At 48.2% G+C, this 115,343-nt stretch carries 102 protein-coding genes, 4 tRNA genes, 2 pseudogenes, 1 riboswitch and 1 other annotated feature; of the genes and pseudogenes, 27 read left to right on the top strand and 81 right to left on the bottom strand.

Annotated features, from left to right (window positions below):
* Positions 1 to 31: 31 nt before the first annotated feature.
* The gene (locus AC6B99_RS25455) at positions 32 to 832 is read right to left on the bottom strand and encodes a hypothetical protein (RefSeq protein WP_496664514.1); all 801 of its coding nucleotides are present in this window, start codon (positions 830 to 832) and stop codon (positions 32 to 34) included.
* Positions 833 to 895: 63 nt separating this feature from the next.
* Positions 896 to 2,908, bottom strand: coding sequence for a tRNA-guanine transglycosylase DpdA (dpdA, locus tag AC6B99_RS25450; RefSeq protein ID WP_496664513.1), 2,013 nt, complete (start codon positions 2,906 to 2,908; stop codon positions 896 to 898).
* A gap of 217 nt (positions 2,909 to 3,125) precedes the next feature.
* Between dpdA and queC the strand changes: the two genes are divergently transcribed.
* From queC to queE, 3 genes are read left to right on the top strand one after another with little or no spacing between them, the layout of a single operon-like run.
* Positions 3,126 to 3,788, top strand: coding sequence for a 7-cyano-7-deazaguanine synthase QueC (queC, locus tag AC6B99_RS25445; RefSeq protein WP_496664512.1), 663 nt, complete (start codon positions 3,126 to 3,128; stop codon positions 3,786 to 3,788).
* The gene (locus tag AC6B99_RS25440) at positions 3,789 to 4,271 is read left to right on the top strand and encodes a 6-pyruvoyl trahydropterin synthase family protein (RefSeq protein WP_496664511.1); all 483 of its coding nucleotides are present in this window, start codon (positions 3,789 to 3,791) and stop codon (positions 4,269 to 4,271) included.
* Positions 4,264 to 4,977, top strand: coding sequence for a 7-carboxy-7-deazaguanine synthase QueE (queE, locus tag AC6B99_RS25435; RefSeq protein WP_496664510.1), 714 nt, complete (start codon positions 4,264 to 4,266; stop codon positions 4,975 to 4,977). Before AC6B99_RS25440 ends, queE begins: the two co-directional genes overlap by 8 nt.
* Positions 4,978 to 5,056: 79 nt before the next feature.
* On the opposite strand, the gene AC6B99_RS25430 is transcribed toward queE, so the two are convergent.
* Positions 5,057 to 5,596: a VUT family protein gene (locus AC6B99_RS25430; protein WP_496664547.1), complete on the bottom strand. Its 540-nt coding sequence runs from the start codon at positions 5,594 to 5,596 to the stop codon at positions 5,057 to 5,059.
* 447 nt (positions 5,597 to 6,043) lie between these two features.
* Between AC6B99_RS25430 and AC6B99_RS25425 the strand changes: the two genes are divergently transcribed.
* The 5 genes and pseudogenes from AC6B99_RS25425 to AC6B99_RS25405 all read left to right on the top strand — a co-directional run bounded on the left by AC6B99_RS25425 (position 6,044) and on the right by AC6B99_RS25405 (position 11,232).
* Positions 6,044 to 7,297 (top strand): IS4 family transposase, encoded by a 1,254-nt coding sequence (locus tag AC6B99_RS25425; protein ID WP_496664509.1) that lies wholly within the window; start codon positions 6,044 to 6,046, stop codon positions 7,295 to 7,297.
* A gap of 94 nt (positions 7,298 to 7,391) precedes the next feature.
* A pseudogene (locus AC6B99_RS25420) lies at positions 7,392 to 8,118 on the top strand (transposase); the annotation flags it as partial.
* Between the two features lie 264 nt (positions 8,119 to 8,382).
* Positions 8,383 to 9,741: pseudogene (locus AC6B99_RS25415) on the top strand (IS4 family transposase).
* 149 nt (positions 9,742 to 9,890) lie between these two features.
* Positions 9,891 to 10,499 (top strand): RadC family protein, encoded by a 609-nt coding sequence (gene radC, locus AC6B99_RS25410; protein ID WP_496664508.1) that lies wholly within the window; start codon positions 9,891 to 9,893, stop codon positions 10,497 to 10,499.
* A 175-nt stretch (positions 10,500 to 10,674) separates the two neighbouring features.
* Positions 10,675 to 11,232, top strand: a complete 558-nt coding sequence (locus tag AC6B99_RS25405) for a hypothetical protein (RefSeq protein WP_496664507.1) — start codon at positions 10,675 to 10,677, stop codon at positions 11,230 to 11,232.
* A 608-nt stretch (positions 11,233 to 11,840) separates the two neighbouring features.
* Here AC6B99_RS25405 and AC6B99_RS25400 read toward each other — a convergent pair.
* Positions 11,841 to 12,182: a helix-turn-helix domain-containing protein gene (locus tag AC6B99_RS25400; protein ID WP_496664506.1), complete on the bottom strand. Its 342-nt coding sequence runs from the start codon at positions 12,180 to 12,182 to the stop codon at positions 11,841 to 11,843.
* 618 nt (positions 12,183 to 12,800) lie between these two features.
* Here AC6B99_RS25400 and AC6B99_RS25395 point away from each other — a divergent pair.
* Both AC6B99_RS25395 and AC6B99_RS25390 read left to right on the top strand, forming a co-directional pair.
* Positions 12,801 to 13,367 (top strand): hypothetical protein, encoded by a 567-nt coding sequence (locus tag AC6B99_RS25395; RefSeq protein WP_496664505.1) that lies wholly within the window; start codon positions 12,801 to 12,803, stop codon positions 13,365 to 13,367.
* Positions 13,368 to 13,643: 276 nt separating this feature from the next.
* On the top strand, positions 13,644 to 14,135 hold the full coding sequence (locus tag AC6B99_RS25390) for a lecithin retinol acyltransferase family protein (protein WP_496664504.1): 492 nt from the start codon (positions 13,644 to 13,646) through the stop codon (positions 14,133 to 14,135).
* Between the two features lie 49 nt (positions 14,136 to 14,184).
* Here the strand turns inward: AC6B99_RS25390 and AC6B99_RS25385 are convergent, their stop codons facing one another.
* Together AC6B99_RS25385 and AC6B99_RS25380 are read right to left on the bottom strand one after the other, a co-directional pair.
* A complete protein-coding gene (locus AC6B99_RS25385; RefSeq protein WP_496664503.1) occupies positions 14,185 to 15,294 on the bottom strand; it encodes a hypothetical protein in 1,110 nt (369 codons plus the stop codon).
* A gap of 261 nt (positions 15,295 to 15,555) precedes the next feature.
* On the bottom strand, positions 15,556 to 17,493 hold the full coding sequence (locus AC6B99_RS25380; protein ID WP_496664502.1) for a hypothetical protein: 1,938 nt from the start codon (positions 17,491 to 17,493) through the stop codon (positions 15,556 to 15,558).
* 276 nt (positions 17,494 to 17,769) lie between these two features.
* On the opposite strand from AC6B99_RS25380, the gene AC6B99_RS25375 reads away from it, so the two are divergent.
* The 3 genes from AC6B99_RS25375 to AC6B99_RS25365 all read left to right on the top strand — a co-directional run bounded on the left by AC6B99_RS25375 (position 17,770) and on the right by AC6B99_RS25365 (position 19,720).
* Positions 17,770 to 17,982 carry a helix-turn-helix domain-containing protein gene (locus AC6B99_RS25375; protein WP_496664501.1) on the top strand — a complete coding sequence of 71 codons (213 nt, stop codon included), beginning with the start codon at positions 17,770 to 17,772 and terminating at the stop codon, positions 17,980 to 17,982.
* Positions 17,983 to 18,359: 377 nt separating this feature from the next.
* Positions 18,360 to 19,529, top strand: coding sequence for a site-specific integrase (locus AC6B99_RS25370; RefSeq protein WP_496664500.1), 1,170 nt, complete (start codon positions 18,360 to 18,362; stop codon positions 19,527 to 19,529).
* Positions 19,526 to 19,720: a hypothetical protein gene (locus AC6B99_RS25365; RefSeq protein WP_496664499.1), complete on the top strand. Its 195-nt coding sequence runs from the start codon at positions 19,526 to 19,528 to the stop codon at positions 19,718 to 19,720. Before AC6B99_RS25370 ends, AC6B99_RS25365 begins: the two co-directional genes overlap by 4 nt.
* A 173-nt stretch (positions 19,721 to 19,893) precedes the next feature.
* Here the strand turns inward: AC6B99_RS25365 and AC6B99_RS25360 are convergent.
* The 15 genes from AC6B99_RS25360 to pyrR all read right to left on the bottom strand — a co-directional run bounded on the left by AC6B99_RS25360 (position 19,894) and on the right by pyrR (position 36,669).
* Positions 19,894 to 19,979, bottom strand: a tRNA-Leu gene (locus AC6B99_RS25360).
* 21 nt (positions 19,980 to 20,000) lie between these two features.
* A tRNA-Ile gene (locus AC6B99_RS25355) sits at positions 20,001 to 20,077 on the bottom strand.
* Between the two features lie 149 nt (positions 20,078 to 20,226).
* Positions 20,227 to 20,391 (bottom strand): hypothetical protein, encoded by a 165-nt coding sequence (locus AC6B99_RS25350; RefSeq protein ID WP_172455662.1) that lies wholly within the window; start codon positions 20,389 to 20,391, stop codon positions 20,227 to 20,229.
* A 127-nt stretch (positions 20,392 to 20,518) separates the two neighbouring features.
* The gene (locus AC6B99_RS25345) at positions 20,519 to 22,093 is read right to left on the bottom strand and encodes an ABC transporter substrate-binding protein (protein WP_496664498.1); all 1,575 of its coding nucleotides are present in this window, start codon (positions 22,091 to 22,093) and stop codon (positions 20,519 to 20,521) included.
* Between the two features lie 6 nt (positions 22,094 to 22,099).
* On the bottom strand, positions 22,100 to 22,984 hold the full coding sequence (locus tag AC6B99_RS25340) for an ABC transporter ATP-binding protein (RefSeq protein ID WP_056041571.1): 885 nt from the start codon (positions 22,982 to 22,984) through the stop codon (positions 22,100 to 22,102).
* 5 nt (positions 22,985 to 22,989) lie between these two features.
* A complete protein-coding gene (locus AC6B99_RS25335) occupies positions 22,990 to 25,923 on the bottom strand; it encodes an FtsX-like permease family protein (RefSeq protein ID WP_494861734.1) in 2,934 nt (977 codons plus the stop codon).
* A gap of 3 nt (positions 25,924 to 25,926) precedes the next feature.
* Positions 25,927 to 27,009 (bottom strand): permuted SH3 domain-containing protein, encoded by a 1,083-nt coding sequence (locus AC6B99_RS25330; protein ID WP_494861736.1) that lies wholly within the window; start codon positions 27,007 to 27,009, stop codon positions 25,927 to 25,929.
* Positions 26,975 to 27,745: an ABC transporter ATP-binding protein gene (locus tag AC6B99_RS25325; RefSeq protein ID WP_081419090.1), complete on the bottom strand. Its 771-nt coding sequence runs from the start codon at positions 27,743 to 27,745 to the stop codon at positions 26,975 to 26,977. The genes AC6B99_RS25330 and AC6B99_RS25325 overlap by 35 nt, the downstream gene beginning before the upstream one ends.
* A 219-nt stretch (positions 27,746 to 27,964) precedes the next feature.
* Positions 27,965 to 28,612: an orotate phosphoribosyltransferase gene (gene pyrE, locus AC6B99_RS25320; RefSeq protein WP_056041577.1), complete on the bottom strand. Its 648-nt coding sequence runs from the start codon at positions 28,610 to 28,612 to the stop codon at positions 27,965 to 27,967.
* A 1-nt stretch (position 28,613) separates the two neighbouring features.
* Positions 28,614 to 29,345: an orotidine-5'-phosphate decarboxylase gene (gene pyrF, locus AC6B99_RS25315; protein WP_056041578.1), complete on the bottom strand. Its 732-nt coding sequence runs from the start codon at positions 29,343 to 29,345 to the stop codon at positions 28,614 to 28,616.
* Positions 29,346 to 29,479: 134 nt separating this feature from the next.
* A complete protein-coding gene (gene carB, locus AC6B99_RS25310; protein ID WP_056041580.1) occupies positions 29,480 to 32,701 on the bottom strand; it encodes a carbamoyl-phosphate synthase large subunit in 3,222 nt (1,073 codons plus the stop codon).
* Positions 32,688 to 33,839 (bottom strand): carbamoyl phosphate synthase small subunit, encoded by a 1,152-nt coding sequence (locus AC6B99_RS25305; protein WP_494861739.1) that lies wholly within the window; start codon positions 33,837 to 33,839, stop codon positions 32,688 to 32,690. The genes carB and AC6B99_RS25305 overlap by 14 nt, the downstream gene beginning before the upstream one ends.
* Positions 33,840 to 33,901: 62 nt before the next feature.
* A complete protein-coding gene (gene pyrC / locus AC6B99_RS25300; RefSeq protein ID WP_496664497.1) occupies positions 33,902 to 35,191 on the bottom strand; it encodes a dihydroorotase in 1,290 nt (429 codons plus the stop codon).
* A 32-nt stretch (positions 35,192 to 35,223) separates the two neighbouring features.
* Positions 35,224 to 36,123 carry an aspartate carbamoyltransferase catalytic subunit gene (locus tag AC6B99_RS25295; RefSeq protein ID WP_056041586.1) on the bottom strand — a complete coding sequence of 300 codons (900 nt, stop codon included), beginning with the start codon at positions 36,121 to 36,123 and terminating at the stop codon, positions 35,224 to 35,226.
* On the bottom strand, positions 36,124 to 36,669 hold the full coding sequence (pyrR, locus tag AC6B99_RS25290) for a bifunctional pyr operon transcriptional regulator/uracil phosphoribosyltransferase PyrR (protein ID WP_442952562.1): 546 nt from the start codon (positions 36,667 to 36,669) through the stop codon (positions 36,124 to 36,126).
* 524 nt (positions 36,670 to 37,193) lie between these two features.
* Here pyrR and AC6B99_RS25285 point away from each other — a divergent pair.
* The 4 genes from AC6B99_RS25285 to AC6B99_RS25270 are packed head-to-tail and all read left to right on the top strand — an operon-like array spanning position 37,194 to position 41,312.
* Complete coding sequence (locus AC6B99_RS25285; RefSeq protein ID WP_496664496.1) at positions 37,194 to 38,714, top strand: spore germination protein; 1,521 nt, start codon at positions 37,194 to 37,196, stop codon at positions 38,712 to 38,714.
* A 15-nt stretch (positions 38,715 to 38,729) separates the two neighbouring features.
* Positions 38,730 to 39,935 (top strand): Ger(x)C family spore germination protein, encoded by a 1,206-nt coding sequence (locus tag AC6B99_RS25280; RefSeq protein WP_056041594.1) that lies wholly within the window; start codon positions 38,730 to 38,732, stop codon positions 39,933 to 39,935.
* Between the two features lie 4 nt (positions 39,936 to 39,939).
* Entirely contained in the window at positions 39,940 to 40,179 is a 240-nt protein-coding gene (locus tag AC6B99_RS25275; RefSeq protein ID WP_056041597.1) for a hypothetical protein, read from the top strand.
* A 23-nt stretch (positions 40,180 to 40,202) separates the two neighbouring features.
* Positions 40,203 to 41,312: a GerAB/ArcD/ProY family transporter gene (locus AC6B99_RS25270; RefSeq protein ID WP_496664495.1), complete on the top strand. Its 1,110-nt coding sequence runs from the start codon at positions 40,203 to 40,205 to the stop codon at positions 41,310 to 41,312.
* A 58-nt stretch (positions 41,313 to 41,370) separates the two neighbouring features.
* On the opposite strand, the gene AC6B99_RS25265 is transcribed toward AC6B99_RS25270, so the two are convergent.
* From AC6B99_RS25265 to lspA, 3 genes are all read right to left on the bottom strand, one after another.
* Entirely contained in the window at positions 41,371 to 42,606 is a 1,236-nt protein-coding gene (locus tag AC6B99_RS25265; protein WP_056041601.1) for an LL-diaminopimelate aminotransferase, read from the bottom strand.
* A 126-nt stretch (positions 42,607 to 42,732) separates the two neighbouring features.
* On the bottom strand, positions 42,733 to 43,710 hold the full coding sequence (locus tag AC6B99_RS25260; RefSeq protein WP_494861750.1) for an RluA family pseudouridine synthase: 978 nt from the start codon (positions 43,708 to 43,710) through the stop codon (positions 42,733 to 42,735).
* The gene (lspA, locus tag AC6B99_RS25255) at positions 43,691 to 44,215 is read right to left on the bottom strand and encodes a signal peptidase II (RefSeq protein WP_056041605.1); all 525 of its coding nucleotides are present in this window, start codon (positions 44,213 to 44,215) and stop codon (positions 43,691 to 43,693) included. The genes AC6B99_RS25260 and lspA overlap by 20 nt, the downstream gene beginning before the upstream one ends.
* A gap of 161 nt (positions 44,216 to 44,376) precedes the next feature.
* Here lspA and AC6B99_RS25250 point away from each other — a divergent pair, with 161 nt between their 5' ends.
* Positions 44,377 to 45,078, top strand: coding sequence for a TraR/DksA C4-type zinc finger protein (locus AC6B99_RS25250; RefSeq protein ID WP_494861753.1), 702 nt, complete (start codon positions 44,377 to 44,379; stop codon positions 45,076 to 45,078).
* Between the two features lie 124 nt (positions 45,079 to 45,202).
* On the opposite strand, the gene AC6B99_RS25245 is transcribed toward AC6B99_RS25250, so the two are convergent.
* The 33 genes from AC6B99_RS25245 to AC6B99_RS25085 all read right to left on the bottom strand — a co-directional run bounded on the left by AC6B99_RS25245 (position 45,203) and on the right by AC6B99_RS25085 (position 82,438).
* A complete protein-coding gene (locus AC6B99_RS25245; RefSeq protein ID WP_099520895.1) occupies positions 45,203 to 45,550 on the bottom strand; it encodes a DUF5665 domain-containing protein in 348 nt (115 codons plus the stop codon).
* Between the two features lie 147 nt (positions 45,551 to 45,697).
* The gene (ileS, locus tag AC6B99_RS25240) at positions 45,698 to 48,787 is read right to left on the bottom strand and encodes an isoleucine--tRNA ligase (RefSeq protein WP_496664494.1); all 3,090 of its coding nucleotides are present in this window, start codon (positions 48,785 to 48,787) and stop codon (positions 45,698 to 45,700) included.
* Positions 48,788 to 48,877: 90 nt separating this feature from the next.
* Positions 48,878 to 49,174: a binding site (T-box leader), on the bottom strand.
* A gap of 68 nt (positions 49,175 to 49,242) precedes the next feature.
* Positions 49,243 to 49,740 carry a DivIVA domain-containing protein gene (locus tag AC6B99_RS25235; protein WP_046230429.1) on the bottom strand — a complete coding sequence of 166 codons (498 nt, stop codon included), beginning with the start codon at positions 49,738 to 49,740 and terminating at the stop codon, positions 49,243 to 49,245.
* A gap of 87 nt (positions 49,741 to 49,827) precedes the next feature.
* The gene (locus tag AC6B99_RS25230; protein ID WP_056041611.1) at positions 49,828 to 50,616 is read right to left on the bottom strand and encodes a YlmH family RNA-binding protein; all 789 of its coding nucleotides are present in this window, start codon (positions 50,614 to 50,616) and stop codon (positions 49,828 to 49,830) included.
* A 27-nt stretch (positions 50,617 to 50,643) separates the two neighbouring features.
* On the bottom strand, positions 50,644 to 50,919 hold the full coding sequence (locus AC6B99_RS25225; RefSeq protein ID WP_494861762.1) for a YggT family protein: 276 nt from the start codon (positions 50,917 to 50,919) through the stop codon (positions 50,644 to 50,646).
* Between the two features lie 7 nt (positions 50,920 to 50,926).
* Entirely contained in the window at positions 50,927 to 51,382 is a 456-nt protein-coding gene (locus tag AC6B99_RS25220) for a cell division protein SepF (protein ID WP_046230426.1), read from the bottom strand.
* Between the two features lie 3 nt (positions 51,383 to 51,385).
* The gene (locus tag AC6B99_RS25215) at positions 51,386 to 52,102 is read right to left on the bottom strand and encodes a YggS family pyridoxal phosphate-dependent enzyme (protein ID WP_056041613.1); all 717 of its coding nucleotides are present in this window, start codon (positions 52,100 to 52,102) and stop codon (positions 51,386 to 51,388) included.
* 5 nt (positions 52,103 to 52,107) lie between these two features.
* On the bottom strand, positions 52,108 to 52,962 hold the full coding sequence (pgeF, locus tag AC6B99_RS25210) for a peptidoglycan editing factor PgeF (RefSeq protein WP_056041615.1): 855 nt from the start codon (positions 52,960 to 52,962) through the stop codon (positions 52,108 to 52,110).
* A 33-nt stretch (positions 52,963 to 52,995) separates the two neighbouring features.
* Positions 52,996 to 53,274 (bottom strand): YlmC/YmxH family sporulation protein, encoded by a 279-nt coding sequence (locus AC6B99_RS25205; RefSeq protein WP_046230423.1) that lies wholly within the window; start codon positions 53,272 to 53,274, stop codon positions 52,996 to 52,998.
* 273 nt (positions 53,275 to 53,547) lie between these two features.
* On the bottom strand, positions 53,548 to 54,330 hold the full coding sequence (gene sigG, locus AC6B99_RS25200) for an RNA polymerase sporulation sigma factor SigG (protein WP_056041617.1): 783 nt from the start codon (positions 54,328 to 54,330) through the stop codon (positions 53,548 to 53,550).
* Positions 54,331 to 54,432: 102 nt separating this feature from the next.
* Complete coding sequence (gene sigE / locus AC6B99_RS25195) at positions 54,433 to 55,155, bottom strand: RNA polymerase sporulation sigma factor SigE (RefSeq protein ID WP_046230421.1); 723 nt, start codon at positions 55,153 to 55,155, stop codon at positions 54,433 to 54,435.
* 5 nt (positions 55,156 to 55,160) lie between these two features.
* Positions 55,161 to 56,165 carry a sigma-E processing peptidase SpoIIGA gene (gene spoIIGA / locus AC6B99_RS25190; protein ID WP_235533304.1) on the bottom strand — a complete coding sequence of 335 codons (1,005 nt, stop codon included), beginning with the start codon at positions 56,163 to 56,165 and terminating at the stop codon, positions 55,161 to 55,163.
* 356 nt (positions 56,166 to 56,521) lie between these two features.
* Positions 56,522 to 57,655 carry a cell division protein FtsZ gene (ftsZ, locus tag AC6B99_RS25185; protein ID WP_056041621.1) on the bottom strand — a complete coding sequence of 378 codons (1,134 nt, stop codon included), beginning with the start codon at positions 57,653 to 57,655 and terminating at the stop codon, positions 56,522 to 56,524.
* A gap of 16 nt (positions 57,656 to 57,671) precedes the next feature.
* On the bottom strand, positions 57,672 to 58,919 hold the full coding sequence (gene ftsA, locus AC6B99_RS25180) for a cell division protein FtsA (RefSeq protein ID WP_056041624.1): 1,248 nt from the start codon (positions 58,917 to 58,919) through the stop codon (positions 57,672 to 57,674).
* Positions 58,920 to 59,373: 454 nt separating this feature from the next.
* Entirely contained in the window at positions 59,374 to 60,123 is a 750-nt protein-coding gene (locus AC6B99_RS25175; RefSeq protein ID WP_056041626.1) for a cell division protein FtsQ/DivIB, read from the bottom strand.
* An 84-nt stretch (positions 60,124 to 60,207) separates the two neighbouring features.
* Positions 60,208 to 61,485, bottom strand: a complete 1,278-nt coding sequence (gene murA, locus AC6B99_RS25170; RefSeq protein WP_056041628.1) for a UDP-N-acetylglucosamine 1-carboxyvinyltransferase — start codon at positions 61,483 to 61,485, stop codon at positions 60,208 to 60,210.
* Positions 61,486 to 61,500: 15 nt separating this feature from the next.
* A complete protein-coding gene (gene murB, locus AC6B99_RS25165) occupies positions 61,501 to 62,406 on the bottom strand; it encodes a UDP-N-acetylmuramate dehydrogenase (protein WP_056041630.1) in 906 nt (301 codons plus the stop codon).
* A 170-nt stretch (positions 62,407 to 62,576) separates the two neighbouring features.
* A complete protein-coding gene (spoVE, locus tag AC6B99_RS25160; protein WP_496664493.1) occupies positions 62,577 to 63,674 on the bottom strand; it encodes a stage V sporulation protein E in 1,098 nt (365 codons plus the stop codon).
* Between the two features lie 44 nt (positions 63,675 to 63,718).
* A complete protein-coding gene (murD, locus tag AC6B99_RS25155) occupies positions 63,719 to 65,164 on the bottom strand; it encodes a UDP-N-acetylmuramoyl-L-alanine--D-glutamate ligase (protein ID WP_496664492.1) in 1,446 nt (481 codons plus the stop codon).
* 317 nt (positions 65,165 to 65,481) lie between these two features.
* The gene (mraY, locus tag AC6B99_RS25150) at positions 65,482 to 66,444 is read right to left on the bottom strand and encodes a phospho-N-acetylmuramoyl-pentapeptide-transferase (protein ID WP_056041635.1); all 963 of its coding nucleotides are present in this window, start codon (positions 66,442 to 66,444) and stop codon (positions 65,482 to 65,484) included.
* A gap of 4 nt (positions 66,445 to 66,448) precedes the next feature.
* A complete protein-coding gene (locus AC6B99_RS25145; RefSeq protein ID WP_056041638.1) occupies positions 66,449 to 67,888 on the bottom strand; it encodes a UDP-N-acetylmuramoyl-tripeptide--D-alanyl-D-alanine ligase in 1,440 nt (479 codons plus the stop codon).
* Positions 67,885 to 69,375: a UDP-N-acetylmuramoyl-L-alanyl-D-glutamate--2,6-diaminopimelate ligase gene (locus AC6B99_RS25140; protein WP_496664491.1), complete on the bottom strand. Its 1,491-nt coding sequence runs from the start codon at positions 69,373 to 69,375 to the stop codon at positions 67,885 to 67,887. Before AC6B99_RS25140 ends, AC6B99_RS25145 begins: the two co-directional genes overlap by 4 nt.
* Before the next feature lie 99 nt (positions 69,376 to 69,474).
* Entirely contained in the window at positions 69,475 to 71,418 is a 1,944-nt protein-coding gene (locus AC6B99_RS25135; RefSeq protein ID WP_056041642.1) for a stage V sporulation protein D, read from the bottom strand.
* A 158-nt stretch (positions 71,419 to 71,576) separates the two neighbouring features.
* Positions 71,577 to 73,748 carry a penicillin-binding transpeptidase domain-containing protein gene (locus AC6B99_RS25130; protein ID WP_496664490.1) on the bottom strand — a complete coding sequence of 724 codons (2,172 nt, stop codon included), beginning with the start codon at positions 73,746 to 73,748 and terminating at the stop codon, positions 71,577 to 71,579.
* A gap of 129 nt (positions 73,749 to 73,877) precedes the next feature.
* On the bottom strand, positions 73,878 to 74,279 hold the full coding sequence (gene ftsL2 / locus AC6B99_RS25125) for a cell division protein FtsL (RefSeq protein ID WP_056041647.1): 402 nt from the start codon (positions 74,277 to 74,279) through the stop codon (positions 73,878 to 73,880).
* Between the two features lie 19 nt (positions 74,280 to 74,298).
* Positions 74,299 to 75,249, bottom strand: coding sequence for a 16S rRNA (cytosine(1402)-N(4))-methyltransferase RsmH (rsmH, locus tag AC6B99_RS25120; protein ID WP_056041648.1), 951 nt, complete (start codon positions 75,247 to 75,249; stop codon positions 74,299 to 74,301).
* A 76-nt stretch (positions 75,250 to 75,325) separates the two neighbouring features.
* A complete protein-coding gene (mraZ, locus tag AC6B99_RS25115) occupies positions 75,326 to 75,763 on the bottom strand; it encodes a division/cell wall cluster transcriptional repressor MraZ (RefSeq protein ID WP_046230405.1) in 438 nt (145 codons plus the stop codon).
* Positions 75,764 to 75,952: 189 nt separating this feature from the next.
* Positions 75,953 to 77,011 carry a DUF4349 domain-containing protein gene (locus AC6B99_RS25110; RefSeq protein ID WP_496664489.1) on the bottom strand — a complete coding sequence of 353 codons (1,059 nt, stop codon included), beginning with the start codon at positions 77,009 to 77,011 and terminating at the stop codon, positions 75,953 to 75,955.
* 155 nt (positions 77,012 to 77,166) lie between these two features.
* Positions 77,167 to 78,426 (bottom strand): adenosylhomocysteinase, encoded by a 1,260-nt coding sequence (locus AC6B99_RS25105; RefSeq protein ID WP_046230404.1) that lies wholly within the window; start codon positions 78,424 to 78,426, stop codon positions 77,167 to 77,169.
* Positions 78,427 to 78,453: 27 nt separating this feature from the next.
* On the bottom strand, positions 78,454 to 80,094 hold the full coding sequence (gene bshC, locus AC6B99_RS25100; protein WP_496664488.1) for a bacillithiol biosynthesis cysteine-adding enzyme BshC: 1,641 nt from the start codon (positions 80,092 to 80,094) through the stop codon (positions 78,454 to 78,456).
* Between the two features lie 174 nt (positions 80,095 to 80,268).
* Positions 80,269 to 80,664, bottom strand: coding sequence for a DUF3397 domain-containing protein (locus tag AC6B99_RS25095; RefSeq protein ID WP_099520912.1), 396 nt, complete (start codon positions 80,662 to 80,664; stop codon positions 80,269 to 80,271).
* Between the two features lie 13 nt (positions 80,665 to 80,677).
* On the bottom strand, positions 80,678 to 81,721 hold the full coding sequence (locus AC6B99_RS25090) for a ketopantoate reductase family protein (protein WP_496664487.1): 1,044 nt from the start codon (positions 81,719 to 81,721) through the stop codon (positions 80,678 to 80,680).
* A 63-nt stretch (positions 81,722 to 81,784) separates the two neighbouring features.
* Positions 81,785 to 82,438: an RsfA family transcriptional regulator gene (locus AC6B99_RS25085; RefSeq protein ID WP_056041660.1), complete on the bottom strand. Its 654-nt coding sequence runs from the start codon at positions 82,436 to 82,438 to the stop codon at positions 81,785 to 81,787.
* Positions 82,439 to 82,715: 277 nt separating this feature from the next.
* Between AC6B99_RS25085 and AC6B99_RS25080 the strand changes: the two genes are divergently transcribed.
* Both AC6B99_RS25080 and AC6B99_RS25075 read left to right on the top strand, forming a co-directional pair.
* Positions 82,716 to 82,952, top strand: a complete 237-nt coding sequence (locus tag AC6B99_RS25080; protein ID WP_056041661.1) for a DUF2626 domain-containing protein — start codon at positions 82,716 to 82,718, stop codon at positions 82,950 to 82,952.
* Between the two features lie 288 nt (positions 82,953 to 83,240).
* Positions 83,241 to 84,338: a hypothetical protein gene (locus tag AC6B99_RS25075; protein WP_496664486.1), complete on the top strand. Its 1,098-nt coding sequence runs from the start codon at positions 83,241 to 83,243 to the stop codon at positions 84,336 to 84,338.
* On the opposite strand, the gene AC6B99_RS25070 is transcribed toward AC6B99_RS25075, so the two are convergent.
* Positions 84,333 to 85,607 (bottom strand): extracellular solute-binding protein, encoded by a 1,275-nt coding sequence (locus AC6B99_RS25070; protein WP_496664485.1) that lies wholly within the window; start codon positions 85,605 to 85,607, stop codon positions 84,333 to 84,335. The two genes, AC6B99_RS25075 and AC6B99_RS25070, sit on opposite strands and share 6 nt — an antisense overlap.
* On the opposite strand from AC6B99_RS25070, the gene AC6B99_RS25065 reads away from it, so the two are divergent.
* Entirely contained in the window at positions 85,582 to 85,989 is a 408-nt protein-coding gene (locus AC6B99_RS25065; RefSeq protein ID WP_496664484.1) for a hypothetical protein, read from the top strand. The genes AC6B99_RS25070 and AC6B99_RS25065 overlap by 26 nt on opposite strands.
* A gap of 48 nt (positions 85,990 to 86,037) precedes the next feature.
* Here the strand turns inward: AC6B99_RS25065 and AC6B99_RS25060 are convergent, their stop codons facing one another.
* Positions 86,038 to 87,369 (bottom strand): PhoH family protein, encoded by a 1,332-nt coding sequence (locus tag AC6B99_RS25060; protein ID WP_056041668.1) that lies wholly within the window; start codon positions 87,367 to 87,369, stop codon positions 86,038 to 86,040.
* A gap of 115 nt (positions 87,370 to 87,484) precedes the next feature.
* On the opposite strand from AC6B99_RS25060, the gene AC6B99_RS25055 reads away from it, so the two are divergent.
* Positions 87,485 to 88,114 carry a YhcN/YlaJ family sporulation lipoprotein gene (locus AC6B99_RS25055; RefSeq protein ID WP_494880704.1) on the top strand — a complete coding sequence of 210 codons (630 nt, stop codon included), beginning with the start codon at positions 87,485 to 87,487 and terminating at the stop codon, positions 88,112 to 88,114.
* Between the two features lie 3 nt (positions 88,115 to 88,117).
* Here AC6B99_RS25055 and AC6B99_RS25050 read toward each other — a convergent pair whose 3' ends face one another.
* The 13 genes from AC6B99_RS25050 to AC6B99_RS24990 form a co-directional block, all read right to left on the bottom strand.
* Positions 88,118 to 88,327 carry a hypothetical protein gene (locus AC6B99_RS25050; RefSeq protein WP_099520919.1) on the bottom strand — a complete coding sequence of 70 codons (210 nt, stop codon included), beginning with the start codon at positions 88,325 to 88,327 and terminating at the stop codon, positions 88,118 to 88,120.
* 81 nt (positions 88,328 to 88,408) lie between these two features.
* Positions 88,409 to 89,467, bottom strand: coding sequence for an LCP family protein (locus AC6B99_RS25045; protein WP_056041672.1), 1,059 nt, complete (start codon positions 89,465 to 89,467; stop codon positions 88,409 to 88,411).
* Positions 89,468 to 89,597: 130 nt separating this feature from the next.
* Positions 89,598 to 89,921 carry a YlaH-like family protein gene (locus AC6B99_RS25040; RefSeq protein ID WP_056041674.1) on the bottom strand — a complete coding sequence of 108 codons (324 nt, stop codon included), beginning with the start codon at positions 89,919 to 89,921 and terminating at the stop codon, positions 89,598 to 89,600.
* A gap of 32 nt (positions 89,922 to 89,953) precedes the next feature.
* Positions 89,954 to 91,795, bottom strand: a complete 1,842-nt coding sequence (gene typA, locus AC6B99_RS25035) for a translational GTPase TypA (RefSeq protein WP_056041676.1) — start codon at positions 91,793 to 91,795, stop codon at positions 89,954 to 89,956.
* Positions 91,796 to 91,853: 58 nt separating this feature from the next.
* Positions 91,854 to 92,336: a hypothetical protein gene (locus AC6B99_RS25030; RefSeq protein ID WP_046230390.1), complete on the bottom strand. Its 483-nt coding sequence runs from the start codon at positions 92,334 to 92,336 to the stop codon at positions 91,854 to 91,856.
* Positions 92,337 to 92,538: 202 nt separating this feature from the next.
* A complete protein-coding gene (locus AC6B99_RS25025) occupies positions 92,539 to 93,216 on the bottom strand; it encodes a TerC family protein (RefSeq protein WP_056041678.1) in 678 nt (225 codons plus the stop codon).
* Positions 93,217 to 93,394: 178 nt separating this feature from the next.
* Positions 93,395 to 94,624 (bottom strand): tRNA uracil 4-sulfurtransferase ThiI, encoded by a 1,230-nt coding sequence (thiI, locus tag AC6B99_RS25020; RefSeq protein ID WP_496664483.1) that lies wholly within the window; start codon positions 94,622 to 94,624, stop codon positions 93,395 to 93,397.
* A gap of 1 nt (position 94,625) precedes the next feature.
* On the bottom strand, positions 94,626 to 95,780 hold the full coding sequence (locus AC6B99_RS25015; protein ID WP_496664482.1) for a cysteine desulfurase family protein: 1,155 nt from the start codon (positions 95,778 to 95,780) through the stop codon (positions 94,626 to 94,628).
* Between the two features lie 163 nt (positions 95,781 to 95,943).
* Entirely contained in the window at positions 95,944 to 96,618 is a 675-nt protein-coding gene (locus AC6B99_RS25010; protein WP_056041684.1) for a lytic transglycosylase domain-containing protein, read from the bottom strand.
* A gap of 235 nt (positions 96,619 to 96,853) precedes the next feature.
* A complete protein-coding gene (locus tag AC6B99_RS25005) occupies positions 96,854 to 97,453 on the bottom strand; it encodes a nitroreductase family protein (RefSeq protein ID WP_046230385.1) in 600 nt (199 codons plus the stop codon).
* 197 nt (positions 97,454 to 97,650) lie between these two features.
* A complete protein-coding gene (locus AC6B99_RS25000) occupies positions 97,651 to 99,276 on the bottom strand; it encodes a DUF2339 domain-containing protein (RefSeq protein ID WP_494861798.1) in 1,626 nt (541 codons plus the stop codon).
* Between the two features lie 85 nt (positions 99,277 to 99,361).
* Positions 99,362 to 100,054: a response regulator transcription factor gene (locus tag AC6B99_RS24995; RefSeq protein ID WP_099520928.1), complete on the bottom strand. Its 693-nt coding sequence runs from the start codon at positions 100,052 to 100,054 to the stop codon at positions 99,362 to 99,364.
* A 96-nt stretch (positions 100,055 to 100,150) separates the two neighbouring features.
* Positions 100,151 to 101,560 carry an ATP-binding protein gene (locus tag AC6B99_RS24990; protein WP_494861800.1) on the bottom strand — a complete coding sequence of 470 codons (1,410 nt, stop codon included), beginning with the start codon at positions 101,558 to 101,560 and terminating at the stop codon, positions 100,151 to 100,153.
* A 290-nt stretch (positions 101,561 to 101,850) separates the two neighbouring features.
* On the opposite strand from AC6B99_RS24990, the gene AC6B99_RS24985 reads away from it, so the two are divergent.
* The gene (locus AC6B99_RS24985; RefSeq protein ID WP_496664481.1) at positions 101,851 to 102,219 is read left to right on the top strand and encodes a DUF6713 family protein; all 369 of its coding nucleotides are present in this window, start codon (positions 101,851 to 101,853) and stop codon (positions 102,217 to 102,219) included.
* Positions 102,220 to 103,214: 995 nt separating this feature from the next.
* Here AC6B99_RS24985 and AC6B99_RS24980 read toward each other — a convergent pair.
* From AC6B99_RS24980 to AC6B99_RS24960, 5 genes are all read right to left on the bottom strand, one after another.
* The gene (locus AC6B99_RS24980) at positions 103,215 to 104,384 is read right to left on the bottom strand and encodes a sn-glycerol-1-phosphate dehydrogenase (RefSeq protein ID WP_155973504.1); all 1,170 of its coding nucleotides are present in this window, start codon (positions 104,382 to 104,384) and stop codon (positions 103,215 to 103,217) included.
* 102 nt (positions 104,385 to 104,486) lie between these two features.
* On the bottom strand, positions 104,487 to 105,230 hold the full coding sequence (locus tag AC6B99_RS24975; protein WP_056041694.1) for a hypothetical protein: 744 nt from the start codon (positions 105,228 to 105,230) through the stop codon (positions 104,487 to 104,489).
* Entirely contained in the window at positions 105,227 to 105,925 is a 699-nt protein-coding gene (locus AC6B99_RS24970; protein ID WP_056041697.1) for an ABC transporter ATP-binding protein, read from the bottom strand. Before AC6B99_RS24970 ends, AC6B99_RS24975 begins: the two co-directional genes overlap by 4 nt.
* A 19-nt stretch (positions 105,926 to 105,944) precedes the next feature.
* Positions 105,945 to 106,319, bottom strand: a complete 375-nt coding sequence (locus tag AC6B99_RS24965) for a GntR family transcriptional regulator (RefSeq protein WP_056041699.1) — start codon at positions 106,317 to 106,319, stop codon at positions 105,945 to 105,947.
* 167 nt (positions 106,320 to 106,486) lie between these two features.
* Positions 106,487 to 108,193: a methyl-accepting chemotaxis protein gene (locus tag AC6B99_RS24960; protein ID WP_494861810.1), complete on the bottom strand. Its 1,707-nt coding sequence runs from the start codon at positions 108,191 to 108,193 to the stop codon at positions 106,487 to 106,489.
* Positions 108,194 to 108,346: 153 nt separating this feature from the next.
* A riboswitch (cyclic di-GMP riboswitch) is annotated at positions 108,347 to 108,430 on the bottom strand.
* A 164-nt stretch (positions 108,431 to 108,594) separates the two neighbouring features.
* Here AC6B99_RS24960 and AC6B99_RS24955 point away from each other — a divergent pair.
* The 3 genes from AC6B99_RS24955 to AC6B99_RS24945 all read left to right on the top strand — a co-directional run bounded on the left by AC6B99_RS24955 (position 108,595) and on the right by AC6B99_RS24945 (position 109,077).
* Complete coding sequence (locus AC6B99_RS24955; RefSeq protein WP_056041703.1) at positions 108,595 to 108,804, top strand: YrzA family protein; 210 nt, start codon at positions 108,595 to 108,597, stop codon at positions 108,802 to 108,804.
* 114 nt (positions 108,805 to 108,918) lie between these two features.
* A tRNA-Thr gene (locus AC6B99_RS24950) sits at positions 108,919 to 108,994 on the top strand.
* A gap of 9 nt (positions 108,995 to 109,003) precedes the next feature.
* Positions 109,004 to 109,077 (top strand) — tRNA-Pro (locus AC6B99_RS24945).
* A 136-nt stretch (positions 109,078 to 109,213) separates the two neighbouring features.
* On the opposite strand, the gene AC6B99_RS24940 is transcribed toward AC6B99_RS24945, so the two are convergent.
* The 4 genes from AC6B99_RS24940 to AC6B99_RS24925 are packed head-to-tail and all read right to left on the bottom strand — an operon-like array spanning position 109,214 to position 113,418.
* Entirely contained in the window at positions 109,214 to 110,233 is a 1,020-nt protein-coding gene (locus AC6B99_RS24940) for a phytoene desaturase family protein (protein WP_496664480.1), read from the bottom strand.
* 49 nt (positions 110,234 to 110,282) lie between these two features.
* Positions 110,283 to 110,888: a glycosyl-4,4'-diaponeurosporenoate acyltransferase CrtO family protein gene (locus tag AC6B99_RS24935; RefSeq protein WP_496664479.1), complete on the bottom strand. Its 606-nt coding sequence runs from the start codon at positions 110,886 to 110,888 to the stop codon at positions 110,283 to 110,285.
* Entirely contained in the window at positions 110,837 to 112,006 is a 1,170-nt protein-coding gene (locus AC6B99_RS24930; RefSeq protein ID WP_494861816.1) for a glycosyltransferase, read from the bottom strand. The genes AC6B99_RS24935 and AC6B99_RS24930 overlap by 52 nt, the downstream gene beginning before the upstream one ends.
* Entirely contained in the window at positions 112,003 to 113,418 is a 1,416-nt protein-coding gene (locus AC6B99_RS24925; protein WP_496664478.1) for an aldehyde dehydrogenase family protein, read from the bottom strand. Before AC6B99_RS24925 ends, AC6B99_RS24930 begins: the two co-directional genes overlap by 4 nt.
* 240 nt (positions 113,419 to 113,658) lie before the next feature.
* Between AC6B99_RS24925 and AC6B99_RS24920 the strand changes: the two genes are divergently transcribed.
* Positions 113,659 to 115,173, top strand: a complete 1,515-nt coding sequence (locus AC6B99_RS24920) for a phytoene desaturase family protein (RefSeq protein ID WP_496664477.1) — start codon at positions 113,659 to 113,661, stop codon at positions 115,171 to 115,173.
* The last annotated feature ends 170 nt before the right edge of the window (positions 115,174 to 115,343 follow it).

Here is a 115,343-nt window from a genome sequence, read left to right as displayed (position 1 = left end):
AGCTAGTCTCATGATAAAAAGATAAGGGAGCCTAGGGCTCCCTTATCCATTCTTTCCATATTTGATAAATCAATTCTTTATCCGCCTTATTGAGTCTAATTTTCTTTTTCTCACCGATGATCTTGAACCACATAGGATTGTTTCTATCAAAAAACTCTCCAAACCATTCTTCATATTGCTTCTCTTTTGCAATATCAGGTATTTCAGGGATTCTTTTATCAATCCACTGTTCAAAGAAAAAGCGCAAGTACATCTCCCACGCAAAGCTAAGATCACCGACATAACTTTCACGATACTTAATTCTTATTTGTACTGGTAAATACCCTAGGCACTCAAAGCTTGCTTGCAACATTTTAATATAGTTTATTAATACTGTTACCATTTGCTTACTGTCTTCCATGCCGCCTATTTGATTATCAAAAACATAAATAAGCATTTCTCGTAAAGAGATTAACGTCATAACTTTTGTTGAATTCTTGCTAAGTCTCGTGCCTTTCTCAATGAGCACATTAAACTCTTCAACTTTGAGGAGCGCACTTTCTATTATAAAAGGTAAAAAATCATTTTTAATAATAATAAGAATGGGGAGATCATATTCCTTTTTGCCCGCTGGAAGAGCATATCTTAATACAGGGTCGACTAAATTAATTTGCTCTAAAGAAATTTGTTGCACTTCGCTACATATTACCTCACTGAAATTGAGATGATTTGAATCAGGATGAAGAGAATCTAACTTAGATTCTTCTATATCACCTAATGTAGTTATTCCAAGAAATATTCTGGAATCTCCTTGTTTCAACTCGTGAAAATGACTTACATATAGAATGCTCATTTTTCAGCCACCTATCGCTGGAGAAGCCCCCAGATTGATATTCCAGGGGCTTTACCATTGGTGTTATTTATTCCCGATGTTCTCCATTATCTTTTGACGCATATCTTTCACTTGACAGTAGTAAGCATGGGTGTTGTGAAAGCCTCTACGCCGGTTACGGTTGTTTCCTCTAAATATCACAACATCAATCCCAATCGAACTGCATATTGGGCAAGTACAATCTTCCCAGGGTCTTTCCATGAGCAACTCATAATAAAGATCTTCGTGTGCTTCTCTATTTTCCCCTAATAACTCATCGTACTCAAGAATAGCTTTTAATGCTTCATCGATTTGAATCACTTTGTTATCAAATTTGCGAAGTGCAGATAGTGCCTTTTGTTCTAACTCTTTATACTGTAAAAATTCCCCTTTCCCTTCCATTACCATCTTTTTCACTCGACCGGCTGTTTCACTTGCTTCAGGGATTCTTATCGCTGTATAGTGCTTTCCTTCTACGGTATGATAATTGTGTCCTGTACCCAACCATGCTCTTCTTAATGGAGAAGCGGAGTCGAATGACGTCATCCCCAGTTTATGAAACGATCGCATGGTTCGCATATCCCGAGCTACCCCAAAAAGATGTAATCGAAAATCTTCATTTGGAATAATCGGAGAAATTTCTTTAAGGATTCCATAGATCACGTCAGATTTTTCTCTCGCTAGTCCGCCAAGGGCTACTCTCGTGTAACCCAAGGAGATTACTTTCTCTACCGCCTTTCTGAATGAGACAGGATCCCATCCTTGAACAACACCAACAGGTAAAAATTCGCAATTCATATCCCTGTGTATTTGAATAAAATCCTTTGCGTTTTCAAGCGTTATTTCATATCTATAGTCCCGAATTTTCTCATCTCTTTGAAATGGCCCAACAATAAGATGATCAATAGATACACCAAAATTAAATTTATGCCCTTCATAATATTGAATAACTTCCTCTGTTTTATAGGGAGGTTCGTCCTGATCAATATAAGTAAAAGCACCACAGTCACCCATAATCGGATAATCTTCAGGCAATTTAAGAAATTTACGTATCCCCATTTCTTCGATTAACTGCCGTTTTTGTTTTGTTGCACCATCAATGTTTACTTTAGAGATCAGGATCCCATCATATTGCGGTTGATCAAATAATTGATGAGCATAAACATCATTGACTAGAGGATTTCTTGTCTTTTCCGAAAAGTCATTAAAGAAATCGTAATTTGGATCTACGCGATCATCATTTTCGGGCATAAAGAAATGAAAGTCTTTTCTAAAATTCTTACTTACCTTTGGTACTGGATATAATTCAGAATGAAACTTTAACAGGTCATTGCTATTATCTTCAATAAAGAGTTCCAATTGTTTTTCACTATTAATAGTACCCAAAATATATTCTCGGATTACAGCTGGATTCTGGTCAATTGCAGTCCACACTTCAGATGGATTCTTTTTAGCTGCTGTTAGTAATTGAGCAAATAAGTATCCCTTGATGCCAATGAGACCGAACCTAAACTTCTTAGCTTCTTTTTCACCTATACTAAGCAAATAATTTCGATCATCAAGTAAGATCCTTTGTTTACTTGATTCTCCGGCAAAGAATATCAGTTTTTGATCTTCACGAGTTTGAATAGGCCACTCAATAGCCTGTAGATATTTATCACCAAGTAAGAAGAAAATCAAATCGTAATTTTGAATTCGCGCTTTGAGATCTTCGGTAACTCCTTGTTGTTTTGCCCAACGTCGAATAAAAGTAGAATCCATATTGTTGAAAGTAACTTCATATGGGACGATTTCTTCTTCCTCAGGAAGCAAACCATATCCTGCGGAGAGAATATTAACATCTATTTTTGCACCGGCATCTCGATACAATTCAATACCTTTCTTCAATGCCAAATGTTGACTACCCTTGTATAATTCCCAAGCTTTATACTTCTTAAGTTCCCTTTCCCGTTTAATTCGCACTTCTTCATTTTTAAAATCATCTAGTAAAAGTTGATTCTCCGTTTCTCCATATTTTTCTCCTGTACATGATGTTACTATAAGGATGCGTTTATCCATGCCATTCTTCCACCTTTAAGAGATACTAATATTTCTAAATACCATAGAACAATCTGATCTATATAGTAACACAGTTACGATATACCTGTAAGTAAGGTTCGTTCAGAACCCATTAATTAGAACTATGTGAACAACATTTTTACTGTTTGAAATGCTATAATAAAGTCTCATCTTGATTACAAAATAATAAAATAAGTTTATGGATAGGAGTAAAATTATGAATAAAAAAGCATTAGTGGTCTTTTCAGGTGGTCAAGACAGCACAACCTGCTTAATTTGGGCATTAAAAGAGTTTGATGAGGTGCAAACTGTTTCGTTTGCATATGGTCAAAGACACTCTTTAGAACTGGAATGCGCTAAAAATATCTCAGAGAACTTCTCCGTCAAACACCATGTTTTAGACCTTGGTTTACTCAATCAATTAGCCCCAAATGCGCTTACAAGAACAGATATTGATATTAAAGAAGGAAAAGAAAATGAATTGCCATCTACTTTTGTGGATGGGCGAAATCACTTGTTCCTTTCATTCGCTGCAATTCTAGCCAAACAACTCGGATACCATCATATCATAACTGGCGTATGCCAAACTGACTTTAGCGGGTATCCTGACTGCAGGGATGTATTTATTAAATCGCTTAACGTCACACTAAATCTATCTATGGATTTTAATTTTGTTATTCACACTCCGCTTATGTGGCTTGACAAAAAACAAACATGGGCACTTGCAGATGAACTTGGCCATTTTGAATATGTACGTAAAAAAACACTGACATGTTATAACGGCATCATCGGTGATGGATGTGGAACTTGTCCTGCTTGTAAATTAAGAAGCAATGGATTAAAGCTATATCTTGAAGAACGTAATAAGGACCTTAGTTAAATGATGAACACAGTTAAGGTTTGCAAAATTTTCACTTTTGATTCAGCCCACCAACTTATTGGACACAAAGGTAAGTGTGCAAACGTACATGGTCATACATATAAGTTGGAAGTGGTTCTTAGCGGCATTTTACAAGGACCTGAAAACCCCTCTGAAGAAGGCTTTTTAATTGATTTTGGAGATGTAAAGCGTGTTGTTAAACAAGCTGTAGTGGATGACTTAGATCATGCATTTATTGCATCAGGTAATGAACCAGTTTTACACACCTTGCTAGAAACCAATTCAAAAGTTGCTGTACTTGGTTTTCGATCAACCGCTGAAAATCTATGTTCCTATATCTGTTTTAAAATCAAAGAAGCGGGACTCCCTGTGTTTTCTGTTAAACTCTGGGAGACTCCAACCAGTTGGGCTGAAGTTCTCTCGGAGAACATTCCTATGTCTGGACCTTATTATAAATTGAACGGGGGGTGTGATAGTGAGTAAGTTACCCGTTATTGAAATTTTCGGTCCTACAATTCAAGGTGAGGGTGCAGTCATAGGTTTGAAAACCATGTTCGTTCGAGTTTATGGTTGTGACTACAAGTGCAAATGGTGTGATTCTGCTTTTACATGGAATGGTACAGGAAAGTCCTGGGTTAAGCAGTTACTGACAGAGGAGATTATTCAACAACTTCAAGCCATTGGTTTAGAAGGTTGTAAATATGTTACGATTTCCGGAGGAAATCCTGCACTTTACGGTTCGCCAATTAAAGAGTTGATTAAAACACTTCATAAATTGAATAAAAAGGTAGCTATCGAAACTCAAGGTAGCATTTATCAGGATTGGTTTAATAATGTAGACATTCTTACCATTAGTCCAAAACCTCCAAGTTCGGGAATGGATACAAAACTGGAAGTGCTTCGAGATATCATGTCACGATTAGATAATAATAATGCATCACTTAAAGTAGTTGTTTTCGATGAAAAAGATTATTTATTTGCCAAGCAAGTTCACCAGGAATTTCCATCTTTTCCATTTTACTTGCAGGTAGGAAATGATGACGTTCAAAATGAAGGAAACATTTCAAGCCAACTCCTTACAAAGTTAGAATGGTTATTCAATCAAGTCATGGATGATCCTGAAATGTTAGAAGCAAGAGTATTACCACAACTTCATGCTCTTGTATGGAGCAATAAGAGAGGAATATAACAAAGAGAGAACAGATATCCACGGCTTTCTATCGCCGAGAATCTGTTCTCTCTTAAATTATTGGCAGAGTCTAGATAGTTTAATTTGGTTGTTGAAACTGACGATGATTTTTTGCGGCCAAGGATATAACCATTGCTGCTAGTATTTGCATTAAAGTTTTCACAATGATTTGTCCAATAATCGCCATCGGCACGGCACTCCACGGAATAAATCCCGCTCCTAGCGGGGATAGACCGATAATAACGAACACAACACTGTCGAGAAATCCTCCTACGACTCCACTATATAAAACCCTATAGGACAACGGAAGTTTCAAACGAGTGTAGATTTCAGTATCTGATGTTTCTGAGATTATAAAGGTAACTGTAGAAGCAAATACAATCCATAATGTATCCCCGAGTGAATATGACGTTAGCGCTGATAAAATAACAGCAACTGCCATTGAAAGATAAGCACCTTTTCTACCTATGGCATTCTGAACAAAATCTCTAAGGAAAAACGTGAATCCAATAATAAATGAACCTGCAGGAACAATAAATGCTCCAAAATGAAATGGCTCTAGTGAAGCAGTAACAACATTTGCTGCGACTATAGCTATCAAGTACAAAATTACAAATATCAACTTGTATTTCTTCATCTAATCAATCCCCTAATCGTTTTATATCCTCATTATATCTTAATATCTAGAATTCAGCTACCCCCTTCGACATTTCGTTATGCCGAAACTACCATATCCGATCTCTAGGATTTGATCTCCATTTGTACATTCATTGCATAGAAAAAGTGAGAGTAGCTTTCGATTAAAACTTAGTAAATGCACTCTGATTAGTTGAATTGCCCACAGTAACTTATCACATAAGACTCACTTAATAAATTTACTTTTGTTAAAGTATTTTTTTTTACAAAGACAGAAAGCAAAAGTCTAAAAAATCTCACTAGCGTTGTATTAATGTTATCTAAATATTCGCAACTTTCTGTCTTATCTACATTTGAGCACAAAAAATATCCTTTACAATAGATAGGAAAGGTAGACCTGTCCATAAATCTATTGAAAAAGGATACTCGCATGGACAATCGTACGCTATTATCTTCATTTGGTAAATGGGTTGGACCCATCTGTACAAAAACGTTCACAACTGCTGTGACGGAATGCCAGCAGGATAAGTACACGAAGAAGCTGACAACCGCAGCGTATCTAAAGCTGTTTCTGCTCGCACAACTGCAGGAACGCGAAGGCTTGCGTCACATTGCCGACGACGTGCTGTGCGAAGACCTGCAGCGAGAACTCGGACTACCATCCATCTCGGCATCGCAACTCAGTAGAAAGCAAAAGCAAGTCGATCCCGAACTTTTGCGACAGGTATTCGAACGGTTGGCCAGGCTTGTAATGTCTCGCCAAGGAACTACGGCTCACCGTTACAAAATTAAAATCATCGACTCGACAACAGTGACCTTGTGTTTGCAAAAATTCAAATGGGCCGAATTTCGCAAGACGAAAGCGGGCATCAAAATCCATATGCGACTTGCCTTTATGGATGAGCAAGGCGTTATTCCGGAAAAAGCAACCATAACGGCTGCTAAGAAAAATGACCGTACCCAGTTGAATGAACTCGTTCATGAACCCGGTGTCACGTACATCTTTGATCGCGGCTATATCGACTATGCGGCGTTCGATCGCTACTGCCTGGATGGTATCCTGTTCGTGACACGTCTGAAGAGCAACACGCATATAGAGCCGCTTGAAGAATATGATGTCCCCGAGGGCAGCGGGGTTTCCGCCGATTGGTGCGTCCGAATCGGCTCGCAGCAGAAGAAAATGAAGCATCCGCTCCGGATGATCGAGACACAAGATTCGGAGGGTAATCAGCTCTTCCTGGTAACGAATCGCTTCGATCTGACGTGCGATGAGGTTAGTGAAATGTACTGTAGTCGCTGGGCGATCGAGCTCTTTTTTAAGTGGATCAAACAGCACCTGCAGATCAAGCATCTTTATGGCACAAGCGAGCATGCTGTAGCCAACCAGATTTGGATTGCTCTGATTGCATTTTGCTTGCTCATGCTCGTGAAGTTGGAAACGAAGGTGCAACACAGCCTGTTACAGCTCACGCGCTGGTTGACGAAACTTTTGTGGCAACCGCATGGCCGTTGGTTTGAGCGACTCAAGAAAAGCCAAGTCGCCCGTCAAAGGGACGACAGCGAAAACGAGAAGTTGATTAATTGGCAAACCTGTTTAGTAACCATCTGTGAACAAATTTACATAAATCAACCAAATGGAAGAGCTACCTTTAAGGGCTGTCTGACCTTTTTTATTTCACCTTGAAAATAAGTTTTCCGAAAATTCGTTCACTTCAAGTGATGAAGTTTTATGCAACGCTAGTGAAAAAATCTATATTATATTGAGTCTGTAAAATAAATTGTGTAAACTCCAAAACATATTAAAAGAGTTGTTTGCTGAAACGCTGCAAGAAATGCTAGAGGGCGAAATGGATGCGCATCTAGGCTACCAAAAGCATGACGTGCAGGGCAAGCAGACCACCAATAGCCGTAAGGGCAAGAGCAAGAAGAACATCACCAGCGAGTATGGCGAGCAGGAAATCGCCATTCCTCGTGATCGCGAAGGTGAGTTTGAGTCGCTTGTCGTGAAAAAGCATCAGTCCAATGTGACGGGGATCGAGGACCAAATCATAGCCCTCTATGCGAAGCAGGTAAGTACGCAGATATTCAAAACCACTTGCACAATCTATATAGTATTGAGGTTTCACCAACCTTCATCTAGCATGAGTCCGCTAAGTTCTAGCTTAGTGTCTTAAATGATCTGAAAACCCACGGAGTACAAGATATTCTTATCACATGCTTAGACAAGCTAACCGACTTCACACAAGAGATTCAGCCTGTTATCCACAGACAGAAATTCAGAAATGCATCATTCATCAGATCTGTAATTCAACCTGTTTTGTCTCCTACAAAGATCTAAAGAAAGTGACGACTGCTCTCAAACCGATCGACAAAGCGGTAAACGAGGAGATGGCTCTTTTAGAATTGGATCACTTTGAGGAAATCTGGGGCACCCAATACCCACTTATCTTGCGCTCCTGACGCAATAACTGGGAGGGGCTTGCTACCTTCTTTAAATACCCTGCATAAATCCGTAAAATTATTTACACGAATAACCCCTAGTTATTTTCTGGTTTCGACTTATATTCGGATATTCCCCTAAATTTCCTCTACCAAAACTTTTTATACCCGTTAACTCAACTTTCGCAGAGTCAAAATCGAGTTGACCCCCTACCGGGGTTAAAGTGGAGCATGTTTAAGTAAGGGGCTTGCCGACATAGAAAAACACCACTTCATTTGGTAAAGTGAGATTGTCGAGATCCACTAAACCACAGAAGAGGTGTCCCTTCCATGATAAAGCAAAAGTCGTCCCTAGATCAACTCCCACCTGAAATGAGACCTGCCTTTCAGGAACTCGGTGTACTGACGCACCTGAGAAAAGCAGGATTCAGAAAGGCTTTTGGCTATACCTGCTCTCATCTGTTCCTGCTCGTTTTTGTACTACTCTTCCATCAGAAAAACTGGTTTCGCCTGCTGGAAAGTGCCAAAGGTGAAGTCTTTCCTGGCAAAGATACGGTCTATCGGTTTCTCAATCATAGCCGCTTCGCTTAGCGGCGCTTCTTGACTTCGCTCAGCAGTGACACGGTGCAGCGGGTCGAAACCCTGACTTCTGTCACGAGAACCTCCGTGTTCATTGTGGATGATTCCATGTTTGAACAAAATCGGAGCAAAGCTGTAGAACTGCTCGCTCGTTTCAAGGATCACGCGACGGGTGCATACTATAAAGGGTTTCGTATGCTGACCTTGGGCTGGTCGGACGGTCATACGTTTCTCCCCTTGGACTTCGCTTTACTGAGTTCCGTGAAAGCTGGACTCACCGGCATGAATCCGGGAATCGACAAGCGCTCCTGCGGGTACAAACGCCGGAAGGAAGCCTTACTTTCTGCCCCGCATCTAGTTTCCGAACTGCTGGATCGGGCTACCGCTTCCGGGGTTTCTGCGACTTACGTACTCATGGATAGCTGGTTTACGCATGCGCCCTTGATTGGGCGGATCGTAGACCGGGGACTTCACGTCATGGGTATGGTGAAAAACGACAACAAGCGGTATCTCGTTCATGGCAAGCCCGTCGATCTCAAAGGTCTTTACCAAGCCGCTCCGCGCGTCCAGGGGAGGCACCGGAATATCCTGCGCCAGATCCATACAGAGCTGGTTCCCGGTATTCCAGTCGTCGTCGTTTTTGTCCGACATCGCTCGAAGAAAAACGAGTGGCTCGCGATTCTATCTACGGATCTTACGCTGACGGCACCGGAAATCATTCAAACCTATGGTCTTCGCTGGGACATCGAAGTCTTTTTTAAATGCGCTAAATCCTTGCTGCGCCTGCAAAAAGAGTTTCAAGGGCGCTCCTACGATCTGCTCATTAGCCATACCACGATTGTCTTTTCCCGCTATATTCTGCTGGCCTGGCAGCATCGGCAAAGCACCGATCAACGGACGCTTGGCGGACTGTTTTATTTGCTTTGTGATGAAGTTGGCACGTTGGATTGGGCACTTGCTTTACAACAACTGGTGGAATTGATGAATGAAATCGCCAATCAAGTCGGCAAGAAACTATCCGCTATGATTAAAAGTCAACTCCAGCATTGGATTTCCGCTCTGCCCAACTACATCAAGGTTTACTTGCCGATTTCATGCTGCGAAAGTTGAGCCGTTAACTTCTAAAAATCATTTCTATATTATATTCCTGATACCTATGCATGATAGGTAGTCCTTACATGAGACAAACCATTTAAAAAGCCGAACACATATGTGTTCGGCTTTCTATTTTCAACTACCATATTCAGGAGGGAAAACCAATGAACCATTACCACAAAGAAGAACTAAAAAGACTTATTTCAGAATCATTACGAGAAAAGCAAGATAGCTATGTTATTCAAGAACTCTTTCATCAATTCCCCACTGCAACTGAACTACTGGATGTTTCAGAACAGCAGCTTATTACCATTAAAGGAATTGGAAACAGTAAAGCACGGCAAATCACCGCAATGCTTCAACTAGCAAAAGCTCTTGTAGTTCCTGCTCAAATTAACTACACCATTCGTAAACCTAAAGATGTATTTGACCTTATTGAACCAGATGTGAGGCATTTAACAAAAGAGCATTTTATCTGTCTATTCTTGAATACAAAGAATAAAGTAATTTGTACGGAGACCATCTCTATTGGCTCTCTGAATGCTGCAATCGTACACCCTAGAGAAGTATTCCGTGCAGCTATTAAACGCTGTAGCGCATCCCTCATATGCGTACACAATCATCCGAGTGGAGATCCTACCCCTTCACCTGAAGACGTGAATCTCACAAAACGGTTAATAAATGCTGGTGAAATAGTGGGAATTGAATTACTTGATCACGTTATTATTGGGAATTCTAGCTTCGTAAGTCTTAAAGAACAAGGTTCCATATAAAAGCTAATAGTTCAATTTTATTTACCTATAGTTTCAAATGATGTATACTGTTTGCGATTGGTTCTAATTACTCACGACTTTACAATAGGGAGGAATACTATTAGCTTGCTGTTTTACATGCATTAAAGAAATAACGATTATACTACTCTATACGAATTCAAAGGAGAAAATTTAAATGAAAACGACAACGATTAAGGCATTACTACAAAATCAAAATTCGAAGTACTCCGATCAAAGAAAAAAAGTATTCAGCTTCACTCGCAATACATTTTTCTTCATGCTCTTCTTCGTCGTATTACTTGGCTGTTCTGCTTCTGACCCCATAAAAGATGAACTTTTAAGTTACAGTAATGAATATATCCTACCACTAGAGAGCGATAAAACTGATATTCTCGATGCATATAATAGCGTAATAGATGACAGCAACGCTACTGACGAAAACATTAGTACTGTACTAAGTGAGATAATCCCTAAATATCGGACATGGATTGAAAAGCTTGAAGCCATTCGTCCTGAAACGGATACAGTGAGGGAACTACATGAGATTTATATAAGTGCTTCAAACAAGCAGTTTAATGCATTTGTGCAGATTCAAGCTGCAATAGAACAATCGGACAGCAATTTAATAAGTGCAGCTAACGAAAAGCTCGATGAAGCTCGAAGTGAAATTCGGAATTATGAGAACAAACTTGCAAGCTTGGATAAGGAATACAATATTGTAAGAGAAGAATAATCGAGGAATTCCAAGAGCGAAGGTTAGAAAATCATGCTAAATGAAGAGCTACAAGCTAGTAGTACTTCTGAACAATATATTCTTACGGACGATCCATTGAAAAAATTAATGAAGCTTACCCTATCCTTATCACGATTTTTACTGTGTATTTTGTGATAAAGGCAGGTTTTGTTGGATTGTTGGATTAGAATTGTAATTGGATGGGTAGCAGCTTATATAATATTACAATTCATTTCAGCTATTAGGTTATTTAAGCTGAATTATAAAGATCATTCATTTCCTAACTTTCTTACAGCTGATAAACTATACGGTTACCTTTCTAAATCGTTGACCATCCAAATTTCGCTGTAAATAAAGGTATATTAGGAGTCAGGCTGATTTATAAAAATACAACTTCTCACAGGTTACTCATTAATCGTGATAAAAAGGTCTATTCAATTGTGTCCAAACTGACAAGTAAGAACGTAATTAAGAAGAGACATAATCCCGTGGTGACAGAATATAGAAATACTTATGCAATAAAGCCATTGATTCAAAAAGCTGTAGAGGATGCTATGAACGCAACTACTTGATTCATTTTGTACATAAGGGGAAATCTATTGTTCCCCTTATTTTTGTGTTGATTTATCATCCATATGTGAAAACATTAGTTCCACTAATTCCAAAACCATGAGTTGATCCATTAGAGAGCGACTCATCAATACTTGATTAAGTTTATTGATATAATGATTTTCCTGAATCTCTATGGCTTCAGATAATAAGTAATCTATAGTCACTCCAAGCTGATTAGCTAACTTTACAAGTGTATCTAAGGATAAACTTCTTTCTCCACGTTCGATCTGTCCAATATAAGCGTGAGAAACATCTATTTTTTCAGCTAGTCTTTCCTGTGTAAGGTTATGCTTCTGCCGCTCTTGGCGAATCCGAGTACCTAGTATTGTATAGTCCATAAATTATCCCTCCTACACTAACATTAGTGAAAAAGAAAGCATAAGATAACGAACTAATTGTTTCAAAATATAGTCTTATAGTTTCATTATTCTGATTTTCATGCATAATCAATAAAGTGAGGTTCTAATTCTGGTGAATATCAAAAATATGTTATCTATGTATCAAAGAGTACGATACAAAATATTGGCGAAAAAATACGAATTCTGCGGCTCCAAAATGGACTAAGTCAAAGAACAATTGACGCTTCATCCCAGGCTCAATACAAGTTATCTGGGCCAAGTTGAGCGCGGTAAAAAAATCCGACGATCAAAACGTTAGATAAAATTGCAAGTGGGATTGATACTTCACTTGAAACTTGATCGTAAATCCGGAACAGAAGAGTAGTACTTCAAAAGAGAAGAATGCTTTACTGACTGTTCTAACGTCGCATGGTCTCAGACAACTTATCATCGACACAATCAAGAATAATGTATCAGACACACATTCTGCTTTTTCCAAATGCAAGAATAAGAGCTAGAAACTACACGAGAGAAAGCTTGACCTATTCGTGTAATAATCATTGAAGCTTTAAAGACGTAGTAGCACTCAATATCTTTGATCGAGGAGGATTTCTTTACATGCAATCCCAATCTAGTGAAACCAAACTAACCACTATCGAATCTGCTTCGTCGTCTATTCAGCTTGAGAATCCCATGAAACCATTCAAAAAATTGTATCCTATCCTCATTCTTCTAGGAGCCATTGCTTTTGCTGCAATGGGAGGTGCAGTAGGATGTTTGTTTGGAGTTGTTATTGGTTGGGCGGCAGCCTATCTTGTTATGCAGTTTATAGCTGGCATAAAACTATTCAAATTGAATTACAAAGATCATCCTATTCAAAACTCCATTACGGACGAGCAGTTGTATCAATATCTTTCTACCTCTTTTTCTCATCCTGACATCAAGGTTGAAAAAGGCACGTTTGGAGTAAGTTTCGTTTATATGAATACAACAGCGCACAGAATCCGAATCAACCATAAAAACAAAACATATTCTATTATTTCAAAGTTAACAGTAAAAAAGCGTATTTTCAAAAGACACAATCCTGGTGTCACCGAATATATATGCACCTTTGCAGTTACGCCTATTCTACTGAAAGCAGTTGAGGAAGCGGCTAACACCCTAGCTCAATCCAGTGATGTTTAGCCGCTTGTACACTTAATATCAGAGGTGATTACGATTATTGGAATTTATGTACTTCTCACCATACCGTTCGGTTGGATACTAATAAGTAGATTACAACGGAATGTTATCTTTTTTACAAATATTTCAAAATACATCATCTACAAGATCATTATCTCCACATTCATCGGCTGGGCAGTTGCTCCATTTTACTTGATTCTTATCTTATTCAAAATGATACATTGGATGACTAAAGCCGGGAAATCGAACAATACATAAACCTTGAAGGGAAAATACAATATGAGTGAATGGCTTATATCTCTGGTTGAATCTATCAGGAACCGCACCATGACAAGAGAAAATCTTGAACCTTCCTATGGCTCCGTCATTTATACTGAGTTAGGATTTGGATTAATGGAGCATTCTGGTATTTATATGTCAGATGGAGCTGTCATTGATTTGAGTGGCGATGGTCGCATTCGACGAGTGAGCCTAAGAGAATTTACAGGGCATATTACGACATTTAACCACGAAATCTATGTTCCTTGCTATCCTGATTGGGATGATACTATTGGCTTTCCAGAAGTAGCCTACAGAGCCTCAGAAATGGTCGGTGAAAGTCGAAGTTACAATTTCATTATGGATAACTGTCATCAATTCTGTGCAGGCTGCCTGACTGGTGATTTTGATAATCAAAACAACTTCCTGTGGATACTTAAAGACATGGTAAAGCGTGAGCGCGGAGAGGAAGTATTATGGAAAAAATGGGACTGGAAGAAGAAGTATAGCTAATTCTTTATTTACAAATTGGGAGAGCCAGAGAAATCTGCTCTCCCTTTATTTATTGAATTGGAGGAACACAATTCATTAATTCCAAATCAAACAAACTAGGCAAATAATCAATCCCTTCCGCTATTGGAATGGTAACAGGATTGATTCCAAGTTCATGTAATCTTTTGATTCGTTTATCAAATTCCTTTTTATCGGAAACCGTTTCTTTTGCCTTCCAAATGCCTCTCTTATCATTGACTAATTCAAGAGTTTCAATCAAAGCCGCTTTCATTTCAGGCTTCAATCTTTTGCTTAGAATGATCCCCTTTACTTTTGATAGTGTGTAGTAATCTCCATTTCCTATAGTTTTTTTGAAGTATTTATGAAGCTCATTCGAAGAAATATCTTCTCGCAAAAATTGAGAAAATCCTTGCTTGCTAAGATCATTGCTCTTAATAAGCCTATACACTTTATTGTAGTGACATTGAACCTCGAATCGAATGGTATAATTCGCACGTTCCTCCTCACACGGCAAATTATTCTCCTTTATATGCTCGCCTTTGTCATAACATTGAATGTTTAGGGTTACATGATTGGGCTTTGATTTCGATTTGCTTTTTCTGAATATATAAAAGCTATGCTCGGTTGGTTCATAGCGCTTACTTGATTCTTTGTACTTTAGAAACAACTGAAAACCGTTTGGAATATCGGCACGTTTAATCAATTTCATGTATAACTTGATATGTTCCGTGTAAATATTGACCGCGAAATCCACTCTCTTAAAACTATAAGCATCTAGATTATCCAAATTAAACTTGAACTTCCGATTACGCCTATTGCTTTCAAACCTCTTTTTAATGGGCTTGAACGCCTTTTTGAATGCAGAGTATATAGATTTTGAATGCTGCATGTCAGCAAGTTGTAAATAATCACTTGCATCTAGAAGCCTCATGGGATTCATAATAATCTCTAATGCCTTATAACTAATACCCTCCTCATATTCTACACTTCGTAAAATGAGTTTTATTCCTGTTTCCTTCAAGAGCAAGTGACAATGATGCATACCAGCTTTCTCATGATAAAATCGGGTGTGATTAGAACGTGACAGTTCTTTCAGAACTTCAAACAAGGCAGAATAAAAATGATAATTTAATTTACAAAACAAATGAACCGTATGCATAAGTAAAAACCTCCAATTAGTATCGATCTTAGGTTTTTGTTATGCGCATTTTTAAAAGTAATACAACAGTGTCTACACTGCGAGAATTGCAGTTAGAGAGACAATAAATGGATAGATAAATAATAAAACATAATATATACGTATATGAAAAAGAGAGGGCAGAGACATCAATAATTCGATGTCTCTGCCCTTCTTTTAATTACACTTGATAATTCTCAACCATCCACGTAAATTACATTTGTACTCTTCAAAACGCAGTAATTAATCGCTTTCCGTATAATCCCTATTCATAAAGTTCTTCTTCAGTTTGTTTAGTTCTCTTTTGTTTGTTTTATGTAACTGCTTCTCTTCTTCTCTGGCTTCGTTTTCACGCGTGACTCTTGCATAATCTTCAAGTAAACTATTAAAGTTGCTCTGTCTGTTCATCTCTACAATAGCTTTAATCATACTAGGAAACTTGTCAGTATTGAATTGTATTGCTCTTCCCTGTAATCCAGTCACCGGCTTTGTAACTCTGTGATTTGATCTATATATCAAATTGGCATCTCTTAGTAATTTACCTAGCTTTATATCACTAATGAAGTCGGAACGATCAGATTGAAACTGGATATGGTTAACGACAAGCTCGTATACAGGTTGCCATGTTAGGCTCATAGTCTTTTCAGACAAATCAACAATGCCTAATATATCACCTTGTCCCATATAAGAGATGCCTTTTACTGTAACAATGATTTTGTCCAGCAAGATCAATTCTTCAAGAGCATCTATAAAAACTTGAACGTCAAGATCAAATGGCGAAACCACCTGTTCCTCTAATAACCCCCAAAAAACTTCTCTTGCTTTCTCACGATATGAGGCACATTCTTCTGGCGTGATGAACTCATTATCCAACCCGTAAGTTAGATAAAAGTTAAATGCTACCGTCAGATGAGCGAAGCTATCTTTCTGCCTACTATGAGCATCTGTTACCGCCGAATATTCGCTACGATTATACTCAAAATCTCGTCTGTAATGTTCTAAGAAATGGGAGCTTAACTTTTCACTGACCCAGTTCAAGTAATCCATAATACTGCTAGAAAAGATGAGCGACTTATTATAACGATTAAATCTTTCTACCTTCAATGGATCATATGTAGCAACTTGCTTCTTATCAAATAAATTATCCATTTGGACACGTACAACTCGCCCTGCGGATGATGTAATATCTGTATTAGCCATTGTAATGAATTTTTCACCTGTAAAAAGCACCATGCCTTCGGGACGAACTGTAAAATTTGCTGACAGTTCTCTATCACCGATATCTCTAATTAATTTTTCGATTTTTTCATTCGTCAAATCGGCTGCCCTTTTCGTTTTTGCAACACCGTAGTCATCGAAGATAGAAACACAATCTCTATTCATGAGAGTCTTGTTCAGGTCTTTCTTAAAATCGTATACATGAACTAGCTTAGGGTTCTCAAAGATTTGAGTAAACATTGTAGTTAAACTCGTTTTCCCCATCCCTGATTTTCCTTCGACCCACATACTGAATCGGGGGGCTAGATCATTTTGCATTAATGGCGATGTAATAATTGAAACCAATACCAGTGAAAGAAGAGCGTGAGTCAGTTTGGGGTCACAAATATTCAGCATATTCAGACTTTCCAAAAATGCTTCTTTAGATGTAATTTGACTATCAAGTTTTAATCTTGATTCCGTTCCTGTAAACCGTATATTTATATCCGTTTCACCAATCACACCACCACTTTGTACGTACACCCATTTATTTTCTATGCAATGCCACCCCGAACTTTCAACATCAAATATCTCTTTCAAATCTTTACTTTGTGACCTAAGGATGAATTTCTTAAAAAACTGATACCCTTTTGTCTCACTAATATTAAACATGCCTAGTGGAATCTGATTACGCAACCAGCTTTTGATTGCTATATCTTTATGCTGCACTTCTATTCCAGGTAAGACTGTGGTTTTTTGACCATCAAATATCAACGCGGTAAAAACGTACGAACCTGTTTTTCCATTTCCCTTTTTTGCGGTTCCCATTGGAATAAGACTGAAATTTGCTATCGGTTTAAGCTTTTTATTTTGGATTATACAAAATTCTCCGTTTTCATTTATATCAAATTCTTCATCGGAATATTTGCTTTTAAATTCCTTCATTAATTCCTCTGGGGAAAAACCATCAAACTCGCTTTCCATATGACAATCTCCTTTTATAAAAAATGTGATAGTGTGATATTTTTTCTCATAAATCTATCACATTAACACATTTTCAACAAGAATATTAGATAAATTCGCCATTCTATCTTCTCCAATGTTACTATTCACAAAACACATTTAGTTTAATAAAATCCGAACCAACGACATCTAATTGAAAGTAATCTGCATTGAACAGTATTGTAATCGAACTCTTGGAAGCTATAAATATATATTATTTCTATGGGTACGATAAATTCATAAAGTGAGGATGAGGCTATGTTTGCTCAGTACGATGATATTATGTTGGTTGAAGATGTCATGGAGGCTTTGAACTTAGGCCGTTCAAAGGTGCTTACGTTACTTCGTAGTAGACAGATAAAGTCATTTAAGATAAAGGGCTATAGAATTCCAAAGGCGGCAGTTAAAGACTTTGTACTCTCGCAAGCGAAGATGAGTCTGGAGCGACACAGAGAATTATCTGAAGAATAATAAAACCAAGGAATAAGCTGCGGCATATTTTTGTCGCGGCTTATTTATATTTTTAAGTATCGTAAGTAGAAAGGAGTGATCCGTTAGCAGTAATGATTGGATGGCCTTTGAGAATAAATGTTGTCGTTAAGGGTTGCTAATAATTGCACGGGTAGTATATGAAACGAATATTGGAGTTTAACTAACGAAGAACTTCTATAAAACGTAAAGAACGGATCATGGCAGAGGTGCAATTACTCCGAACCAAACGCGAGCAATTACTTCATGTCTGCAAACCACATAAAGATTAATTAATGCTGTAACAACTTAGTAATCGGCAGGGGCAATTATGCTCCTGCCTTTTCCATTTTCAAACAAAAAATTGGAGGTTGAAGCACATGAAAGGCAGTTTAAAAAAACGTAATAAATACTGGTACATCATTGTCGAAACGAAGGACGAGTCCGGAAAGCGGAAGCAAAAATGGATTAATACCAAATGCGAGAAAAAGTCCGATGCCGAGAAATTTCTACGAGAAACCCTTACAAAGATCGATAACAATAGTTTTGTGCAGCCACAGCGAAAGCTTACATTCACCGAATTCATACTGGATTGGCTTCATAACGTCATTAAAAGAAAAGTCGAAGAAACCACATGGGAAGGTTATGAGATGGTCGTAACGAAGCATATCATCCCCTATTTCAAGAGCAAGAACGATATGCTGCTACAAGAACTACAACCAATTCACTTGCAAAAGTATTACGACACAAAACATCAAGACGATCAGGCTACAGATAAAAAAGGATTATCCGCTAAAACATTGCGGAGGCATCACGCTAATATTAAGAGCGCATTGGATTTCGCAGTACGAATGAACTTGATTCTGTTTAACCCAGCCGATCGAATTCTGCTTCCAAAGGAAGAGAAGTACAATGCCAACTACTTCACAGTCGAACAGCTCGAAAAGCTATTTGAGGTTTGTTTGGGTACTCCGATTGAGTCGGCAGTATATATCGCCGCGCATTATGGCTTGAGACGTTCCGAAGTGTTAGGCTTAAAATGGGATTGTATCGATTTCGAAGAGAAGACGATTTCAATTGAAGAGGTTCGCGTAAAGATCGGTAAAAAGGTTGTTATCAAGAAGCCAAAAAGCGAAAGTAGCCAACGCATTTTGCCGTTGATGGAAAAAGTCGAGGGATACTTAAAGCTGCTAAAGAAGCAACGTAAACAAAACAAATTGCGATTCGGCGAGGATTACGACAATATCGGTCTCGTATGCTGCTGGCCTAACGGTAGCCCAATGAAATCAGAATACCTGAACCATAAATTAAAAGACATACTCGCCAAGAACGGACTGCCACACATTCGATTTCACGACCTCAGGCATTCGACTGCAAGCTACCTCGTCAAACATGGTGTGGGACTAAAAGAAGTCCAAGTATGGTTAGGCCATTCCACATTTGCAATAACGGCAAATACGTACACACACATTGATATGGAAACGAAAAAAGATACGGCACAAAGGATTAATGATCTATTCTCTAAAAAAGCAAAGGAAGTGTCACAATGAAATATGCCGTTTGGCGGGCACTAAACGATGAAGTAATAACATCTGTACTACTGGACATTGCAAGAGCCCATGTAAAGCTTGCTTTGGAATATAGCAGTACAAACATATTACCTGAGCGTAAAGAGGCCATAAAAGCAGAAATCCAGCGTCTGAGAATGGAACGTGACGGAATCCTCGAACGTATCATCTGAGCCCTTATATCGCTTCATGAAAACAGTACGATATGATCGTGAGCGTATCAGAAAACTCGATAAGAAGCCAGACAAGAAGTACCGTTAGCAAAATGTTAGCAAAACCTCTCCAATAAAGAAAAAAGGTTTCAGCCCAATTGAGCTGAAACCCTTTATTTCCTTGATGATAGGTATGCCGAGGACCGGGATCGAACCGGTACGGTAGTCACCTACCGCAGGATTTTAAGTCCTGTGCGTCTGCCAATTCCGCCACCCCGGCATAATAGATTGAGGTGTACAATGGTGGGCCCTGAGGGACTCGAACCCCCGACCAATCGGTTATGAGCCGACCGCTCTAACCAACTGAGCTAAGGGCCCTCATAAAACGTCTAGCAAGACGATTTAATAGAAAGCGGCTATATATTCCATTCGTACAGCGCATCAATTTGAAATGGCGACATGAATTAATATACAATATATGAGATAGTGAAGTCAAGCATTTTTCTTCATTTTTTTAATCTTTTGATTTAAATCAAAAATCTCACGCCGTAACGCCCCCGCTTGGAGCGAAAAACCTCGACCTCCTGCGGACACTCGTAGCCATAGATCCACCAATCATTTTCCATTCTTCGCACAAGGCAGCCTGCCTGAAATTTTGTCTCGTATAATCGAACCCAATAGATCCACCTCATTGGTATCCCTCCTCACTCATTAGAATACCCAAAAAAGGCTAAATACAGTAATCCATCGACTTTTATACCTTCAAAAACAAACGTCCCGTACAAAGCCATTTCAGGCTTTATACGGGACGTTCTTTTTTTATCCTGCTGGTACTTCTGTTGTTTCTACCTCTACAGGCATGGTGCTGGCACCATCTGTGCCGCCCTCAGCTGCCTTCGATGAATCTGTCTTGGCCGGCTCTTTTTTCAGCTTCTCCAGTACAGCATTACCTTTCGTTTCCCACTCGGCTAATGCTTCCTTAGCTGTTATATCGCCCTTAATAACTTTCTGGAACAGATCGTAAGAAGCATTTTGCGCTTCCCAAATGCCCGGCTTGTCGCGGTACAGCTTCTCTGTATCGACGCTTTGCGGCGGAATAGGTTTAAGGGCAGTAAAGGCATTAATGTTGTAATTCATGCCGTTTTTAGGCTTCAGGTACTCCTTGCGCGCTACAAGCTCATACGTGCTGCGGGATTTCATTTCCGCCCATTCCTTGCTGTTGGTAAATTGAATGAATTTCCAAGCATCCTCGGAGTTTTGAGCGTTGTTATTAATCCCCATCAGTTGGCTAAAGGAAATAGCGCCGCCAATGCCTGGTGCTTCCTCATGGGTCGGGTAAGTGACGACATCCCAATCAAATGCTTCAAAGTCTTTAATTTTGGATGCATTGTTCATCGTATTGTTCAGCTCATTGACATAATAGAAGTCCGAAATCGTCATGGCAACTTTGCCGCTTGCAAACAAATCGCCTTGCGTTGGGTTATAAACGTAGTTGCCGTCGGCAGCTTCCTTATTGGATGCTTCATTGATTTTATTAATGTCCTCTTGGTCCGGCACAACATCATCTCTGTACAAGCCGGAGACCGTCGTCCATACCGTTTCCCATTGCGGCGTGTTGACCAGCATTTTCTCGCCTTTATCATCCCACATTTTCAGTTGAAGAGCCGAGCTGTAGGTTTGGATATCGGAGTTGAAATCGCCGCCGTTCCATCGGCTGAAGGTCATGCCATAATTACGGTCAGCGCCCTCTCCCTTGCTCACAAGACGAGCTTTGTCCATAACATCCTTCCAAGTCATATTGTCAGTAGGAGGCTCTACGCCAGCTTCTTCAAACAGCTTTTTATTGTAAAAAAGAGCCGATGAGCTGAACGTTGGCGTCAGCGCATAAATGTTGTTGTCGCCAGCAGATTTAATGCCATCAATGACAGTCGGCACATAATCAGTCAGATCAAATTTGCTTTGGCTGATCAATGGATCAAGCTGCTTCAGCAGATTATCCTGCACAAGGCGGCGCAGCATGCTGTAATCCAATACCACGACATCGACAGGATTATCGCCAGTCAGCATATCTTTCATTTTCGCATACGGATCTGGTTGATCGATATTGCCGTTCTCATCCGGAGTCTGGTAGCGCATATCCGAGTAGTCAATTGCGCTTACGATTTCAAAATCGATCTCCGGGTTCATCATTTCATACGTATCGGTATATTGCGAACGGAAATACGGCTCATTATCTGCTCCCCCATACAATACACCTATACGCAGAACATGCTTCTCTGCTGTACTTTGCGCACCGCCGCTGCAAGCCGCCAAAATCGACGTTGCCACCATAAGTGTCGCAGGGACAACAACCCACTTTTTAATCATTTTTCTATTAGACAACCGTTTCTCCATCCTATTTTACCCCCCTAATGATTTAGGCGGCGAAATGACGATTCGCTCACCATCAAACTCCATTGTCGCTTTATCTGTTATGCCTAATGCAGTTAAATATTCCTTCGGCACTTGGAGTCTTCCCACCCGGTCTACGACGACATAAGCTTCATGCACAGCCTGAAGCCCTTTGCCTGTTTGCTCTTCCTCACCCCCAACCGTATTCATATTGGGATTGCGCTTAATGAACTCGGTACTCGTCAAGCCGTCGCGAATCGCAACGACACGGTCCACTTTTCCCGCGAGGGAAAGATCATGAGTAACAATGACAATCGTAATGCCAATTTCACGGTTCAGCTTGCGAAAAATATTCATAATCAGATCCGACGTTGCCGTATCCACCGATCCCGTCGGCTCATCCGCCAGCAGCAGCTGCGGACGATTGCATAAGGAAATGGCAATCGCGACCCGCTGCTGCTCCCCGCCGGATAATTGATGGAGCTTGTTGTTCATGCGCTCCTTGAGCCCTACCCATTCCAGCAGCTGCTTGGCATAGGCGCGGTCGACCTTGCCCGAAAGCATCATCGGCATTTCAACATTTTCCAGCGCCGTTAAATACGGCAGCAGGTTGCGGGCATTATTTTGCCATATAAAACCAACCGTTTCCCGCTTGTATTTCACGAGATCGTCCGGGGTGATTTTCAGCAAATCCCACGGCCCGACTCTAACTTGGCCAGCAGACGGGTGGTCGAGGCCGCCCAAAATATTGAGCAGCGTCGACTTCCCGCTTCCGCTGTTCCCGATAATCGCCATCAGCTCGCCGGGGTTTACTTTAAGGTTAAGACCTTGCAGAGCGACAACCTCGAGATCATCCGTTTTGTAAATTTTGACTAAGCCTTCGCAATCGATCATAGCTGTTAGCGCTCCTCTCCCATTTTAACTGCCTGATGCACCCGCAGCCTGCGAATATGCAGGAAGAGCAGCAGCGCTCCAGTAATCATCATGAAAGCGACGACGATAAACAGCTGGTTCGTATCCTTCGCTTCGAAGACGACGCGGAACGGCGGTACCGTTTCTGTCGCATTTTCGGCGGTCTGCAGAAATGGCAGGAACAATAGACTCGTCAGCTTGCCAATCATGACGCCAAGCCCGATGGAAAGTCCCGCTGTAAACAGCTGCTCCAGCATGAGCATGCCCGTAAGCTGCCTGCGTGAAAGTCCCATCGCCCGCAAAACCCCGAATTGCACGACCCGCCCTGAAAGATTAAAGAACCAATACAGCACGTATCCGGTTAAAGTGACGATGACCGATACTAGGAAGCCGAGACTGAGAATCCCGAATACGCCGCCTCGGGTCGGAAGCTTGGACTGGATAATCAGTTCATTGCGCACATCCTTGACGGTAGCGACTTCAATGCCCTGTTTTTGCAGCTCTTCCAAGATCGGCGCAACCTTCGCACCATCTTTCATTTTGAGCCAAACCTCATAAGGCATAATCGGAAGTTGGTCATAAATGTAATCCAGATTCGTAATGACGAACGGCGATTGATCTGGATATTGCGTCGGCCAATACGGCAGAATGCCAACGACTACAAAATCCAGCTTGCCTTCGGTAAAGCCAACCGACATCGTATCTCCCGGCTTGAGCTGGTACTTCTCCGCTACTCCGGTTGGAATAAGCGCCGCATGCTCATACATGCCCAAATAGTTCAAATACGTAAACGGATGTGTTGGAAACAGGTCATTGCGGAACCAAGCTACTTTGGAGAAATCGACATTGTCGATCCCCATTACCGTACCCTGACCAATGGAGCGTCCTGAAACGACGATGTTCCCTTTCGTTTGCAGCACGCGTGCTGCCGCTTCAACGCCTTCCATTTTGCGGAACAGCTCAAAAGGCGGTTCACTGTACAAAATGCGCGTAGGCACAGGCTGTTGCGCTCCGCCTCCACCGCCGCCGGAGCCTCCGCCCGTTCCACCACCAGAGCCGCCTGACGAACCGCCTCCGTTGCCGCCGGAGCCATTTCCACCGCTGCCGCCATTGCCGCCGCCGTTTCCATTGCTGCCTCCGGTATATTTGACTTCTGGCGTTCCGTCCCAATTCGTTTTAATGACGACATCCGTGCCAAATTTATACAGCGTGCGTTCCGTCGAGTTCAAATCAATCGTACGGGCAGCAGATGCATTATATACACCGAGCCCGAGTGTCAAGACTAGCAAAATCATCAAAGGGTAATAACCTTTGGAAGAACGCGACAGCTGCGTAAGAGTTAAATAAAGCGGAACGGGCAAAAACTTCCGGCCCAGCCAGTTAAACACCTTCAGCAGCCACGGGAACAACCGCAGGAAAAACAATCCCATTGCAAAAATCGATAAAGCCGGTACGAAAAATAGAAATGGCTGCACATTAAGCTGATCCGTCGTAAGTCCCGTCTGGAAGGTCAGCATTTGGCGCTGATTGAACATATACCAGCCATATCCGGCTGCGCCAAGCAGCAAAACATCAATGAACCAGCGCTGCCAAAACGGACTGCGGTCCGAACGCGCCAAATCCCTCTTGTAGCTTACAATCGATGATCTGGCATAAATAATCGCCGGAATAATCGTCGAGAGCAGTGCCAGCACGACGGCTGCTACGCCTGCAATTATCGCCTCAGTCGAGAAGCCGACCGGAATCGACGTCCGGTTGACGAAGGACAGGAAGCCATTGGCCGAGCCGATGCTTTTCGCCATAAACCAGCCGAGGAACGGGCCTATTACTAGAGCAATTGCCCCAAGCAGCAAGCCCTCGAGCAAATAAATCCATATAATTTGCCTTGTGCCTGCGCCGCGGCTGCGAAGTACCGCGATGTCGCTGCGCTGCTTATCGAGAGACTGCCGGGCATTCATCGCGATAAAATAAAATACCATCGCCAGCATCGGAGCTGCCAGCGTGAACAGCAGCGTCTGAAGCTGCAAGCTCTGCCGCTTGAACTCAATGAGCGTATCAGCAAATGAAATTTCCACCTTCGTGTCGGTCAAGCGCTGATACAGCTCAATATTCAAGCGATCCAGCGTTCTTCCCAGCGGCGAAAGCTGACTCGTCTGCACTTGCGACAAATCGAAAGCATAATACCAGCTTGCATTGTTAAGCGGAATTTTTTGCTGCTCCAGCAGCGTCTTCAAAAATACGTTCTCGTGAATCTGGAGCGTATTCATCAGTCCTTCAAGCCCTTGATACCAATAAGGATCGGTGTCATTCAGCGGCTTGACAGCTCCGACGATTTTGATGCGCAGCGTCAAATTCAGCCCGCTGTAGATCGGGTATTCGAATACATCCCCAATATGAACATCATTGCGGTACATCGCTTCTTCAAGCATGACCGCTTCCATCACGCCGTCCTTATCGACCTTGTCGGTAAACCAGCGTCCTTGCATAATTTCGGTTTTGCCTTCCAGCTCCGTCATGGACATCAGTGTCATCTGACGGGTACGGCTCGCATCTACCTTAGTCGGGTCTTCTGGCACGACATCGGCGCCGCGGAGCGACAAGCTGCGAACAAAGTTCTGATAAGCAAACCCGATTTCATTCGGTACATCCTCTTTAATATATCGGTCAACTTCAGTCAAAGCTGAAAGATCGGTTGTCTGGCCGCCTGGCGACTGATACCGCATCAGCAGCGAGCCTGCCGGCAAGCCGGTGCTCTTCTCTTTGAGCGAAGCCGCGACTACGCGCTTGAGTGCCCCATCCGCATACATCGGGATGCTGGTTGCAAAAGCAACCGCAATCGTCAGACCCGCCAAGGCGCTAAACGTCAGCCAACGGGTGTTCCACATTTTGCGGAACAAAAATCGCAGTAGAGGTATTCCCATCGGCTATCGACCTACAACTTTCTGTCCCGGCTCCAAGCCTTTCAAAATCTCGATTTGTGTCGCCGTTTGCTGTCCAACCTCAACGTCCACTTCACGTTTGCCGTCTGCATCAATGACTTGCACGTAGGTACGCGATCCAATAGAACGCAGTGTAGATGGCGGGATTACGATGACATTTTCCTTGCGCTTCGTAATAATGCTGATCGAAAGCGGGGTACCGCGAGTCAAGTTTTTAGGCAAATTTTTAATTTCCACCTGCATAAAATCTTCCGGCCGCTCTTTATCCGTATTATTTCCTGTGCCGCCGTTGCCTCCGTTATTGCCGCCATTAGAGGAATCCGTATTGGTCATCGGCATCATCTTCACCGTGCCTTTGAATTTGCCGCTATTGCTGATTTCCGCTACAATCGGCATGCCGACGACGATTTTGGCTATTTCATCCTTGGTCAGCTTCGCTGCCGGAATAAGCGTCGTCGTATCGGCTATGACCGCAATTGTGCTGTATGCTTTAATCGCTGCACCCTTCTCGACATTGAGTGAAACAACCGTGCCGCTAATCGGCGCTGTCAGCGTAGCCTTCGCAATGTCAGCCTCCTGATCGACCAGCGCCTGCTTCTTCTCTTCAAACAAAATCGATCTTTCTTCAAATTCTACCGGGTCCATCTCATCGCGCGTTCTCAGCGCTTCCTTCATCGCCGTCTCTTCCTTGCGGAAAGCCAGCTTATCCATGCGCAGCGCCTTCGTGAGGTCATCTACATCAAGCTGGCCAATGACCTCGCCTGCGGACACTTTATCGCCAACCTTGATGTTCAGCTCTTTCAGGTTTTTACCGTCCAGAGTGAAAAAGACAGGCTCCTCGCGGGATGATATCAATTTGCCGATTACGTTAACCTTCGTCTCCAGCGTATCTGTTGTTACCTCATACTCTGGCTTCTTGGAAATTTGGGGCGGTGCAATGGAAGGCAGTACTTCCTCTTCTTCTTCAGCAGGCAGCAAGGAGCAGCCGCTAGTTATTAACATGATTGCAGCAAGACTTATTATTGCGGGACGTTTAAATAAATTTCCCGTCAACCATTTCATAGACATGGTCGGCAACCTCCATAATAGTAGGATCATGTGTCGTCATACAAATCGTAACTTGTTCCGTGCGAATAATCGTTTTAAAAACACTCATAATTTGAGCTGCCATGTTTGAATCCAGCTCTGCGGTCGGCTCATCCGCCAGCAGCAATATCGGCTTGTGCGCAATCGCCTTCGCAATAGCTACACGCTGCTGCTCGCCGCCGGACAGCTCGAAGGGACGATGGTTCATCCTTTTCTCCAGGCCAACCAGCTCCAGGCAGTGATCCACCCGTTCCTTCCACGTCCCACGCGGAACGCCAGCCATCCTTAGCGACAGCTCGACATTTTCCTTCGCAGACAGCAGCGGCATCAAAGCGAACGCCTGAAAAATAAAACCCATTTCCTTGCGCCTGACAAGTGTGCGCTTATCGTCGCTCAGCTTATGAAAGGGCCTGCCGTTAAACCAAATTTCGCCTTCAGTTGGTGTATCCAGTCCGCCCAGGCAGTTCAGCAGCGTCGTCTTCCCCGAGCCGGAACGGCCGCGAAGCATAACGAGCTGATTTTGCCGAAGCTCCATATTAATGCCTTTGAGCACGCGCAGCGGCGCGCCGCCAGCCTGAAATACCCGTTCAACATTCACAACGGAAAGCAGTTTTTCATTATGTACTTCTTTCTCTAGCTTCGGATCTTGCTTTTCTTCCTTCACTAGATCAGGCTCTTGCACCGGTTGCTCATCCTTTTTTTTCTTGCTAAATATCATAGCTGATTTCTATACCTCCTTTTAAGCAGAGCGCCCTAGGATGACAATCAGGCTGCTCAATTAAAAAACCTTCATAATTCTCATCTTAACGTGTTAGACGAACGATTACAGCAAAAAGTTACAACAAAATCCGACGAATTCAAAATTTTTACTGAATCTCAAAATAAACATAAAAAAACTCCAGCCTTCCGGATCGGAAAGACTGGAGCGCTGCTTATGTTAATTGCCAAACGCTTGCGGATTTTCGCGCCATGCTTTCAATTTCAGCATATCATCGCTCTGCACCTTGCCAAGCTCTACAGCTGCTTCGATAAGCTCGGAATAGTTCGACAGCGTTTCAAGCGGCATGTTCGCCTCGGCGAATGCCGAAGCTGCCTGCTCGAATTGGTAGGTGAAAATCGCCAGTACCGCCAGTACCTCGGCCCCTGCCTCGCGAACAGCAAGTCCCGCTTTCAGCGAGCTGCCTCCAGTTGAAATCAAATCTTCAATGACGACAACCTTTTGCCCTGGCTCAATGCGGCCTTCAATTTGGTTCTGCTTGCCATGGCCCTTCGCTTTATCGCGAATATAAGCCATCGGCAGTCCAAGCTTATGCGCGACCCAAGCCGCATGGGGAATACCCGCAGTCGAGGTGCCCGCAATGACTTCCACATCTGGATAACGCTCGCGAATGACAGCAGCAAAGCCATCAGCAACAAGCTCGCGAATAGCCGGGTAAGACATCGTTAGACGATTGTCGCAATAAATCGGCGACTTAAGACCTGAAGTCCACGTAAATGGCTCATTTGGGCTAAGGGCTACTGCTCCGATTTCGAGCAGGCTGGCAGCAATCGTTTTAGGCAATTCTGAAAGTTTAACTTGGCTCATCTTAAATCAGCTCCTCAATAATCGCTTCTAATACTGCTCTTGAATTTGCGGCAGCCGTGATCGGCCGACCAATAACCATATAATCTGTACCTTGCTTTAACGCTTCTGCTGGTGTCATAATGCGCGATTGGTCGCCCACATCGGCACCTTTCGGGCGAATGCCCGGCGTTACCGTCTGGAAGGAAGCGCCGCATGCCTGCTTGATGGCCTGCACTTCAGCAGGGGATGCCACTACGCCATTCAGACCCGCAGCGCGGGCAAGCTCTGCATACCTAAGAACAGCCTGCTCCACCGTTCCAGCAATGCCAATTTGCTCGTTGAGCATCGCTTGGTTGGTGCTGGTCAGCTGGGTCACTGCAATGATGCTTGGCTTATTTTGTCCAACAGCAAGCGCTGCTTCCATGCCTTCGACCGCTGCCGCAAGCATTGCGCTTCCGCCAGCAGCATGGACATTGAACATGTCGACGCCGAGCCGGGTCACACTGCCTGAGCCGCCTTTGACCGTGTTCGGAATATCATGCATCTTCACATCAAGGAATACAAGGTAGCCCCGCTCCTTAAGTCCCGTTATGAACGCAGGACCCGCAGCATAAAACAGCTGCATGCCCACCTTCATATAACAGGGGATACCTTCCAGTTCATTCAATAAGCGCTCGGCAGAAGCCGCGTCCGCATAATCGAGCGCAACCATAATTTTTCCGGCTGCCTGTTCCCGTTCCCGTGTCAAACCCATCGTTAACCGTCCCCTTTGCCGTGTTTTTGCGAAATATGCGCATTAAAAAGGCCATCCGCCGGGCCACGCGCACCCGCAAAAGCAAAGCCATTTGCGGGCCGCAGGCAATCGGCGCTGGCCGTGCTTGCTAAAACTTATTTGTGCAGCAGTGTTGGCATCGAACGCGAGGAGAAGTTGATGGTCTCCATCATCCGCAGCAAGGCGCGAACCGTATCAAGCGACGTCATACATACAACGCCGTTCTCAACCGCTTCACGACGAATACGGAAGCCGTCGCGCTCAGGCGTTTTGCCTTTTGTCAGCGTATTGAAGACGAACTGTGCTTTGCCTTCACGGATCAGATCAAGAATGTTCGGCGATCCTTCGCTAAGCTTGTTCACTGTCGTTACCGTCATGCCCGCTTCTTCAAGCATAGCTGCCGTACCGCCAGTTGCAATGATTTTGTAGCCAATGCTGTAGAAGCCACGAAGCAATTCGAGCGCTTCTTCTTTATCTTTATCCGCAACGGTCGCAATGATCGAGCCCGTTGTCGGGATTTTCATGCCTGCGCCTAGCAATCCTTTGTACAAGGCTTTCGCATATTGCACATCGCGTCCCATAACCTCACCCGTCGATTTCATCTCCGGTGTCAAGGTAGGGTCAACACGGCGCAGCTTCGCGAACGAGAAGACCGGAACTTTAACCGATACATACTCGTCTTCAGGCCACAGTCCGTCTTTATGGCCCAGGTCAGCCAGCTTCGTGCCAAGAATCGCTTGTGTCGCAAGGTTCGCCATTTGCAAGTTTGTTACTTTGCTCAGGAATGGAACCGTACGCGACGAACGCGGATTTACTTCAATGACATACACGATCTCGTTATGAATTACGAACTGGATGTTAACCAAGCCGATTACGTTCAGCGCCTTGGATACTTTGATCGTAATGTCGACGATTTGCTCCTTCACGCTGTCAGACAACGATTGCGGCGGATACACAGCAATCGAGTCGCCGGAGTGAACGCCTGCGCGCTCAATATGCTCCATGATGCCCGGGATCAATACGGTGTCGCCATCACAGATCGCGTCCACTTCCGCTTCCATGCCAAGCATATAACGGTCGATGAGGACAGGATGCTCTGGATTGATTTTTACCGCTACTTCCATGTAGCTCAGCAAATCTTCATCCGAATATACGATTTCCATTGCGCGGCCGCCCAAAACGTACGATGGACGAACGAGTACAGGGTATCCGAGCTTTTGTGCCGTTGCTACTGCTTCGCCAACCGAGGTTACAGTGCTGCCTTCTGGCTGAGCCACGTTCAAGCCGCGAAGCAAAGCTTCGAACTTTTTGCGATCCTCTGCCATATCGATGCTTTCCAGGCTGGAGCCGAGAATTTTCACGCCAGCTTTGGACAGCGGAGCTGCGAGGTTAATCGCCGTTTGGCCACCGAACTGCACGATTACGCCGATTGGCTTCTCTTGCTCAATAACGTTCATGACATCTTCAAGGAATAAAGGCTCAAAGTACAGGCGGTCCGATGTGCTGAAATCGGTCGATACCGTCTCTGGGTTGTTGTTGATGATAACCGCTTCATAGCCAGCCTTCTGAATCGCCCACACCGCATGAACCGTCGAATAGTCAAACTCAATGCCTTGTCCGATCCGAATTGGGCCAGAGCCGAGTACAAGCACTTTCTCTTTCGTCGAAGGCGCTACTTCGTTCTCTACCTCGTAAGTTGAATAGTAGTAAGGCGTGCTCGCTTCAAACTCAGCGGCGCAAGTATCAACCATTTTGTATACAGGTACGATATCAAGCTCTTTACGATAAGTACGAATATCATGCTCATTCGTGTGACTGCCATTCGGATTGCCTTCTTTGCGAAGCTCAGCGATCGAACGGTCGGAGAAGCCTTTGCGCTTCGCCTGGTACAGCGTTTCACGGGAAAGCGTCGCTTCCTGGCGGATTTTATCCTCGAATGCTACGATGCCTTCGATTTTGTCCAGGAACCACCAGTCAATGTTCGTCAGATCTTGAATTTCCTGCAAAGCATAACCACGACGGAACGCTTCGCCTACAAGGAACATGCGCTCATCATCCGGTTTTTGAAGGCGTGCGCGCAGCACATCATCGCTGAGGTCTACTGCTTCCTTCAAGTGGATGCGATGCGTGCCGATTTCAAGCGAACGAACCGCTTTATGAATCGACTCCTCGAAAGTACGGCCAATCGCCATAACTTCGCCTGTCGCTTTCATTTGCGTGCCGAGCTTGCGGTTCGCATTCACGAACTTGTCAAACGGCCAGCGCGGAATTTTCGATACGATGTAATCCAGCGTAGGCTCAAAGCAAGCATACGTTTGGCCGGTTACTGGGTTTACGATTTCATCAAGCGTGTAGCCAATTGCGATTTTAGCAGCCATTTTAGCAATCGGGTAGCCTGTCGCTTTGGAAGCCAGCGCCGAAGAGCGGCTGACGCGCGGGTTAACTTCGATTACATAATATTGGAAGCTTTGTGGATCAAGCGCGAACTGTACGTTACAGCCGCCTTCGATGTTCAAAGCGCGAATGATTTTAAGCGAAGCGGAACGAAGCATTTGATACTCGCGGTCCGACAGCGTTTGGCTAGGCGCTACTACGATACTGTCGCCAGTATGTACGCCAACCGGGTCAAAGTTTTCCATGTTGCAGACAACGATACAGTTGTCATTCGCATCACGCATAACTTCGTATTCAACTTCCTTCAAGCCGGCAATCGATTTTTCGATCAAGCATTGGCCGATTGGGCTGTAACGGATACCCGAGGCAACCGTTTCTAGCAATTCTTCTTCGTTTGCGCAAATACCGCCGCCTGTACCGCCAAGCGTGTAGGCAGGACGAACGATAATCGGGTAGCCGATTTCATTGGCAAAAGCAACTGCTGCTTCAACTGTCGTTACGATGTCGCTCTCTGGTACCGGTTGCTCCAGCTCGCGCATCAGCTCGCGGAACAAATCGCGGTCTTCGGCTTTCTCGATAGCTGTCAGCTGTGTGCCAAGAAGCTGCACATTTTCTGCTTCCAATACGCCAGCGCGCGCCAGCTCTACCGCCATATTGAGGCCTGTTTGGCCGCCAAGCGTCGGCAGCAAACCATCTGGACGCTCCTGACGAATGATTTGCGATACAAACTCAAGCGTAATTGGCTCAATGTAAACTTTATCAGCCATGTTTGTGTCTGTCATAATGGTAGCCGGGTTGCTGTTAATCAATACAACCTCATAGCCTTCTTCCATAAGCGCCTGGCAAGCTTGCGTGCCGGCATAGTCGAATTCAGCGGCTTGGCCGATTACAATCGGGCCGGAGCCGATGACGAGAATTTTTTTGAGTTTATTATTTTTGGGCATACTGAAGCTCCCCTTTCACTTTCAACGTTTCCGCGAGTACGACTTGGCGACGCTTTTGCGGGTTATTTAATTTATGTGTGCGAATCATACTCAGGAATTCGTCAAACAGATAGCTGGAATCATACGGTCCTGGAGCAGCTTCCGGGTGGTATTGCACCGAAAATGCAGGATGCGTATTATGCTTCAGCCCTTCAATTGTGCGGTCATTGTTGTTGATATGCGTTACGGTCAGACCGGAGTTCGCAATCGAATCTTCCATTACAGTGTAGCCATGGTTCTGGGAAGTAATGTAGCAGCGGTTCGTTGCCAGTTCCTTCACCGGGTGGTTTCCGCCGCGGTGGCCGAATTTAAGCTTCGTTGTATCAGCGCCGCAAGCAAGTGCAAACAGCTGGTGTCCAAGGCAAATACCGAAGATCGGGAACTCGCCGAGCAGCTCGGAAATCATTTTAACCGCATGTGGAACGTCTTTCGGGTCCCCAGGGCCGTTGGACAGCTGAATGCCATCCGGTGCCAGGCGGCGAATTTCTTCTGCAGTCGTGTCATGAGGCACAACGACGACGTCGCAGCCGCGTTTAGTCAGCTCGCGCAAAATGCCGCTTTTTGCACCAAAGTCTACGAGCACAATACGCTCGCCATTGCCTGGGCTGGAAAATACATGCTTCGTCGATGTACGAGCTACTTGATCCGTCATTAGTGTGGACAAGCCAAGGCGCTCTTGCAGCTCCTCAATGCGCTCGTTGCCAGTTGTAAGCAGGCCTCTCATCGTGCCGTGGTGACGCAAAATCCGCGTCAGCATGCGCGTGTCGATTTCGCTGATGCCCGGAATGCCATATTCCTTAAGCAGCTGCTCAAGCGAATATTGGGCGCGCCAGTTGCTCGGCACCGGCTCATTGCGGCGCACGACAAAACCGTGGATATACGGGCGAATCGACTCAAAGTCATCGCGAGAAATGCCATAGTTGCCGATAAGTGGATAAGTCATCGTCACGATTTGTCCACAATAGGATGGATCCGACAATACTTCCTGATAGCCAGTAATACCTGTATTAAAAACAACCTCACCCATCGTTTGCACTTCTGCGCCGAAGGATAGTCCTGTAAACAATGTTCCATCTTCCAATAATAATCTCGCTTGCATCCGTCTCACTCCTCAGGTCTACGTATTCCTATATGTCAATTAGCATATCCAAGTTAACGTTCTTATGCTTGCTCCGACCACACAACCGCACCATTTACAATCGTCGCTACCGGCCAGCCTTGCAGCTTCCAGCCGCCGAAAGGCGTGTTGTTGCTGCGCGAGGCAAAGGTTGCCGGATCAACTGCACGTTCGCTGTCAAGATCCACAATCGTCAGATCAGCTGGCGCACCTGCTGCCAGGCGGCCTGTCTCCAGCTTGAACACCCGTGCCGGGTCAGCCGTCATACGGTCCAGCAGGAAGCCAAGCGTCCATTTGCCGGTTTTAACAAACTGCGTGTACAGCAGCGGGAAAGCTGTCTCAAAGCCGACGATTCCGAACGGCGCAAGCTGCATGCCGCGCGCTTTCTCTTCCGCGCTATGCGGCGCATGATCCGTTACGATCATGTCGATCGTGCCGTCTTCCAGCGCTTCGATAACCGCAGCCACATCGCGCGGCGTGCGCAGCGGAGGATTCATTTTCCAATTGGCGTCAAAGCCTGGAATATCCTCGTCCGACAGCACCAGATGATGCGGGCAAACCTCAGCGGTTACGTTGACGCCGATTTGCTTGCCAAGGCGGATCAGCCTTACCGATTGCTCCGTGCTGACATGGCAGACATGATAATGAACGCCTGTCGCTTCAGCGAGCAAAATGTCGCGGCCGACATGAATCGCTTCCGATTCATTCGGAATGCCTTTCAGTCCGTTCTCGCGGGAGAACTTGCCTTCCGAGACGAACAGTCCCTCAACCAGCGTATTGTCCTCACAGTGTGCAATGACCGGCATGTCTAGCGACTTTGCCAGCGCCATCGCATCCTTCATCATTTGCGCGCTTTGTACACCAACACCATCGTCGGTAAAGCCAATTGTGCCAGCCGCTTTCAGCGCTGCGAAATCCGTCAGCTCACGACCGAGCTGATTTTTAGAAATTGCGGCGTAAGGGAGGACGCGAACGACGCCTTCCTTCGCATTTTTGTCCAAAATATAGTTGATCGTTTCAGGTGTATCTGTCACTGGACGAGTGTTCGGCATGCAGGCGATTGTTGTAAAACCGCCTTTCGCTGCTGAACGCGTCCCTGTTGCGATATCTTCTTTATATTCGAAGCCAGGATCGCGCAAATGCACGTGCATATCGATGAAGCCGGCTGATACGAGCTTGCCCTCTGCGTCAATTACTTCTGCTGATCCTGTGTCTGGCAAGGCTTCGCCGCTTGCAAGCTCGGCGATTTTGCCATCCTCAATTCGAATATGCTGCTTCACTAGGCCGCTTGCAGCTGTATCCCATACGCTGCCGTTAATAATCCATAATGACATTATCCGTTCACCCTCCCGATTTCATCTAAAAGTTAGTTCAAAGCCCGTTCTATGACGGCCATTCTGACCGGAACCCCGTGCTCCATCTGCTTAAAAATCCGGGACTTGGCATGCTCGACAAGCTCATCGTCAATTTCAACATTGCGGTTGATCGGCGCCGGGTGCATAATAATCGCGTGATCCGCCATTGCCTCGCTGCGCTCCACCGTCAATCCAAACTGCTCGCGGTAGCTTTCAGCCGAGCTCAGCATGCCGCTTTCGTGACGCTCCAGCTGTACCCGCAGCATCATCACGACATCGGATTTCAGCGCTTCCTCCATCGTTACATAACGGGCATCAAGCTCAGCGGCCTGCAAGTTCGCAGGAGCGCAAAACTTCACCGTAGCCCCCAGCTTTTGCAGAGCGTATAAGTTCGAACGCGCTACGCGGCTGTGCAAGATGTCTCCGATAATCGAGACGGTCAATCCTTTAATTGCGCCAAATTGCTTGCGCATCGTATATAAATCAAGCAGCGCCTGCGTCGGATGCTCGTTGTTGCCATCGCCCGCGTTAATCAGCGGCACTTTAATTTTCGTAGCCAGTTCGGCTAGCAAGCCAATCGGCTTGAGCCGGATAATGCCGACGTCTATGCCCATCGACTCCAAGGTGCGAACGGTATCATATACCGACTCGCCCTTCTGCACACTCGATACGGCTGCTGAGAAGTTCAGCACCTCCGCTCCAAGCCGCTTCTCCGCTACCTCGAAGGAGAAGCGTGTGCGCGTGCTGTTCTCGAAAAACATATTCGCTGCGAACTTGCCCTGCAGCACATTCTGCACTTTCGTCTCCTGCTGCTCCCAATGAGCGGCACGATCCAGTATGGCGATAATTTCCTCTGCGTCAAGCTCCTTCAAACCAAGCAAACTGCGCTGTTTGAGCTGTAAAAGTGTCATTTAGGCTTGCCCCCTCTGATGAATAATTTTCACCTGGTCTAAGGAATCAATCTCGGTTAACGTAACGGAGATTTGCTCTTGTTTGGAGGATGGCACATTTTTGCCTACAAAATCCGGTCTAATCGGCAATTCCCGATGACCACGGTCAACCAGCACAGCAAGCTGAATGCTTTGCGGCCTGCCGCAATCCATTACCGCATCCATCGCAGCGCGAATCGTCCGGCCGGTATACAGCACATCGTCGAACAAAATAATGTTGCGGTCCTGTACGACCGACAGTTCGACATCAATTTCGCCGATTATGCCTGCTTCCATCTCGGTGCGGCTGCCTGGCGCCTTGCCGTCATCGCGATAGCGGGTAATATCCAGTTCCTTCACTAAAACAGGCTTGCCTTCAATTTCCTGTATGCGCTCTGCAATTCTTCGGGCTAAATAAACGCCTCTTGTCCGAATGCCGACCAGTGTACAGTTGTCAATTCCTTTGTTCTTCTCCACGATCTCGTGGGCGATGCGGGTCAGTGCCCGGCGAATGGCTGCATCATCCATAATGACCAAGTGCTCTTCTTCCACCGTTACGTTACCTCCCATCCTAGCGCAGGTTGAACTGCCAACTCTCATCAAGGCGCTTCACAAGCGTAAACGGCTTAGGCTTAAGCCGTCTTCTGGCGGCAAAGCTACCGTTTCGCGATGAAATATAAGCCCGTTATAAGTGTGTAACTTATAAATGCTTATATTTGAAAAAAGACTCCTTGCGTATTCGCAAGGAGCCCATGATTAACCGCTAAGGATTCCATCCATCCCCGCCAACCTTATGAGTTGCGGAAGATGAGGAGTTTCTTGTCCCCAGCTTAATTAATCAACTATTCACGCTACCTTGCCAGCCTCACAGGACTGAGTTAAAGGTACAACTTTATACCAAAGGAATTATCCCACGTTCGACATAAGATGTCAAGTGGCAGCAGCCTTAAACACGATCTGCCCACCTTGTGCTGGATGTTTATCATATTTATGGCAATCTGTTGGCATACTAACCAGCAACTACGGACATTTTGCAAGCAGGAGGGAACAAGATGCAGTCGCACGTATCACGGCCACATGAAAAAGTCAGCCTGCCCGCTTCACTCGATGCGTGCATCCAGCATATTCAAACTGAAATCGGCGGCAGCTCGGATCTCGTCGTCAAACGGTTCTCCTGCCTGCATCTGTGGCCTGGCGCTCTCGTTTATATTGAAGGCATGATTGATATTCAAATGCTTCATCAGTCGGTATTGGGCTCACTTATGGGCTATGCGAATGAGCACACGCCAAAGTTTGACGATCCGAATGATCGCTTAACTCATGTGAAAGAGGATGTATTAATCGCCGGAAACACCGATTATATCGATGAGATGGAGCTTCTGTTCCATCGCCTGCTGTCCGGCGCCATTGTATTGCTCCTGGATAACAGCATGCAAGCCATTAGCATTAGCGCGGCTGGTTGGGAAGACCGCAGTATAACCGAACCACAATCGCAATCAGTCGTTCGCGGGCCTATGGAAGCTTTTACAGAAAATCTGCGTACGAACACCACTTTAATCCGCAGAAGAATTAAAGATTCTCAGCTCTGGTTGGAAACGCGGCAAATCGGAAAACTAACAAAAACATCCGTTGCTCTTATGTACATGAAACATCTGGTTGATAAAGGTGTAATCGAAGAGGTGCGGCGCCGGCTGGATGATATTGATATCGACAGCATTTTGGAAAGCGGCTATATTGAGGAACTGATTCAGGACGTTACACTGACACCTTTTCCCACGATCTACAACAGCGAGCGCCCTGATACGGTCGCTGCCGGACTGCTGGAAGGTCGGGTTGCCATTATCGTCGATGGCACTCCGTTCGTCATGCTTGTCCCTTCACTGTTCGTCCATTTCTTCCAATCGCCCGAGGACTATTACCAGCGCGCAGATATCAGCTCCCTGTTGCGGCTCATTCGCTATTTATCGTTTTTTATCGCCATGCTTGCGCCCTCCTTCTATATCGCCATTACGACTTTTCATCAGGAAATGCTGCCGACCAGCCTGCTCATTAATCTCGCAGCACAGCGCGAGGGCGTACCGTTCCCTGCGTTCATCGAAGCCGTCCTTATGGAGCTTACCTATGAAATTCTGCGCGAAGCGGGCGTACGCATACCTAAGACGGTAGGCCAGGCAGTATCCATCGTTGGCACGCTCGTTATCGGACAGGCAGCTGTAGACGCTGGCGTCGTATCGGCAGCGATGGTCATTATCGTCTCGATTACCGCCATATCGAGCTACGTCATTCCCGAAAACGGCATGTCGATCGCCGTACGGATTTTGCGTTTTTTGCTCATGATTCTAGCGGCAACGTTCGGATTTTTCGGCATTTTGCTCGGAATGCTGGCCATTTTGCTTCATTTGACGAATTTGCGTTCGTTTGGTGCAGCATACATGAGCCCATTCGGCCCATTCGTAGCTTCAGATATAAAAGATTCACTGTTTCGTATGCCATGGACGCATATGATGAATCGACCATACTCCAATGGCAATAGACAGAAAAAAAGGCAAAAGAAACGTACGAAACGCTTATAAGGAAGGGGACGCCGCATGAAAAGAACAGGTATTTCCTTGTTGGCTGCCGCTTTAATTTTGCTGTTGATAACCGGCTGCTGGGACCGTCAGGAAATGAACGAACTTGGCATCGTTCTTGCTATGGCGATCGATAAGGGAAAGAACAATATGCTGGAAGTATCCTGCCAGATCGTCGTCCCATCGGAAGTAGCATCCAATTCCGGAAAAAGCACGACAACGCCCGTAACGCTGTACCAAGCGAGCGCGCCCACCGTCCTCGAAGCGATTAATAAAATGAGCCTGATTAACCCACGGATTAGCTATATGTCCCATATTCGCGTACTTATTTTCAGCGAAGCGGTCGCTAGAATGGGCATTGCCGATGAGTTGGAAACTTTTTTGCGGCATCCGGAAATCCGGCCAGACTATTATGTGATGATTGCACGCCATTCGAAAGCTTCGGAAATTTTGAATATTTTAACCCCGCTGGAAACCATTCCAGCCAATAACCTGTTCCTTTCCCTGCAAAATTCCGCAAAAACATGGGCACCTACTATTACTACCGCCTCTGACGATTTATTGGAGAAAATGATTAGCGACGGAGTGGAGCCTGTACTGACTGGCGTCCAAATTATAGGTGATAAGCAGCACGGTGGAAATAAGGATAATTTGACGACAATTAAGCCCGCAGCGAATTTGACGTATACTGGCATGGCAGTGCTCAAGAAGGACAGGCTGCTTGGCTGGATGAACGAGCAGGAAAGCAAAGGCTATAACTATATTACAAACAATATAAAAAGTACGACGGGAAACTTACCTTGCCCGGACCATAAAGACAAGCTAAACATCAAGGTACTGCGCAGCCAGACCGATGTTACCTCCAAAATTGTAGACGGAAAGCCGGTTATCCACATTAAAGTCAACAATATGTCCAGCATCATGGGAGATGCTTGTACCGTGCCAATCTCTAGTCAGGATGACCTCAAAATCATTGAGAAGGAGGGCAGCGAAAAAATCGAAATGTTTATGAAAGAATCTGTAAAAACTGTTCAAAAGCGTTTTAAATCCGACATTTTTGGATTTGGTCTGAATATTAGCCGAAATAATCCCAAGCAGTGGGCGCAATTACGCGATCATTGGGATGAGGAGTTCCCAAGACTGAAGATAGAATACGAAGTTCATGTTCAACTGCGAGGGGTCGGCATGCTCGACGATTCTATTTTACAGGATATAAAGGAGTAAACCAATGTCACTGCCAACGCTCATTGTATTATGTGTCGCTATTTCCTTCGGGATGATTCAAATGCCCGCTTTAATCAAAAAAAAGCTGAAACGAGAGGCTTTTGCTTATTTTCTGCTGCTCAGTGCCGGAACCACCTTCAGCATTTACGCAGCAAATGTGCAGCCTGTGCCAAGCCCGCTTAATGCGTTAATTACGATTTATGAGCCCGTCAATCAATTTTTCGATCGAATGTTCCGACCTTAAACTATGAAGGGAGCCACTATGCCATGCTGGAAAAAGGAAGAATTAGCGCAAGACAGCTGGCCGTGCTTGTTTTTTTAGCCGCTGTTGGCGATATGATCTTGATCATACCTGCTATTATTGCGGGCTACGCGCAGCAGGATGGGTGGATCGCCGCCCTGTTCGGCATACCTATCGGGTTGCTTATTCTTTGGCTGATTCTCCATTTGAGCAGCTTTTACCCAAAGCTCAATCTAGTTCAAATCAATGACCGTATTCTCGGAAAATGGCTGGGGGCGCTGCTCAGCTGCGCCTATTTGCTCTTTTTCCTGCTGGCTGGCTCAACCTTCATCCGTGAGGTTGGAGACTTTTTGACAACTCAGCTGTTCCTGAGTACACCTATTCGCTACATCCATCTCTTGTTCGTGCTGATCCTCATGTGGGGCGTATGGAATGGCATTGAGTCGATTGCCCGAAGCGCCGAAATCTTGCTGCCACTGTTTATTTTTATTTGTTTAGCTTTAATTGTCTGTCTGATCCCGCAAATGGATTTAGAACGGTTAAAGCCCTATTTTGGCTCGGAAGGGCCGTCATTCGCTCATGCTACGATGATGTTCAGCGTTTATCCGTTCGGGGAATTATGCTCCTTTCTCATGATTTTCCCCTATGCCTCCAAACCAGCTCATCGAAACAAGGATGTGCTTATCTCGGCCTTATGCGCTTCACTGCTGCTTTTCCTGCTCGTGTTTATTTCCTTGACGGTTCTCGGCGCTTATTTTACCGAGCATAATATTTATTCGACTTATGTGCTGACGCAAAAAATCAATATCGGGGCTTTTCTTCAGCGTATTGAAGCTTTAATAGCTACTGCCTGGGTCATTTCAACCTTCTTCAAAACCGTGCTTTATTTTTACGCCTTCTCGATCGGAACGGCGCAGCTGCTGAGGCTCTCTACCTTCAAACCGCTCATCGTTCCAACCTCCTTCCTCATGTTTGGTCTGGCCATGATGATTGCACCCAATCTTTTGTATTATGTCAAAACGATTGTTCCCTACTGGATCGACTGGGATTTCACCCATGGCTTTATAATTCCGGCACTGCTCGTTTCCATCTATTATATGAAGAAAAAATTCAAGAAAAAAAGCTCCGCAACCTGAGGTTGCGAAGCTTTTTTGTCTTATGGCATATGTTATGCAAGCCATTTATCCGTTTGGCTTACAGCGACATTTTGCGAATACGTTCAACCGCTTTTTCCGTATTTTCACGGCTGCCAAATGCAGTCAGGCGGAAGTAGCCTTGGCCGCTTTGTCCGAAGCCGACGCCCGGCGTACCCACAATGTTCGCTTCCGAAAGCAACTTGTCGAAGAAGGCCCATGAATCGAGGCCGTTTGGTGTTTTCAGCCAAATGTACGGCGCGTTAACGCCGCCAAATACTTCAAGACCAATCGAAGCAAGACCGTCACGAATGATTTTCGCATTCGTCATGTAGTAGTCCACCAGTGCTTTAATCTGCTCTTTGCCTTCTGGCGAGTAGATTGCTGCTGCGCCGCGCTGAGTGACGTAAGACACACCGTTGAATTTCGTCGTGTGACGACGGTTCCACAGATCATTGATCAATACTTCCTTGCCGTTGTCATCGAAGCCTTTCAGCTCGCGTGGAACGACGGTGTAAGCACAACGAACGCCTGTGAAGCCTGCTGTTTTGGAGAAGCTGCGGAATTCGATTGCAACTTCCTTCGCGCCTTCGATTTCATAAATGCTATGCGGCACATCCGATTCTTGAATAAAAGCTTCATAAGCCGAATCGTACAAAATGATGCAATTGTTGCTTTTTGCGTAGTCAACCCATTTTTGCAATTCCTCACGGGAAAGCGTCATGCCCGTCGGATTGTTCGGGTAGCATAGGTAAATCAGATCCACCTTGCGGTCTGGCAGGCTTGGCGTAAAGTTGTTTTCCGCTGTGCACTCTAGGTAAACGATATTTTCATAACGCTTCGAATCTGTATTGTATTTGCCAGAGCGTCCAGCCATAACATTCGTGTCCACATAAACCGGGTACACCGGATCTTGAACCGCTACGATGCTGTTTTGGCTAAAAATCTCCTGAATGTTGCCGACGTCGCATTTTGAGCCATCGCTCAAAAACACTTCGTTCGTTTGAATATCGACGCCGCGTGCTTTGTAATCATTCTCGATAATGGCGTTAATCAAGAAGTCATACCCTTGCTCCGGGCCGTATCCGCGGAATGAGCCTGGTACAGCCAGCTCGTCCACAGCTTCGTGCATCGCTTTAACAACCGCTTCCGGCAACCCCCGCGTAACGTCGCCAATCCCTAAGCTAATAATTTCGGCATTCGGGTTTTCTTTAATAAACTGGGTGCGACGCTTTGCAATCTCGGAAAATAAATAGCTGCCTTGCAGCTCCTGGTAATTATGATTAATGTTCGTCATTATTTATCACCAATCCTTTAACTACTAGAATAGCTTACTTTTCCCCGAGACTTAATAAAGGATTTGCCCAAAAGTTTGTATTTTCGCGATACTGCTCCGCCAAGTGCAAGGACACTCCAGCCCGGCTTATCGGCCGCGCAGTACGCTCAATACATGGTTCATATCGCCGGGAATCGGCGCTTCGAAATGCATGAGCTCGCCTGTGCGCGGATGCTTGAAGCCAAGCACTGCCGCATGCAGCGCTTGTCCTTTAAGCGCTACTGTCTTGTTGCGACCATACATCGGATCGCCTGCCAGCGGATAGCCAATATACTTTAAGTGGACGCGAATTTGATGCGTGCGCCCTGTCTCAAGCTGCAGCTCCAATAGCGAATAGTCTTCCCCAATACGCTCGATAACCATGAAATGCGTAACCGCATGCTTGCTGTTGCGCTCCGTGACTGTAAACATTTTACGGTCATTCGTATCTCTGCCGATTGGCGCATCAATCGTGCCATGGTCATGCGGCAAATTGCCATGCACCAAACCGATATATTTGCGCGTTATCGAATGGTCCTTCAGCTGCGCAGCGAGCGAAGCGTGAGCCAAATCATTTTTCGCGATCATCAGCAGTCCTGAGGTGTCCTTGTCAATGCGATGGACGATGCCGGGACGAAGTACGCCGTTAATGCCCGACAGGTCTTTACAATGATACATGAGCGCGTTGACAACGGTGCCCGATGAATGGCCCGGTGCGGGGTGAACGACTAGTCCGCGCGGTTTGTTAATGACGATGACATCGCTATCCTCATAGACGATATCAAGCGGTATATTTTCAGGATCAATGACAGCCTCTTCCGGCTCGGGAATCGTAACGACGATAACGTCGCCCGCGGCAACTTTATAATTTCTTTTGCCTGTTTGGCCGTTTACCGTTACAGCTTGGACCTTAAGCCATTCCTGCACTTGCGTGCGCGATATAGACGGATCATCCATCGCTTCGGTTACGACTTTGTCCAGACGTTCGCCAGCTTGATCCTCGTCAATGACAAAACCAACTTGCTCCTGCTCTTCCAGTTCAAACTCTTGCTCTATTTCTTGCTCATCAAACGGTTTGCTGCTCATTCGGGTTAGACTCCTTATCCTCTTCACTTCTCATTTGATCCTGCTTCTCCTGCTTCGAGGTCAGCAAGGCATCAATTAATATCAATGCGACACCTACGCAAATCGCCGAATCAGCGACGTTAAAAATCGGGAACGAATAGCTGCCGAAATTAAACAGCAGGAAATCGACAACTTCGCCGTACATCGCCCGGTCCAGAAAATTGCCGAACGCTCCGCCAAGCACAAGTCCAAGACCTGTTAACAACCATACTTTGCCGAGCTTCCGAGTCGTTTGTATGTACCAGATAATCGCGGCTAAAATAACAATCGTAATGACGATAAAAAATAAACGCTGCTCCTGCAAAATACCAAAGGCAGCCCCTTTGTTGCGGTGCGATGTAATGTAAAAGAAATTGCCAATTACACTAATCAAATCACCCAGGTTCAGCTGTGTCGCAATTATTTTCTTCGTTATAAAATCTACAACAAATACGAATAAAGCGATCCAGTAGTAGTAATAACGCATCTACTTTCTCCTTTCGTTGTGCATGCAAGGCCTTTCCGTCTGCATAACATTCCGTCATATGTCCCAAGCTATTGTAGCATAGTCAATATGGAATGAGCCAGCCTCTGCAGTGCGGAGGACTAAATGCGCAAAGGACGGTGCCTGACATGAGGCTGCCTACAATGGAACAGCTAAGCGAGCTGCATGCTCGGTTAATATCGGACAAGCAAGACATTGAACAACGACTTGAGCATAACGGCCACTATGGCCTTGCTACGGGATGGAAATCGAATAACAGCGATCTTTCAACAATCGACAATCACCCAGCGGATTCCGGAACTGATATGTTCGAGCGCAGCAAAGACATTGCCCTGCTGGAGCAGGAGGAGCTGCATTTGTACAGAATTGATGCGGCGCTGGAAGCTTTTCAAAACGGGACCTACGGTTCCTGCATTGTGTGCAAGGAGCCTATTCCTTATGAACGGCTGGAAGCCATTCCAGATTGCTTATATTGCCTGGACCATGCTCCGCGGCAAGATCTGGACGCGCAGCGTCCAATTGAGGAAGAGACGATTCAAATGCCTTACGGCTATTCCAGTGAAAAAGCCTACACGGGCTGGGCCGGCTTCGACGGCGAAGATGCGTGGCAAATTGTCGAGCAATGGGGCAACTCCGACTCCCCGGCCATGTCTGACAACCGCGAAGCAACCGATTATGAGCATATTGGCTCGGCCTCCGAGGAAAATGAAGGTTTTGTAGAGCAGCTTGAAAGCTTCGTTGCCACCGATATTACCGGGCGCCATGTGTCCATTATTCATAATTCACAATATAAGCGTTATATGGAAAGCAATGAAGGCGACCACCATTTGGAGCAGGACCGTTAAATACGTTTCGCTCATAGACAGCAGCTTCCGTTATTTGTTCATAAAAAGGCCCCTGCTCTTATAAGGCCAGCATTATGAATAAATAACGGAGCGTTTGTCTTTGTCAATGTATGTAACCTACTGCCTAATAGTTTTTCCCTTCCAGCTGAATCTGAACGATGCGCACGATATCCGCAATATAGTCGCCGATAATCGGCAAATTGAGCGCCCCTAAAATTTGCAATACATACAAAATCGTCGCTGCAAAAAAAGTAAAGCCAATCGCGATACCGACGCCTCTCGCCAAGCCAGCAAGCACATTGCGCCATATGAGGCTGATTGGCCGATTAAGCAAATCCACATATTCGGCTATTTGCGTACGTTCCATTTCCGCCGCTATCTTGCTCAGCCTGCTATCCAGCTTGCTTAGCGTATGTTCGAGCGACTGCTCTTCCTTCACGGAACGAATCGGCTTACGCTCCAGCTCTTTCATCTCAGCATCCCTCCCAGGCATAAAAATAAGGAAAAAACGAGCATAAGCTATGCTCGTTTTTTATTTGCTCCTTATACTATATCCTTAAACGCCTTTTTCTTATGCTGAATAAAACAAGCTTGGCACAATTTTCTTCGCGCCCTGGCTTTAGCCTTTGATCAAAATGCCAATTTCCTTCTCGCCCAATTGGACCCGTTCGCTGCCTTCAAGCTCTTCATAGGAAACGCTGCTCAGCAGTACATTTTCCTCCAGCACATGGCTGAACGCTTCAAGCGCTGTGCGCAATCCTTCATCGACGCTCAGCACAAGGTCAATGCGCTTCTCGATTGGCAGATCCAGCTTTTTGCGCGTATCTTGAACCGCACGGATCACTTCGCGCACCCAGCCCTCTTGCTCCAGCTCAGGCGTAATGTCCGTATTCAAGGCTACGGTAATACCGCCGCCAGAAGCGGACGCAAAACCGGATTTCGCTTGCTTCTCAACGAGCAGCTCCTCGACAGGAATGAACAGCTCTTCCGCATCCACAGCCATAGCGAGCGCGCCATGCGCTATAACGGCACGCGTTTCGTCGGCCGTTAGCGATTTCAGGTGAGCCTGAATCGGACCAACGTTTTTGCCGTATTTTTTACCAGCCACTTTGAGGTTCAGCTTAAGCGTGAAATCCACAAATCCACTATCGCTGTTTTGCACGACGATTGATTTGACATTGATTTCATCCTTCACGATTTCCTCATAGCCTGCCACGTCAAACTCACGGTCAAGGGACACGATCAGCTCAGACAGCGGCTGACGCGTCTTGATGCCCGTCTCGTTGCGAACGTTGCGGGCAAGCTCGACGATTTGCTTCGCGCTCTCCATATCCTGCTCTAGCGTTAGGTCAATAGCGGACTCGTCTGCTGTAGGATAGTTTGCGAGATGGACGCTTTCTCCGCCGCCAAGGTTGCCATAGAGGTCTTCCGCAAGAAGCGGGGCATATGGCGCAATGACGCGTGCCAGTGTCAGCAGCACATGACGCAGCGTTTGATAGGCATTGATTTTATCCTCGGTCAGGCCGCTGCCCCAGAAACGATCACGGGAACGACGGATGTACCAGTTGCTCAGCTCGTCAACGAAAATTTCAATCGCCTTCGCCGGATTCAGGAAGTCATTACCGTCAAGCCCTTTCACAGTTGTCTTGATCAGGCTGTTCAGACGCGATACGATCCAGCGATCCAGCTTATTCGCGGAATGACGCTCTTCGTATGTTTTGTGATCGAAACCATCGATCGTTGCATACAGCGCATAGAAGGCGTGCGTATTGACAATGGTGTCAATGACCTTCGATTTTGCTTCGCCCACGATCGAACGCGAGAAACGTTTGCTGTTCCAAGGTGCACTATCCGCAAGCAGCGCCCAACGGAAAGCATCCGTGCCGTACTCGTTGATAATTTCCCAAGGATCAATAACATTGCCTTTGGATTTGGACATTTTCTGACCATTTTCATCCAAAATATGTCCGGTCGAAATAACCGCTTTATACGGCGCCTTGCCGTTGTATAACGTCGATACCGCAAGCAGGCTGTAGAACCAGCCGCGCGTCTGATCGATGCCTTCACAAATCATATCTGCCGGATACTGTTCGGCAAAACGATCGTTATTTTCAAAAGGAACATGATGCTGCGCAAACGGCATGGAGCCGCTGTCGAACCATACATCGATCACTTCTGGCGTACGCGTCATAATTGCGCCTTCGGCAAACGGCGATTTCAGCTTGATTTCATCGACGTAAGGCTTATGCAGCTCAATGTCCTCCGGCACGTCGCCAACCGCACGCTCGCGCAGATCGGCAATGCTGCCAGGCGAATATTGCTTGCCCGTCGCTTCGCAAATCCATACGTTCAGCGGCGTTCCCCAATAGCGGTTGCGGCTGATGTTCCAGTCCACCAAATCCTCAAGGAATTTGCCGAAGCGTCCCTCGCGGATATGGCCTGGGTACCAGTCTACTCCATTGTTGTTAGCGATCAGCTGATCTTTAACGGCCGTCGTCTCAATGAACCAGCTTTCTGTCGCATAATACAAGAGCGGCGATTTACAACGCCAGCAGAACGGATAGCTATGCTCGTAACGCTCCTTCGAGAACAGCAGGCCGCGCTCGCTAAGCATTTTCACAATGTCGACATCGCAATCTTTGACGAAGCGTCCAGCAAGGTCTGTCACTTCATCGACATAACGGCCTGCATTGTTCACGACGTTCAGCATGCTGATGCCGTTTTGGCGTGCCACTCTATAGTCATCCTCACCATGCGCCGGCGCAATGTGTACAATACCTGTACCGCTCGTATCGCTTACGAAATCGCCAGCGATGACTTTATGCGCATTGGAAACGGCAACGTAACGGAATGGCGGCTCGTAGCTTTGGCCAACCAGTTCGGAGCCCTTAAGCGAGGACAGCACTTCGTGCTCCTCTTTAAATACGCTCTCTACCAGGTTTTTAGCGACGATAAACACTTCGCCATTGCTTGCTACACGAACGTATTCGAGCTCCGGATGAACAGCAAGCGCTACGTTTGCCGGCAGCGTCCAAGGCGTAGTCGTCCACGCCAGCACGGATTCGCCAGTGTCCGCAAGCTTAAACTTGACCGTTGCGCTCAAATCTTTAACGTCCTCATACCCTTGAGCAACCTCATGGGAGCTCAGCGTCGTTTGGCAGCACGGGCAATATGGGCTTACGCGGTGACCGCGATACAGCAAGCCCTTGCTATGAATCGTCGAGAGAATATGCCATACACTTTCGATATATTCGTTTTTAAGCGTAATGTACGGGTTGTCAAGATCTGTCCAATAAGCGATGCCCTCGGTCAGCTCGCGCCACTGCTTCTCATATTCAAAGACGCTGTCCTTGCATTTTTTGATAAAAGCTTCTACGCCGTAATTTTCGATCTCCTGCTTGCCGGAAATGCCGAGCTGCTTCTCAACACCAAGCTCTACAGGAAGGCCATGCGTATCCCAGCCCGCTTTGCGAACGACGCGGTAGCCGGACATCGTTTTGTAGCGGCAAATAAAATCTTTAATGACGCGGCCCAGCACGTGGCCGATATGCGGCGCGCCGTTAGCGGTCGGAGGACCTTCATAAAACACGAAATTCGGTTTGCCTTCACGGTTTTCAATCGACTTTTTGAACGTATCGTTATCCGCCCACTGCTTTAATACGCGAAGCTCGCGCGTTCTTGCTTTTTCCTTCACATCTACACGTTGCATCTTCAAATTCCTCCCGACAATTAGAAGCCCTTTATAAGAATGAAACTTATGCAGGCTTATATTTTCAAAAAAATAAAGCCCCGCCCCTGTAGAAGGGACGAGGCTTGCTCGCGTTACCACCCTTGTTCCGTCAATGTCGCTGCATAAGCAGCCTAAAAGACGGCACCTTTGGCGTGAATGCCTTAGCATCCACGGTCCTTGTAACGGAGGACGGACCGTCGGCCCTTACTCCTTCTGCCGTACAGCTACAATAGCTGGTTAGGAAAAGTTTCGGCGCCGCTTCTCGGAGATGATATTCTGTAACTGCTTGAACGTCGTCTTGCAGCAAAGCAACGACTCTCTGGGGATCAAGCCACGATACATACTCGTTCTCGTCAACGAAGTTTCACATCTGAACAATCATTAATCCTATTTATAGCGTATCGTCGCCCCGTTGTCAATTCGTGTTGTGCGGATTAACCTCGGGAAAGCTGCTCCAGCTCAGGATGCTGGCCTGGATCAAGCGTTCTCCAATCGTCCTGGCTCAGCAGTTCCAGCTGCGCTTCCACAAGCGTACGGAACCGTGCACGGAAGATCGATGCCTGCTTCTTCAGCTCCTCAACCTCAACCGATACTTTGCGCGACTTGCTCAGCGAGTCATTAATAATGCGATCCGCATTTTTCTCCGCTTCCTTGATGATCAGCTGCGCTTCCTTCTTCGCATTGTTTCGAACCTCGTCAGCCGCCTCTTGTGCGACGATAATCGTCTTGCTCAGCGTCTCTTCGATGTTCGAGAAGTGGTTCAGCTTCTCCTGCATATTAAGGATCTGGTTCTGCAGCTCCTTATTTTCGCGGATTATCGTTTCATAATCTTTAATGACCTGGTCAAGAAATTCATTGACCTCATCCTCGTCATAGCCGCGCAACCGGCGACCAAATTCCTTATTATGTATGTCCAATGGCGTTAACGGCATCGGCGCACCTCCTCGACTTATTTCCATACCGGAAAACATTTGCTGTGGAAAGGATTCGACAACCGCCAGCAAAATCCTGCAATTGGGCTAAATAAATTTGCCCACCTTCAGCCGAATTCTGCCTTTCTTCGTCACGCCATCCGCCTCCATAACTTTAAATCGGCCCAACCCTTTTATAGATACGACATCGCCTTCGCGCAGCTGCTCGGACGGGTCTTCCACCGTTTTCCAGTTCACCCGGCATCTGCCGGCGCGAATGGGATCTACAATTTTTGTACGGCTGATCCGGTGCACATCGCTTGCAATACCGTCTACCCGCATCGAAGCCACTGTAAAGCTCATTTCCTGCAGCTCTGGCACGACTGGCGACAAGGAAGACAGTGGAATGATTTCGGTCAATACGCTCGCACGGTGCACCTGCCTTAAGTGAACGTTCAAATAATCCGCAATATCTTCCGTCATCATAATGTGAGCGAAAGTTTCATGGACATGAATGTCCCCTACCCGGTCACGCTTGATGCCAAGGCCCAGCAGGGCGCCAAGGTAATCGCCATGATCGAGCTGCTGGCTTGTCCCGCCCGGACCGCTGACCTGTACCTCCAGCACAGCAATTGCGGCAAGCTCCTGATCCAGATCGCGGTAATCCGGCCCAATAATCGCCCGGCAGCGCTCTGCCTCAGGGTAGCCGCCATCAAGCCGCAGCTCCACATCCGGATGGCGATTGACGAGGCTTTGAACGATCTGAGCCTGTCTCGGGTCCAAAAAATCGGTCCGCTTCAGCTCATGCTGCTGTGCGGACCGCTCCACCCATTCCCACGCCCGGTCAACGAATGGCTTCTCGTCCGGGTGGAAATGGTCATATATAGGTAATTTCATTGAAATTCCCTTCCTAACTTTTGAAATCTAGCCCGGCAGTATAAAGCCTACTACCGCAATGAGCCCCATTGCCACAAAACGAAGCGCAAAAATCGCTACGATTGGGGAAATATCAATCATGCCGCCAATCGGTGGAATGAAACGGCGGAAAATGCCTAAGTACGGCTCAACCAGCTTGCCTAAAAATACGCCAATAAAGCTTTCGCGCGCATTGGGCAACCACGACATTAACACATAACCAATAATCATAAAGCTGTAAATACTTTGAAGGTTCATAATGAGCCCTGATACACTACTAAACAATCGGTGGTCACCTCATTTTGGAGTATTCATTGTCCTCTGCCATCATTTCCGTAATCGACCCTTGAATTTCAACCGAATCCGGCGTACATAGGAAAATGTTCGGGCCGAGCTTCGAAATATTGCCACCCAAAGCGTACACTGTACCGCTGAGGAAATCAACAATGCGAAGCGCCAAATCGGTACGCACACGCTGCAGGTTCACAATGACGGCACGGCGCGAACGCAGATGATCGGCAATATCCTGCGCCTCATCATAGGAGCGCGGCTCGCTTAAGATAACTCGTACATTTTTCTGCGAATGTATGCTTACGATGTTGTTGCCCTTTGTATTTTTACGTGCTTCGAACGGAGAGGTTTCAATTTCATGGTCTGGCTCCTCCGGCTGCGCGCTTCTTTCCCGTTCAATGATCTCTTCTTCCTCCTGCAAACCAAGAAAATTCATAAACTTATTCATAACGCCCATTCGTCATCCCTCTTTTCCAACTAGTATCGTTCCTAATCTAATCCACGTTGCGCCTTCTTCAATCGCGACCTCAAAGTCATTCGACATGCCCATGGAAAGTTCCGTCAGCGGAGCGTTCAAAGCCACTGCCCTATTCATCTTATCCCTCAGCTCCCGCAAAGCGCGGAACACAGGCCGGGTCTGCTCAGCTTCAGCCTCATAAGGCGCCATCGTCATTAAGCCTACCGGCTGTACATACTGAAAGCCTTTAATCGCTTCCAGAAGCTCCGGGAGCTGCTCCGGTTCAAGGCCATGCTTGGAGTCTTCGCCCGATACATTAACCTGAATCATACAGGGCACCTGCACGCCAAGCTGCGCTGCTCGCTTCTCGATTGCCTGTGCAAGCGACAAGCGGTCCAGCGAGTGAATGTATGTAAACTTCCCTATGACATCTTTAACCTTATTCGTCTGCAGCGAACCGATGAAATGCCAGATGGCTTGTCCATCGCCTCCTTCGGCTGTTTCGCCGCTAATCGCTTCCCACTTGGGCAGCGCGTCCTGAAAGCGGTTTTCGCCTAAATGGCGAAGTCCCTCGTCAAACGCCTGAACAGCTGTAGCGAGCGATACATATTTAGTCACCGCAATAACGTTCACATCCTCCGGCTTACGACCGCTTCTCTCGCATGCTGCATCGATCCGGCGCTGTACATTTGCTATCCGCTCTGTTAATGAGCTCTCCAATTTCGTCACCTCTTTGCAATCCCAATCCAGCTGGCCATTCGTCCTGTTTTGCCGCCCTCCATCCGGTGGGAGAAAAACAGATCCTGACGACAGCCAGTACACCACTGTGTTAATTCGATATGGATCGGCATAATTCCTGCTTTTATCATAATCTGACGGTTAATTTCTTTCAAGTCGACCATCGCCTTGCCATTTGGCAGCAGCTTTATCAGCGAATTACGCGCTTCTTCGCCGCTCAGCTCGAAGGATTCGAGCAAAGGAAGCACCTTGCTAATGACCGTTTGGTCGACCTCATAACAGCAGCCGCCAATCGACGGGCCGATAGCGGCACGCACATTGTCCGCTCTAGTGCCATATTGCGCGGCCATCGCCTCAAGCGTCACTTTGGCAATATGCGCAACGGTCCCTTTCCAGCCCGCATGGGCAAGCGCTACCGCCTGATGCTCCGGATCATAAAAATAAAGCGGCACGCAATCGGCATAAAAGGAAGCGAGCAAAATGCCCGGCACATCCGTCATCAGGGCATCGGTATCCGCAATCGCATCGCTGCGGGACTCCCTGCCCCGCCCAGCGTCCTGCTCGGTTACTTTATATACATCAGCGCCATGCACCTGCTCCGCGCAGGTCCACGCCTCGAAGGGAAAGCCGACCGCATCAGCAACCTGCTGGCGGTTGTGAATAACGTCGCGATCTGCATCGCCGACATGGAGCCCCATATTCAGCGTCGCCCAAGGCGCGGCGCTTACACCGCCATCGCGGCCGGTAAACCCGGCTGTCAGCTGATTATTTTCATCCATCCAATTAGACAACAAAAAAAGCGAAGGATTCTTCGCTGAATGATTCCACTTAAAAGCTTCCATTCGGGTCATCACCTCTTTATGCAGTTTACCCTGTTATCCTCTTGCGTGCAAATCCTCTTCCTCCAGGCGCTGCTTCGTTTCATCCATGCGTACGAGCACTACATCCGCCCCAATTTTCACAATGTTGCGCCAAGGAATGACGACCTCGCCGCCTGGCCCGCCAAACAGCCCCATAAAGCGGCTATACTGCGGAATCACGATGGAATCGATGCGTCCCTGCCTCAAATCCAGCTCCAAATCGGTAATATGCCCAAGCTTCTTGCCATCCACAATATTAATGACATCCTTCGTCTGAAAATCAGATATCTTCATCGTTTGCTCACCACTTTTCCAGCGGGATGAATAACCATTTTTATGACCGGGCATGCTGTACTGCCCTGCTCCGCCTAGCTGTGCACTCTTTTATATCAGTATATGTAAGACGCGCCCAAAATGTCCTCTTTCGCAAAATAACTACTTTTAGCAGCATCCGGCGGGCATAAAGACATTAAAAAGACCGGACATCAATGTCCGGCCTGCTTCCCATAAGGCGAGCTGCGTGAAAGCCAAACCTTCCACGCAGCTCGTCATCTTTGTCTCGAGCGTCTACGTCTTGACATACTTCTGCATTTGCTGGATCGCCGACTTTTCTAGGCGTGATACTTGAGCCTGCGAGATGCCGATTTCATCGGCGACCTCCATTTGCGTCTTGCCTTCGAAAAACCGCATCGACAAAATCATTTTTTCCCGATTATTCAGTTTATGCATCGCTTCGCGGAGCGCGATTTCCTCGATCCACGACACATCTTTGTTTTTGTCATCGCTAATTTGATCCATGACATAAATCGGATCGCCGCCATCATGGTAAATCGGCTCAAACAACGATACCGGGTCCTGAATCGCATCAAGCGCGAACACAACATCTTCCTTTGGAACATTCAGCATTTCGGAAATTTCAAAAATCGTCGGCTCGCGCGAATTTTGATTCGTTAAGCTGTCTCTGGCTTGCAGCGCTTTATAAGCGATATCGCGCAAGCTACGAGATACTCTAATCGGGTTATTGTCGCGCAAATAACGGCGGATTTCCCCGATAATCATCGGGACAGCATAGGTGGAAAATTTGACGTTCTGGCCAAGATCAAAATTATCTATCGCCTTCATAAGTCCAATGCAGCCGACCTGGAATAAGTCGTCTACAAACTCTCCCCTATTGTTAAACCGTTGAATGACACTGAGCACAAGCCTCAAGTTGCCATTAACCAATTTCTCTCTGGCTGCCCACTCATTGCGGGTTTGCAAAGCGGTGAACAGCTCCCGCATTTCAACATTTGTCAGGACAGGCAGTTTTGCGGTATCCACTCCACAGATCTCGACTTTATTTCGTGCCAACGTGATTACCTCCCAAGGAGAAACATTAATGTTCATTATCTCCTCGGACGCCCGAAATATTCCTGCTTCACCCTCCGCTTTGCAAGTCTATGGATTGCCCTTTTATACCATTTTGTTGAACTCCTTGCGCAGCCGCTTAATTATGCGTTTTTCCAAACGCGAAATATAAGATTGAGAGATACCGAGCAGATCGGCAACGTCCTTCTGTGTTTTCTCTTCCCCGTCCGCCAGCCCGAATCGCAGCTCCATAATGATGCGTTCACGCTCCGTCAGCTTGTCGAGCGCCTTATGCAGCAGCTTGCGATCGACCTGCTCCTCAATGTTGCGGTAAATCGTATCGTTTTCCGTTCCGAGCACATCCGACAGCAGCAGCTCATTGCCATCCCAATCAATATTCAGCGGCTCGTCAAAAGAGACCTCGGTGCGCGTTTTATTGTTGCGGCGCAAATACATGAGAATTTCATTTTCGATACAGCGCGATGCATAGGTGGCCAGCTTGATTTTTTTCTCAGGATCAAAGGTGTTGACCGCTTTAATTAAGCCAATGGCGCCAATCGACACCAAATCCTCAATGTGAATGCCTGTATTTTCGAATTTGCGGGCAATGTATACGACAAGCCGCAGGTTGCGCTCAATGAGCATCGCCCGGATAGCCGTATCGCCAGAAGGCAGCTTGCCCAGCAAATATTCTTCTTCTTCCCGAGTCAAGGGAGGCGGCAGCGCCTCGCTTCCACCAATATAATAAATCTCTTCGCTTTTTAGTCCGAATAAAAATAAAGTCCGATAATAATATAACTGCAGAACCAATTTCCACTTGACGAGCATCCGGCCTATCCCTCCCCGATAATCGTAGTTTTTTCAGTCTCCTGTTTCACATCCGCTTGCGGGGTCTGCACAAGTGCCGGATGAATGATCGCCTGATACGAGCTGTCTGCTGTCAGCTTGCCGCCATCGAGCCCAATCAACACTTTTTTCGCTACATAGCTGCAGCCATCCCGCTCAATTCGGACAAAATCCGGCTTTAGCGCCAGCATAAATTGCGAGCCGCGGTTGACGCCGCGGTAAGGAATGAGGCGCAATCGATGCTGCCAAATAAACACTTCTTCGCCCATGCCTGCTACCAGACGATCCACCTCGGCCTCGCGAATGCTTTGCAGCCATGAAGGTGGCAATTCATTTTGCCAAAGAGCGGCTTCAACGACCATTACCGGAGTTCGTGACAGCGGATCATAGAGCTGATTGCCCGTATCAATCAATCCGATGCAGCGAAATTCCTGATTTTCAATATGAATAATTACATCGGCAAGATGAGTTTGCACCAACTCCCTTTCACGACGCTGCGTCAACACGGTGCGGTATATATACAGCCCGATACAAAACGCTGCAAATAAATAAATAAGGCTCATTTTCAGTTCAACATGCATGCTTCCATCGACAAAGGCAATCGTTCTCCATACTTCTCCCGAGCCCTGCATCAGCAAATAATAAATGCCGATGATCGCTCCTGCCGCCACAAAATTAACGGCATAAAAGGCTGCCGTCGTGCGAAGAAAATGCTGAATCGACCCATAACCAAAAGCAATCCACAGCATCAGCATCGAGATGCCCAGCTTGACTACTAAGGTAAACAGGACGGATAGCATCGGAAACAGCATAAGCACGACGTAGCTGGCTCCTACACTTGCAGCGGCGAGCACCCGCCATGGCTTGGCACGAATGTTCCTCGCCCATGCTGTCGTCAGCAGCAGCCCACCGTCGACCAGCAGCTCCCGCACAAACATGACATCGACATATACAGCCACAATCGTCACCTTCCCGCGAATTCCGTCCGCCAAGCTTGCTTCATAGCGCCGGTGAGAACGATTGAGACTAGTATATTAAAATCCTATTTCAAAGTCTGTCTAATCATGACGGGGTGAGCCATCTTTTTTTGTCGAGCGAGCAAATAAAAAACGGCAGGACAAGCGGTCGTTTGACAGCGGCAAAAGTGTTTTTGCCTAGCTCCTGCTAGGGCATAAGGTGAAACGGCTGTCGCCGTCCTCTGGCGGCACGGCGCGTTTCAGTCCGAGAAATATAGGAAAGGCTGGAAAATCATATCCTTTCCTATATTTTAGGAAACGCAAAAAAAGCCCGCTCTCCCCCAAAAAAATATGGGGAAAAGCGGACTTTCTTGTAGGCGATAAACCGCCTGCTAGCGATCGCTGCGTGGACGGTTGCGCAAAAAGGCTGGAATCTCAAGCTGATCGCTCGAGGTGCTTGCGCCAAAAGGCTTGACAGACGATGTCGAAGCAGGCGTGGAGGTCGGACTTGCCGGCTGGCGAGTCTCTGATTCTCCTTGCTGCTGCGGCGAGCGTCTAGCAGCCGGAGCACCCTTGTGCTCAAATCCAGTCGCAATGACGGTAACTTTGATTTCATCCTTCAAATTATCGTCAATGATGGCACCAAATATCATATTCACTTCCGGATCGGAGGCGGAAATAACAATTTCAGCTGCTTCATTAACTTCATACAAGCTCAAGTTGCTGCCGCCTGTAATGTTCATAATAACGCCGCGCGCGCCATCAATGGACGTTTCCAGCAGCGGGCTCATAATCGCTTTTTTCGCTGCTTCTGCTGCACGGTTCTCACCGCTGGCTTCGCCGATTCCCATCAGTGCAGAGCCGCGCTCTGTCATAATCGTCTTAACGTCTGCGAAGTCAAGGTTGATAAGACCAGGTACTTGGATCAAATCGGAAATACCTTGCACCGCTTGACGAAGCACGTTATCCGCTTCACGGAACGCTTCCAGCATAGGCGTCTTCTTGTCGACAATCTCGAGTAGACGGTCATTTGGGATAACGATCAGCGTATCTACTTTCTCTTTAAGCGCTTCTATGCCCATTTCCGCTTGTGCGGCACGCTTGCGGCCTTCGAAGGTGAATGGACGGGTTACAACGCCTACTGTCAGCGCTCCGCATTCTCTTGCAATTTCGGCAATAACAGGCGCAGCGCCTGTTCCTGTGCCGCCGCCCATACCAGCGGTAACGAATACCATGTCCGAGCCTTTCAACTGGTTGAGTGCGAGATCACGGGATTCCTCAGCCGCTTTCTTCCCCACTTCCGGGTTAGCGCCCGCGCCAAGTCCGCGTGTCAGCTTATCGCCGATTTGCAGCTTGTGCTCGGATTTCGCCAAATGCAGCGCCTGAGCATCCGTATTGACTGTAATAAAGTCAACACCTTTTACCCCATTTTCAATCATTCGGTTAACCGCATTGCTGCCGCCGCCGCCGACGCCGATTACTTTTATTTGAGCGAGCTGCTCCAATTCCATGTCGAATTCCAACATCATCAATTTCCCCCGATCAAATAAATTCGTTAAACATATTTTTTATCCGTTCGAACATACCGGGTTTGGATGAAGCGGTGGAACCCGTTTTGCGGCTGCTTGCGGCTTTTTTCACTGTGCTGGTTGTTCCGCGCACTCCCATATATTTCGATACGTATTGAATCATTCCCACACCGCTGCTGTAAGCGGGGTCGCGCACGCCGATATAATCCGGAAGTGCCACGCGCACGGTGGATTCAAGCTCTGCTTGAGCAAGCGCCAATGTGCCCGGCATTGTCACTGCTCCTCCAGTCAGCACATAGCTGCTGACCTTGTCATGATAACCAAGACGACGAACCTCTTGCTTGATCAGGCTGAAAATCTCCTGCATCCGAGGCTCGATAATGCTCGCCAAATCGACTTGAGAAAATTCCTTCTCAACATTGCTTCCCATACGGAGAACTTTGAACTTCACATCTTCCGCAGCATCGCCAATGTAGGAACAGCCGTATTTCAGCTTGATTTTCTCCGCTTGATCACTTTGGGTACGCAAGCCGTAAGCGATATCGTTCGTTACGTACTCTCCGCCGATAGGAAGCGTAGAAGTCGCCGCAAGTCCGCCCTGCTCGAAAATCGTAATCGTGCAGGAGCCTGCTCCGATATCCGCTAGTACAGTACCCATCGTTTTCTCGTCTTTCGTCAGCGATATGACGCCGGATGCCAATGACATCAAGATGACGCCGGAAATGCGGAGTCCTGCTTTCTCCACACAGCGCATCAAATTATGTATCGCTGTCTTAGCACCTGTTACAATGGTGGCTTCCACTTCCAGACGCACGCCGATCATCCCCCGAGGATCGGATATGCCTTCCAGTCCGTCTACCAAATATTGCTTCGGCACTAAATTAATAATCTCGCGTTCAGGCGGCAAAGCTACTACTTTCGCAGCTTGCACAACTCTTTCAATATCTTCCTCGCCAATTTCACGGTCCTCATTGGATACGGCAACGACGCCATGATTGGTTTGCAAAGCAATATGGTTGCCTTGAATCCCTACATAGACGTCTGATATTTGAATACCTACCATTCGTTCCGCATGCTCAATTGCATTACGAATCGACTGAACGGTCTGGTCGATATCTACAATAGCTCCTTTGCGAATACCCTCTGAGTCGGCAGATCCAACTCCAATAATATTAATGGCTCCGTTATTCACTTCGCCAATAATAGCACGAACTTTGGATGTACCGATGTCTAAACTGACGATGATGTCGTTGCTGCTCAACCCGCGGCACCTCCGTTTCAACTTATAAATTATACAGCTTGTATCAGTTTAATCACAAAACGCCTTTTTACATATTCAACGCAGTTAATAGTATCCCTCTTTTTAAGGGCACTATTTTTCTAACTCTATATGAATTTTAATTTCATCAAGGTGAAACGGCTGTCGCCATCCTTTGGCGGCGCGGCGCGTTTTCATTCCGAGAAATATAGAGAAAGGATGACGAAATCACATACTTTCCTATATTTCAAGGTGAAACGGCTGTCGCCATCCTTTGGCGGCGCGGCGCGTTTCATTCCGGGAAATATAGAGAAAGGATGGGAAGATCATATCCTTTCCTATATTTTAAAAAATACTCATATGGTGTTTAAGCGCCATGCACGTCGTTTTGCTTTCTTTTTTAAAAGTCCACCTATAAAATTTTATCACTGTTTTCTTAAATTGAGTAGTCTGTTTTTCAACTGCCCTCTTCATTTTCTGGATCTGTCTTAATAAAGGAATCATACGTATCGGCAAGCAGCAGGGTTATTTTTCCAGGCTCCTGCGTTTCAATGACCGCATTCATCGTTTCGATTTTCTCGCTCAGCAATGAAATAGCCGTTACTACCTCGAATTTCGTGCGCGTGTAAATTTTGATGCGGTCAGGATACGCCTTCGATGGATATGGCATAATTTCGGATAAATCAGACAGCTGCTTCGCCGGAATTTTGCCAAGCTGCTCCGCTAGCTCTACGCGATAATCATCCCCCTGCTTCCAGCCAGACAATACAGGCTTATTGACCAATAGCTCCTCATTAGCAGCTGGAAGCTCTGATCCGTTCGCAAGCAATGCTGTCAAATTGCCATCGCTTAACAGCTCAAAGGCGACTACCGGATATTCCTCTACCGTAATCGTTACCTTCCCAGGGAAAGCTTTGTCCACGGTAACGTTGTTAATAGTCGGAATCGCTTTAACCGCTTGCTCAATCGTTGCTGACGTTGTGCCGAAAAAAGCGTCACCCACCGATATGGCAGCAGCCTGTCCAATTTCTGCAGTCGTCGTATAGGCTGTGCCCTCAATACGAATCTCCGAAATTTTGCTAATAGAAGAATTAAAAAATAGCACGGACAGCACAATGACAAACAGCAGCACAAGCACGCTAAGCAGCTTGCGATTGCCTTTTCGTTTGCCAACCGGTTTTTTTAGCACTGGCATCGGCGCGCTCATAACTTGTCCCTTCTTTCCCCAAAAACATCCGGTTCCCAAATAGCAGGAGCCGGGAGTTTCTATTCAGGCGCTTGTTCGCATACACTAGTTATTAGGAACATGAGGAACAGGAGAATTGCGAGAAATCCTTGCTCCCAGTTTGCTTAACATCGTTTCAATGCGATCATAGCCCCGATCAATATGATGAATTTGCTCCACTACCGTCTTTCCTTGCGCAGCGAGGCCAGCGATTACAAGCGCTGCTCCTGCCCGCAAATCCGTTGCTTCCACCGTCGCTCCATAAAGACGCGGAACGCCCCGGATAAAAGCCGCATTCATATCAACCCGTATATCCGCACCCATTCGCGATAGTTCGTCAACATGCCTCAGCCTGCCTTCGAAAATCGTCTCCTTCATAATGCTCGTTCCGTCTGCAAGCGCCAGCAGCACCATCACTTGAGATTGCAGGTCGGTTGGAAAAGCAGGGTATGGAGAAGTAACAATTCGTTCAATGGCTTTGGGGCGGGATGCACAGCTGACTTTTATTATATCATCGTGGATAGTGATTTGAATACCTGACCTGCGAAGCACGTGTATTAAGGAAGACAAGTGGGAGGGGCATGTATTCAGAAGAGTAATTTGACCGCGCGTCGCAGCCGCGGCAACCATTAAGGTGCCGGTTACAATTCGATCAGGAATGACCTTGTACGTACAAGGAGAAAGCGACTTCACGCCATTGATCGTAATCGTATCCGTACCCGCCCCGATCATCTCGGCGCCCATCGCATTGAGAAACCGCTGCAAATCTTGAATTTCCGGCTCGCGAGCAGCATTCGTAATCATCGTTCGCCCTTCAGCAAGCACAGCAGCCATCATAATATTTTCCGTCGCTCCGACACTAGGGAAGCTTAGATGGATATCTGCTCCTTTGAGACGATCTGCCCGGCAAATAATGCGATTGCCCACTTCTTCAATTTCGGCCCCGAGCACCCGAAGTCCCTCCAGATGCAAATCAATTTTGCGCTGCCCAATAGCGCAGCCGCCAGGCTGATACACCTGCACTTCACCAAATCTCGCAAGAAGCGGCCCCATTAGAAAGATGGACGAGCGCATCTGCCCCATTAACTTTTCCGGCACATGGGCTAGGTGCATGCTTTCCGTATTCAGCTGTACCGTATCGCCCTCATGCTCCGCATGGCATCCGAGTTCCCGCAGTATGCTGAGCATGACGTCGATATCCAGCAGCTTCGGCACATGTTCCAGCGTCGTTTCGCCTTCGGTCAACAAGCTGGCTGCCAATATTGGCAAAGCGGCATTTTTCGCTCCTTGGATAACAATGGTTCCTGAGAGTGGTTTCCCGCCTTCAATCACCAATTTGTCCAATGTCTCACCTCCGAATTACCGCTCACCCACCACCAGCACTTCCGGCACCAAGCTGATCCCAAATCGATCTACAATGACGCCTTGAATATGAGCCATGAGGGTAAGCACATCTTCAGCTGTCGCTTGCCCGGTGTTGACGATAAAATTGGCATGCAGCACGGATACTTCAGCCGCACCTACACGGAAGCCTTTAAGCCCCGCCTCCTCGATCAATCTGGCAGCATAATCGCCTGGCGGATTGCGGAAGACGCTGCCCGCACATGCCAGCTGCAGCGGTTGCGTGCGCAGCCGCCTTTCCTTGTAAGAGGCCAGCGTTGCAGCAATTTCCTGACGATCTCCAGGCGTAAGCTCGAAGGTCGCTGAAAGCACGAGCCCTTTGCGCTCATGGAGCACGGAGTGTCGGTAAGAAAATTGCATATCCTCGGGTCCATAGGTTACCAATTCACCATTTTCCAGCACAATTTCAGCTGATTTGAAAATACGCGACACATCCGATCCATGCGCACCGGCATTCATATAGACGGCCCCGCCTACCGTTCCCGGAATGCCCCCGGCAAATTCCAAGCCCGTCAGTCCTTCCTTGCTGGACATCACAGACAGTTTAATGAAGGAATAAGCCGCTCCGGCATGAACGGTGTTCCCGTCGAAGCGCACATAATCCAGTCCACCTCGAGGCTTAATGACAACGCCGCGAATGCCTTTGTCACTCACCAGCATATTGGAGCCGCGTCCCAAATGGGTCCAAGGTATGCCGTTTTCATGAAGCAGCCGGACAGCTGACATTATTTGCTCCTGTCCATCCGGTATAATAAGAATATCGGCAGGACCGCCTATTTTCCAAGTAGTATGATTTTCCAGCCGTTCATTAATGAATACTTTACCAATTTTTGCATTCTCCAACAGCTCAGCTACATGTTCCATGCTGTCTAACCTCCTTCTGCTTCAAGGTGAAGAACAGGCTCACTCGGCGATGGTCACGATTTATAAGAGTATCCTATGCCTCATGCCCGGGTAGTGTTACAAATGCCTATAGCGCCAACTGCAAAGCCCACTTATTGTGCGAAGCAAGCTTCGCTAGCCTAGTTGTTCCTTCACCTTGAATAACGTGAAATATTAAGTAAAATGCCCAGCGATGTGAGCAGAAGCGTAAGCGATGAACCGCCATAGCTGACAAGCGGCAGCGTAATGCCCGTTACAGGCATCATGCCGATAACGACACCGATGTTGATAAGCACCTGAACGCCGATAATGCTCGTGATGCCAACTGCGAGCAAGCTGCCGAACGTATCAGGCGCGTAAATCGCCGTTCGAATGCCGCGCCAAACCACAATCATAAACAGCACAATAAGTGCCGACCCTCCGATGAAGCCAAGCTCCTCTGCAACGATGGAGAAAATAAAGTCCGTTTGCGGCTCCGGCAAATAGCTGAACTTCTGCCTGCTCATGCCTAGACCAAGCCCGACTAGCCCTCCTGGTCCAATCGCATATAGCGATTGAATAATTTGATAGCCTGAGCCAAGCGGATCAGCCCACGGATCAAGGAAGCCCGAGATGCGCTGCAGCCGGTAGGGAGCGGCCAGTATAAGGCCGACAAGCCCTGCCATGCCTGCTAGCGCGAGCAAGCTCAAATGCTTGAGCTGGGCGCCCGCGGTAAAGATCAACAGCAGCGATGCCGCGACCATGACCGCACCGGAGCCCAGATCAGGCTGCAGCATAATAAGGCCGAAGGCGAGCAGCGCCATCCCGAGCGGAGGCAGCAGCCCCTTGACGAACAGAGTAATCGTCTGCTGCTTCTCGGAAAGCCATTTTGCCAAAAATAAAATCATGGCCAGCTTCATGAATTCGGAAGGCTGAATGCCGAACGAGCTAATGCCGAGCCAGCTTCGCGCACCGCCGCGCACGACGCCCACGCCTGGGATCAGTACGATGATAAGCAGAACAAAGCAGATGATCAAGGCGATTTTTGCCCATTTGCGCCATACGAGATAATTCATATTCATCGTGAAGATGAGCGCACAGACGCCGAGACCGGCAAACAGCAGCTGGCGCTTGACGTAATAATAGCGGTCTCCGAATTCATGAAAAGCGAGCACTGCGCTCGCGCTGTATACCATAATGATTCCGATAGCCAGAATGAGCGCAATAGAGACGATCATCCATACGTCCGGGGCAGACCTGGCTTTGGCCATAGCGTACACCTCTTTGCATGTAAAAGTAGGGACAAGCCCCCTACTTACAAGGTATGCGCCGAATCTTTAAAAATGCGCCCGCGCTGCTCATAGGATGTAAACATATCCCAGCTGGCGCAGGCAGGCGACAGCAATACGATGTCGCCCGGCGCTGCCAGCGCGGCTGCCTGCCGCACGGCTTCGCGCAAAGTCGCTTCGGCGCTGTCTTCAGGTTCGACCAAACGAACGCCTGCTAAACCTGCCAGCTCCGCAACATGCCCAAGCTTGCCGCGCGTCTCGCCTAGCGCCACAAGCCCTTTGAGCCGATCGCGGAACAGCGGCAGCAGCTCCATGTAATCCGAGCCGCGATCAAGGCCCCCTGCAATAAGTACGATTGGCGCAGTCAACGATCCCACGGACATCGTAGTCGCCGTCGGATTTGTTGCCTTGGAATCGTTGTAGTATTTGACCCCTTTCACTTCGCCTGCATACTCCAGCCTGTGCTCTACACCTTTAAAGCTCCGCAGCGTCTCGGTAAGCTGCTCCGGCAATGCTCCCGCCGCTAGGCATGCTGCAATGGCCGCAAGCGCGTTTGCCGCATTGTGGCGCCCTGGGAGGCCCAGCTCGCCCACTTCAAGCAGCTTCGTTTCCGTCCCATCCTGCGTGCGCCATACGATATGGCGTACGTCAGCAGCTTCATTTTCAGCGGGAGAAGCGTTTGCAGCGCTCTTAACATATGGAGGCTCAATCGCTATCCCATAGCTTAGCTTCTCATAAAGCGAGAAGGGCAAGATGGTCGCATTCACCTGATCAGCGAGCTGCCGGCAAACCGGATCATCCCAATTCAGCACAGCCGTATCGTCCGCCGTCTGATTGGCAAACAGCTTTGCCTTCGAAAGTATGTAATCTTCCATGCCGCCATGATAATCCAGATGCGTCTCTACTAGATTGAGCAGCAGGGCGACGCGGGGACGGAAACCGTTTGTCCCTTTAAGCTGAAAGCTGCTCAGCTCGGCAACAAGCCAGTTGTCTTCTGTCGCTTCTACCGCTGCTTCGCATAACGGGCGGCCAATATTGCCAGCCACGATGGGATTTTTACCTGCCGCCTCCAGCAGCTCGCCGATCCAGGTTGTCGTTGTCGTTTTGCCATTCGAGCCTGTAATGCCGATAATCGGTGCCGGCGAAAGCCAATAGGCCACTTCCACCTCGGTCACAATTTCAACGCCTGCTGCTTCGGCTTGCACAATGGGCGGAGTAGAATAAGGGATGCCCGGATTTTTCACGAGCAGCGCTGTATCAGCCGAAATGAGGTCGTCTGGATGTGAACCGCAAAGCACAGAAATGCCCAAAGCGATTAGCTCATCCGCTTCGGGACATTGGTCCTGCTCTTTTTTATCGTTTACTATTACCTCCGCCCCATAGGAATGAAACACCTTTGCGACGCTAACCCCGCTTCTTGCCAGGCCAAGCACCACAACGCGGCGGCCCCGGTATGATGCCGGATGATCCATAAATGACAGCTCCTTGTAAAGGCCAGCAGCATGAGCCTCGCAATGCCACGATCCGCATTGGATCGGGGCGTTGCTTGAAGCGCCAGCTGCTATCCTGATAATTTTGAAAAATATAGGAAAGGATATGATTTTTCCATCCTTTCTCTATATTTCTACGCGAAACGGTTGCTTTGCCGCCAGAGGACGGCGAAAGCCGTTTCACCTTGAATTCTAAGAATTTATAAGTTTCATCCTTATATCCGCTTAGAATTCTAAGGCAAAGCTCTTCGCTCGTCCTAGAAGGACGACGAAGTCGTTTTTGCTTGTTTGCAGCAATTTTAAAATACGCGTATCAGCAGCAGCGACAGCAGCGCAAACACGAGGCCAACCGCCCAAAACGTGGATACGACGCGCCACTCGGACCAGCCGGACAATTCAAAATGATGATGAATCGGACTCATTTTGAAAATCCGCTTGCCGCGCAGCTTGAAGGAACCGACCTGCAAAATGACCGACAGCATTTCGAGTACGAAAATACCGCCAATCAAAATGAGCAGCAGCTCCATTTTCGTCAAAATCGCTACGGCCGCAATACCCCCGCCGATGCCAAGCGAGCCGGTATCCCCCATAAATACTTTGGCTGGATAGGCGTTGTAGATCAGGAAGCCGAGTACGGCTCCAATCATCGCGGCCGAGAAAATAGCAGAGCCATAAGCCGATACTTGCAGCGCTACAATGGTAAAGGCGCCAAAGGCAATCGCGCTTGTACCAGCGAGCAGTCCGTCCAGCCCATCGGTGAAATTAACCGAATTGCTGGCAGCGAACAAAATAATGACGACAAACGGGTAATAAAACCATCCCATATCGAAGCTCCAGGACGTGCCGGGAACGATGATTTCTGTGCTATGGTGCATCTGGTACAGCAAAGCGCAGACGATAACCGAGAACAGCAGCTGTCCGAACAGCTTCTGGCGCGCGGTCAGTCCGAGCGAGCGCTTGAAGACGATTTTGATGTAATCGTCGAGAAACCCTACGAGGCCGAAGCCTAGCGAGGCGGTAAGCAGCACCCAGAAATCCGCCGTCTTATCGGCAAAATTCAAAAAGGCTATGAGCAGAGCCAGCATAATAATGATGCCGCCCATCGTTGGCGTGCCGCTTTTTTTCAAATGGCTTTGCGGTCCGTCCGTCCGTATTTGCTGGCCAAACTTCATCCGTTTCAGCAAGGGAATACAAATCGGCCCAAGCAGAGCCGCGAGCAAAAAAGAAACGCCTAGTGTGAATAAAATAATCATCATGTCCATGCTCTCACCCCACCTCTAAAGCTTGGACAATCTGTTCCATACGCATACCGCGCGAGCCTTTGACCAGCACAATATCCGCAGGCTGCAGCTGCTGTTTGAGCCACTCCGCCAGCTTTTCCTTCTCTTCAAAATGAATAATGTCCGCAGCATCAGCCGCAGCGCCGAAGCTGCTCTTCACGCCAAGCGACGTGTGACGCGACAGCTGTCCGCAAGTTAGCACGGCACCCGCTTTCGCCGGCGTAATGAAAGCGCCTGTATCATAGTGAAGCTGCTCCTCATCGGGTCCTAGCTCAAGCATGTCGCCAAGCACGATCCATTTTTTGCGGAAGCCGCTTACGCTCTCCAGCAAATCGATGGCCGCCCTTACCGCAGTCGGATTCGCGTTGTACGCATCATTCAAAATCATGGCGCCATTAAAAGCTTTTACCGGCTGAATCCGCATGCCTGTCAGCTGCAGGCTGGACAATCCCTGGCGAATCCGCTCCCCAGTGATGCCAAAATGATAGCCAATTGCAATAGCTGCCAGCGAATTGCTGACATTATGCTTGCCCGGCACGGGAATGGAATAGATTTCCGCTTCGGGCACTGCTGCATTAGCTTGTGCGCCAGCGCTTCCGTCTTTCAGTTCGAAGGCTGCTGATACCGCGTCTATATCCATATTCGCAGCCGTCCACCGATTTCCGTCCATCAGGCCAAAAGCTTCCAATCTAGCACCAGCAGGAAGAGCCGTATGGCCAAGACCGGAGGCGAGCAGCGGCTCATCTCCGTTATACAGCAGCAGCCCGCCGGGCTGCAAGCCGGACACGATTTCCAGCTTTGCTTTCGCGATGCCTTCGCGCGAGCCTAATTGCAGCATATGCGCATCGCCAATATTCGTAATGATGGCAACATCCGGCTTAGCAATTTGCGTCAGCAGCTCAATTTCGCCAAAGCCGCTCATACCCATCTCCAGTACCGCTACCTCCGTCTGCTCATCCAGCTCCAGCACCATCAGCGGCAGCCCGATATGATTGTTCAGGTTGCCTGCCGTTTTGTGCACGCGAAGCGAGGTGCCGAGTACTGAGGCAACCATATCCTTCGTTGTCGTTTTACCGTTGCTGCCCGTAATGCCCACAACGCGCAGCCCTGAAAGCTCGGTGCGATAAGCACTCGCAAGCGCTTGAAGCGCTGCAAGCGTATCATCGACCTGAAGCAGAGGAGCGTCTGCAAGCTCCGGCGGAACAGCATGGCCGCGCTGCCACAATGCAGCCGCAGCTCCATCCTTAAGCGCTTGGGCCACGTAGTCATGCCCGTCGAATTTATCTCCCACCAGCGGCACGAACAGCTGCCCCGCTGTAATTTTACGAGAATCGGTTCCTGCACCAGTGATGGCAACAGCGGATGCAGCCGGATTCCACTCCGCCTTGCACATGCCGCCTATTTGTTCCAGCGTACGTCTAATCAATGTAATAATCCCCTTATCGCTTCTTTCGCAACTAGTCGGTCATCAAACGGATGCGTAACGCCTCCGATAATTTGATAGGTTTCATGACCTTTCCCCGCAATCAATACTACATCGCCAGGGCTTGCCATTTCAACCGCTTTTTCAATAGCGGCATGACGATCAACGAGCAGCTCATAGCGGCTCTTGTCCACACCATCCTTCAAAAGCCCCGCCTCTACATCCCGCAAAATGAGCTCAGGGTCCTCCGTACGAGGATTATCCGAGGTAATAATTGTATAATCGCTGTATTTGGCAGCAATGGCTCCCATAATCGGACGCTTCGTCCGGTCGCGGTCGCCGCCGCAGCCAAATACGCAAATGATGCGAGGCGGCGCAAGCTCCTTAACCGCGCTCAGCACGTTGTCAAGCCCATCCGGCGTATGGGCATAGTCAACGATAACAGCAAAGTTTTGCCCAACGCTTACCGATTCCACGCGACCAGGCACACCGGCCATTTTTTCCAGGCTTGCCTTGATTTGTTCAAGCGCTATTCCTTCAATTAATGCCGCACTCATAGCTGCAAGCGCATTATACACATTAAACTTGCCGACCATCTTGAGCGTAATATTTGCGCTGCCCGCGAAGGTGTCGACATGGAAAGACGTGCCTTGCGCCGTAATTTGAATATTAGAGGCGCGGACATCCGCGGCATGATCAATTCCATACAAAATCGTATCCGCAGCTGTCATTTTTGCAAACCTCTCCGAAGCTGGATCATCCGCATTGAGCACCGCATAGGAGCGCTCCGCCTCATCACTTGCATATACATTGCCAAGCCGAGAGAAGAACAGCCCCTTCGCTTCAGCATAACGCTCCATCGTGCCATGATAATCCAGATGATCCTGCGTCAGGTTCGTGAAAATCGCCGTGCGGAAGCGGCAGCCCTTCACCCGGCCCTGCTCCAGCGCATGGGAGGAAACTTCCAGCGCGCAATATTGCGTGCCAGCATCACGCATTTCCGCCAAATAACGCTGAAGCTGCAGCGCTTCTGGCGTCGTGCCCGACATCGGCTCGGTTATTCCCGCATAACGCCGCTCCACTGTACCGATAACGCCTGCCGGCTTATGCTGATCATTCAAAATTTGCTCAATTAAATATGTCGTCGTCGTCTTTCCATTCGTGCCGGTAACCCCAATCAAATGCAAGGAGCTGCTCGGCTGCTTGTAAAAATAGTCCGCAAGCACCGCCATCGCATGGCGGCTGCTGCCTACTACGAGCTGCGGCGCCGCAATATGCGGCAGCTCGCGCTCGACTACAAAGGCAGACGCCCCGCGCTCCGCCGCTTGCGGAGCAAAATCATGCCCATCCACCGTATGGCCAGGCAAACAAATAAACAAGCTGCCCGCCTGTGCTGCGCGGGAATCCGTCTCAATAGCTGTAATCTCTATATCACCGCTGCCAATTAGCTTGGAAGTGATTAATCGGCTTGCCAATTCGCTTAATTTCATATGCTTATCTTCTCCTTCCATTACTCGGCAAACATAAAGCCTTGCTGCCAAACCGAGCATGATGTCCTTCATTATTATTTATTATGTCTACCAGTATAGTCAATGCGTATGAGATATATCATCCTCGTCGCCTAAATAGATACGTATCGTAGAACCGCGATCCACCCGCGTACCGGCAGCAGGCGCCTGGCGAATAACCGTCTGCCCCGTCCCTGCCGAGCTGAGGTTGAAGTTCATGTTCAAATCCTCATAAATATCGGACACCGACTTGCCGATCAGATTAGGGACAGCAACAATTGGCGTCTCGCCGTATTTATACACTTTGCCAATCTGCTTCTCCCTTTGCGGCACCTGCAGCACCGTCAAGGCGTCCTCCATCATATTGCGCACGATCGGCGCCGCAACGAGGCCCCCGAACTGTATCCCTTGCGGGTTGTCGACCGCTACGTAAATGACGATTTCCGGATCATCCGCTGGGGCAAAGCCGATAAAGGAAACGATATGCTCGTTTGGCGAATATTTGCCACCCACAACCTTTTGCGCCGTACCGGTCTTGCCGCCTACGCGGTAGCCATCAATAAACGCATTTCGCCCGGTTCCTTTCGCTACGACACTTTCCAGCGCCTCCCGGACCGCCTTCGACGTCTCCTCAGAAATAACCGTTCGCACCGCCTCCGGCTCTACGGTTTCCACCGTCTCCCCGGTGTCCGGATTTATCCAGCCCTTCACCACATGCGGCTTGTACAGCGTACCGCCATTAATAGCAGCTGAGACAGCGGTAATTTGCTGAATGGGCGTAACCGAAACCCCCTGGCCGAAAGCGGTCGTCGCCAGCTCCACCGGCCCGACACGGCTCAGCTTAAACATAATGCCGTTTTCCTCGCCGCCGATATCAATGCCTGTTTTTGTGCCAAAGCCAAAATTTTTAATATATTCGAAGAGCTTATCTTTGCCCAGCCGCTGCCCAAGCGTCACAAAACCCGGGTTGCAGGAGTTCTCAACAACTTCCAGAAAAGTTTGGCTGCCATGGCCGCCCTTCTTCCAGCAGCGAAGCCTTGCGCCTCCAACTTCAATTGCACCCGGATCATAGAAACGCTCATTGTTCAGGTTGACCTTCTTTTCTTCAATAGCTGCGGCGAGCGTAATAATTTTAAACGTCGAACCCGGCTCATAGGTCATCCAAATCGGCAAATTCCGATTATACACCTCGGACGCGACTTCCTTGTACTTATCCGGCTCATAGGTCGGGCGGCTCGCCATCCCTAATATTTCACCATTTTTTGGATTCATCGCAATCGCCATAATCTGGTCGGGCTGGTGCTGCGCCATCGCTTGGTCCAGCTCTCGCTCCATGATGGCTTGAATCTGCTTGTCGATCGTCAGCTGCATCGTCAGCCCTTCCTTCGGCTCCACATACGTATCCGAGGAATTCGGCATCTGCCTGCCGCGCGCATCCGACAGAAAAGAGACATTCCCTTGAATGCCGCTAAGCTCGTCATTATACCTCGCTTCCACACCCGTAAGCCCTTGGTTGTCTATGCCTGTAAAGCCTAGCACATGCGCCGCCAAGCTGCCAAAGGGATAAAAGCGTTTATTGTCTTCGGCAGCTACAATGCCAGCAAGCGAGAGCTCCCGCACCTGCTGCGCCTTCTCCGGCGTCATTTTGCGGCCGCCGGGACGAAGCTGGACGAGCATTGATTTTTTCGTATTGATTTTGCCATACAGCTCATCTGCCGTCATATCCAGCAGCGGCGCGAGCGCATCAGCCGTCGCCCGCTTGTCTTTAATTTGCGCAGGAATCGCCCAAATGGTAGGCGAGGTTACGTTGTAAGCCAGCTTGACGCCATTGCGGTCCCAAATTTCTCCCCGCTTCGCCATATAGGGAATATCCCTGCGCCATGAATTTTCCGCCTTGGCCGCCAGCTCGCTGCCCTTCCAAAGCTGAACATACCCTAGGCGCGCACCTAAAGCGGCAAATGCAATTACCCCAAAAATAAGCACCATAAACAATCGACGGCGCACCGTCACATTTGATACTTTCATCGCTTGCTCCTCCTCCGCCCTTTGCTTAAGGCAGAGCGTACACTGACGCTCATTCCCAGCCTATTCATGGGGCGGAGGAGATAGAACAAGCCTCTGGCGTGTCCTTTATACTACCCTTGCTAGTCCGTGCCAGTCCATACAAAACCTTGCTAGTCATGCTATTGCTCCTGAATTTCTCCTGTATCCTCTACATCATCCTGCATAGAGCTGCCTGAGGCGGCCTCTTCTTCCGTGCCAGCCTCTGCTTCCGCTCCAGCCTCGTTCTGTGCATTTGCCAATGCTTCCTCTGCCGTGACAGCACCCTCTGCGCCAGTTGGCGGCGAAAGCTGTACGCGCAAAATCCGCTTGTCCCCCTGCTTCTCTTCCTTCTGGGAAATGATAAAGCCTTCCCCTTCTGCCAGCAGCTGCACATTCATCAGTGAAGCAACCTCCAGCGCATCACGCAGCGACAGCCCTGTCATGTCGGGAATCGTCAGCTTGTCCTGCTGTTCGGTAACGAGATAAACACGCTGGGTTTGAGCGATATTTTCCCCTGCTGCCGGAACCTGCTTGACTACTGTCGTCCCGGTGCCCACGACCTCAAACATCACATTGCGCGCTTTAAGCTCCTCTTGCGCTTGAGACAAGTTCATTTCGGTGACATCCGGCAGTTGAACGGTTGGCGTCTTTTTATCGGTCGTCGATTCTACTGTCGCGTTATCGGGCATGACCCCCATATGGCGCAATGTTTTGTAGACGATTTCCTTGAAGGCTGGTGCTGCAACCTTGCCCCCGCCCGCGAGCGGATCATTAGGCTCATCGACGACAATATAGACGACGACCTTCGGATTTTCAACTGGCGCGTAGCCGATAAACGAAACGACATATTTATTTTTGGAATATTTCCCATTAATAATTTTTTGTGCCGTACCGGTCTTGCCTGCTACACGGTACCCCTCAATGTAGGCGTTTTTCCCAGTTCCGTTTACTTGGTCGGATACAACCTGCTCCAAATATTCGCCGACCTTTTTCGACGTATCCTCGGAAATTACCTTGCGCACAGCCTTCGGCTCAAACTTCTCGGTCGTATTCGTGTTCGGATTGTAAATTTGCTTAATAATTTGCGGCTGCATCAAATTGCCGCCGTTTGCTACTGCAGCGACTGCAGCGATTTGTTGAATTGGCGTTACGGATACGGGACCTTGTCCAAACGATGCCCGCGCAATATCACTGGGAATGCTCAAATTAATATTGAGAACACCCTTTGATTCATTGCCCAGTTGAATGCCTGTCGGCTGCCCAAAGCCGAAGCGATTAATGTAATCTACCAGCTTCTCGCCGCCGAGCATTTGCCAGCCTAATTTAACGAATGCGACGTTACTGGAATGCTTCAGGCCATCCAAATAAGAGATTTTCCCCCAGCCTATCCGGTTGGAATCCCGCACGGGACTACCTGGCACATTAATGCTGCCGGATTGAAAGGTCGCATTCGGTTCGAACAGCCCTTCTTCGACCGCTGCCGCCAACGTTACAATTTTGAACGTTGAGCCCGGCTCGTACAAGGACTTGATGGCGTGGTTGTATGCATTTTCAAAGTTCGTATCCCAATACGTATTCGGATTAAAGGTCGGATAATTCGCCATGGCGAGAATTTCCATCGTATTGGGGTCAGCCGCAATAGCCGTTATGCTTTTGGGCTGATATTTATTCGCCACTTCCTTGATAGCTTCCTCTACATAATGCTGAATCTCGTTATCGAGAGTCAGCGTAATATCCTGCCCATCAACGACTGGCTCGTAGACAACGTCGCCTTCCGCGAGTTGAACACGCTTGCCATCCTTCTCATACTTGATTTCACCATTCGTGCCCTCGAGCTTATCATTGAAAAAGGATTCAATGCCTGCGAGCGCCTTACCATCCTTGTCCACGTAGCCTATCAGTTGGGATGCCATAGTATTGCGAGGATAATAGCGTTTTTGATCATCATATAAATAAATGCCAACGTCATTTACTTTGTTTTCTTTCTTTAGCTCATCCCGCAGCTCCTTGATTTTATCAGCCACCGATTTGTCGATATTCCAGCCGCCGTCGCGAATTTCGCGCTGCCCGTAATATTCGCCTTTATCGTTCTGTGCGGTAACAATTTTGCGCAGCTCATCCTGCGGCTTGTTCAAAATCGCATTCAGCCCTTCTACGACCTCATCTGCAATGCCCAAACTATCAATCTGCTTCGGACTGACTGCCACATTATAAGCAAGTGCATCCATCGCCAGCACATTGCCATTGCGATCCGTAATGGTCCCCCTGTTCGCGACTAAAGTTTCGGTATCCGCCCAACGTTGTTTTGCCATGTTATACCAAGTGTCTCTATCAACTACCTGCACCCAGAAAATTCTACCAATTAGAATAAGAAAAAGGAGGGTAATTACCCCTCCAAAAAACAATGTGCGCATCCTGATTCGTTTTACCATATGTCCTCCCTACTCACCCATTGCAGTAGCCGATTCCTCTTTACCTGTATTTACGGTTATGCCTGGCTGATAATTGTTGACCATCCCCTGGCTTTCCGCCATTTTCCGAATAAACTCCGGGTCGCTCAGCATTTCAACCTGCTTCTTCAGCTCTTTCAGCTCCACGTTCACCGCTTCATATTCACTAGTGACGTGTTTTATTTCTACGCTCATTTTATAAATTTCGGCATACCTGAAAATAATAACGCCTGCAACAAGCACGCATGCGATTACTGTAAACAAATACAATAGCTTTTCCTGCATCGTTATCGTTTTTCTTTTTACGACCACCCGTTTGTTTTGCTTAATTGCTGGCTTCTGCTCCGGTTTTTTCTTAGGCTGCAGAGCCAAATTTCCATTCGTATAGGCCACTCCAGAACCTCCTCAGGTCTCACAATTTTTCTGCGATTCGCAGCTTGGCCGAACGAGCGCGTGGATTAGTCTCCAGCTCCTGCTCACTCGGAACAATGGGCTTGCGGTTCACTAACCGAAGCTTTCCTGTACCGCCGCACACACATTTAGGGAAATCCGGCGGACAAGTGCACTTTTCTAAAAGGCTCGCAAATAGTTGCTTGCAGATTCGATCCTCCAGGGAATGAAACGTAATGACGGCCGCCCGGCCGCCCGGATTCAGGCAGCGAATTGCCTGCTCCAAAGCTTCTTCCTCCGCGCGCAGCTCATCATTAACGGCAATCCGCAGCGCCTGGAACGTACGCTTTGCAGGATGTCCGCCTGTGCGCCTTGCCGCTGCAGGAATGGACAGCTTAATTAGCTCGACAAGCTCTCCCGTCGTTTCAATCGTCTTGCTTTCCCTTGTCTTGATAATCGTCCTGGCGATGGATCTGGCAAACTTCTCCTCGCCATAATGGGACAGAATGCGCGAAATTTCACGTTCATCCCATGTGTTGACAATTTCATGAGCGGTCATTGCCCCGCCTTGATCCATCCGCATATCAAGCGGCGCGTCATGATTATAGCTAAAGCCACGCTCTGCCTCATCAAGCTGAGGGCTCGATACACCAAGGTCAAACAGGATGCCATCTACCTGAGGTACGCCGTCCACAACTGGCACATCGCAAGTGAGCAGCATTTGTTCCAAATAACGGAAATTGCTTTTTACAAGTGTTACTTTATCCAAATACGGTGCAAGCCTGATCTTTGCGTGGTTCAGCGCAATATCATCCTGATCAAAAGCGATTAACCGTCCTCCCTCGCCCAAACTCGACGCAATGCGTTCACTGTGTCCCGCCCCGCCGAGCGTGCAATCGACGTAAATGCCGTCCGGCTTAATGGCCAGGCCGTCAACCGCTTCCTCCATAAGTACTGTTACATGCTGAAACACGCAATTGCCCTCCCGTTCTTGTTGTCTAGTCTTGGTCGTATTGTTCCATCATTAGCAAGTTTTCGAAATCGCCCGTTTAAAAGTTGAAGTCAAAGTCGACCAGCTTCTCGGCAATTTCATTGAAGGTTTGCTCGGACTCTGCATAATAGCCGTCCCAAACTGCCTTGCTCCATATTTCTACCCTGCTTGAAACCCCCAGAACCATACAATCCTTGTCAATTTTCGCATATTCTCTAAGATGTCCCGGCAAGTTTACCCTTCCCTGTTTATCCAGCTCGCATTCGGTTGCCCCGGAAAAAAAGAACCGGGTGAACGCCCTTGCATCTGCCTTCATGAGCGGAAGCGATTTGAGCTTCTGCTCAAGCACTGTCCATTCGCTCATGGGATAAACAAACAAGCAGTTGTCGAGACCGCGGGTGGCAATAAAGGAAGCGCCTAGTGAATCACGGAATTTGGCTGGTACGATAAGCCGACCTTTGTCATCAACGCTGTGTTGATATTCGCCCATGAACATAAGATCGCCTCCACCCTCTCTCCCTTATTCCCCACTTTGCTCCACTTTCCCCCACATAACATAGTGTAATTCGCCATACAACAATAAAATCCTGCTCATAGGAGCAGGATTTTGTTAAAATGTTTGGCCTTATGAATAAATTTTCATCTTACCTTTCGTTTCCAGCACGGAAAGCGAGCTTAATGTGCGCTATTGCTGCTCAGGCTCTGGCTTTGCAGGCGGTGTTTTGGCGCGGGAGCGACGTACAAACCACCATATGACAAGCCCGATGATTACAGGAATAACGAGTGCGGGAAGCGCTCCTGCGAGGAAGACGAGCAGCCCTTGAAGAACGTTCCATGTTCCTTCGTAGCTTGCTTTGAAGGACGACAGCATTTTGCCGCCTAGCGATTTCTCTTCCTTGTCCGTCTTCACTGACACATCAATCGGCTGATACAGCCTCAGCTCAATCGTTGAGAAAGCTACATTTTTGTCCAAATAGCGCGTGCGTCCTTTGATCTGTTCAATTTCCTCCTGAACCTTTGCAAGCTGCTGCGAAAATTTGACCAAATCATCCGCTTTTTCCGCCTTATCCATGAAAGCAAGCAGCCTTTGCTCCACCACCTGCTTCGCCTTAAGCCTCGCTTCCAGATCGACGTATTCCTCCGTCACATCGGTTCCTTTCAGCTCGCGCTCCAGATGCTTGTTCTCGATTCCCTCCAGCCGCTCCACAAATGGCATAAATCCTTGAGCCGGCACCTTGATCGTATAGTTCGCACCCTTCTCATTGCCATACTGCCCATCCTGAAAAGCAAGGATGTACCCGCCAGCCTGATGGATGGCATTACGCAGCTGCTGGGCCGCCGCCTCATAGTCGGCAACCTCCATCGTCATTGTCGCCGTATAGATCAGCTTTTGGTTAAACGCTTCTCCTCCTATCGTCATGCTGTCGATGGGGCTGTCTGAGGGTGCGGTCGTCAACGCTTTATTGTCTAAAGCAACGCTCGCTTCTGTAGAAGCAGCTGCACCTTCACTCTTGTCTGAACTGGTACTATATTGTTCAAGCTTATCGAAAGAAGTCTGTGCTGCACTCGTTTCCCCCTCAGTTGCATGATCGCTGTTTGCAGACGAGCAGGCCGAAAGCAGCAGCATAAAAGCCAACAAGAACGATGTCGGCAGCAAAATGAGCTTTTTATTTAAGCTTCTTTCTTTGGCTGTTTCTTTGGCTGTTTCTTTCACTTTCATTTTTGTTTTCTCTATTTTTGTCATAAAAATGGCCCCCTTTGCCTTAGTTACCGTCCTAGACGTAAATTTTGACAAAAGGTTGCTCTTTTTGGAAACAAAAACAGCCGCTGCCACCGCATTTAAGCGGCAGAAGCGGCTGTTCCTCTATTTCTCTGTTGCTATGCAACAAGGGGCTGGGCCTAGACGTTCCAGCTGTCCTGATAAGCAATTTGCTCTGCTGTCAGCGTATCGATGCTGATGCCCAGCGATTCCAGCTTGATGCGCGCTACGCTTTCGTCCAGCTCATACGGCAAATTAACCACTTTTTTGCCCAGTGCTTTATACTGCTCATTTACATAGCGGAGCGACAGTGCTTGAAGCGCAAACGTCGTATCCATAATTTCTGCTGGGTGGCCATCGCCTGCTGCCAAGTTGACAAGGCGTCCTTTGGCAATGACATAAATGCTTCTGCCATCTTCCAACTGGTATTCCTCAATATTGTTGCGAACGGTGCGCACATTGGTAGAAAGCGCCTTAAGCTCAGGAATGTTGAACTCCACATCGAAGTGTCCAGCGTTCGCCAAAATCGCGCCGCCTTTCATCACCTTGTAATGCTCGCCGCGAATGTTGTCGCGGTTGCCTGTTACCGTAATGAATACATCGCCCAGCTTGACCGCTTCCATCATCGGCAGCACGGTGAAGCCGTCCATATGCGCTTCCACGGCACGAATCGCGTCCACTTCAGTGACGACTACTTTGGCGCCAAGGCCTTTGGCGCGCATCGCTACGCCTTTGCCGCACCAGCCGTAGCCTACGACTACGACGGTTTTGCCGGCAATAACGAGGTTCGTCGTTTTGTTCAGCGAATCAAATACCGATTGGCCTGTACCATAACGGTTGTCGAACAAATATTTGCAGTAGGCATCATTAACCGCAACCATCGGAAGCTGCAGCGTGCCATCCTTCTCCATCGCTTTCAGACGAATGATGCCCGTCGTCGTTTCTTCCGCGCCGCCACGAAGATTTTCACGCAAATCCGGGCGGTCTTTATGCAGCAGCGTAATCAGCTCGCCGCCGTCGTCAATAATAAGGTCCGGCTTCGATTCGATCGCTTTAATAATGAGCTCATTGTACTCTTCAGGGCTAGGATTATGCTTTGCAAACACGGTAATGCCGTCTTCTACGAGCGCCGCACAAATGTCATCCTGCGTGGACAGCGGGTTGCTGCCCGCAATTGTAACTTCCGCTCCGCCAGCCTTTACCACTTTAGCCAAATAAGCCGTTTTCGCTTCCAAATGCAGCGCAATCGATACTTTCAAGCCTTTAAAAGGCTGTTCCTTCTCAAATTGCTCGCGAATGCTGGAAAGCACAGGCATATGGGCGCTAACCCAATCAATTTTCAAATGTCCTTCCGGAGCAAGCTTAATGTCGCGAATAATGCTTTTGTCAATTGTGCTCATAGGTATATTCATCCTCCAAATTTAAGTTTATAAATAAATGATTTGATGACCGCCCAGCGGGGAAAAAGGAGCTTCCAGCAGCTTGTCGAGCCACGAGGTTCCATAACGGTTCCAATAAGCGATCATATTCAGCACCCGCTCCTGCGGTTTGCCGCTTGGCCACAAGGACAGCGCAATGCGGTCCAACTGGCGAATAGCCGCTTCGTATTGCTTCTCATGGGCATCCTTTGTGCGCGTCTCAAGAAACGTAATTTGCTCGATAATTTTCTGACGATTCGTATCGCCAAGCTTGGCAAGGCCCGGTTGTACCGAAGCAGCCAGGTCAAGCAGCGGCGCATACAAATCCTCAAACGCCTGCTTCGCTGCGGCAAACTTCTCGTCAATGGACAGCTGGTCCTGCTCCGCCAGCCACTGCTGCTTGCGCTCCTCGAAGCGCACCGCCACATCCTCCAGCGTCAGTTCATATTTGCTCATATGCTTGGCCACTGTACCTTCAACAAGCGTATAGGATATACGCGGCAATACAAGTGGCATTTCCATATCCAGCTTGCGGAAAGCTTCTCCAGTAATCGCCCAATAAGCAATTTCCGCACCGCCCAGCACCGTTCCAAGCACCGGGAACAAATAATCCTGCATCAGCGGGCGTGTCAGCACATTGTTGCTGAGCTGCTCCGGCTGCTGCCGCGCCATGTCCAGCAATTGTTCCTTCGTTTGCGAATAATCGCCCTTGCGGCTTTGGAAGCTTCCTGCCTGCTTATAAAGCAGCGTCCGCTCCTGCCCTTTATCTGTTTGGAAAACAAACAGATTGGCACTGCCAGGTGTTACATCAACCTGCAGCGGATAGCCAAGCTCCTTCACCTGGTTGGCCACAGCTGTATACGCCTGCTCCAGCTCATCGTTGTGCGTAATCAGCTTCTCGAACATCGGCGCCTCTAGCTTGCGCAGCTGCGGATCATCGGCGTCCATAATAACTAGGCCTTGCTTGCTCAGCAAGCAGCTGATTACACCGGCAAACATTTCCGATAACGATTGCGCCTGCTCCGTAATTTGCCCCAGCTGCTGAAGAATTTCCGGCTTAAAATCAGAATGAGGCAGCGCCTGCTCCAGCTCAGCCAGCAGCTCAGCCCACGTATTAGCATCAATAGCCGTCCGGCTAACTGATGTTCTTGCCCCTTCCGGACGGGCAGCCGCCAGCTTGCGCAGCCCTTGGTCAGCGGTCAGCACATAGGCATGGTTCGCTTCGTCCCAGTCATGATCCTCTCCAGCAATCCAAAATACGGCAGCGACCTTTCTCCCAAGCAGCTGCTCGGCATGGCGGGCTGCGCCGATAATCGATACGGCTTTATGTATAACGAGAAGAGGTCCAGACCATAGTCCAGCCTGCTGGCCGCCAACGATAACCGGCGCACCTTCCGCAATCGCATCAATGGCAGCTAGCACCTCGGGCGCAGCGTTCCATTTGCTATTGTAATCACGCAGCACAGCAGCGACTGATGCCGCTTCCGCCCTTGCGCCCGCCGATTCTGCAAGCCGCTTGGCACGCAGCTCCCAATCGCCCTTGCGACCCGGATGATAGCCAAACAAGGACTCAACCCTTGAGTCCGTCAGGTTCACATAGGCATCCGTGAGCGGCTGGGTGCTTGGTAATGAATAAGTTTCGGTAGACATAAGCCACCCCTACCTCCTAATTGAAACCATATATTTAAGCTTAAATGCTTATGATTCTGCCTGTAACAGACAAATTGATTGTACACAAGATGTAGGGCGCGCGTCAAAAAGAAAAACAGACCCTTTGCAAAAAGGCCTGCTTTGCAGCAGTTTGCAGTCTGTTACAATCCGCCATTATATCGAAAATATAGATTGCCCGATGGCAATAAACATAAGCAGCAGATAAAGCATGCTCATCGTGAAAAATCCAAGCCGCCATACGGCGCGGAATATTCTTTTCACATTGACGCTGCCGCGTTTGCGGAACTGGGCGTTGCCCAGCAAGCCGCCGCCAATCAGCATAAACAATAAAATGCCATATAAACCAAAAGAATTATTAAACAAGGAATCAAGCAGTACAGCCACGCATCCGATCAGCAGCGCAGTCGTCACATCCATTGCCAGACGAAAAGCTTTTTTGCGGTCTTGTATAATTGCGCCGTAGCCAAAATAAATCAGGAGAAAAGGTATTACCGGAATAACCGCCATATAGGCATAAAAATGCTTGATGCTCTCCCATATTATTCCCATCTGTATCGCCTCCCTATCGCCGATCATCCTGCAAATGCCGTACCATTTCGCTCATGGCATCGTTCAGCGGCGATTCCATGCCAACACGTCTCGCAAGGCTGGAAACGCCGCCATTAATCCATTGCACTTCAGTTGGACGGCCCGCCCGTACATCGCTAAGCATCGATGAAACATTGGCTGAAGTAGCCGCGCAGACAGCAAGCACTCTCTCCCAAGCGCCCTCTTCAAGCTCCGCACCGCCTGCCACTCGTAATATCTTATTTGTTTCCTCATATAAAGCGCGCATGAGCCGCAGCCTTGCCGAATGCTGTGGCAGCTCGCCGTTCGTCACATCAAATATAGCTGTAAGCGGATTAATGATTGCATTAATGAGGAGCTTCTCATAAACTCGATTGTTCATTGTCTTCGACAGCAACACCGTAAATCCTGCCAATTGCAAGGTATTTTGCAACATTAATTGTTGATTTTCATCCTTTTTGCCCGCTGCTTGTCTATTTAATGGCGCTGGGCCAAGCGATAGCTGCCCCCTGCCGGTATGCCGGACCGTTCGTTCATCTTGGCGCAGAGCCCCTTCGGTCGTAACTCCAATAAATAAAGGAAACCCCGGAAGCTCCTGCGCCGCCAGCTCCAGATGTCCGATGCCATTTTGCAAAAAAAGAATAGCAGTAGCTGGGGCCGCGAGCTTCCTTATGGCGCGAAGCAGCTCCCTCGTCAAATCCGCCTGCTTGACGGTGACGAGAATCCAATCTGGCGCTTGCTGCTGCCCCTCGCAGCCAGTCTCTGCTTCTTTTGCTGCCGCACTTAAGCTTCTGCTATGCACCCTTACTATCTTTGCAGGCTGCCGTGATGCTTCCCCAGCTGCGCCCGCTGCGTCAAGCTCCAGCAAGCGAATGCCTTCTTCCGCCAGTAGAACGGACTGATGCTCCGTGCGTGCCCATACTGTAACCTCTGCTTCTGTAGAGGCCAGCTTCGCTGCATGAAGCAGTCCCAGCGCTCCTCCGCCTACTATGGCGATATGCATTCCCTCTACCTCCTGCTTCCATACGCTTTCTTCCATTATACGCATATCCTATAAAGACGCCAACAGCCCGCCGAATCATCCGGCGGGCTGTTATCGATTCTATTCAATTCGTTCCAGGTTGCCATTGGCATCCATCTTGAAGCGCGGCTTCGCTTCCTCATCATTCGTCAGCACGGCAAGCCGTCTGGCGCGGTCCATAATTTGAATCAACGTTTTGTAATCATCATTAACGGTGTGGTAATCGCTTTGAGCGTTGTTCACCTCACGAGACAATCTTTCATTTTCGCTACGCAAACGGCCAAGCTCCTCTTCCTTCTCTCTCAGCTCTTTCTCGAACGACTTGAGCTGACGTCCTACATCGTGGTACGTTGTCTTGATTTGACGCAGGAAACGAATAACCGAATCAATGGAAAGCAATTCCTCCGTTGATTGCGCTTCCGCCTTGAAACCTCTCTCGTCTGTCGCCTCATAAGCAGACAGCGAAGATACTTGCGGGGTTGCCGCTATCGCTTGTTTTTTCAAATAATTGCGTTTCTGCCGCTGTTGCTTGGCAATTTGGATTGCCTCTTCATAACGCTTGCGGACGCAGCTGTTCCAGCGGAATCCACATGCTGCGGACGTGCGGCCAATCCGCTCCCCCACCTCTTCGAAAGCTCCAAGCTGGGTACTGCCTTCTCTAATATGGCGCAGGGTCACTTCGGCGAGAATTAAATCATCGTCTGGACTCCACGCATCTTGTCTGACTGCTGTCATGCAACCAAAACCTCCTAACGTAAAGACGCTTACCTTATATCTATGCCCTTGGTAGAGTTCATAGAATCTATTGGATACTAAATTGTATAACCATTTTTTCAAGCCCTCATACATATTCGGCCTGTTTCTGGTGCAAACTTATGCAGAAAGCAGGCTTTCTTCGCAAAAAATGTTGTCCTTAGCTTATATTTTGAAATAGCAGGTTTACACCTATTTGTACAAACGTTATAATAATCTGTAGAAAATCGTGTCTAAAGCGAAAGGGGGATATACAGATATGGCACGTATGTATCGGGTTTTGGGTTTCTGGACCCTTGTCATTGGCCTTATGGCGTTTGCTGGACATATGACAGAATTTGCATTATTGTTTTTCGCCCAAGCAGTAGCTTTCGTATTTTTAGGCTATTTGAACTTTACAGAAAAAACGTACATCGTTATGTTCTGGGGCTACATGATTATCGCATTTGGAGGCTTTACATATTGGACCGTGTTCCAAATGGGCAATCCTTTTTAAAAATATAAGCATTATAAGTTTCATACTTATTATTAGGCTTATATTTCTCGGAATGAAACGCGCCGCGCTGTCAAAGGACAGCGACAGCCGTTTCACCTTGTGTCCGCTTGAATATCGGAAAAAACGGCGTGATCCTCATGGGTCCGCCGTTTTTTAATGTGCAAAATGGCCCGCATACGCGTAAAATGCCGCGATAATTGCCCTATAGTCCTGTTCATGCTTTTCCAAATGTAAGATATAATAGAATAATTCGCCGCATATAATGACCAAGAAGAGAGGAGGCCGAGAGTGGCATTTCAAAGCTTTCCTACACGGTTCGCGCTGCTTGCGCTGATGGCCAGCATGCTGTCCCTGTGGTGCGTAATGCCTGCATTTGCCGAGCCCGCGACCTCTAATAGCGAGGAAACTCGGCTGCTGCTGGAAAAAAGCCTGTCCGTCGTCGAAATTGATAATGAAATCAAGCGCGTTCAAGTGCAGCAGGTCGACTTGACCAAAGAGACAGCAAGCGCCAAGCAAGCGCTGGAAGAACAGGAGCAACAAATCGCTCACAAGCGCGAGCAAGCCGGTAAAGTACTGCGTGCTTATTATATGGGGGATCGGGATATATGGCTGACTGCGCTGTTATCGTCACGATCATTGTCGGATTTTTTGATGGTTATGGAATATGCCGATTTGATTTTCGCACATGACCGCGATGTGATGAAGCTGTACAAGGAGGAATATGCCCAGCTCGCGAAAGGAATCGAGCAGCTTGGCAAGAAGCAGCAAGAGCTCGCCTCAATCGAGCAGCGGCTGAAAGAACAGCGTGCCCGAGTGCTAACGCTGCAGGAGCAAATAGAAGGCGGACTTGCCGGGCGTTCGGATGCCGACAAGCTGCGGCTTATGATGGTGGAATTGACCAAGTACTGGGAGTCGGTTGGCCTTTATGAAGTCAAGCAGCACTTTAGCGCCTTAGCGAAAGCGATGCAGAAGCTGCCGGAGTGGCTGCAAAACAATAAGCAATATTTGGAAACGAGTGGCCTAACGTATACGATTCGCATTCCCGAGGATGCCCTGAATGCCTTTCTGCGGGAACAAGATGAGCGCTTTAAGCAATTTTCCTTCTCCTTTGAAGATGGCTCCTTGACCGCCTATGGCAAGCGGGATGCGCTGGAGTTAAGCGTGACCGGCCATTATACGGTTGAACAAGAGCCGCGCAATGGCATTATTTTTCATGTAGACGAGCTTCTATTCAATGGTCTATCGTTGCCTGACACGACTAAGCAGGAGCTGGAGAAGCAGTTTGACCTTGGCTTCTATCCCTCCTTGATTATTTCCTTCCTGCAAGCAACTGAAGTGGAAATTAAAGACGGTGAGCTTATCGTCACCTTACAAGTCAAGCTATAGGGATGTCCCTATAGCTTGTACGAATGCTTTCATTGTGATTTCGCCTTCTGCATATTGCCGCCATAGCTGCTGCGCATGCATCCAGCGCTCGTGCCAATCGGGATCAGTCGGCTGAGCGGAAGGCTCGCCGTTCAGCACCTTAAGCCACCACTGCGGCGGACTGCCGGCCCCCGCTGTACCGCTCTCCTGAATATTATCGGACCCTGTATACAAGGAATTTTTGGCTGGCAGCTTCCCCGTTGTCGCATAGCTTTGCTGCTGCCCGGCAATTTCCACCATTTCTTTAATCCACGTAAAAGCTTCTTCCTTCACTTTACTCGTTCCGGCCACGACATAGCTCCTGCTTCCAAGCCATACGTCATGAATCGCGCCTTTATCCAGCAGCAGCTTGCTTTGCTCCTTCGCAGATAGCTTGCTGTAAACGGACCATGGAATGCTGGCAGCGGCAATATGCTGCTCCACCATTTGTGTGCCTGTAGACAAGCTATAGTCTGCCAGAGCTGTTGCTGTAATTCGCCCCGATATCGACTCCAGACGTTTTAGCTGTTCCTGCACAGCCTTGCTGTCAAAATGCAAATATGCCGCTCCAGCTTCTTCTCCCTCTGCTGTCCATTCATCCAGCCACACAAGCAAGGATGCGACATTATGAGGCTCTACATAAAGCGCCTGCCACTCTTGGCCGCCACTTTCCAGCTTATGAAGCAGATTGCCAAAAGCATCCCAATCCGCTGGTGGCTTCGACAAGCCCGCTTCAGCGAGCAAAGCCTTGTTCCATACCGTCACGTAAGGGTCTGCATCAACAGGGATGCCCCACAAATAGCTGTTCCACTTCAGCGGGTCAAGCAGCCTTGCAGGACGCTCAGCCATTGTATCAGAGGTGCTGGGCACATCGACGGGATTGAGCAAGCCGCGCACCGCAAACTCGCGCACCCATTCGCTGTCCATGAGCATAACATCCGGTGCTGCTCCAAGCTCCAGCGCTTTTTTCCACTGGGCATAGCCGTCGCCTTCATCCACTATATTCGTCAGCTTGACCATTGTATTCGCATGCTTCATTTGATAGCTATTTGTCGCTTCCTTAAGCTTAGAAAATTCATTCTCATCCATGGAAACGGTTACATTTAGTATCTGCGATTGATCTGCCTGCTCTTCTCCGCCCGCTGGCTCGGCATTCGTATCTCTATTTAAATTTTCAGCCCGGTTAAGGGTCCTGTCGCTAAAGTTTAATAGAAGAAAAATAATAATGAATAAAGCCAAAACCGCTGTCATTGTAGCATATTTCCTGATCGACACAGCAACCCTTCCCCTCTACTTTCATCTGGGCACATTTTATATCATAGCAATTAATGCAAGTATTGTCCAAATTAGTAGAGAGCGGAGTATTGGTGAAAACGGAGCTGCGCTGCATGAAAGGTTTGGCTTTCGATCGCTATTGCCGATGGATTCTATGGAATTTACGCTAAAGCGTAGAAATCCATCGGCAAATGCGAACGCTCCGCTTCTACAGCTCAAACCTTTCATTCCGCTTTGCCATTTTCACCAAATGGGAAAGCGCAGAGAAAAGGACTGCGCTCATTTCGTCGCAGTCCACTTATATAAACCAATGATTTCATTTTCGCCTTATTTGCAGCGGCTCAATGAAAGAAATTAGAGCATACCTCAGCTTAGAAAGCTGATAGCTAAGAACAAGAGCCAGCGCTTAAAGCAAATCCGCTGCCAGCTGAGCCAGCTTGGAGCGTTCGCCCTTCTCCAGCGTCATATGGCCGCTAATGCCTTCGTTTTTGAAATGCTCTACAATATGCGTTAAGCCATTGCTGGTCGCATCCAAATACGGATGGTCAATTTGCTCTGGGTCGCCCATAAGGACGATTTTGCTGCCTTCGCCTACACGCGATACAATTGTCTTCACCTCATGCTTGGTCAAGTTCTGAGCCTCATCAATGATAATGAATTGGCCCGGAATGGAGCGCCCACGAATGTAGGTCAGCGCTTCTACTTGAATGCTGCCAAGACCCATCAATATTTTCTCAATATCCCCGGATTTTTTCGTATCGAATAAATATTCCAGATTGTCGTAGATCGGCTGCATCCAAGGCCGCAGCTTCTCCTCCTTCTCCCCTGGCAAATACCCGATATCTTTGCCCATTGGAACGACCGGACGGGCAATTAACAGTTTTTTGTATTTATGCTCATCTTCTACCTTGAGCAGGCCCGAAGCCAGAGCAAGCAGTGTTTTGCCTGTGCCAGCTTTACCCGTTAAGGTGACAAGCGGAATTTCATCGTTAAGCAGCAACTCCAGCGCCATGCGCTGCTGCGCGTTGCGGGCCGTAATGCCCCACACCGGATCATTGCTGAGGAACAGCGGCTCCAGCTTAATCCCATCCTGCGACACTTTGAGCAGCGCGGACTTGGAGGTGCCCATTTCATCTCGCAAAATGACAAATTCATTCGGATTCAGCCTGCTGCCAAGCTGCAAATTTTTCACCGTCAAAAACCGGTACGAATAAAACTCGTCGATAATCGAAGGATGAACGAACAACGTCACATATCCGGCGTATACGTCAGAAGGGGCTACAATGCGGTCAGACATGTAATCTTCTGCCATCAGGCCGAGCACATCCGCTTTAATGCGGACAAGCACGTCCTTGCTCACCAGCACGACAGAGCTTATTTCCTGACGATCCAATTGCTCTAAGTGATAGTTCAGAGCAACCGCCAATATTCGGTTGTCATTAGACATCTCGCCAAACATTTCCTGAACCCGCACGAAGCTGCGGTGATTTAATTCTACCTTGAGAACGCCGCCGCCAGGCAGCGGAATACCTTCGTGAAGCCGTCCTTGCTCACGCATTTTATCGAGCGTACGTGAGATAGAGCGGGCGTTGCGGCCAAGCTCGTCTGCCAATCTTTTCTTGGAGTCAATCTCTTCCAATACCACCGCGGGAATGATTACTTCATTATCGCCAAAGGCGAAGATCGCTTGCGGATCATGAAGCAGCACATTTGTATCGAGCACGAATATTTTTTTCATGAAAAACCCTCCCGGCGTGGACATTCAATTGAAAGGCCTATACATAGCCATACTATACTGCGGGTACACTAGGTTCTGAATAACGATCTGCAACAAGAAAGACGAGGTGGCTCACGTGTATAAACGGTTATTGGTTTTGATCGCAATCGCTGTTATTGCGGCTGGTTGCAGCACCGTCAAGCGAAACGAAATGGCATCACCCTCTCCACAGGAAAATCATGCGAATGGCGCTGTAAGGGCGCAGCAGCTTGCGGAAGATTCCGTTAAACCATTGAAAACGAATAAGGAAGTCGCTGATCATCTTGAAAAGCTTGCAAAAGGCGTTCGCGGCGTAAGCAACGCGCATTGCGTCGTGCTTGGTAAAACAGCCGTTGTCGGCATCGATGTCGACAGTAAGCTGGATCGTGCTCGAATTGGTACGATTAAATATTCCGTTGCCGAAGCTTTCCATAAAGATCCTTATGGTATGGATGCTGTCGTAACAGCCGATATGGACGTCTCACAGCGGCTGAAGGAAATGGGAGCCGATATTCGGCGCGGAAAGCCGATTAAGGGCTTCGCTGAAGAAATGGCCGATATTATCAGCCGCATCGTGCCGCAAATCCCACGCAATGTGACGCCTCATCAGCCGGAGCAGCCACAGACGCAGACGCAATCGCACACCCAGTCTCGCATGCAGGAGCAGGAGCATCAGCTCCATGAGAAGCAAATCCAAAAGCACGCAACGCATGTGGACAAGCATTAACCGCTAGCGCAAACGCACAGAAAGCCTGACGACCCTATGATCGTCAGGCTTTCTTATAGGCGTACATACTTGTTCACGAGAAGTACAGATAACCGAAATGACGTTTGGACAAGCTTCTGCCGTCATAGCCACACCAGCAAAACCACGTTTAAAACGAGGCATGCAATCAGCTTCGATGAGTTGCTCGAAATTGGCGGCTAAGAATACGGTCATCAGCATGACCTCCTTCTAACAGGAATAGCATTCGGTATCCTTAGCTCCTATTATAGCCATTATTGAATCCAGCGTCTATGGTTATTCAGCCATTTTTGCCTGAAGTACCGCGCGCGCCTCCTCAAGCGATGTGGAATCGACATATACATATGGGCTCTTCCACGTTCCGTTTAACGCTTGGAACGTAATATCGGAGCTGCCCATACCCAAATATGTACTGAGCATATTTTTAATTTCAGACGGAGGCATATCGAGCGTCAAATTACTGCCGACTGCGCCGATGACCTTATCGTATTTCGTAACGCCCTCAAACGATTTCATTTTATCAAAAATCGCTCCAATGACTTCCATTTCCCGACGATTGCGGTCGAAGTCGCTCGATTCGGCTGTTCCCTGATTCGATTTGCGATAGCGCACATAATCGAGGGCATTTTTCCCATCAAGCACCTGCTGGCCCTTGCTTAAATTAATGTTAGTGCCATCGGCTGTATCCCGGTAACGCATGTCCATCTCCACATTCACCTCAACGCCATCAAGCGCATCAACAACATCGGTGAAGCCTTTAAAGTTAATAATACCGGTATACTTCAAATCAACGCCAAAATATTTGGACAGCATTTCGCGAATTTCCTTTTTTGCTTCCTTCTCTGCCGCTTCTTTGTCCATATTTTTCTCAGAACGGGCATTGTTGAAAAAAGTGCTGTAATTCGCATTCGCCTTCCGCTCGCGATAACCATCTACTTGCAGCACTGAATCCCGTGGAATCGAGATGACGGACGCTGATTTTGAATTTGGATTAAAAATAGCGACCAGCATCACGTCGGTATTTAAACCGCCGCCTTTTTCACGTGAGTCAATACCGAGCAGCACCATGCCTGTAGGCTTTTTCTTAACAGACTCTTCTTCCGGCACGACAATATTGTTCGCCGTTCCAATCGTATCAACCGCATTGGTAGCCACGTAAGCAAGATAACCGACATATAACATAATTAAAATAAGAACGGAAAGCACAGCAAACATAATTTTAATCCAAACGCTGCCTTTTTTCTTTTTCTTCTTTGGCTTCGGAGCTGTTTTCTTGGCCCCGCCCGGCCTGCTTGCAGCCGTTCTAGGGGGTAATCCTTTAGAGCCTTCGCTCATAGCAACCACCTTCAAATCCTTTGGATTTCGTTTCTGTCCTCATTTACGCAAAGAAGCAGCGATACCCACGAATTCTCGCGGATATCGCTGCTGCAGAAGGCAGATCCGATCTTAAGAACACGCTAACGTCTCATATGCCGTTACTTCCGGAGTCTGATTCCTTTACAGCGTGCTTGCCTGCCCGTTTACTTTGCAGCTTGTCATACAGCTGGCGACCGCGAAGCATAAGCATCATTAATACAGCAATTCCCATACATTGAATAATCGGCAGCGAATCCACCTGTAAAATCCAAAGTACGAAAGAACCGAATACGATCAAAATGTAAACCAGTACTTCCTTTAGAATTGGCAGCTTCGCATTATTCGCCCGAAACACGGTATTGAAAATATAGATCGTGAATCCTAATATAAGCAAATAAGAAACGACCCAATGATCACTAAACCATTGCTGCATGCCGTTAAACCTCCAATCAGGCGGCTAGCGCCTTAAACGCCAGCTTGTGATGTTTTGCGTTGTTTTTCTGCACGCTCGCGCTCGCTTTTGTTCAAGATTTTTTTGCGAAGACGAATCGACTTCGGCGTAATTTCGCAATATTCGTCATCGTTCAAATACTCAAGCGCGCTCTCCAGGGAGAACAGACGAGGCGTTTTGAGTTTAACGGTATCGTCTTTACCAGCGGAACGAATATTCGTCAATTGCTTTTCTTTACAAATGTTAACGACGATATCATTGTCACGCGTGTGCTCGCCAACGATCATGCCTTCGTAAATTTCTGTACCTGGCTCCAGGAACTGAATACCACGATCCTCTACGCCCATCATGCCGTAGAAAGTCGTTACGCCGTTCTCAGTAGCGACAAGAACGCCTTGGTGACGTCCACCAACGCCAGAACCAGCAAGCGGACCGTAGCTGTCAAATGCATGGTTCATAATGCCGTAGCCGCGTGTAAGCGTAAGGAAAGAGGTACGGTAGCCGATCAAGCCGCGAGCTGGGATAATGAACTCCAAGCGAACTTGGCCTGTGCCGTTGTTCACCATGTTGACCATTTCAGCTTTACGGGAGCCAAGGCTCTCCATAACAGCGCCCATGCTTTCTTCCGGCACGTCAATGATCAGACCCTCGTAAGGCTCTTGCTTCACGCCGTCAATTTCCTTAACGATTACTTCCGGTTTCGATACTTGCAGCTCAAAGCCTTCACGACGCATGTTCTCAATCAGAATCGTCAAGTGAAGCTCGCCGCGTCCCGATACGATAAAAGCATCCGGGCTATCTGTTTCATCTACGCGCAAAGCAACATCCGTCTCAAGCTCTTTGAACAGACGCTCACGCAGTTTACGGGAAGTAACCCATTTGCCTTCGCGACCAGCAAAAGGACTGTTGTTGACAAGAAACGTCATTTGCAGCGTCGGCTCGTCAATTTTCAGAACCGGCAAAGCTTCCGGATTCGCTGGATCAGCAATCGTTTCACCGATGTTAATATCTTTAATACCTGCAATGGCTACGATATCACCAGCGCCTGCTTCTTCGATTTCAATCCGTTTCAGACCTTGGAAGCCGAACAGCTTCTCGATTCTAGCCTGCTTCTTGCCGCCATCACGCGTCATAACGGCAACGGTCTGACCTTGACGAACGATACCACGGTTTACACGGCCAACCGCAATACGACCCAAGTATTCATTATAGTCAAGCAGCGTCACCAAATATTGCAGCGGCTCCTCTACATTCTCTGTTGGCGAAGGAATATGGTTGATGATCGTTTCATACATCGCTTCCATGTTCTCATCTTGTTTGTCAGGGTCAAGACTCGAAGTGCCCATCAATGCGGAAGCATAAACGACATTAAACTCCAGTTGCTCATCACTTGCACCTAGCTCGATGAACAGGTCAAGCACCTCATCCACAACTTCTGATGGACGAGCATTAGGACGGTCAATTTTGTTCAATACTACGATAGGCTTCAGGTTCGATTCCAATGCTTTGCGCAATACGAATTTCGTTTGCGGCATGCACCCTTCGAAAGCATCAACGACGAGCAATACGCCGTCAACCATTTTCATAATACGTTCAACTTCGCCGCCAAAGTCAGCATGTCCTGGTGTATCAACGATGTTGATCAAATAATCTTTGTACGTAATCGCAGTATTTTTCGCCAAAATGGTAATGCCGCGCTCACGCTCTAGATCGTTGGAATCCATCGCACGCTCCTGAACCGCTTCGTTCTCACGGAAAGTTCCTGATTGCTGAAGCAGTTTGTCAACCAACGTTGTTTTGCCGTGGTCAACGTGCGCGATAATCGCGATGTTCCGAATGTTCTCTCTTGCTTGCATAACTAATAATCCACTCCATTTGTCTAATTTTGTATAATCCTAACCGATTGCTTGCCGTCTACCAGCGGGATCGTTTCCCCATCATCATCCATGCTCCGGCCGCAATCAGGATAATAGCAATCGCATATATCCCCCAGCTCCAAACGAGCGCCAAAATCAGCAGTACAGCCGATGTAACAGCGAGAATGGCGGAGGCGTTAAAAAAAACGCGTTCGCGGGATGCGCCGAACAAGTGGTACTCGTACAGCCCAACCGCTACACCCGTTATAAACAGCGGCCAAACATATTTGAGCGTATCCCATCCGAACATGATACAAAGCATGAACAAAATCGAATAAACGATCAGCATGCCTCCTGGAATAAGCACAACTGCCGGAAACAACCTGCCGAAATACAGCACATGCAGCAGAATTCCCGGAATAAGAACGAGAAGCGGCCAAAAATTGGATCCCAAAAAGCTGAACACACCCAGTTTGCCAAGCAATATTACGATACCAGCCAGCAGCACAATAATTCCAGCGGAATATTTGTTGTTAGGCATCCGCGCTTCCGCTCCTTACAACGCCTTACGCATATCCTGACGAAAGACGACAGTTTTTATCTTTACTAGTTTAAAGGAAGTGAAGTAAAAATACCAGTGCAACAAGGGCAACATGAAAAAAAAATTAGCAAACCGCTTCTTATAGCCGCACGATGCCTGATTCTAGCACGCTTCCTTGCTGCATATCGACAGGGATGAAAGCTTAGGCCAGCGCCGATCGGCGCATCAGGATGCCGATAATAATGACGAACGGGATGCTGAGCAGCGGAATCGCTTCAATTGCCGTTGCTGAACTGCTGAACAGCAGGCGATGCATGCCCGGGTCATGGACAAGCATGCCGCCCGCCGCAAAGCCGAGCAAGCCCGCTCCAATATATATAAGTGAAGGAAATTTCTGCAGCAGCTTCGTCAGCAATTGGCTGCCCCAAATAATCATTGGAATGCTCAGTGCAATGCCGAGCAGCAGCAGCAGCGTCTGCCCTTTCGCCACAGCCGCGATCGCCAGCACATTATCCAGGCTCATTACAAAATCAGCCGTCACAATCGTCCATATCGCAGCAGGCAGCGATGTTGCCCGCTTCACCTTATGAGAGGCCACGCCTCCTCCGCCGGACTCCCCCGCATCGGCCAGCAATTTGACTGCAATATAAAACAGCAGCACGGCGCCAATGGCCTGCAAGAACGGCGTCTGAAGCAAGGAAATCGCCGCCAGCGTCAGCACGCAGCGCAGGACAACAGCAGCCGTTGTCCCCCACCAGATCGCCCGCTTGCGCTGATGCTCCGGCAGATGCTTGCTCGCCATTGCGATTACAATAGCATTATCGCCGCTTAGCAGAAGATTAATCAGAATGATTTGTATAAATATGAAAAAGCTGTCCATAGTACTCGCCCCCTATACTACCACCTGTATGTCCAAGCTGGAGCGAATATGCCGGAAAGCCTAATGCGGGGTACTGCCCTTTCTTCTCTCTTACGAAAAAAAAGGCCGCCCACCATTTCACATGGCAAGTCGGCCTATGTCTTAAAGCGGCTTACAGCAAGCCGTTAATCGTTGATTTTTAGAACCAGCGGTCTTCACCGGCACTTGCTTCCGGCTCAGGATCTTCCGGCGTCAGCAGCAGCACTTCTGTTTGCTGCACAGCCTCATCCAGCAGCTGCTCCAGATTTTTTTGCTGATTCAGGTAGCCTTCCACCTTTTCTACAAACCGCAAATTCGGCTTAATGCTTGGAGATTTCGGCAAAAATAGCGTACAGCAATCCTCATATGGCAAAATCGACGTCGCAAACGTGCCCAAACGCTCCGCCTCATTAATAATTTCCTGTTTATCCATCATAACAAGCGGCTTCAGCAGCGGCAGCACAGTCGCACGCCCAATGACATCCATGCTGACGAGCGTTTGGCTCGCTACCTGGCCCAAGCTTTCGCCCGTCACGATTCCATGAGCTCCGTTCTTCTCGGCAAGGCTCTCCGTAATGCGAAGCATCGCCCGGCGCATTAGCGTAATAATAAGCGGGTCCTGTCCCGACTGGGCAAGCGTCGTCTGAACTTCCGTAAAAGGCACCAGATGCAGCCTCAGCGGAGCGCCGCTGTAATAGGATAACCTTCTCGCAAGCTCGATCACTTTCTCCTTCGCCTTCTCGCTCGTAAACGGGTAGCTGTGGAAATGGACCGCTTCCAGCTCCAGCCCTTTGCGCATCGCCATCCATCCCGCTACTGGACTGTCAATGCCGCCAGATAATAGCAGCATCGCCTTGCCGTTCGTACCGAACGGGAAGCCGCCTGGGCCATCAACGACCTCGTTGAAAATATAAGCCGCTTCCTCCTGAATATCGACCTTCAGCTCCACCTCGGGCCTCCGCACATCAACCTTTAAGTTGTCCATCGCACGCAGTACGTGGGCCCCAACCAAATGATTCATCTCCTGCGACGTATGCGGGAACTTCTTCCATGCGCGCTTTGCATTCACTTTAAAGGTAGCGGGCTCCTGTGGGATAGCCTTCATCAGCGCAAGCGCTGCTGCCCGAATTTCCTCCAGCTCCGGTTGAACGCTTACGACTGGACTAAAGGTCGAAATACCGAAAACGTCCTTGACCTTCTCAGCGATAAGCGAGTAATTTTCCCCGTTTAAATTAATATAAAGCCGCCCGAACATTTTTGAATACGTCAGCGCGGCAAAATCCTTCAATCGCAACTGAAGCTGCTGGAGCATCCGCTTCTCAAACATTCCGCGGTTGCGTCCCTTCATTGCCAGATCGCCGTAGCGAATGATTATTTTATCATACATCACTTTACCTTGCGCTCCTTTCAAGCGGCTTAAGCTTGCTTATTGTAAGGCGCAGCATTTCGCACAGCTGCAAAATATGCTGCTCTGTATGCTCGTCGCCCAGACTAATTCTCACGCCGCTGGCTGCCCGTTCCTGCCCCAGTCCCATTGCAAGCAGCACCCGGCTCGGCTTATTGTCGCGCGAGGAGCAAGCCGACTTCGTAGAAGCGATAATGCCATGCTGCTCCAGCATATGAACGACAACCTCCGGCTTCATGCCCGGATAGGAAAAATGGACAATATGCGGCGCCATGCTCTCCGGCGCCCCGCCATTCAATACCAGCTCCGGCGCAGCCTCAACGAACTCCGTCAATTGCTGGCGCAGACGGTACATCCGCTCGCGCCGCTCCTGCGCCGACTGCATCGCCATGCGCAGCGCCTTGGCCGATGCCACGATGCCGGGCACATTTTGCGTCCCGGCGCGCATGCCCTGCTCCTGCGAGCCGCCTGAAAGCAGCGGCGTTAGGGTTACGCCCTCGCGGACGTACAAATAGCCGATCCCTTTGGGACCGCGCAGCTTATGTGCAGAGCCGCTGAGCAGATCAATACCCCAGCCTCGCACATCAATCGGCAGCTTGCCGATGCTTTGCACCGCGTCCACATGCAATAGCGTGCGCGGATACCCTTGCAGCAGCTTGCCAATGTCTGCGAGCGGCTGCACGCTGCCAACTTCATTATTCACATGCATAATGCTGACGAGAATCGTGTCGTCGCGCAAAGCCATCCGCAGCGCTTCCAGTTCAACCTGCCCCGCCTGGTCAACCGGCAAATAAGTAACCTCGTAGCCTTCCTGCTCCAGCTGCTTGAACGTATCGTAGACGGAGGCATGCTCCATTTGGGTCGTAATTAGATGCTTTCCCCGGCTCTGGTACTGCTTTGCCGCTCCTTTAATCGCGAGATTGTTGCTCTCCGTGCCGCCAGAAGTGAACAGCCATTCCTCAGCCTTCACGGCGAACAGCTCGCCAAGCAGCGAACGCGAGCGGGAAATGAGCTTATCTGCATCTGCACCGGCATGGTGAATCGATGATGGATTCGCATAATGCGCCTTCATCACCTCAGCCAGCGTATCAATAACCTCCTCGTAAGGCGGCGAAGATGCGCAATGATCGAAATATAACATGAGCCAAACGTTCCTTTCCTACTAGAAAAAATAAAAAGATCAGCGACGGCAAGCTAGCTGCCATTCGTGATCTAAAAGAAGTGCTTTTACAGCCTAGAGACTGCGACGAAATAAAGTACCGCTAATTTATTGACAAAAGCGGTTCTTATTTCCTCGCAGCTCCTTAATAACGCGCTGCCTGTACTTTCACAATATAGCGCTGCGTTTCCTCAGGAAGCTTGTCCAAATTCGCCATCAGCTCACTGTCTGTCGTAATACCGAGGCGGTCGATACGGCCCGGACCGGCATTGTACGCGGCTAGAGCTACTTGCTCATTGCCATTGTACTTGCGAAGCAGAAAGGATAAATAACGGGTGCCGCCATCGATATTTTGCTGCGGATTTAACGAATCTGTCACGCCAAGGCCGCGTGCCGTGCCGTCCATCAGCTGCATGAGCCCTTTGGCTCCTGCGCCGGATACGACATCTGGCTGGAAACCGGACTCTGTGCGAATGACGCCGCGAATCAAGGCGGGATCTACGCCATATTGGGCTGCAGCCTGGGCAATCATCGCATCATAGTCGGTGGAGCCAGCTGCAAACGTCTCGCCCTCAGCCTGATAAGCGTTATTCAAGCTGGCAAGCTGCGCCAGCGCTTCGGACGCTTGAGCAGATACATCCGTGCCTTCACTTGAGCCGTTCGAAGCTTCATGCATATATTGGGACAGCAGCATGTCGAACAACGAAGTCACACTTTTGTCCTTATTCGTGCCTAGCGGGTTCGCTACTGTCTTAAAGTCAAGATTAGGAGCAAGCTGCGTCTTGATCATTTGCTTCATAATGCGCGGATCGATACTCATAATTTCCTCCTTGAACCAAATCGCTTGGCTCTGCTGGTCTAAAAAAGCTCTATAATGATGTATCGGTTTTTATTGTACATGTTTTTACCCCTATTCGCCAGCAAATCGTAAAATACACAAGTTTATTCGGTACGAGGAGTAAAAAGCAACATGCAAAAACAACCTCCGAAGCAAGCTTCGGAGGTTGTTCGGTTCTATTTAAACGATTTAAAGCTTATCCGTACTATATTAAAGCTTATTTGAATACTTTAACGCGATCTTCAAGCGGCTGGAATGTTTTTTCGCCTGGCTCTGCTGTCGGCTTGCCGAAAGGCATTTGCGCAATCAGACCCCATGATTCTGGCAGGCCAAATGTCGCTTTTACTTTTTCGTCGATAAGCGGGTTGTAATGCTGCAGGGAAGCGCCGAAGCCTACCTCTTCCAGCAGATTCCATACTACAAATTGCAGCATGCCCGAGGATTGGTGCGACCAAAGCGGGAAGTTGTCGGCATACGAAGGGAATTGCTGCTGCAAGCCTGCAACCACATTGTGATCCTCGAAGAACAAAATCGTGCCGTAGCCATTATTGAAAGAAGCAATTCTGCCTTCTGTCGAAGCGAATTGATCAGCAGGAACGATTGCGCGAAGTGCTTCCAGCACAATGCTCCACAATTTATCATGATTTTCGCCAAGCAGGACAACTGCTCTAGCACTTTGAGAGTTAAAGGATGAAGGTGAATGCTTAACGGCTTCGTTAACCAATTCTACGATTTTCTCATCAGAAACAACGGATTCTTTGCTAATTCCGTAGTAAGTACGTCTGGCTTGCACAGATTCCAAAAAGCTTTGTGACATAATCAAATACCTCCAGTTAAATGGTTTAGTTCAATGCTTGATTAGATGCACACCAAAGTAATATTAATTACTTTACGTAAGTAACAATAATATATTACCCCTCATTTTGTCAAGCTTTTCCGCTGGCTTTTTATCAAAATATGCCTTTCGCACCGCTTTATTCATTCCCCAATTGTTCCTCTTTCATTAGCCGAAATTTACACCTTATCTTTCTTCATATCCGTTTCTGCACCATGCTGCTCCCAAGACTGCTCGCCAAGCTCTCTCACTTTATTCCATTTGCCATTGATCCAAGCGATGAGGAAGGAGATTCCTCCGAGCAATAGCAGCACTAGCACCTTGTACAAGCTTTCCTGGCCGTTCAGGTCGAAGAAAATTGCTTTAATCGCCGTCAGTCCTAGAACCGAAAATCCGAACCAGCGGAACACCGATTGCCCGCGATTAACGCCCCACAATACGAGCAGCAGCGCATATACGCCCCATGAAGCCGACAGACTGAGCTGCACATAGAAGCTTGGAAGATCGTAAAGATGCTCCTGAAACAACCGAATCATTTGGACGGTCAACAATCCGCCGATGATTAGATGCGAGCACAACGCATACATATTCCCCATCACGCGATTGCCCGAATCGCCAAGTGACGCAAATTTCTGCCTCGTCGAATAATAGAAGCCCAATGCCGCAAGCGCAAGCCATGCCATCGCGCCAGAGTTCAGAAACGGAATGAAGACGCCGAACCATTCGCCGCGCGGTGTAAACCATGTGATGACGTACCAATAGCATACCGTTGTAAACCATATAATGAGCGATGCCAGATTCAAAGCTTGCCAGCGGAACCTTTTGCCCACCCAGACAAGCAGCGCGGCCACCGCCGACCATAGAAATACATTGAAGATCGGTTTGACCGCTAGACCGCTGCCGACCTGATTAAGCGCAAGCAGCATCAGCAGCACACCAGCAGAACCATACGTAGCCGAAGCCGGCTCCATGCGCTTCACATGATAGTGGATAAACCAGCTGGCAAGCAGCAGCACAAAGCCGATAAACGCCAGCGGATAAGCATAATGCACTTCACCATGAATGAGCAGCAGCGACCAGAAGCCAAAAATAACGCCATTGGACAGCCCCGCATACATGTTCATCCCGTCAAAGCTTTGTTTATTGGTCCGCGAAGCAAGCAGAAAGCCGATCTGATAAAACAGGAATGCAGCAAGCGCGTAGCGCAGCGGCAAATTCCATACCCCTTCCACCACGGGATCGAAGGTAAAAAAGTAGACGATATACATGATCCAGCTTCCGATAAACGATGTCAGTCTGAGCTCATTCCAGCTCTTCACCGTGCTGAGCCAGAAAAAAGCGGAATTGAGCACGAGCATATACAAAAATAAAGTAAATACTTGATCCGTTTCCGGACGCATCAGCAGCGGCGACAGCAGGCCGCCCGTCAGAGCAATGTTTATGAGCAGACGCGATTCAAAGCGGTAAGCATAAACCGTAAGCGCCGCAGTAACAGCCGTCATGCCCAGCAGCACCGTCATGGAGTCCCACATTTCATAATAGACACCGGCAAAAGCGGCCGTCGTATACAGCAGGCAGGCGCCTAGTCCGATTAATAGCTCGCCGACGAGCGGCCATTTTTCCCGCTTAATCAGCGAAAACCCTGCTGCGGCAAAACCTGCACCGCTCAGCAGTCCCAGCCCGATTTTCATCGCATTCGTTACCCAGCCCTGCTCCACCGTATATTTGAACAAAGTGATGAACGCTGATAGGACGAATAACACGCCGAGCAGCAAAGTCCATTGTTTGCGAATCCATACATTCATTGGTTGTACCTCCGTTTAGCTGCATTTTTATGACTTGGTCTTAGTTCTATTTTAGAAAAATAGGGCAAAAAAAATAGTACCAACTTTACGTGGTACCATTTCCATCCTTATTTTCTTTTTCTAATAGACCAAGTGCTTTCACCTGCTGCGCAGCCTCTTTCGAGCCGCCCAGCTGCAGCTTCTTGAGTATATGGTTAATATGGTTTTTAACCGTTCGAATGGAGACGAACAGCTTATCCGCCATCTGCGACTGCGAATAGCCCTGATCGACCAGTTCCAGCAATTGCAGCTCCGCAGGCGTAATCAGATCGCGCACCTTCTTCACTTCAAAATCCCGCTCCAGCTGCTTCAGCCTGCGGAATTCCTCGCGCATCTGCTCCGCCGCCGCCGCGCTGATCGGGGACTGGCGCTTCGCCGCCGCCGCAATCGCCGCAGGCAGCGCTTCAAAGTCGGATTTGATCTGGTAATCGATCGCTCCCACCTGAAAAGCTTGCAAAATCAGCTCCTTCTCCTCCATCGACGTCAGCATAATGACCCTCGCTCCCGTCGACATCGCCGTTGCCTCCGCCAGCTCAATGCCCGCCGGCTCGTCACCGAGCATAATATCCATGAGTACGACATCTGGAGCCTGGCGCTCTCCAGCAAGCGCTTCCCGCACTTCCTGCGGATTATCCGAGGTGAATACGACTTCAATGTTCGGCTGGGCTGCCAAAAAAGCTTTCAGCCCGCGCAGCCAATCCTTGTCGTCCTCCACGATCCACACTTGTATGTTATCCATCGGCATGTTCCCCTTCTCTCAGCCTTATCTCTATTTATATCTCTGTCTCTTTCTCTGTCTCTTTCTATTTCTGTATCTAATTCTTTTTATTTCTCTTTATCTCTCTGCCGCTTTGTGCTCGTAATTCGGGCTTGCTCCCGCAGTATACTGCGCCTGAATCGCCTTTTTCTTGAATATCATCGATACGAGCGTGCCTGCTCCCAGCTTGCTCTGAATATGCAAAGAGCCGCCATGCTTGCGCATCACATGATACGCATACGGCAGGCCAAGCCCGAAGTTTGTACTGCCCCCGCGTTTGGTCGTATAAAAGGGCTCGAACGCTTTGGCTGTCTGCGTACGATCCATACCCGGCCCCGTATCGCGCACCTCGATCATTATATCCCGTTTCGTCTCTTTCATTATAAAGCTCAGCGTGCCTTTGCCGTCCATTGCTTCAATGGCGTTCGAGATCAAGTTGCCAAGTGCCTCGGTAACTTGCGCACGGTCAATCATACAGCTCCAGCCCTCCGGCAGGCTGCTTGAGAAACGAACGCCTTCAGCGATCAGCTTATACGGCTCAAGCGTCATGAGCAGCAGCTCGCCAAGGTCTTCCCGCGTAGGCTTTAGCGCCAAATCCTCGGTGCCGTGATGGACACGGCCAATCATTTCCTGGATGTGCCGCGTCGTCCGCAGCACGGTCTCTGCATCGGCAAGCAGCTCCTCCTGGTTCGTGGATGCCGCGTATGCGCGCATCTTCTCGCCGAAGAGCCGCATTTTGCCGACGTCATTTTTGATCGCATGATTGAGTATAGCCGTACCTGATGTAACTGCTCGCAGCGTCGAATCCAGACGGCGACGGTCGATAAAAACACGTACCCCCAGAAATCCGTAGGTAAACAGACCTATAACAAATACCAGCGCCCCAATGCCCACAAACCAGGTATTGTACACCCACATCCGCAGGAAACCAAGGCTTGGCAGCACATAATTCATCGTTGCGCTAAACAGTACCGGAGTCAGCACCGACGTGCATACGATCCAGTGGCGTCTCGCTTGAGCCAAATAACCCGGATTTTTCAGTAATACATTCACCGCTCCGACGGCTATATAAGGCACAGCCCACCAGACAACAACTGTAAATGTAATCGGATACGTTTCCGTGTAGCCCGGTGTAAACAGCAGGCAGGCCGCAATCGGAATAAACAGCAGCAGCGGCAACACTCGCTCATAAGGCTGCAATCGGTCGATAGGGCGATAAGCCAGCGCAAACAATAGGAAGGTGTATGGCAAACCGTAGTAGGACAGCAGCGAGCAAAATGCTTGCAGCATATACAGCAGCTGATCTGCCGTTTCGTTCATATAATGTTGGCTCACATAAGGAATAATCCGCTCATCCAGCACGACCGACATCGCCCCGGCTCCGCCCGTAAAAGGTACCCCGCTGAGCCGCCTGCTCACAACCGAGCGTGGGTCGGACAGCATCAAAATAGAAGCAATTCCCCATAAGGCAATTAGGACAAATAGCACGCCGCAGCCCTCTTCTCTCTATATACTCTCTTTTATGCTCTGCTCTAACCATATAGCGGAGCGCGGAAAGCGTCAACCCTCTGAGAGAATATGTGCGGCGAATGGCATAGGACTTCCCGCCTATTCATGAGATTAGGAGTTCAGCTAATGATTGTACATACCTCAAAATGGTTATTTTGCAACGTTGTCCTCATTTATACGTATATGGAAGGCGGCTTATTTATTTTTTTCTAATATAAAGCTGTAATACATAAAGTACCATGCTGTTATAAAAAGATAGGGAGCTGCCTATGCCGGATTTTTTGCTTGTGCTATTTTTGTTCAATTTATCTTTATTTCTGTTGCACGAAATGGATGCGATACGCCATTCTGAATGGAGATTGTTTATCTTTCTTAAGGATATGGAGGATTCGAAAGCCTATAAGGTGTTCACCTTTATTCATCTTCCGATGTACACGATTATACTCGCTCTGCTTTTCAGCGATTATCAGACGGTTACGTTTTGGGTGCTGGATATATTTTTTATCATCCATGCCATTCTACATCTCTTTTTTGAAAAGCATCCCCGCAATGGCTTCAAAAATACGTTCTCGCGAGCCTTGATTTATCCAATGGGGATTATCGCGGCGATTCATTTGTTGTTGATGGTTATTCAGTGAGTGTCGAATACGTCCGGCTATGTCCGGATCCGGAAATCTTGGATATGTACGATATGCAGAATATGCAAGATATGAAGGTGTTCAGCGAGGGTTGAAGTTATTATATTCCGCTTAGGGGAGACCCTGCGAATCGTTTAAGAAAGACCTGACCCCCTATTACTTTTGGCGGTCTGTTTTTTTGTTCAATTGATGTTCGTTAATCACTACTATAACAGGAATATGGACTAAGGATTTGTGATCAGGCCCCAATCGCTCTGTTCCTCATGGCATTAAGCTGTTAATCGAGGCATACCTATTCTAATTTTGTTAGGCTGGGACAGAAGGAGACGATTATGTCTCAGACGGCGCAAATGGTAACTGTTTCCATTTCCTAAGGACTGAGGTTCCGCTATTGTAGCCTTTTATACGATTTCAGCCCGTAAGCGGACAGGAGATCCGCTATTGCCCTCATAATCGCGTCAAAATGGCAATTGGCAAAGCATTAGCGGCTCCTGTGTCCGCCTAATTCTCGATTGACCGTCATCCGGTTAAATAGCGGATTCTGTGTCCGCCAAGTTTCTGAAACTCCCTTATCGTTTGCATACTCTCCCTAGTATAACAAACCGTGTATTAGCTCCACCGACCCAACAAAGTGCCATCATTCAAAACCAGTGTGGCTTATCGCCCAAAAGTAAACCCTCCAGCTAGCTTCTATACACTCATACAGAGTACGACTAAATGTGCAGCTATCGGAGGATACATGATGACGTTTCAATCTACACACTCACATAGAGTGCGACAGCGAAAAATAGATAAATGGGTGCCACAATGGCATTCATTTATCTAAATCAAACGAAAATAATACTATAACGTTCGCAGACAATTCTTGATTTTTAAAGAATTTACTCATTTTATGTATGATTCAACAAATTTCGAGGTGCGAATCTCCCCTAGGCTTCTTATGGGAGCTTCACATTCGCACCACGACCCAACTCTATTCTCTATCTACAAGAATATTACTTCCCCGCCCCTTCGTTATACGCTCTCAGCAGCGTATAACGATTAGGCCGCACCAAATGCGCCTCACTCAAGCTGCGGGCAAGCAGTTCGTCGCTCACACCTAGCTCAGCCGTTGTGGATGGCCCACCCACTTGCTTCAGCCAGCCGCGAATGGTCTCCTCATTCGGAATTTCCGCGATCAGCTGGCTGATGCGTTCCGCATGCTCCGTCCCGCTAATCGCTGGCGCCTGCTCATCCGCCAAGCGATGATACAGCCCCGAAATTTCCGCACATGCGACGCCAACCTTCGCTCCATGCAGCAGCTGGCGGTTGCCAAGGCGAATATATTCCATCTCCCAGTAGTGGGACAAATGATGCTCTGCGCCCGAGGCCGAATGGGATTGCCCGAACAGCAGCATCGCAAGGCCCGATTCGATCAAAGCGCTGATCAGCGCGCGAATGCCCTCTTCGCTGCGTGAGGCAATCAGCTCTACATTTTCCACACACTGCATTAAAGCATCACGCGTAATCGTCGCTACGATATCCGAATAAGCTTCCTCGCCCGCAAGCGAGCCGTAGGACCAATCGAACAGGGACGTATATTTACCAAGCATATCGCCAAAGCCAGCGGCTACCATAGCGACAGGAGCCTGTGTCAGCACATCGAGATCGGCAAAAATCGCGTCCGGGCCAATCGCGGCGATCGTAATCTTTTCACCCCGAATAATAATCGGTGCTCCCTTGGAATTGAAGCCGTCTACGGACGGAGCGGTCGGCACGGATACAAACGGTATGCCCGCCGTAAAAGCAGCATAACGCGTAATATCATGAAGCGTGCCGGAACCAGCCGCAATGACCACTTCCGCAGCGTAATGCTGAATATCAAGCAGCAGCTGCACAATGGATACTTCGTCCGCAATGACATCTCCCTGTTGGTTAGGCTTAATCAGCGTTGCCTTAACCGCAATATCTTTCGCAGCAATTGCCGCTTCCAATTGTTTTCCAGCTATTTCATATGTGATGTTGTCGGACACGATTAAAACTTTGCGATAGCCCTTCTTTACCAAATAAGGTGCGACCTGCTGAGTGGCTCCACGTTCAATAAGCAGCGGTTCAATTACGATGGACTGGACGGAGGAGGCGTCATAGCCTGCGGCAGCCAGCTTGAATTTTTCCATTAGCGTCATGAGTTCGTTGTCCCTTCTATCTTCAAAGTTGTATACGAACATTGTCACGCGCTAATGGCAGGTTTGTCAACCTTTGGCTTGCAGGCTTCGCCGCGCCTTCCTCTAAGCATCCAGCTTTTTGTTCAGCAAGTACAGCATGATGCTCACAAGGATAGCACCGATCACGATTTCAAGCGACATAACGCCCCAGTTTCCAATCGAAATATCGCCTGTTGGAGACACTAAGATAGACAAGCCTTCAGCGGTAGGCTCTGAGACCATCGTGCCGAATAAATTATCGTTAAACAACAATTCCTCCACATAGCTAATGACAAATTGCAGCAGGACGAAGACTGCTATTGCTACCCATGGAAAAAGCTTTTTATTAAAGAGATGCCCTACTGTAATCGAAAAATAGACTGTCAGCATCAAAAATAGGAGCGTCCAAAATATTAAAATAAAAAACAGGACTCCCGTCTCGAAATTAGGCGGACCCAATACATCCAGCAAGGCGCTTGGGGACAGCCATTTAAACAGCCAGACATGAAGCAGCACGATCCCACTCAGCGCAGCCGATAATACGAATTGCAGCAGAAGCGGCGAAGCGATTGTTTTCCACGTGGCCAGCGGCAATAAGCGGCGACCGTACGATTTAAGGTTATGGGAGTACGTCTTTGAGGAAAATATGATCAACATGAAGGCAACGAATAAATAGCCCATGAACATTAATGTAAGCGACAATGCAGGCTGCCAATTACGAGTTGCACTAAAAAAGGAAAGTGCTCCCTGCAAAATAATAAGCGCAGCAGCCGAGCCCATAATTAAATTCGCATTGCGTTTCCAGTCATATTTCAATAAGTTTATCATTCTGAAAATACCTCCCTGAATAGTTCATCTACACTTTTACCATGCTTGGAGCGTATGCTCTCCACATCCTGACGCAGTGAAACTTCACCGTTTTGAATAAAAATGACTTCATCGAAAACCCGTTCAATGTCGGTAATTAAATGCGTCGAGATAAGCACACAGCTGTCTTCATTATAAAATTTAACGATGGCGTCCAAAATTTTGCCCCGCGCGACGGGATCAACACCGCCTATCGGCTCATCGAGCAAATAAAGCTTAGCCTGACGCGACATCGCCAGCGTGAGCTGCAGCCGCTCATTCATCCCTTTGGATAAGGAGCTAATGCGATCATTGCGATCCAGCTTCAAAAAATCGAGCATGCTTCCCGCTTTCTCCTGATCGAAGTCCTTATAAAAGTCACTGAAAAAACGAAGGGCATCCTTCACCCGCATCCACGACTCGGTTACCGGCTGATCCGGCATAAAGGACGTAACCGCCTTCGTCCCGATGCCAATCGGCTCCCCGCAAATTCGAACGCTTCCTGAGGTTGGCTGAATGAGTCCTGCCGCCAGCTTCATGAGTGTACTCTTGCCGCTGCCATTGCTGCCAAGCAGACCAATAATTTTGCCAGCTTCCAGGTTTAAATTAATATTATGCAGCGCTTTTCTCGATCCGTAAGTTTTCGTTACGGCTTGCAGTTCAACTATCTTCTTCATTCGTTTATTCTCCCCCCGCCTATTTCTGATCTTCCTTGCTAACCGCTTCCGTAACAATCGCTACAATGTCATCCTTCTTAAAGCCCAAATCGCGCATCCCCTGAATGAAACGTCCGAGCAAATCAGCCGCCATTTCTTTCTTAATGCTCACAATCGCCGCCTCCTCGCTCGTTACATATCTTCCAAGTCCCCGTCTTGTTTCGACGATGCCTTCACGCTCCAGCTCCTGAAAAGTACGCTGGATCGTATTCGGATTGATTTGCAGCTCCACTGCAAGCTCGCGCACCGAATCGATTTTATCGCCGGGATTAAGCTTCCCGCTAATAATTTGCTGTTTAATGTAGTTCATGATCTGGATGTAGATCGGCTGGTTGTTGTCAAATTCAATCGGCATAAGTCACCTCCGTGTTAATGTGTTAGTGTTATATCTAAATAGTACACTAATATTCTGTTGTTGTAAAGAGTTGGATAAAAAAAAGGCTGCCTCCAATCGCCCACGGGCGCTGAAAGCAGCTATTTCATTGATGCTATTCCATTTTCCAATCCGCTCTAAAGGCTAGCTTACACCTTGAATACAGCCGCTTTTTCACGCAAATTAGTGGAAGAGCCCTGCAGTTTCTCAGCCAGCTCTTGAAGCTGAATCGATACCTCGAATTGATCTTCGGACATACCGCTCATCTGCTCCATTTTGCCATTTACCTCGGAGGAGGTTTGCAGCAGCTTGTCTACTGAGCCAACAATATCGGTAATGCCTTTTGTAATTTCATCAATGCCGACAGAAATTTCGCCCATTTGCTCGGACAATACGCTGCTTTGATTTTCCAGACCATTAAACATTTCGCTAGCCGTCACCGATGCCTGCTTCGTCGTTTCTATCACTTCCGAGAAGCTGCTCAAGCTTTGGCTGCTGTCGGCAAAATCGTTCTGAATAAGCTTAAGCTCCTTCGTAATATCTTTGGAAATGATATCGGTCTGGCTCGACAGCTTGCGAATTTCCTCCGCTACTACAGCAAAGCCTCTGCCATGCTCGCCTGCACGCGCCGATTCAATCGAAGCATTCAGCGACAATAAATTCGTCTGTGTGTTCAAATCCTGAATGCCGCCCAAAAACTTCGTTACATTATTGTAGCGCTCATTGATTCGGTCGAAGGACTCGGTAACTCGGGCAAATTGCTGCACCGTCTGATTCACCATCTGCACAACGCCCTTCATATCGGTGGAGCCTATACGCGATGACTCTCTCATTTCTTTCATGTCGCGATTAATATATTCGGTTGAAGCCGCAATTTGCTGCGAGCTTGCCGATATTTGCTCCGTTACGGCCGAGATCGAAGTTGCATCATCATACTGGGTCATCAAAATCGTTTTGCCGTTGCCAATCTCTTCCTTCACCTGCTCGGAAGCGTTCTGATTGCGAACAATCATATCGCCCATATTGCGCGAGGCTTGCAGAACAACCGTGCTTACATCCATAGTCGAACGAAGGGTGTCACGAAGCTCACTTCCCATTTGCGCCAGCGAGCGGTCAATTTGACCAAATTCATCTTGGCGATCCAGCTTCTCATCATAGGTGAAATCGTTATTTTGATAAGCGGTAATACGCTTCATTAAACCAACGATGCCTTTTTTTACATTCCGGCTTAACGAATACGACATGAGGAACGGCAGTACTGCCAGCAAAACAATATTGATGATAATAATCGTATTGGCAGCTGCAATACTTTTATTTAATGTCTCCTGTGTAGCGACCGTATCCACTTCGAGCCAATTTTCTACCGTTTCATTCGCAAAGCTGAGAACAATCGTATATGTACTGACAAGCTGTTTGACCTTGGCGGAGCGGTCTTCAATGGTTAGCAGGCTGTGATTGCCGTTTTCTTTATTAAGCTGCTCCAGTGCAAGGCCAAACACATTGCCTTGGTTCGAATAGGCGGTGCCGTTATCCCCGTGAGGATATTTTTCATCCAGGTACGCTAGTGTAACCTTCAATTTTTCTACCCGCTCGGGCATCGACTTAAGTGCCAAGTTGATTCCATCGTCGCCGGTGCTGCCGTTTTCTACGGCATCAATCATCGAAAGCAGCGTGCGCAGCATCGAATCCGATATCCCTTGATATTCTTTTTTGGCCTCCTGAAGCTCATTTGAAGCTTTCACTGCACTTCTAACCGAAGCATTTTGCATAAAAATCCACCCGCCAGCGACGACGTTGAACAAGGTGATTAATGAAGTGATAAACAACAGCTTCGTTGTAACCTTTTGTTTCTTCAAGAAATCAGAAATCCTTGATGTCCATTTTAACCATTTTGCCTCTCTCAATCGGTTAATCATCATTTTCTCTCCATCTCTCCTATTACACTGAAAAAACAAAAGCTATCCAATCACCGCGACGAATTGAACAGCTGAATCAGCCTATAGTCCTGTACCGGTGGTTTGGCTGCCATAGTTCAATACCTTAGGCCCATAACTTTGCGCCCCTATCTTTCAATAAGTTTGCCTTTTTCAGTATGTAATTTTCTATTTATTTCGACACTTTTAAAGTATAATTTAGGAAAACCTTTTTGTAAATTATAAAAAGCGAGATTATCTGACATGATACTTTGAAACTAGTGCCTAACAACGTTATAATATTAGCGAATGCTAGCTATTAATGAGATTTTAGGGGGGACAAGATGGATTTTCGACTAGATTTAATTGAGGATAAAATCGAATTTTTTGAGGCTTTTGACTTACGTACGCTCGAAAAGCACATTGACCAGCAAATTGAAGCGAATAAAGCACTGCTATTACAAGTTCATGCGATTAGTCATCATGCGGTGTTTCATCCCGATCGCGGGAAAATGCTGTACAGCGCAGTCGTTCATTTTAAAGTTAAAAAATAGGCCAATTCGGGCATTTGAACGCTGCCCGAATTTTTTTCAAAAAAATTTAAAAAAGGTATTGCATCCTCCTAAAGTTCTGTGGCATAATACATCTTGTGTCCGATACATAACCGCGCCGTTGTAGCTCAATTGGTAGAGCAACTGACTTGTAATCAGTAGGTTGGGGGTTCAAGTCCTCTCGACGGCACCATTTTTTTCCCGGGACGTAGCTCAGCTTGGTAGAGCACCTGGTTTGGGACCAGGGGGTCGCATGTTCAAATCGTGTCGTCCCGATATTTTATAAGTTGTTTCAAGCAGGCCCTCTAACTTAGAAGGGTTTTTTATTTTTTTCATTAAAAATAAACCGCGCTTAGCTGGAAGTTTTGCTGCCCCCGCTAAGCGCGGCTTTTCTTTTGCCCCAATAGATTCATTAATGATGCTGCCGAATCATCGCCTCTGCGGTGAGCAGCCCTGACATGGCAACCATCGGCGTTCCCCCGCCGGGATGGGTCGTTCCGCCCGCAAACCATAGTCCGCGCAAATCCGCACGATTGGACGGCCGCAAAAACGTCTGCTTTGCTGAATTCGAGGAAATGCCATAGATGGCGCCGCGAAATGCCGACGTATCCCGCTCCAAATCCTCCGGTGTATACAAAGCAAGCTGCTCTGCTTCCCGATCCAGTCCCTCCAAGCCAGCCAGCTGCTTCATCAGACGGCCCTGATAGCGCTCCGCCTCCCGCTCCCAGCTCCAAGCGTCCGACGTATACGGGGCATTCGCCAAAATAAACAGGTTGCTGCCTCCTTCCGGCGCCAGTTCCTGTTCCATATAGGCGGAACAGCATACATAAATCGCAGGATCGGCAGGAGCCTCGCGGCGCGCGAAAATCGCCGAAAATTCCTCCCCATACCTTTCCGGATAAAATACAGTATGATGCAGCAGCTTATCGTAACGTCTGCGTATGCCTGCAAGAGTGACAAAGCCGGACAGAGAAGGCTCGTAAGTTGAAATATGGCGATTCGTCATGGCAGGCCGCAGCTGCTCGCCGAGCAAATCGCGGCATACGGACAGCACATCTCCGTTCGCGAGCACCAGATCGGCTGGCACAAAACCGCATTCCGTCTCTACTCCGCTTACGCCGCCGCCTTTTGCAGCAATGCACTGCACACGCACCGAGGTGCGTATTTCCGCCCCCATTTCCTCCGCAAGCTGGCGCAGACCTTCAACGATGCTGTAGGTGCCGCCTCGAACACCAAAAACGCCAAGCTCTGTCTCGACATGCGGCAGCATCGCGAAGATTGCTGGCGCCCGATCAGGAGCTGATCCGACATAGGTCGCATAACGTCCAAACAAGGCCAGTGTGTTGGGATGGCGAAAATAGCGGCGCAGCAGCATAGCGGCAGCAAGTCCTCCCGGTCCGGCGCCTACAACAGCAACATGCCTGGTCTTCATTTATAGTCTCTTCCTTCCCATGCTAGAATCAGCTTTCTATAAATGCCCGTCATAGACGGCTCGATCCGCAAATTCGCCTGAGCCGCAGCCGGTTATATCGCAAAATCGCTATAAACGGCAAATTGGCCGCCAGCGCGTAGCCTACCATTAAATAGCCATACAAAGGCTCGTTCCAGATGAAAAATAACGGCGCGGGCACGATGGACAGCCAGTGCGTCCATTCGCCTCTGAGCGTTTCCCCCATGTACTCCTGGTAATAGGCTTGGCCGCGCTTAGCAAGCCTTTTCTTCTGGAATCCCCTGCGGAACAAAAAGCTGCCATCCGGCACGCTGTCCTTCCAGGAGCGGATGAACAGCACCTGCTCGTAGAAACGCTCCTCGCCGCTTTTATCAGGCTGCTTCGGCTCTGCTCCTCTGCCGAAGTGCCGCTTCTCCTTGCTGCGCTCCGCTTTGCGCACTGTCCCGCCTGCTCCTGCTCCTGCTTCTGGTCTTGCAAACCAGCGCTGTGGCAAGCTCGTATGAAAATAGGAGACGCCGAGATGGACGAGCAGCCATCCGCCAATATTCAGAGCGAGCACAGCCAGCGACGGCAATGCCTGCGCGCTCATAGCTTGCCTCGTTCCCGGCTGCCCATTGAAACGACTCGCCCTTTCCAAGAAACCTTCCTCCTAATGAAGGTCGAGAACAGCGAATAAGCGAAAAATAACAGAAACAAACTGAGCGGCAATGGGTACAGCAGTGCTGTCCAGCCCTTAAAACTCCCGGTTTTGCGCAGCCATAGCCCGAGCTGCAAGCTGTATGCCGCATAGCAGGCGACGCCTGTTCCCAGCAGCCAATAATCCGCCTCGACCTGCCCCCCAATTGAAGCAAGCATAAGGGTCACAGCCGATACGGCTCCGGCCAGCCACAGCGATACAGCGCAGGCTACGAAGGGCGCGTTCGATGCAGCGCCTGCTGCGAAGCTTTTGCTCCAGCCGCGGAACATGCTGTTCAGGCCGTCCGGGTACATTCTAAAGGAAATTTTTTCGCAGCCCATAAAATTGGACACCGGCATTTGATCAGAGCTAAAGGCTCGCCCCAGCTCGAAATGCTCCAATACTTTGCCCCGTACTGCCTCATGCCCGCCGATGCGGAAATAGTCATCCCGGCGGCATATGAGGCAAGGCCCAAACGCTCCCGCCCGGCTGTCGCCGTCGCCAACCGAAGCGATGACAATCAGATTGAAGAAAGCAGACAGCTGCTCATAAGCACGCTCCATTCGGTGGTAAGGCTGCACCGATACGAGTCCGCCAGCCTCCTTCTGGCTGGCGGCCAGCAGTTGTAAAGCATCCTTTTCCAGTTCCACATCCGCATCCAGAAAAACAAGCAGCTCGCCTTGCGCTGTTTTGGCTCCCGTCCAGCAAGCCCAGCTTTTGCCGATCCAGCCGTCTGGCATCTCCTCCGCCCGAATGACAAGGGCGCCATTCGCGGCAGCAAGGCTTGCCGTTGCATCCTCCGAGCCGTCATCGACAACGATTACTTCTACATGACTTAGCTTCTGCCGCTGCAAGGCGTGCAGCAGCTTGCCGATATTAGCCGCTTCATTGCGTGCCGGAATGATGACAGAAATGGAGATCGGAACAGCGCTATTTTTCATGCCTGCTCCGTTCGCATCATCTGCCCCATTCCATTCATCTCCCTCATGAATGTCCCAATCCGGCAGCCGGCTTACCCGATTTTGCAGCAGCAGGCCGCACAGCCAGCCGAAAACAGCCCAAATGATCGAGAAACTCATCGCTTCCCCCTCCTTCTCCCGTACATATAGCCAATTGCCTGCTTTAGGCCGCTAAATGCCTGCTCCCGGTAAGGAAACCAATTGATTTGCGAGCTTCTGCGCCCAGCATTGACCATGACCGACTTTGAGCGGCAAAAGGCAAGCAGCCCTTCTTCGCCATGCGTACGGCCGAAGCCGCTCGCCTTCACCCCGCCAAAGGGCAAATGCATGTTGCCAATATGCCTTACAACGTCATTAATCGAGCAGCTTCCCGTCTCCAGCCGGGCTGCGAGCGCTAGCCCTTTTTTTCGATTAGCCGTAAAAATGCTTGCGCTAAGCCCATAAGGCGAAGCATTTGCCAGCCGGATTACTTCCTCCTCTGACTGAAAGGCCATAATCGGCAGCAGCGGGCCGAAAATTTCCTCCTGCATAAGCTGCATCTCCTCCGTCACTCCGGTGAGTACGGTCGGCGGAAACAGCGGCGGCTCCGCTCCGGGCGGCAGCCCTCCTGCCGCAATGCTGGCGCCTTTGGCTACAGCATCGTCCAGCAGCCGTTTCACTTTATGCCAGCCTTCTTCCGTGGCTAATGCTCCAATCTCGGACCAAGAACCGCCTTCGGCTTGCCTTAGCTCCCGCGTATAAGCGACGACCGCGGCCAGAAAGGCTGCATAAATGCTTTCATGAACGTAAACCCGTTCCACGCTAATACATACCTGCCCGCTGTGCAAAAAAGCACCCCATACCGCTGCGCGAGCGGCTCTCTCTATGTGGGCATCGGCACATACGATCATCGGGTCCTTGCCGCCAAGCTCCAGCACGCAAGGAATGAGCTGCGCCCCTGCTCGCGCCAGCACACTGCGCCCAGCCGCTTCGCTTCCGGTAAACCATAGCTTGTCAGGCCGTGCATCAATTAAGCGCTCCGCTTCCGCCTTCCCGCCTTCAACCAATTGAAGGACACCTGGCGGAAATGCAGCTTCCTCGATTAGCGCAGCAATGCGCTTGCTTAGCAGCGGCAGCTTCTCCGATGGCTTGAGCAGCACCGTATTCCCTACAGCAGCTGCCGCGAGTGCCGGAATGAGCGTCAATTGAAGCGGGAAATTCCACGGGGCAATGATAGCCGCCACGCCGCAAGGCTCATATGTAATGTGCGAGGAGGAGCCTGCGAGCCACAGCGGGGTGCGAACGCGGCGGGAACGCAGCAGCTTGGTCGTATTTTTTTCATAATAAGAAATAGCTTGAATGACCGTCAGCAAATCCGTCGTCAGCGCATCCATCGGGGTCTTGCCTGCCTCCTGGCCAAGCAGCGCAATCCACTCGTCCAAATCGCGAACGAGCAGCTGCCGCACCGAGCGGATATGCTGAATTCTATCCCGCACAGGAAGCGCCCTCCAGCTCGGAGCTGCTGCGCGGGCAGCAAACATTTCTTGCATCATTTAATCCCCCCAGCAAGGGCCGCCTTTATACGATTGGCAAAATGATCCTAGCAGGTTTTAATTCGCCAATAATGGGCAACACCTTAAATACAGGACCTACAGGAATGTAACTGCTAGATTTGAAGCTAGCTAACTATTAATTAACCCTAAGGTATATTATAAAACATCTTTTTCGTTTATATAACCAAGTTTTTAAAAATATCCATTTGGCTTTAGTAAACAGGGAGGCGGAAACGAGCGATGAGTAAAAAAATCGTAGTAATTGGCGGAGGCTTGGGCGGCCTATCCGCTGCCATCAGGCTAACGGTTGACGGCAATCATGTCACCGTCCTGGAACAGCAGGAACGTGCAGGCGGCAAGCTGAATATCCGCTCGGGCAAAGGTTTTTCCTTTGATACGGGCCCGTCGATTTTGACGATGCCCTGGGTGCTGGAGCAGCTGTTTGCTAGTGCGGGCAGACGTCTGGAGGACTATATGACGCTGGAACGGGTGGAGCCGCAGTGGCGGACTTTTTTCGAGGATGGATCGCAGCTTGACGTGACTGGCGATCTGCCAATGATGCTGGAGCAGCTTAGCAGCGTAGCGCGAGAGGATGCCAAGGGCTTTCTGGCCTATTTGCAATACTGCCAGCAAATGTATGAGCTCAGCATGAAGAGCGTCTATGGAAAAAGCCTCAGCGGCCTGCAGGACTTGCGGGGGCAGCATAGCATGAAGGAACTGCTGGCGATGGACCCGCTTCGCACGATGCATCAGAGCACGAGCCGCTTTTTCAAAGACAAGCGCTTGCGCCAGCTGTTTGATTTTTTCATTATGTATATTGGTTCATCGCCTTATGCAGCCCCAGCCGTGCTTTCTCAGCTCATCCATGTGCAGCTTGGACTCGGCATTTATTACGTCAAGGGCGGCATGTATAATATTGCGCTGGGCATGCTGAAGCTGCTGGGCGAGCTTAGCGTGGAGGTGCGGACGAATGCGCCTGTCGCAGCAATCAATACGCTGGGCAAGGCAGCAACGGGCGTTACACTTGCAGATGGCACGGTGCTTGCCGCCGATCTCGTCGTCTCCAATTTGGAGGCGATTCCGACCCATCGCAAGCTGCTCGGCCACCATCCGGGAGCTGCCGCAGCGACAGGCGGCATGAGAAAATATGCTCCAACCGTATCCGGCCTCGTGCTGCTGCTTGGCATCGATAAAACCTATGACCAGCTGCGCCATCACAACTTCCTGTTCTCGCGCAATCCAGAGCGGGAGTTCCAGGATGTGTTCGTCTCCGGCATCCCTTCGCCTGATCCGACCGTCTATATTGGGGTGTCCAGCATTTCCGACTCGACACAGGCGCCTGAGGGACAGCAAAATTTATTCGTGCTCACCCATGTTCCCCCGCTTAAGCCAGGCGAGGATTGGGAGATTTACAAAGAGACGTACCGCGAGCTTGTGCTGGATAAGCTGGAGCGAATGGGACTGGATGACCTGCGCTCGCACATTACGTTCGAATACAACTTTACGCCTAATGATTTGGAGCAGCTTTATGGCGCCAACGGTGGTTCAATCTACGGCGTTGTCACCGACCGTAAGCTGAACGGCGGCTTCAAAATTCCGAGCAAAAGCGAGCTGCTGGACAATTTGTATTTCGTCGGCGGCTCCACTCATCCCGGCGGCGGTGTGCCGATGGTTACGCTGTCGGGCCAGCTTACAGCTGACCTTATTAAAGAGCGGGCGGATAGCCGCTCTGGGGGCAGGACAACAGCTGGGTAGCCATTTTAAAATGACCGCTGTAAAATGGGAAAGAAGGTATCTCCCCCTAGCGCAAGCTTTAAAATGTACCCTATAAGATGGACACTTTAAAAAGGTCATCTTGTAGGGTCTTTTTTGTGTACAATAAATAAAAAACGAGCGGTGGTCGAAGCGGATGTCTAAAAAATGCT

It is taken from the genome of Paenibacillus liaoningensis, from assembly GCF_059609455.1.
Note: the sequence above shows the minus strand (reverse complement) of the source record. Positions and strands in the feature narration are given on the sequence as shown.

Coding starts and splice junctions, on each gene's coding strand:
- AC6B99_RS25380 (WP_496664502.1), bottom strand. CDS start 17,493: ATGGAAAGCGAGTTTGATGGTTTTTCCCCAGAGGAATTAATGAAGGAA.
- AC6B99_RS25060 (WP_056041668.1), bottom strand. CDS start 87,369: ATGAAAAAAATATTCGTGCTCGATACAAATGTGCTGCTTCATGATCCG.
- AC6B99_RS25135 (WP_056041642.1), bottom strand. CDS start 71,418: ATGAAAGTATCAAATGTGACGGTGCGCCGTCGATTGTTTATGGTGCTT.
- AC6B99_RS24965 (WP_056041699.1), bottom strand. CDS start 106,319: ATGCCGATTGAATTTGACAACAACCAGCCGATCTACATCCAGATCATG.
- AC6B99_RS25040 (WP_056041674.1), bottom strand. CDS start 89,921: ATGCAGCAATGGTTTAGTGATCATTGGGTCGTTTCTTATTTGCTTATA.
- AC6B99_RS25270 (WP_496664495.1), top strand. CDS start 40,203: ATGCTGGAAAAAGGAAGAATTAGCGCAAGACAGCTGGCCGTGCTTGTT.
- AC6B99_RS25095 (WP_099520912.1), bottom strand. CDS start 80,664: ATGGGAATAATATGGGAGAGCATCAAGCATTTTTATGCCTATATGGCG.
- pyrC (WP_496664497.1), bottom strand. CDS start 35,191: ATGTCATTATGGATTATTAACGGCAGCGTATGGGATACAGCTGCAAGC.
- AC6B99_RS25005 (WP_046230385.1), bottom strand. CDS start 97,453: ATGTCACAAAGCTTTTTGGAATCTGTGCAAGCCAGACGTACTTACTAC.
- AC6B99_RS25015 (WP_496664482.1), bottom strand. CDS start 95,780: ATGTTATATTTCGATCATTGCGCATCTTCGCCGCCTTACGAGGAGGTT.
- AC6B99_RS25375 (WP_496664501.1), top strand. CDS start 17,770: ATGTTTGCTCAGTACGATGATATTATGTTGGTTGAAGATGTCATGGAG.
- AC6B99_RS25365 (WP_496664499.1), top strand. CDS start 19,526: ATGAAATATGCCGTTTGGCGGGCACTAAACGATGAAGTAATAACATCT.
- AC6B99_RS25080 (WP_056041661.1), top strand. CDS start 82,716: ATGGCACGTATGTATCGGGTTTTGGGTTTCTGGACCCTTGTCATTGGC.
- AC6B99_RS24920 (WP_496664477.1), top strand. CDS start 113,659: ATGAGTAAAAAAATCGTAGTAATTGGCGGAGGCTTGGGCGGCCTATCC.
- spoVE (WP_496664493.1), bottom strand. CDS start 63,674: ATGGCCAAAGCCAGGTCTGCCCCGGACGTATGGATGATCGTCTCTATT.
- AC6B99_RS25425 (WP_496664509.1), top strand. CDS start 6,044: ATGGACAATCGTACGCTATTATCTTCATTTGGTAAATGGGTTGGACCC.
- AC6B99_RS25285 (WP_496664496.1), top strand. CDS start 37,194: ATGCAGTCGCACGTATCACGGCCACATGAAAAAGTCAGCCTGCCCGCT.
- AC6B99_RS25050 (WP_099520919.1), bottom strand. CDS start 88,327: ATGACCGTATTCTTAGCCGCCAATTTCGAGCAACTCATCGAAGCTGAT.
- pgeF (WP_056041615.1), bottom strand. CDS start 52,962: ATGGAAGCTTTTAAGTGGAATCATTCAGCGAAGAATCCTTCGCTTTTT.
- AC6B99_RS25325 (WP_081419090.1), bottom strand. CDS start 27,745: ATGATATTTAGCAAGAAAAAAAAGGATGAGCAACCGGTGCAAGAGCCT.
- AC6B99_RS24985 (WP_496664481.1), top strand. CDS start 101,851: ATGCCGGATTTTTTGCTTGTGCTATTTTTGTTCAATTTATCTTTATTT.
- AC6B99_RS25085 (WP_056041660.1), bottom strand. CDS start 82,438: ATGACAGCAGTCAGACAAGATGCGTGGAGTCCAGACGATGATTTAATT.
- AC6B99_RS25010 (WP_056041684.1), bottom strand. CDS start 96,618: ATGAGTATCGATCCGCGCATTATGAAGCAAATGATCAAGACGCAGCTT.
- AC6B99_RS25110 (WP_496664489.1), bottom strand. CDS start 77,011: ATGACAAAAATAGAGAAAACAAAAATGAAAGTGAAAGAAACAGCCAAA.
- AC6B99_RS25245 (WP_099520895.1), bottom strand. CDS start 45,550: ATGAAAGAGCTGGAGCGTAAGCCGATTCGTTCCGTGAAGGAAGAGCAG.
- AC6B99_RS25265 (WP_056041601.1), bottom strand. CDS start 42,606: ATGACGAACATTAATCATAATTACCAGGAGCTGCAAGGCAGCTATTTA.
- pyrR (WP_442952562.1), bottom strand. CDS start 36,669: ATGGATGATGCAGCCATTCGCCGGGCACTGACCCGCATCGCCCACGAG.
- bshC (WP_496664488.1), bottom strand. CDS start 80,094: ATGTCTACCGAAACTTATTCATTACCAAGCACCCAGCCGCTCACGGAT.
- AC6B99_RS25065 (WP_496664484.1), top strand. CDS start 85,582: ATGAATAAAGCCAAAACCGCTGTCATTGTAGCATATTTCCTGATCGAC.
- AC6B99_RS25130 (WP_496664490.1), bottom strand. CDS start 73,748: ATGGCAAAACAACGTTGGGCGGATACCGAAACTTTAGTCGCGAACAGG.
- AC6B99_RS25385 (WP_496664503.1), bottom strand. CDS start 15,294: ATGCATACGGTTCATTTGTTTTGTAAATTAAATTATCATTTTTATTCT.
- AC6B99_RS25260 (WP_494861750.1), bottom strand. CDS start 43,710: ATGAGCAGCAAACCGTTTGATGAGCAAGAAATAGAGCAAGAGTTTGAA.
- AC6B99_RS25090 (WP_496664487.1), bottom strand. CDS start 81,721: ATGGAAGAAAGCGTATGGAAGCAGGAGGTAGAGGGAATGCATATCGCC.
- AC6B99_RS24980 (WP_155973504.1), bottom strand. CDS start 104,384: ATGACGCTAATGGAAAAATTCAAGCTGGCTGCCGCAGGCTATGACGCC.
- AC6B99_RS25220 (WP_046230426.1), bottom strand. CDS start 51,382: ATGGGCGTTATGAATAAGTTTATGAATTTTCTTGGTTTGCAGGAGGAA.
- AC6B99_RS25335 (WP_494861734.1), bottom strand. CDS start 25,923: ATGGGAATACCTCTACTGCGATTTTTGTTCCGCAAAATGTGGAACACC.
- lspA (WP_056041605.1), bottom strand. CDS start 44,215: ATGCGTTATTACTACTACTGGATCGCTTTATTCGTATTTGTTGTAGAT.
- AC6B99_RS25330 (WP_494861736.1), bottom strand. CDS start 27,009: ATGTCTATGAAATGGTTGACGGGAAATTTATTTAAACGTCCCGCAATA.
- AC6B99_RS25070 (WP_496664485.1), bottom strand. CDS start 85,607: ATGACAGCGGTTTTGGCTTTATTCATTATTATTTTTCTTCTATTAAAC.
- ftsZ (WP_056041621.1), bottom strand. CDS start 57,655: ATGTTGGAATTCGACATGGAATTGGAGCAGCTCGCTCAAATAAAAGTA.
- carB (WP_056041580.1), bottom strand. CDS start 32,701: ATGCCCAAAAATAATAAACTCAAAAAAATTCTCGTCATCGGCTCCGGC.
- AC6B99_RS25235 (WP_046230429.1), bottom strand. CDS start 49,740: ATGCCGTTAACGCCATTGGACATACATAATAAGGAATTTGGTCGCCGG.
- AC6B99_RS25405 (WP_496664507.1), top strand. CDS start 10,675: ATGAAAACGACAACGATTAAGGCATTACTACAAAATCAAAATTCGAAG.
- AC6B99_RS25400 (WP_496664506.1), bottom strand. CDS start 12,182: ATGGACTATACAATACTAGGTACTCGGATTCGCCAAGAGCGGCAGAAG.
- AC6B99_RS25280 (WP_056041594.1), top strand. CDS start 38,730: ATGAAAAGAACAGGTATTTCCTTGTTGGCTGCCGCTTTAATTTTGCTG.
- murB (WP_056041630.1), bottom strand. CDS start 62,406: ATGGAACATGTAGCTGAGCTGTTGGAGAATGCAAAAATTGGTAAAGTA.
- AC6B99_RS25000 (WP_494861798.1), bottom strand. CDS start 99,276: ATGAATGTATGGATTCGCAAACAATGGACTTTGCTGCTCGGCGTGTTA.
- AC6B99_RS24970 (WP_056041697.1), bottom strand. CDS start 105,925: ATGAAGAAGATAGTTGAACTGCAAGCCGTAACGAAAACTTACGGATCG.
- AC6B99_RS24925 (WP_496664478.1), bottom strand. CDS start 113,418: ATGATGCAAGAAATGTTTGCTGCCCGCGCAGCAGCTCCGAGCTGGAGG.
- AC6B99_RS25295 (WP_056041586.1), bottom strand. CDS start 36,123: ATGACACTTTTACAGCTCAAACAGCGCAGTTTGCTTGGTTTGAAGGAG.
- AC6B99_RS24955 (WP_056041703.1), top strand. CDS start 108,595: ATGGATTTTCGACTAGATTTAATTGAGGATAAAATCGAATTTTTTGAG.
- sigE (WP_046230421.1), bottom strand. CDS start 55,155: ATGCTCGTCAAGTGGAAATTGGTTCTGCAGTTATATTATTATCGGACT.
- AC6B99_RS25455 (WP_496664514.1), bottom strand. CDS start 832: ATGAGCATTCTATATGTAAGTCATTTTCACGAGTTGAAACAAGGAGAT.
- mraZ (WP_046230405.1), bottom strand. CDS start 75,763: ATGTTCATGGGCGAATATCAACACAGCGTTGATGACAAAGGTCGGCTT.
- ileS (WP_496664494.1), bottom strand. CDS start 48,787: ATGCAACGTGTAGATGTGAAGGAAAAAGCAAGAACGCGCGAGCTTCGC.
- AC6B99_RS25230 (WP_056041611.1), bottom strand. CDS start 50,616: ATGAAATTACCTATATATGACCATTTCCACCCGGACGAGAAGCCATTC.
- AC6B99_RS25105 (WP_046230404.1), bottom strand. CDS start 78,426: ATGAGCACAATTGACAAAAGCATTATTCGCGACATTAAGCTTGCTCCG.
- AC6B99_RS25395 (WP_496664505.1), top strand. CDS start 12,801: ATGCAATCCCAATCTAGTGAAACCAAACTAACCACTATCGAATCTGCT.
- AC6B99_RS25275 (WP_056041597.1), top strand. CDS start 39,940: ATGTCACTGCCAACGCTCATTGTATTATGTGTCGCTATTTCCTTCGGG.
- AC6B99_RS25345 (WP_496664498.1), bottom strand. CDS start 22,093: ATGGAGAAACGGTTGTCTAATAGAAAAATGATTAAAAAGTGGGTTGTT.
- AC6B99_RS25140 (WP_496664491.1), bottom strand. CDS start 69,375: ATGAAATTAAGCGAATTGGCAAGCCGATTAATCACTTCCAAGCTAATT.
- AC6B99_RS24975 (WP_056041694.1), bottom strand. CDS start 105,230: ATGATAAACTTATTGAAATATGACTGGAAACGCAATGCGAATTTAATT.
- AC6B99_RS25305 (WP_494861739.1), bottom strand. CDS start 33,839: ATGCAAGCGAGATTATTATTGGAAGATGGAACATTGTTTACAGGACTA.
- typA (WP_056041676.1), bottom strand. CDS start 91,795: ATGCAAGCAAGAGAGAACATTCGGAACATCGCGATTATCGCGCACGTT.
- AC6B99_RS24930 (WP_494861816.1), bottom strand. CDS start 112,006: ATGAGTTTCTCGATCATTTGGGCTGTTTTCGGCTGGCTGTGCGGCCTG.
- AC6B99_RS25175 (WP_056041626.1), bottom strand. CDS start 60,123: ATGAGCGCGCCGATGCCAGTGCTAAAAAAACCGGTTGGCAAACGAAAA.
- AC6B99_RS24995 (WP_099520928.1), bottom strand. CDS start 100,054: ATGGATAACATACAAGTGTGGATCGTGGAGGACGACAAGGATTGGCTG.
- mraY (WP_056041635.1), bottom strand. CDS start 66,444: ATGGACATGATGATTATTTTATTCACACTAGGCGTTTCTTTTTTGCTC.
- AC6B99_RS25350 (WP_172455662.1), bottom strand. CDS start 20,391: ATGAGGTGGATCTATTGGGTTCGATTATACGAGACAAAATTTCAGGCA.
- radC (WP_496664508.1), top strand. CDS start 9,891: ATGAACCATTACCACAAAGAAGAACTAAAAAGACTTATTTCAGAATCA.
- AC6B99_RS25340 (WP_056041571.1), bottom strand. CDS start 22,984: ATGATCGATTGCGAAGGCTTAGTCAAAATTTACAAAACGGATGATCTC.
- AC6B99_RS25440 (WP_496664511.1), top strand. CDS start 3,789: ATGATGAACACAGTTAAGGTTTGCAAAATTTTCACTTTTGATTCAGCC.
- pyrF (WP_056041578.1), bottom strand. CDS start 29,345: ATGGGTTTGACACGGGAACGGGAACAGGCAGCCGGAAAAATTATGGTT.
- dpdA (WP_496664513.1), bottom strand. CDS start 2,908: ATGGATAAACGCATCCTTATAGTAACATCATGTACAGGAGAAAAATAT.
- AC6B99_RS25045 (WP_056041672.1), bottom strand. CDS start 89,467: ATGAGCGAAGGCTCTAAAGGATTACCCCCTAGAACGGCTGCAAGCAGG.
- AC6B99_RS25205 (WP_046230423.1), bottom strand. CDS start 53,274: ATGAAGATATCTGATTTTCAGACGAAGGATGTCATTAATATTGTGGAT.
- queC (WP_496664512.1), top strand. CDS start 3,126: ATGAATAAAAAAGCATTAGTGGTCTTTTCAGGTGGTCAAGACAGCACA.
- AC6B99_RS24940 (WP_496664480.1), bottom strand. CDS start 110,233: ATGAAGACCAGGCATGTTGCTGTTGTAGGCGCCGGACCGGGAGGACTT.
- pyrE (WP_056041577.1), bottom strand. CDS start 28,612: ATGAGCCAAGTTAAACTTTCAGAATTGCCTAAAACGATTGCTGCCAGC.
- AC6B99_RS25250 (WP_494861753.1), top strand. CDS start 44,377: ATGGAACAGCTAAGCGAGCTGCATGCTCGGTTAATATCGGACAAGCAA.
- AC6B99_RS25370 (WP_496664500.1), top strand. CDS start 18,360: ATGAAAGGCAGTTTAAAAAAACGTAATAAATACTGGTACATCATTGTC.
- AC6B99_RS25390 (WP_496664504.1), top strand. CDS start 13,644: ATGAGTGAATGGCTTATATCTCTGGTTGAATCTATCAGGAACCGCACC.
- murD (WP_496664492.1), bottom strand. CDS start 65,164: ATGGATCATCCGGCATCATACCGGGGCCGCCGCGTTGTGGTGCTTGGC.
- AC6B99_RS25025 (WP_056041678.1), bottom strand. CDS start 93,216: ATGGACAGCTTTTTCATATTTATACAAATCATTCTGATTAATCTTCTG.
- AC6B99_RS25030 (WP_046230390.1), bottom strand. CDS start 92,336: ATGCCTAACAACAAATATTCCGCTGGAATTATTGTGCTGCTGGCTGGT.